Genomic DNA, 98,372 nt, shown 5'->3' on the forward strand with positions numbered 1-98,372 from the left:
CTTCACCGCTTCCGCCTGCGGCCAGCTGCGCGACACGCGGTCGAGCGGCAGGCCCTGGCGCGAGACAGCGCCGTAGGCAAGGCCGGTGGCGCGGTTGAGACCGTTGGCGACGGCGGAGGCATAGAGCTTGCGGGCAAAGCCGGTAAGCTCGGCCTGGCCGCTGCGGGCGGCAAAATCGACGAGCAGCGAGGCCCATTCGAAATGGTGGCCGGGCTCGGTCCAGGCGCCCTTCTCGCCCGCCACGGGCTTCCAGCCGTCGTCGAAATACTCGCCCAGCGTCCAGCTTTCGGCGTCGAAGAAATGGCTGCGAAAGAGGTCGATGACGCGCGCGGCGCGGCGCAGATAGGCGCGCTCGCCGGTGGCCTTGTGCCAGGCAAGGAAAGCCTCGAGCAGATGCATGTGCGGGTTGGAGCGACGCTCGCCCTCGCCGTCGGACGTTTCGAGGAAGCCAGTCATGCGGCTGTCCTCAAGATGAGCGTCGAGAAAGGCGAAGGTCTCTTCGCCGAGCCGCAAGGCTTCGGGATGACCCGACATATGGGCGTGCGCCAGCGCGAGCAGCACGCAGGAATGGTCGTAGGCGTCCTCGACCGGATCGGCGACTGAGCCGTCGATGTTGAGCGTGCGCACCCAGCCGCCTTTGTCGGTGCGACCTCGACCTGCCATGAAGTCGATGCCATGCGCGATCAGCCGATCGGCGGGGCCGTCCCAGCCGCGCTCCTTGGCGACCGCGAAAGCATAGACCTGGCGCGCCTGCGTGCGCATGCGCTTGGGCTCCATCAGCGGCGTGGCGTCGAAGCCCAACGCTTCATGGAAGCCGCCATGGCGATCGTCGACACCGATGGTCGACCACAAAGGCAGCGTCTCCTCGAACAGCCAGTGGCGCACGCGCCGCCGCCAGGCGCCGCTCTCGATGACGCGGTCATGCGCCGGCGTGAACCTCGTTTCCAGCCGGCCGGATTTCTCCAGCTGCTCGACGATCTTCTTGACGTGCTGGCTGTGGCTGACCGGCGCGACGAAAGTGGCGTCGGCGGTCGAGACGATGGCGACGTCTTTCATGCCGATGGCCGAAAGCAGGCGGCCGTCGCTGCGGATGTAGGAGTTCTCGCAATCGATGGCGACGACATCGCCGAGGATGACATTACCGTTGTTGTCGGACGGGCCGACATCGAGCAGCGACTGCCAGGAACCGAGGTCGTTCCAGCGGAAGCCGGCCGGCACCATGGCGATGTCCTTGGCCCGCTCCATGATGGCGTAGTCGATCGAGGTCGACGGGATCGCCGAATAAAGCTCCAGCGGGATGTAGAGGCCGGAAAGATCGCTGGTCGCCGCGTGATAGGCGACTTCTGTCGCCTGCCAGATGTTCGGCTCGAAGGCGGCGAAGGCATCACGCATGGCGCCGGCGCGAAACAGGAAGATGCCGGTGTTCCAGTAGAAATTGCCGGCATCGAGATAGGTCTGCGCGGTGGCAAGATCGGGCTTCTCGACGAAGCGCGAGACGTCGAACACGCCGTCCCGGTCGGCGGCGACTTCGATGTAGCCATAGCCCGTCTCGGGCTGCGTCGGCTTGATGCCGAACACCACCAGGCGGCCGGCACTGGCAGCGGCAGCGCCCGCTTCAATGCTCTGCCAGAACTGGCGCGCGGTGGAGATCTCGTGGTCGGAGGGCACCACCAGAACAAGCTCGTCACCAAATTCGGAGAGCGTGCGCAGGCTCGCCAGCGCCACGGCTGCCGCCGTGTTGCGCCCGGTCGGCTCGAAAAGCGGACCGCCGCCGGCGAGATCGAGGCCGGCAAGGTCGGCATGGACGCGCTCGGCGTGGCGCTCCGAAGCGATCAGGAAGATCGGCGTCTCGCCCTCGGGCCGAGCCGCTAGCCGGCGCAACGTCTTGGCCAGCATCGAGCCATCGCCGGAGAGGTCATGGAACTGCTTGGGATTGTCCTCGCGCGACAGTGGCCATAGCCGCGAACCGACGCCGCCGCTCATGACGAAACTGACGATGCGCTGGCTCATTCGGGTCTCACGCTCAAAGTTGGCCGATCCGGTAGCACAGATGCTTTAAGCGGTGTTTACCGGGTGGAAATTCGCTCAGCTGCCAGATCGATAAAGGCCTTGACCAAGGGCGAAAGATGGCGGCTGCTCGGATAAAGGACATAAAGCCCGCCGGCAGGCGTGGTATGGCTGCCGAGAACCCGGCGCAGCCGCCGCTCGCTTATCAGCCCTTCGGCTATTGCATTGGGGATTTGAGCGATGCCGTAACCGGCAAGGGCGGCGGTGACGACCGCCTGCATCTCGTTGGCAGCGAAGCGTCCGGTCACTGTGACCGTCTCCTGCCCATCCGGCCCGTCCAGCACCCAGTGGGCGCTGACCGCCGAAGGGCCGGCAATCACGCAATCGTGGCGAGCTAGGTCCGCCGGCATGCCCGGCGCTCCATTGCGCGCCAGATAGTCCGGACTGGCGCAGAGCAGTCTGTGCGTGGCGCCGAGCTTGCGGGCGATCAAGGTCGAGTCCTCGAGCACCCCGGTGCGGAAAGCAACATCGATCCCATCCTCGACAAGATTGAGCCTCTCGTCGGTGAGGCGAAGCTCGACCTTGGTTTTTGGGTACATCTCAAGAAAGTCGACGACGGCACGATTGAGAAAATAAGGGCCGAAACCGACGGGCGCAGAAATGCGGATGGTGCCTGTCGGTTCCGCCCTTGCCTCGGCGAGACGCAGATTTGCTTCCTCGATCGTGCGCAGCGCCTGGCTGCTCTGCTCGTAATAGAGGCGGCCGGCATCCGTCATGCTGAGGCTGCGCGTCGTGCGCTGCAGCAGGCGGACGCCGACCTCGCGCTCGAGCGCGGCCACACGGCGGCTGACCGTCGTCTTGGGCATGGCGAGCAGCCGCGCGGCTGCGGTGAAGCTTCCGGCTTCCACAACACGAGCGAAGACGACGACGTCGTTAAGGTCAAACATTGTATTCATCAATGGGACAAAGTTTCTCAATTATAGGCAATTATGCATCAATTTGACAGTCCCTAACTTTGCTCCATGCAAACCGAAGGAGCAGATAGATGACCAGCAAACGAACCGTTCTCGTCACCGGCGCGACGGGCCAACAGGGCGGCGCCGTCGCGCGCGCCCTTCTTTCGAGGGGCCACAGCGTGAAAGCGCTGACGCGCAGGCCGGACAGCGATGCTGCCCGGCTACTGGCATCGGCGGGCGCGAACATTGTTGCCGGCGATCTCGCCGACGCGGCTTCGGTTATCGACGCAGCAAAGGGCGTCGACACCATGTTCCTGATGGGCAATAGCTACGAGGCAGGGATGGAAGAGGAGACCCGCCAGGGCATCATTGCCGCCGACGCGGCGAAAGCTGCCGGCATCGGGCATCTGATCTATTCCTCTGTCGCCGACGCCGACAAGAAGACCGGCATCCCGCATTTCGAGAGCAAATATCTGGTCGAGCGGCACATCACCGGGCTCGGCATTCCCCATACGATCAGTGCGCCGGTCGCCTTCATGGAAAATGCCGTCGCGCCATGGTCGATCGGCGCGCTCAGCCAAGGCATCCAGGCCTTCGCGCTACCCGCCAAACGGCCTCTGCAACTGGTTGCGCTGGCGGATATCGGCGCCTTCGTCACGGCGTTGGCCGAACGGCGTGAAAGCGTGTTCGGCAGGCGCTTCGATTTCGCAGGCGATGAGCTGTCAGGCGAAGAGCAGGCGCGGATCCTGTCACAGGCTATCGGCCGGCCGATCACCTATCAGGAAATCCCGATCGCCGTGGCCCGCCAGCAGAGCGAGGATGCGGCTGCGATGTTCGAATGGTTCGACCGCGTCGGCTACGACGTCGACATCGCTGCTCTGCGCAAGGATTTCCCGGAGGTGCGCTGGCACAGTTTTGCCGATTGGGCGAAAGCGTTCGATTGGAGCGCCCTCGAACGGGCTCCATCCGCCGGCTGACCGTTCGATCGCTGCGCTAAAAAGTCTGGTTGTAGGCGCCGATTTCCGGATTGCGGCGCAGCACGGCGTCGACGGCTTCGAACATCTGCCGACGCCGGTCGGACGACACCGGGCTCTCCACCACCACGACGAGCTCCGGCTTGTTGGAGGAGGCGCGCACCAGACCCCAGGTGCCGTCCTCGGCGACGACACGCACGCCATTGACGGTGATCAGCGCCGCGATCTTCTGGCCGGCGAAATCATCGCCATCGCGCCGCATCGCCTGGAAATCGGCCACGACGCGCTCGACCACGCCGTATTTCACCTCGTCGGCGCAGTGCGCCGACATGGTCGGCGTGCCATAGGTCAGCGGCAGCGCGCGGTAGAGATCGGCCATCGATCGTTGCGGATTGCGGTCGAGCATCTGGCAGACGGCGATCGCCGTGATCAGCCCGTCGTCATAGCCGCGGCCGATCGGCGGGTTGAAGAAGAAATGGCCGGACTTCTCGAAGCCCGCGACGGCGCCGAGTTCGGTGACGCGGCGCTTGATGTAGGAATGGCCGGTCTTCCAGTAGTCGGCGATGGCACCGTTCGCCTTGAGCACATGATCGGTAGCGAACAGTCCGGTCGATTTGACGTCGACGACGAAGGTCGAGCCCGGATGCAAACTGGAGATGTCGCGCGCGAGCATGACGCCGACCTTGTCGGCGAAGATCTCGTTGCCCTTATTGTCGACGACGCCGCAGCGATCACCGTCGCCGTCGAAGCCCAATCCGACATCCGCACCGGTCTCCAGCACCTTTTCGCTGATGGCATGCAGCATCTGCATGTCCTCTGGATTCGGGTTGTAGCGCGGAAAGCCATGGTCGAGCTCGACATCGAGCGGGATCACCTCGCACCCGAGGCGTGCAAGCGCTTCCGGCGCGAAGGCGCCGGCCGTGCCGTTGCCGCAGGCGCAGACCACCTTGAGCTTTCTCGATATCCGCTTTCCCCTGGTCAGATCGTCGAGATAGGTTTCGCGAAAGCCGGAGACGAATTCGTAAGCGCCGCCGCCGGCGAGGTCGAAGTCTGCGTTGAGCACGATCCTCTTCAGCGCGCTCATCTCTTCCGGGCCGAAGGTGAGCGGCCGCGCCGCACCCATCTTGACGCCGGTCCAGCCATTCTCGTTGTGCGAGGCGGTGACCATCGCGACTGAAGGCGTATCGAGCGCGAACTGGGCGAAATAGGCCATGGGCGACAGGGCCAGGCCGATATCCGTCACGCGTGCGCCCGCCGCCATCAGACCGGAAACGAGCGCCAGCTTGATCGATAGCGAATAGGAGCGGAAATCATGGCCGGTGACGATGTCCTGCCCGGCACCCAGGCGGCGGATCAGCGTGCCCAGACCCATGCCGAGCGCCTGGACGCCGATCAAATTGAGCTCCGGCGCCTTCGTCGAGCCGGGATGGCCGAACCACCAGCGCGCGTCATATTCGCGAAAGCCCGACGCCTTGATCAGCGCCGAGGTCTCGAATTCGAAGCTGTTGGGCCGGGCTTCGCCAACAATCGTCAGGGGCAATGGTGGAAACTCCAAGGGGGACCGGAATGCCGATTTATGGGCCTGCGGCTTATCATAAAAGCCTTTAAGCCGGTCTTTACCCGATGGCTAAATCCCATGCCTTCCAGACAACCTTGGTGAAAGCCGGCGAAATGCGACACAAGTAGCCATTGGCGCTTGCAGGATCGGAAAGCGGCGGCTATAAGCCCGCCGTCTGGTCACGGAGTGTAGCGCAGTCTGGTAGCGCACATCGTTCGGGACGATGGGGTCGCAGGTTCAAATCCTGCCACTCCGACCAGAAAAAACAATGGGTTAGCGATTTGACACTTCGGCTACCCCACAGATATCCCCACAGAATGGTTGAAAAGTATACCCGCTGCTCGGTATATAACATCGAGATGCTGGCAATCGATTGTCTTAGAATGCTGAAGGGTTTCGGGTGCTGTCAGGCGTACGAAGGTCTCTGATGCAGGAACCCGCGGGCCGCCCGTGGTGAGTTATGGGGATTTGTGTTTCGGGGCGTGCCAGCGCCTGTCGCGAACTTCCGCATAGGGTGCAGTCGGCATGTCGCGTACGGGATTTCCGGGCCAGGTCGCAGGGACTGCGCGGTGATTCTGACGGGGTCCGCGTGCCGCGCGACTGGCGACACAGCGACGTACACCCGTTGAACGCTCGATCGTGGCGCGGTCGTGTGGGCAAACGGGCCATGCCGGGTCATGATGCCTTGTCCGGTTGGTCGCCCTTGTGTTCGGCGGTCCGCGACTCCCTCCACCGTTCGAACGTCTCGATGATGACCGTGCGTCCGCCGCAGCAAGGGCAACGCGGGCGGACGTTAGCTGGTTCTTCCGGAGTGTCGTCTTCCGGCGGAGCGACGTTCAGCAGTTCGCGCGCGAGTGCGAGGCTGGCCCTGCGGGCGGAGCCGGAGAGCAGCCCATAGCGACGGATGCGGTGGAACCCACGCGGCAGGACATGGCGATCAGGCGGCAGTTCGAGATGGCGACCCGCTGAGTGTAGTGCGAAAGGTAGGCGAGCACCGCTTGGGGCCGGCGAAGGCCGGCTTGGCATAGACTGCTGCGAACAGGCTTCAGATGACGCAGGAAGGCCCAACGGTCGGCCAGGCCCCTCTCACTTTCAGTCGAGCTTCAGCCTCTTCGACCCTATCGCCTTAAGGCACTGCGCGAAGAAGACGGCAGTGAAGCGCCCGCGCGATAGCTTGTTGCGGATGTTGGGCACTTTCTCTTCGACCCCGATGGCTGCCAACTTCTCGGCTAAGTCGGTATAGCTCAGGCCTTGGAGCTTCAGCTCGGCCTTCAACACGCCGCTTATCAACCGCTCCCACTCGGATTCGGTCATCCGAACATTCTCCGCCAAAAACTTTCGCAACCCATTGCAGTCCCCTATTGCTACTTATGTATCGAATATAGTACTATGGTACTTTATATGGACTATCCTAAACGAACCCAAAAGGACCCCCACATGACCATCGACCGTACAAACGGCAAAGGTGCTGGCGGACCGTGATTGGGCGCGACGTCTGTTAGGTAAACACTAACGGCGTCTGCTATCGCGACGGTAGCGGGATCACGACCGCGCTCGCGGACTGGCTGGTACTTTTCGGTGATGTAACTGGCGAGCCGCTTTTCAGCGCGTTCGCGGTTGCCAGTGCCGCCGCAAGCGCTGATGAAGGTGCTGCCATCGCGGATGAACCAGCCGGCCCGGCTGCGCAAGGCTCCGTCCTGCTTCCTGCTTTCGTCCCGCCAGACAAGGCGTGCCCCTTTCGAAGTCCTCGACATCTTTCCCTCATCTCGGCGATCGCGGCCAAGGTGACATACTTTTCTTGGCGATCATTTCGGTGACCAACCGTCCTCATAGTTGCGTAGGTCGGTTGCGCCCATCGTATCGTCTGGGAACGCGATGCTGGCCGCTATCTCCAGCCGAAGCGACGCGGTTTCACGGGCTGATTGTCTTTCTGCAGGCTGAGGTTGGCGATCACAGCGCGGTTGGGCGCCGTGGAACTTTCGTTGTTGGATTGCTATGTTAGGACCACATGGCAGCACGGCGGAATGTTTTGATTGTTGCCCAAGGGCGTGGAGATCCTCGTCGTCGTAGTGCAGGTCCAGCTCCGATGAAAGCTCGCGCGGGAGGCCAAACCGAAAGAAACCGCTGGCCGTATGGTCGCGGTGCTGAACTGGTTCGGCGACATGATGATTGGCGACATCCACGGCAAGATCTGCCGTGACTATGCCAAAGCGCACGGGGGCGGTGCCGCCGTTAGGCGACAGCTGGAGGACCTGCGGTCAGCGCTGAACAACTATCATCGAGAAGGCTATGTAACCTCGACTGATGCAACAGGGCTCTGATCCCTGGGCAGCCGCCGGCTTCCTCGGCATGACCGTCGACATGCTGATCCAGACCTATGGCCACCACCACCCCGACTTCCAAGCAGATGCGGCCGACGCGATCGTCTCCAAGGCGCGCTCGCGAAACCTCCCAGTTCATGATCGCGCGAAATCCCTGCTCACGATCAAATGAAACGAGCGCTCACCATCGCGTGAAATAGCTGCCCACCATCGCGTGAAATGGCTGCTCACATCAGCGAACGCGCAGCCAACCAAGGGCAATAGGCTTGTTGGCGGGTCAGAGGCCCCCGTGTTCGGTTTGCTAGGATCCGGGAACAGGCAACAACGGCTGCGCGACAAGATCTCTCAATCTTTGCGGTGTGATCGCTGGGCTAGGGACGACGATCGAGGCGGTCACGAACGCATGCGGACCGCAGGTGTTCTGGTCTCGGAATCGTATTCGCCATCTTTCTGGCAAGGCCAATCAGCCGCAAAACGGCACGTTTCGGATTCGTTTCAAGCCAAAAGGCTTTGATCGAGCAGAGACTGTTGTGGCCATCAAGAGGCCTCCACGCCGTTGCATCAATGGCGACTGTTTGAGCGAAGCTCTCCCCTGCCAACGTAACGCCTTGGCCTAGCTGTACATTGAAGATGACCGTCGCTTGGCCAGGTTTGCACATCTTGACAGTTGGGCGGCACCCCTCGGCAAGGATGCCTTCCAGCATATGGAAATCCAGCAACGGTCCGATCGTTCCGACCGGGACGAGCAGTTGCATGTCCGCAAGATCCGCCCATGTGACAACCCGCCTTTCGGTGAGCGGATGACCAGCAGGCATTAGAACGAAGACACGCTCCCGACAAAGCATCTCGGCGCAGCACGACGTGACGGTGCCGAGGCTTGGCGCAAAGACGATGTCGAAGCGCCGACGGTATACGGCCGCCAGGCATTGTTCGCGCGGAATATCCTCGATGGCCAAACTGACATCTGGACAGGATTTGCGGAAGCGATCGATAAGGCGCTTCAGGAATTCTCCTCCCGCTATCGCGCACAGCCCAATCCGGACCGTCTTTGCGTCCCTATTGTCGCGGGCGGTGTCCCGGAAAGCTTCCTGCAAACCTTCGAAATGGGTCCGTACGACCTCGGTCCAGGCTCGCCCTGCCTCGGTCAAACGAACGCCGCGAACGTCGCGCTCAAACAGCTGCATCTCCAAAAGCTGTTCAAGTTTAACGACGTTGCGGCTTACGGAGGATTCCCGGACCCTAAGGGCTCTTGCCGCCTGACGCAGGCTGCCGTGATCCACGGCTGCAAAGGCGTAGGCCAGTAATCGAAGGGCGTTGCCGTTGCGCATCATGCATCGGGCGTCTTGCGGATATTGTCATGGATCATGTCTGTTTTGGCGCAACGCGTTCGGGCAGTTCTCCGCGCGGATCGCGGTCAGAAGGGGTGCGTTTGCCCGCACGACGCGGTCTCAAAGAGCATCGCTGAGCCATCATTTTTGCTGCAGGCCGGCAGCGTAGTCGGTGGGGCCCCGATTCAAACTGGCCTCGTAGACATATTCGCTTGGAATGGCCGGGTCCGCCATCTGCGAAAGGAACAGGTTGAGATTTTCTCTGCTGTTGCTCGCTGCAAGGCTGCAGAAGTTTCCACTGTTCCATGTAAGGACGCAGTGATTGAAATGCCTGCCCGCTGCGTGGAACATCTCTTCCAGCGTCACCTCATTGTTGAACATCGTCTTGAGAACGGCGGTCTTCTTTTTCTCGATTTCATCTTGTGGAAAGTACCGCGCCTTGAAACCGAAATCCTTCTGCCACTCCCGGCGCGCGTAGTCGTTTTCGTCAGCCGCTCGAAACTTTTCGACGAAAACGAAGATGCCTCCGTCCTTGAGGTGCTGCGTGACAAACTCGATCTGCTTCAACCTGTTTGGCGAGTACATCTGGAAGGTGGTGTCCTCTAGAATGAAATCGAATCCAGACGCGAACTTTGCCAGCCGGACGTCTGAGCTAAGAACGTCCTTGGTCAGTCGATGAAAGGGCCCAACGAAGAGGTCGGCGCCCGGCGGTTCGCCATATGCCATGAAGCACTTGTAGTTTTCCGCGTTGGGGCTGCACGACAGGCTGCGGATCTTTCCACCGGACAACTCCGACAGTGTCCTCGCCATGGTGCCCTCCGCTGTCCCAAGGCTGTATAGCGACAGCGGAGCCAGACAATACCGCGCGTATTTCAGCATGGCGTAGGCCATTCGGCATTCCTCCTCCAACCGGTAGGGAATGCTGCCGTGGTAGTGCTGGTCGAAAAAGCCTTGCCGGGCCGCATGCAGGCCGACCAGACCGCGAAGCAGATCATCGCTGGGCAGCAGCCGCGCGTCGACTGAGGGTTTCCGGATTGGCATTCCGCTCTGGCCGGCGGCGGTCGCCGCAAAGAAGCCTGTAAGTTCGTTGATCCGCGGGCCTCGGTCGCATTCGGCCAGAAAATCATCGAGTCCCCGCATAGCAATATACCTCCACAACCGTTTGATCGGTGAGACGCCTAAAGCTCGACGAAAAAATGAAAATTAGCGTGACTGAATATTCCGCTTGGTCGAGTATAGGCGGAAGGATCGGATAGACCGGCCTGGTAGTAACGGCTTTCATTCGTTTGCCGTTTTTTCGCTAAAGCCACATCTTCCACCAACTCAGAATTATTTGTGATTTGTCCAGCAACCTGGGGTTCTGCAAAACACGAGCGCGAGCTTCTCGTTAAAAGGAGGTCGTTTCGATTGGCGGAGACCTTTTACCTTGACCCCAACAAGATACGTCCTTCACGGCACCAGACGCTGGCTCATCACTATGAGAGCTGGGGAAATATACGGGTGGACTTAATTAGTAGGACGGGATTGGAGCGACAGGAAACAAGGATTTCGCATCCCCGGCATATGTTCCTGATGAACCTGAAGGGCGCGGTGCGGCGCGGAGAAGACTTCATCGATGGGCGCCGGGTTTCTTTCTCGGCAAGGCGGCCTGGCTCGATAATATACATCCCTGCCGATCGCGAGTGGACTGGCTGGGACGAGGGTGATGCGACAGCGTCCTACCTGCTGGTGTCGATCGACCGGGAATTCGCCGAACAGACTTTTGGGGGATCAGCCTTCTGCCGCCCGGCGGAACTGCCACCGTGGATCGGATTTCGAGACAGCACCATAGAGATGGCGCTGCAGAGGATAGCCGACGAGCTCAGGTATCCCGATCCGATCAGCGCCACGATGGTTGAAAGCCAGGTCGCGCAATTGTTCGTGCAGTTGGTCAGGTTGAATCGAAACAGCCGTCAGCCGGCAAAGGGCGGTCTGTCGGCTTTCGATCTCAAACGGGTGATGGCAATGATCGAGTCGTTGTCAGACGACAGGCCCACTCTGGCCGACCTCGCACGAGAGCTTGGTATCAGCCGGTTTCATTTCAGCAGGGCCTTCAAGCAGTCGACAGGAATGACGCCGCATGCATTCATCGCACGGCGTCGGCTGGAGCAGTCCGCGGATATGCTTCGATCGACCAACTTGTCGGCGACCAGAATCGCGATGGAATGCGGCTTCAGCAGTTCGAGCCATTTCACGACCGCTTTCAGGCGAGCCTTCGGCGCCAATCCGATCGAATTCCGGCGCAAGTGCAAGACATAGACCCCTACGGTCTGGCTGATTTCAGCAAGAATCTAAAAAGTCCGGCATCGCTGTAAAGAAGGCTTCGCTGCAGCGGGTATGACGAGCGGCTGTATGGTTGGATGCGCCGCCCATGTCAGAGGCATGTCGAATTTATTGTGACCAAAGACCGACCGTCCAATCCCGGGTGCTCCTCGGGTTCCTGGCCAGTACGATGTCGGCGGCCGTCGGACGAAACGGCTACTACATTGCATCCGCATGGGTCCTTGTCGACGCGGGGCACGGAAGCACCGGTGTGGCGACGATGCTTGCGATCGTCAGTGTAGTCGAACTCGTCGCTAGCCCTCTGGTCGGCGTGGTGGCGGATCGGTTTGACCGACGGCGGTTGAATATCGCTGGGGACCTCGGTCGCTTCGCTATCATGCTCGCCACAGCTTGCGCGCTTCTCTACGAGGACGTGTTCCTGACGATCTGCCTCTCAGCGGTCCTCTTCGCATTTTGTGACCGAGTGGCTCTTACGAGCTCGCAGTCAGTGATCCCCGTTGTGACGCGGGGCGGCGATCTCGCGACCTCAAATTCCACTGTCTTCTTCGTCATTCAATCCGGCTGTCTCGGGGCGGCTCTGCTTTTCGGGCCCGTGCTGGGTGAGCACTCCGCTGCCCTGGCGTTCACCGTCCTTGCTGCGTTCTTCTTTGTTTCAGCAATCAGCCTGTTTTCGGTGCGGTTGGATTCGAAGTCGGACAGTGTGAACGGGGCCCAAAGCTTTGCACTCAACATTGACTTGCGTTTGGCTCGCCTCTTTACCGTCCACGCGCTCCTCTATGGAGGCGCGGTGCTGGTCAGTGTGATGGGGTCAAGCTTTGTTTTCGAAGAACAGAAAGGTACCGCCGTCGATTTCGGCTACGTCGAGGCGACGTGGTCGGTAGGCTCACTGATCGGAGCTGTTCTTGCCGTCAGGCTGACACGAACAATAAGTGCTCACAGACTGCATTTCGTGCTTTTGGGCCCAACTGCGCTCTCGCTGACGGCGCTGCCACTTATGCCCCTACCTTGGTCGCTGATCATCTTTGCGGCACTTGGGTTTGTGTACAACCTTGGGCGCGTCAGCGTCGAGGTCACATTGCAGTCGCGGGTATGCGATAGTGCATTGGGCAGGGCCAAAGGCGTCATGCATAGTTTCGCTGTGGCGCTGGGAATGCTCATTTTCAGCGCCGCAGCCCTTTTGGGTGACAGTGTATTTCCTTCAACGGTTTTCTTCAGTTTCGGCGTTGTGCTGCTTATCAGCGTTCCTGCATTGAGCATCGGTATCACGCGGCAAAAGGAGAAATCATGAGGTGAACGATCTGGCAGACACCGATGCGAAAGGGGCCGTCCTTGGATCGCTAGCGGCGCTCTACCCGTGGATGCGACCCTACTATTTGAAGCCCCTCCGCGACTACGCTTCTCGCCTGTTTGAAGCGCCAAGCGCTAAAGCCGAGCCAATAATCCGCCGTCGTGCCCTAACCAAGCTGCTTGACGCGATCGGGAAGGCAGGAAAGCGAAACGGACTGCCGCTCAGTACTGTCGAGCAAATCTGCAGGGAATGCGAAGAACGCCGCGTGCTGCAGACAGGCCCTCATCTGTTTCTCCTGATGGAACCGGAAGCATACTATACTCATCTCTTCAGTCTCCTTGGTCTCTCGACTCACGGCTGCTCAAGTTACGTGTCTTATGCCGTTTCAACGGTCAGCCTTGTCGAAAGGCCGCGCAAGGGGCCTGGCTGGCTCACCGTGGATGGCAAGCCGATCAACGTCTTCGGCCTCAGCCGAAGCCGGATGATTGGACATAACCTCCTGACCGGGCCGGGAGCCTATCGGTTCGAGCTGGTGCCTGCGGAGCAAGGCACTGAGTCAGACGCTCTCCGGCTGCTTCGCAGCCTTTTGCCAGACCCGCAATTCGAGCGGCCCGCGCATGCCATCAAGGCAGCCAATCTCGCCCTTTGGCCAAAGCTGTTCGGAGGCGGTTTTGCTTTCCTCCAGATCGATGACGAGGATATTGCCGACCTTGTGGTGGACCATCTGTCGGACGAGAATTCCTGGCTACGGGCGCGCTTTCTGGAAGATCCGAAGCTCGCTACGAACATCCTTGCCGAGATCGATAGGCTTGTGGACGGGCCCTGGAGCGGTTGGCTCGCGCGCGGTACAGATTTCTTCTGGTTCTATGAAAACGGGAGACGCCTGCCACTGCGGCTGATGGCTGGAGAACTCATCAATCCGGCAACCGGATCGAAGGTAGCTCGCTTCGCTGTTCCCGACATCACCGACGGACTGACGAGCCGCAGCCTTGTTCCGAATCTACTCCTGATGTTTCTGGTCTTGTCGATCCTGCCTGGCGTACGCGCGCTCGGAGGGAGCCATCAGCCAATCTACTATCCCCTGATGCGTTACGTTTTCTGTCGAGCGCTCGAAGCCGTCGGCGCGGATGCCGATCTTCGACGTGCGCTCGCAAGCGACGATCTGCCAGGCGCTTGGGGGCATAGGGTAATTGAATGCGACGACGATCCCTTCCAGCTATTCAAAAGCGAAATCGGCGACATCATGTACCACTTCGGCAACATGCCCTTCGTAGAAGCATGTGGAAGCATGGGCGGCTTTGTTTCCGACCCTCGTTGGACCGAGCTTTGCGTAAGGCTACAGGATCAGGCGACCGGAGCATCCGATGCAAAATGGGCGTTCTCGTGATTCCAAATCGCGCCGCCCCCGGGCTAAATTGGTGGGCCGCTAAGAAGGAGACTTGAGGTCGTCTCGGCCGGGGCCATCTCGCAAACGAGATCCTGCCAATGCCGCCCAAGTGCAAGATGCGCGTCCGCATTCTGGGTATTGTCCCGCGAAGAATAAGACGCGAGCTTTGGAGTTGCAGGACGTTCAACCGCTTCGGCCGGGCGATAAACTGCTGCTGGCGGACGGCGGGGAGCAGGCCTAACCGGTGGAGCGCTGGTGGTTGGCATCTAATTCCGGGGGTCTGCCCGCAGTTGGATGCACGCAGGTCGCCGAGAACAGGCAATGTCTGCTGCGCGGTATCAATTCTTCATTTTTTACAATAACATCAACAGTCTCGCATGAATTTGTGCTCCACTGTTGCAGTGGGCCTTCGCTCCGAGTAATCTGCAACAGTTTCAAGGCGCTGACGGAGCATCTGTTGAAGTGACTGATTTTATTGAGTTAAATAACGATCAACGGCGCGAAAAAATCAACTCCGATCAGCGCTTCGCCGCGCTGACCGAGGGCAGGAGAAAGGCGAAGAGCTTTCGAGGGTCCCTCGTTTGGCATACGGTAAACGGCACCGAACACCTTATGCGCAGCTACTACGATTCCACCGGGGCGCGACGCCAGAAGGTGGAAGGCCGGCGCTCGCCTGCAACCGAAACTCGAAAAGCCAATTGGGAGGCGTCTCGCGCTGCCGCCCGGCAGACGCTCTCGGCGCGACAGGAGCAAATGGAGCGTCAATCCGCGGTTAATCGAGCGCTCAGGCTTGGGCGTGTTCCCTTGATCGCCGCACGGATTATCAGAGCAATCGATGATGCCGGTATTCTGGGTGAAGGCATTCGCATCGTGGGAACGAACGCCATCTATGCCTACGAGGCGGCGGCCGGGGTTTTTGTGGATCCGGGGATCACGACGACCGAAGATATCGATCTCCTCATGGATGCCCGCCAATCGCTCAGAATCGTTGCCGGAACCAACATTGAAGATGGGGCACTCATCAACCTTTTACGCAAGGTCGATCGTTCGTTCGAGCGGTCGTCCGCGACGTTCCGCGCGGTCAACCGCGATGGATATCTTGTTGATCTGATCAAGCCGCTTGCGAACCCGGCTTGGAAGCAGACGCGCGCAACTGTTGGCAAGGCCGACGACGAATTGGTGGCGGCCGAGATCGCCGGTTTGGCATGGCTGGAGAATGCCCCGGCGTTCGAAGCAATCGCGATTGATGAAAAAGGCGGACCGTTACGCCTGATCGTTCCCGATCCCAGGATCTTTGCTGCTCACAAATTCTGGGTCTCGAAACAGCCTGATCGCGAGCCAATTAAGCGCCGGCGCGACCTAGCCCAAGCGCATGCAGTTGCTTGTCTTACGGCGCAATATCTCGAGCACCTTCCGTACGAAGCAAAAGAGCTTCGCGTCCTTCCCCAGGCTGTTTTCGAGGACGCCTGTCATCTTTTCAAGCGGTCGGCGCCGACGCCCTGACGCCATAAGTAATGCATCATCAGAACCTACTTTGAAACTTCCCTGGTAGGCGCAACTGTTGACAGGGCGGCTTCGCATCGTCCAACCGGGCAATCCCCGACTTCCAGGCGAAGCGTCACTTCCTCCTCATCGCGTGGACTGGGTCTCCGTTGCACTTCGTCATCGTGTTTCAGATGTCATGCTCCGGGCCGCTATCCTGACCGCTGCTACGTTTCTTCCTTGCAAAATTGGAACTACACTCCATAATTGCCAGGATGATTGCGCGCCGCATCACGACCGAACTCACCGAGCTGCTGGACAGCATGCCCGCCGTGGCGCTGCTCGGGCCGCGTCAGGTCGGCAAGACCACACTTGCGCTCGAAATAGCCGAACGGCGGCCTTCGATTTACCTCGACCTTGAATCCGAGGCCGACCGCGCCCGGCTTGCCGAACCGGAGCTTTATCTGGGCGAGCATGAGGACAAGCTGGTCATCCTGGATGAGGTCCATCGGCTGCCGAACCTGTTTCAGAACCTGCGCGGGCTGATCGACCGAGGCCGGCGCGCCGGTCGGAAAGCCGGCCGCTTCCTGCTGCTGGGATCGGCATGGATCGACCTCCTGAAGCAGTCAGGCGAGACCCTTGCCGGCCGCATCGCCTATCTCGAAATGCGGCCGATCGACGGTATAGAAGTCGGCGCCGCCGACCTTGGTCCGCTATGGGTGCGCGGCGGCTTCCCCGACAGCTTCTTGGCAGCCAGCGACCGGGCCAGTCAGCGGTGGCGGCAGGATTTCATCCGCACCTATCTGGAGCGCGACGTCCCCCTCCTCGGCCCGCGCATCCCGGCCGAGACGCTGCGCCGTTTCTGGACCATGCTGGCGCACCACCAGGCCGGCCTGCTCAACGCCGCCGAGTTCGCCCGCGCGCTCGGCGTCGATGGCAAGACAGTCGCGTCTTATCTCGACCTGCTCGTCGATCTCCTCCTGGTTCGCCGGCTGGAACCCTGGCACGCCAATGTCGGCAAGCGGCTGGTCAAATCCCCACGCGTCTATGTCCGCGACAGCGGCATTGCCCATGCGCTGCTTGGGCTCGCCACGCAGGAAGACGTGCTCGGACATCCGGTGGCCGGCGCCTCCTGGGAAGGGTTCGTGATCGAAACCCTCACCGCGACCGCACCCGCGGGCACGATGAGCAATTTCTACCGAACAGCCGCGGGTGCGGAGATCGACTTGCTGCTCACATTGCCGGGCCAGCGCCTCTGGGCCATCGAAATCAAGCGAAGCCTGACGCCAAAGGTGGAAAAAGGCTTCCACCAGGCCTGCGAGGACCTTGCTCCGGAGCGGCGTATCGTCGTCTTTCCAGGAGCGGAGCGTTTTCCGCTCCAGCATGGCATCGAAGCGATGCCCTTGCAGGATCTGGGCCGGGCGCTGCTTGACGAAGCATGATGCGAAGCTCCTGCATTATTCCCTCAAGGCGGGCTCAAGAGCCCCCTCCCCCTGCTCCGAAGCCGTTACCCGGCTCTTTGCATCGACTTTCCACGCAACACATCACCATTTCGGCTTTTCCAGGCTGCGGCGCAGCGCGTCCGACACCTGAAGACTTTCGCCACTCGGTGGACGGCTCGCTTGCGGCGCGCCCTGCCCCTTCCTGGCCGCTTGTTCCGGCTTGCCGGCATCGAGCTTGGCCCTGAGCAGCGCCATCACCATCGGCCAAGTCGAGAATTTGCCGTCCCTGGCACGCTCAGTCAGGCTGCGCAGGTAACCGCCGGCGTTGTTGATCTGCGCGCTGCGCTGGTAGATCGCGGCGAGCGTAATCGCGACCTGCTGCTCGCCCAACACATCCAGCGCGGCCTTCCAGGCGCCGGGACTGACGCCGAGCATCGGCCGGGCGGCCTCCGCCGCGGCCAGAAAATCGCGCCAATGGCGAATTTGGCCGCCCTGGGCCAGTTCGCGCAGATTCGGGCATGCATCCAGCACGATACCCAAGGGCAAATCCCGTTTTGGCAGGCTGCGTACGTTCTCGGTTTCCGCAAACGTCGCCGCTTCATCATATTTTCTAGAGCTGCTTTCAGAATCAGATGGAGAGTCTGGGTTTGAATTCTGTATGTGGCGACCGGAATGGGACTCATAGGCGTCCGGATTCGGAGTTTTTGCGAATGATTCCAGTGTGTCACGGATTTCCGCCCAGAGGTCCTCAAGCTCGCTGTTGATACTCTCGATCAACTGTCTCGAGGCCGTGCGCGGCAGCCGGCCGATGATCGCCTGATAGGCCTGCAGAATGCGGCCCCAATTGCCGGGCACCTTCTCCTCGATGCCGGCGTCGATCATCTTGACGATGTCGCGGCGTAGCAGCGTGAGGCGATCCCGGGCGACGCGAAACGCCTTCTTCTCGGCCTGAACCGCTTCGGCGCGCTCCCTGAACTCTTCCGCGCGCGCCACGATCGGCGCCAGATCGAAGCCATAGGCCTGCTCGATCTCCCCTCCCCGGCCGTTGCGCGCGAAGCGCTTGCCGTTCGGACTGTCCGGGCGAATGACCAGCCCGCAGTCGACCAGCACCGCCAGATGACGGCGCAGCGTGGTTGCCGGCAACTTCGAAAGGGGCACGCCTTGTCTGGCGCGATGAAAGCATCCGCGCAAGCTGCCCGTGGTGCTCAGCCGCGACGAGGTTGCCCGTCTCCTCAACGCCACCACCTGCCTCAAGCGCCCGCCACGGATTTTGCGGTAGCCTCTCTTGAGACCGCTGTCATTGGGATGCGCAGCGACACCGGCAAGTGCTGCGGCCATCAGGCCGCGCTGTCGGTCGCCTATGGCGCGGTAGCTGCTGGCCATCTTGCCGAACTCGGCTCCATGACACGCCGCAAGGCGTCCTGATGTCAGAACCACGCTGTTTCTGGCGAAATAGGTTGGAGACGTGCCGGACCCACTTTGAACCTACTGACTTTCGATCAGACGGCCGGGTGCTCGATGCAGGCGAGCGCACGCTTCGAGATCGGATCATGTTGGTCACACTAGGAAAATTGTAATCTTCGTGCTACATAATTGCCTAATCTGCAGTGCGAAGGTGTCAAATGCCCACTCCACACAATCCTCCAGCCGCTGTTAGACGCGCCCTGCGCAAGCTGGGAGCGGATATCCACGATGCCCGGCGGCGGCGCAGGCTCCCAATGGCTGTCGTCGCCGAACGCGCCTTCACCTCGCGCTCGACCTTGCAACGGGTCGAAGCCGGCGACACCAACGTCAGCATCGGCATATATGCAGGCGTTCTTCAAGCACTCGGCCTGCTCGATGGTCTGAGCCTGGTGGCCGACATCAGCAATGACAAGGTCGGCCAGGCTCTGGCCAGCGCGGAACTACCCAAGCACGTCCATCTTAAGCGGCCACCCGGGACGTCGCGATGACTGACTTCGAGGTCCATATCGATCTTGGCGGCCACACGCGTCCCGTCGGGCTGGCGAGGAGTAATCGCGGCCGCGGCACGGAGACGATCCTCTTCGAATATGACAGCGGATGGCTCAAGGATTCGGACCGGTTCTCCCTCGAACCCGCTCTCGCGCTGACCCGCGGTGCCTTTGCCCCCCCTGCCGGACTGGCCACATTCGGCTCGATCGGTGACTCCGCTCCCGACACTTGGGGACGACGCCTCATGCAGCGTTCCGAGCGTCGCCTGGCGGAGCGCGATGGACGTGCCGTTCGCACCCTTATGGAGAGCGATTACCTTCTCGGCGTCGCGGATGAGACGAGGCTTGGCGCTCTCCGCTTCCGATGGGTCGGCGAAGAGGTTTACCAAGCGCCGATCCATGACGGCGTCCCTGCACTCATCGAACTCGGGCGGCTTCTACAAATCACCGAGCGAATCCTTCGGGATGAGGAGACGGATGAAGATCTCCGACTGATCTTTGCCCCTGGCTCTTCCCTGGGTGGCGCGCGGCCGAAGGCGTCGGTCATCGACCAACACGGCCATCTCGCAATCGCCAAGTTTCCCAAGGAGACAGATGACTACAGCATAGAGACCTGGGAAGAGATCGCATTGCGCATGGCCGGCCAGGCCGGCATCACCACGCCGCAGCACGATCTTATCAAAGTCGCCGGCAAGCCGGTCATGCTGTCGAGACGCTTCGATCGCGACGGCACGATCCGTATCCCGTTCCTGTCCGCGATGGCGATGATGGGAGCCAAGGACGGTGAGCACGGCAGCTACCCCGAGATGGTCGATGCACTCACGCAACATGGCGCCCACGGAAAACCCGATGCGCATGCGCTTTATCGCCGTGTCGTCTTCAACGTGCTTATTTCCAACGTCGATGATCACCTGCGCAACCACGGCTTCCTTTGGTCGGGGAAGGCCGGATGGTCGCTCTCGCCTGCCTACGACATCAATCCCGTCCCGACTGATCTCAAACCACGGGTTCTGACGACCAATATCGACCTCGACGACGGTACGTGTTCTCTCGATCTGCTGGAGGCGGCATCGGAATTCTTTGGACTCACGCTCGCGCAGGCGCGAACGATCATCAAGGAAGTCGCGACGGTGACCACGACGTGGCGTGATACGGCCAAGGCGGTGGGCGCGCGGTCGGCCGAGATCAACCGAATGGCGAGCGCCTTTGAGCACGATGATCTCAATAGGGCGCTGGCGCTCTAAATTTAGAGATCATGCTGGCGCGCTGTGATTGCCTTGCGCAGCGCCGCGAAGTTGGAGAGACTTCCCTCGTTCAGGACGACAACCTCACCGTCGATGACCGCGCTGTCCACTGGAATTTCGCTCATCGCGCGAACTTCACATCGTTTAGGCTCCTTAGAGCATCGTGATTTCCGGTGCCAGCGGCGGCGCGCCTTAACGTCGATGCCCACTGGTTCGGTCCGTGTCGAGCCTTCAAACCATCGCGTAGGCAATGTCGAGCGGAACGCGGTGATCATCGACCGCCCGAACGCCGGCGGTGTTCTCGGCCAGAACAAGCGATGCCTTCCGTTCCTGTTCCGACATGTAGCCGCCCCAAAGGGCGACCACCCCGTTGGTCACCATCACATCAGCTTCTCCGATCGACGGCCATGCCTCGGAGCGCAGGGCACTCACAATTTCGCGCCTGATACTGGCATCGTCATGGAATGAGACCGGGCGAGGCAGGCTCTTCCTGACGGAAGCCAGCGCACGCACCAGGTCCGCCCGGGCGACGACCCCCACGACGCGTTCGCTATTGACGACGAAGACGCGCCGGGTGCGATTGACGTCAAGCAGTGCGGCGATTTCGTCGATCGGGTGCTCAACGAAACGGTGACCACTTTTCTGGTCATGACGTCCGTCACATGGATGGAGTGCGACCTTAAATAGTCCGCCGCGAGCGCCGTATTGTTGCCGAAGAGCTGAAACCACCAAGAACGCCGCGGTGTGGCTTTCCCGATTTCCGCTCTGTGGATCAGGTCTTCCTCGCTTACGATCCCGAGCAGCACACCCTGGTCGATCACCGCAACGGCGCTCAAATCGCGCGTGACGAGGAGGTCGCACACTTCGTCCAATGTGCTGTCCGGCCCCACCGCGACTACTGGTGACGTCATGATGTCCATTGCGATCAGCGCCCGCGCCCTGCCGCGAGGCCGAACGCCAGGCCACGAAGGCACCTGGTAGCTATCGCGTTTGGACCTATCCATCGTGTGCGGGCCTCGCCGCGCCTTTCGCAAGATTTCGCACTCTCGCCGCTTTGAATCGTCAGCGTCGGCCGCCAAGCCGTGGCGAAAGCTTCGCCCTTTCATTTATGCAGTACAAACGAATATGCAGTACAAACGAAATTTATTGTCGCTTTAGCATAACTTTTTTGCATCGTAATTTCGATACCGGCGAGCGGCATCGGCCCTTCCCTTTTCCGGATTCGATATCCATTTTCGAGGGATCGAGCCATCGTGCCGGGGCGTGCTGGCATTCAGTAGACGGTGATATCGCTCCCGAAAGCGTCGGAACAGGGGATTGAATGATGATCACTGGAGCCCAATGCCGCGCCGCTCGCGCGTTGGTCGAATGGACCCGCGAAAAGCTCGCCAGCAACTCAGGTGTGGATGCGTTGGTCATCGAAGAATTCGAGCGTCGGATCACGCTCCCGGACGGAGACATCTGCGACAGGCTACGGACGGCACTCGAAAGCGCCGGGGCAGTTTTCATTGCGGAGAACGGTGGCGGTATCGGCGTTCGCCTCAAGCTCAACCGCTCGGAAGTCAGGCGAATTGGCGTTCTCGAAAATGAAGGTGGGATCGTCGGGATAGATGCCGTTCCATAGGCTCAGGTTTCCGAGCATCGATGAATTCACGGTCGCAGCCCCCTCGATGGACAATTCAGAATCCCGCATTGGCTGACCAGGTGCAAGCAAGGAGAGCGTCATGAAGGTTATGTGGGGTGATCTCACGGAGGAGGAGCAAACAGCGCTTAAGCGCATGAATCGCGGACCCTACCCGGCTCTCTCGAAAGCATTGGCCGAACGTCTCGTCTTCCTCGGGCTGGCGGAAGAGAGATCGCGCGGAACCGGCATAAACAGGACTGGAAGAGAACTGGTGATAAACACGTTGCTCGGCGTTCGTCCCGAATAGCTCAAGAGTGGCACCGCTGAGGCGGCTGCCTTGACTTCCGGGATTGCTTCCCCAACTATGGTCTTATGAATGCCGCCGCTAAAATTCTTTGTGATTTTCTTTTCCGGGTTTGCCCCATCGCGGGATCGTAACCTCCGGCTCGGCCGCCATGTGCTCCGAGCCGAGGGGCATGACTTCCATCGACATGGGATGATCCGCAGGGGACTGCACGGCCCCGGACATCGCCGCTTCAAGCTAAAAAATCTCCCCGAAATGGCCAGTTCCGCCACCCTTGATGGCGGCTGGCTCATTGAAAATTATGAGAATTCAAATGCAACACAACACGAAGACCCGGCGTAAGCCCAATATCCGCATCTCGCAGTCGGACCATGCACGTTTATCGGTGCTTGCGAGCACTGTGGCCGCTCGAAATCCGGAGGCTTCCGATGAACTGCTTGCCGAACTCGAGCGCGCACGCATCGTCGCCGATGGTTGGGTCTCCGCTGGCACCGTCCGGATGGGTTCGACTGTGACGTTCAAGCCCGACACTGGCGATCGGAAAACGATCACACTGGTTTTTCCTGGCGATGCGGACATCTCTGAAGGCAAGGTTTCAATCCTTACACCGATTGGCACGGCCCTGATCGGCCTCTCGGCTGGACAGTCGATTATGTGGACCGCCCGAGACGGGCGCCGGCACGAATTGTTGGTCCTTGCCGTGAACCAGCCCGCCCCGGAAGGCGATGGAGCCGAGCGGCTCGCACCTGCGTCTCCAACGATTGCGGCGAGTGTCTAGACATGGGCATCTCCGTACGTCTCCTCAATCATGCGGGGAGCCTGATCGCGGGAGGCTAACCCCTGCGCCGGCCTATCTAGGTTCGGCGCAGGGGCGGCTTCCACATCCGATCAATTGCCTAGCGCCGGATTCCCTTTCATGGACCGGCTGGAGACCAGCCATGCCCACTACCGACACCTGTCAACTGACGACCAAGGACTACACCATTCTTGAGGTGATACGGGAGCGCCATCCGATCCGCGACGAAACCTTCTCGACTATTCTTCAACGGAAGATTTCGAGCGCAGTTGTAATGTTTCGGGAAGACATCCCGGCAAACGTCGTGACACTCAGCAGCCGCGTGGCTTATCGGGTGAACGACGGCCCTGCCGAAACCCGCATCGTGGCCCATGACCAGATGCGCGGTCTGGTCGGCATGCTTTTGCCTATCACCAATCCACGCGGCCTGGCGTTGCTCGGTCTGGCCGAGGGTCAGTCCATGTGCATTCCGACAGCGGACGGCAGCCTTGAAACGCTGACCGTGCATGAAGTGGTTTATCAACCAGAAGCCGCAAGGCGCGAGAGACTGAAGCTGGCGGGAGTTGCTGCGCCGGGCTCGTACCGGCTGGGCGGACCGGGTCTGCGTGTCGTCCATCGTTCCGATGAACCGCACGACGAAGCTCAGAGCAAGGTTGCGGCGGCCTTCGATGCCGGGTTCGACGACCCGGGTCCGTCTGCCGCCTGAGAACTCGACTATCCCGAAGGCTGTGAAGGCGGGTAGACAAGCGTTCCGTCGACCCTGGCCCTCACGCCGTCGGTGAGTTTCGCCGGCTCGACCTTGTCATGGCCCATCAGATGAAAAACGGTTTCGCCGTGGCTGATCAGATAGTCAGCCACGATTCTCCTGTGACAGCGCCACCAGAGCGTTTCCGAGCACATGACGGCACACCGGCGCTGCCTGCCGAGGGACACAAGCCGGTTCAAGCCGCCATGAAACTCCGCTGACAGCGCGTAGTCAGCGTAGTTGTGAAAACTCTGATTGATCCAGAATGCGTTGAGCGTCGGTGGAATGTCGTGTGCCTTGCCGCGCAGGCCGCCAAGCTCGGCAATGTACTCATAACCGATGCCGAATGCTGCCAGGCTTTCCGGAAGCACCTCGCTGTTGAATTGCGGATTGGCCCGTGATCGTCTGACGGTCCTTATGTCGACCACCAGGGCGACTTCTCCAACTCGCAGCAGGCCAACAAATTCGACAATCGACCGGGTCGAGTGACCGATGGTGTAGAATGGATAAGGCATGTTCGGTCAATCCGTAGCGATCCGTCCTTCCAGCCACTTGGCTTCGCGCCTGGGAGCAACGATCATTTCACAACTTGCTTCAGGCCGCGCAGCGCCTCCTGCACGTCGGCTCGCGCCTCGCTTGCTTCCGGATAGACGGCATAGGCCGGGATAGGTGAACTCCGGCGCACCTTCCACGACCTCCAGCTGCCCCGTCTCGATATAAGGAGCTGCGGCGCCCCTGCGGAAATATCCCATGCCACCGGCGCGCAGGATGTAGCTCAGCCCGAGTGGACCGAGGCCAACCATCAATCCCGGCTCGCCAAAGGCAGAGGAACTGGCATCATGCTGGGCCGCAAACAGCGGCCCCCAGTCGACATAGACATAGTGCTTGGAGCCGGCAGGTTCTCCGTCTCTGTCGGCCGTCCGGACCAGGACGAGTTGCTCCTCGACGAGAAGCTCTACCCTGAAACCCGGGAGCAGCTTCGGCGCGTAAAGCACCGCGATATCGAGGACCCCGGTCCTGAGCTGCTCGATGAGCTGGTCCGGCACGCCGACCTGTGCGTGGATGGCGATTTCCGGCCTCGCCTTCCGCATCCAGACCAGCCAGTCCAGAAGAAGCGGGTTCCAGAGGCTCAGCTCGCCGCCCAGCGCCACCACACTCGTCCGTCCCGAGGGGATTGCGAGCTGGTGGCGAGCCCGTTCCCAGATCTGCACGAACGACTGGGCGAACCGCTCGAACTCGCGCCCGGCCGGCGTCAGTTGCGCGCCGTTGCGGTTACGGATGAAGAGCGACGTCCGAGCTCGTCCTCCAACGTGCGGATGCGCGCGCTCACAGTGGTCTGCGTCACGTGAAGGCGATCCGCAGCCTTCAGGAAACTGCCCGAATGGACGATTTCAAGGAAAGTGCGCGCTCGATCGATGTCCACCGACTCCTCCTATTAATGCAATAATTTTGCATTCATACAGCATTTAATTCCGTTTGCCTTCTTGTTTCCTGCGGAGCACGTTCCAGCAAACATGTGGGCACGGACACGGAGCTGGCGATGGCCGAGAAGAGATACACCGACCCTGAAATCCACGAATACGCATCCCCGCCCTGCTTCGCGCACGAGCTTTCGCCCGAGTATGGCGGGCATTCGGAGCTTGGAGAATCCTGGAGCGAAAACTTGCGCTGGCGCAAGGCGGAGCGGCAGAGGCTGATCGAGGAGCGCCTCGCCATCGACGCCGATGACAGGAAGATCAAGTCGGACCGCATCGCATCGCGCCTCGATCTTGCCATCGGCAAGGTCAGCGGGCGCATCGTCAGCGGCTATTGGCCGTTCCGCGGCGAGCCCGACCTTCGCAACTGGGCGATCAAGGTCGTCGAGCGGGGCGGCCGGATCGCGCTTCCCGTCGTCATCAGGAAGGGCTGGCCGCTGGAGTTCCGGGTCTGGCGGCCGGGCGATCCGCTCGAGCGCGGCGTTTGGAACATCCTGGTTCCCTCACGCGGGCCCTCGGTCCTGCCGGATATCGTGATCGCCCCGGTGGTCGGCTTCGACGGAGCGAACTACCGCCTGGGATATGGCGGCGGCTTCTTCGACAGAACGCTCGCGGCGATGCACAGGCGGCCGTTGGTCCTCGGAGTGGGTTACGCGGGAAGCCGGCTCCGAACGATCCGTCCGCAGCCCCACGACATTGCGATGGACATCATCGTCACGGACGACTGAAACACGAAGCAGACAGCGCCTGGTTCCCCGATCGCGACGGCAACTGAACGCCGTCCATCGTGGCAACCATCCTGCATGCCTGAATGAAAGGCAGGTAGAGCACCATGTCGAACCCAGCCACAACGTTCGACGACCACAAGCCCCGTTTTCTCGTCAGGTGGTTGTGCTCGACCAACCACAAAGATATTGGGACGCTTTATCTGCTGTTCTCGATCATGGCGGGGATACTCGGCACCGCGCTTTCGGTGCTGATCCGGATGGAGCTTCAGGAGCCCGGACTGCAGATATTCAGCGATCCGATGGCCTACAATGTCGTCGTCAGTTCCCACGGCCTGGTCATGATCTTCTTCGTCCTGATGCCGGCCCTGATCGGCGGCTTCGGCAACTGGATGGTGCCGATCATGATCGGCGCGCCCGACATGGCGTTTCCGCGCATGAACAATATCTCGTTCTGGCTGCTGGTGATGTCGTTCGTCCTCTTCATCACCTCGATGTTTGTGCCGGGAGCGCCAGGCACGCTGGGCCATGGCGGCGGCTGGACGCTCTACCCGCCGCTCTCGACCTCCGGCCAGCCAGGCCCCGCGGTCGACCTCGTCATTCTTTCGATCCACCTTGCGGGAGCGTCATCGATCCTCGGCGCGATCAACTTCATCACGACCATCTTCAACATGCGCGCGCCGGGAATGACGATGCACAAGATGCCGCTCTTTGCCTGGGCGATGCTGGTGACCGCCTTCATGCTGCTGATGTCGCTGCCGGTGCTGGCCGGCGCGATCACGATGCTGCTCACGGATCGCAACTTCGGCACGACATTCTTCGTTCCCGACGGTGGCGGCGACCCGATCCTCTACCAGCACCTATTCTGGTTCTTCGGCCATCCGGAGGTCTACATCATGATCCTGCCTGGCTTCGGCATCATCAGCCACGTCATCTCGACTTTCGCCAAGAAGCCGATCTTCGGTTATCTCGGCATGGCTTATGCGATGGTGGCCATCGGTGTGATCGGCTTCCTCGTGTGGGCGCATCATATGTATACGACCGGCATCTCCGTCGACAGCCAGCGCTACTTCGCCTTCGCCTCGATGGTGATCGCCGTTCCCACAGGCGTAAAGGTGTTTTCGTGGCTGGCCACGATGTGGGGCGGGTCGATCGAGTTCAAGACACCGATGCTGTGGGCGATCGGCTTCGTCCTGCTCTTCACCATCGGCGGCGTCACCGGGATCATGGTCGCCAGCCCCGGCATCGACCGCTCGTTGCACGACACCTATTTCGTGATCGCCCACTTCCACTATGTGCTGTCTTTGGGCGCGGTCTTCGCCATCTTCGCGGGCTTCTACTACTGGTTCCCGAAGATGACAGGTTACATGTACAGCGAAGCCTTGGGAAAACTGCATTTCTGGACGATGTTCATAGGCGTCAATCTCGTCTTCTTCCCGCAGCATTTCCTTGGCATGGCCGGCATGCCGCGCCGCTACGTTGACTATCCCGACGCTTTCGCCGGCTGGAATTTCGTCGCGTCGATCGGATCCTACATCTCGACCGCGGGGCTGATCATTTTCTTCGTCGCGGTCGCGGAAGCTTTCAGCCGCAAGCGCCCGGCCAGCGCCAATCCATGGGGCGAAGGGGCGACCACGCTTGAATGGCAGCTGCCCTCGCCGCCGCCCTTTCATCAATGGGAAAGGCTGCCCCACATCCACTGAACAAATCGGGTTGTATGCTTCGACAAGTCGTCGGGTGAATCTCATGAACGAGACCGCAGATGCGAACAGCCAGATCCTGCTCGTTGCTATCATCGCGTTTTATTGGGCAATGCTGGGCAGTTGGAGCCAGCTTCTCTCGCGCTGGAACGACGAGAGGGCCAAGCGGGACGCTGCGTCGACGCGGTGGGACGGCAGTACCGAACACACGTCCTCCGTGGACACGCCCCAGAATGCACTTCGTGAGATCGACCCGGATTTCGACCTCGCCGCATTTCTGGACGGTGCCAAGAGGGCCTATGAAGCTATCCTGCAGGCCTATGCGGACAGTGACATCCAGGCGTTGAAGCGCCTTGTCGGGCCGGAAGTTCTTGAAGAGTTTGAGCGAGAGATTGCGGGACGCCGGGATCGGCAGGAGATGCTGCAGCTCACCGTCATCGTTACGCGCGAAGCAAAGGTCGTCGACGCTTTCAAGGAGGATGGTGCCGCCGAGATTGTTGTCCGGTACGTTTCCGACGTGGTCAGCGTTACACGCTCGGCAAACGATGCGGTCGTCGCCGGTGATCCCCGGCAGATCGTCGAGGTGATCGATACCTGGACGTTCGCCTGTGAAATCCCGTCGACGCAGCGCAACTGGATATTGATCGCCACCGAAGGCGAATAACAAGTATGTGCAAATCCGACACGTTTGCCTGACAGGCTATTCGCAGTTGGTGGGCGGCCAACCTCGAATGCCCGGCATGGTGCGGCCGCGGTCAGGCGCGCCCGATATTCACATAGCCTAGTTTGATGCGAGGGTGATGTGTGTTGATGAAACTTCGCTCGACGACGCTGGCCAAAGCCCTTCAACACATGAGGGGTGCTGCCGGTTCAGAGCCCCAGATAGGCCTTTCGCACTGCCGGATCGTCAATCAGGTCCTTGGCCGCGCCCTCGTGCACGATGCGGCCGGTCTCCATCACATAGCCGCGGTCGGCCGCTGAAAGCGCGAGATGCACATCCTGCTCGACCAGAAGCACGGTTACTCCCTCGTCGCGGATTCTCGCCAGAACTTCCATCAACTGCTCGACCACCACAGGAGCAAGACCGAGGCTCATCTCGTCGATCGCGAGCAGGATCGGCCGCGCCATAAGGGCTCGCGCCATGGCGCACATCTGCTGCTCTCCGCCCGACATCGAGCCGGCAAGCTGCCGCCGCCGCTCGCCGAGGCGAGGAAACAGCGCATACATGCGCCTTAGATCCTCGAGGGCGACAGCCTTGTCGGAACGGCGGTCGGCGGCCATCAGGAGATTATCCTCGACGGTCATGCGGTCGAAAAGCTGCCGGCCTTCCGGCACCTGGACGAGACCGGCAGCGAACGCCTGGTCCGGCGTCAAAGGCACAAGGTCCCGGCCCTTGAACTCGATCTGACCCGTCGCGGCAATGACGCGCGACAGCGCGCGCAGCAGGGTCGTCTTGCCGGCGCCGTTGGAACCGACCACCGCGACGATCTCGGCCGGGCGCACTTCGAGCGAAACGCTGTGCAGCACCGGCATACCGCCATAGCCGGCACCGAGGCCGGAGACCCTGAGCAGCGCGCCATCGGTGCTTTTCCCTGCCACGCTCATGCCTGCCTCTTGCCGAGATAGGCCTCGACCACGGTCTTGTCCGACAAAACTGCGTCCGGTATGCCGTCGGCGATCTTCTCGCCGTGATGGATCACCAGCAGCCGGTCGGAAAGGCTCTTGATCGCCTTGATGACGTGCTCGATGACGAGGATGGTGATGCCCAAATCCCGCACCTTGCGGATGATGCCGATTACTTCGTCGATCTCGACGTGGTTGAGGCCGGCCATCACCTCGTCGCAAAGCAGGAGCTTCGGCTCCATAGCGAGCGCCTTGGCGAGTTCGAGACGCTTGCGACCGGGTCCGCCCAACTCGTCGGCCAAATGGTCGGCGAACCGGCTCAGACCGACGAATTCGAGGTTGCGGCGCGCCTTTTGGCGCGCTTCCTCAAGATCGGAAGTGCCCCTTCCGTAGCCGAATAGGGCGCCGACAGCGACGTTGTCGAGCACCGACAGGCCGGGGAAAGGGCGCATGATCTGGAAGGTGCGGCCGATGCCAAGTCGCGCGCGCCGGAAGGCCGGCAGCGACGTGACGGAGCGTCCCTTGAAGACGATGTCGCCCGAACTCGGCGGCAGCGTTCCGCTGATGAGGCCGACCAGCGTTGTCTTGCCGGCGCCGTTCGGACCGATGACTCCGAGGATCTCGCCCTCGTTGAGGGCGAAGCTGACATCGTTGACGGCGACCAGCCCCGCGAAGCGCCGCGTCACATGAACGATTTCCAGGATCGCGCTCATATGCGGTGCGCCCTGATGTTTTGCACGAAATAGCGCCAGCCGGATTTGCGGAAGTGGTGGACGATGTCGGCAAGCCCCCGCGGCATCAGCACGACTGCGGCCACCACGACGATGCCGAAGAACAGTCCGGCGGCGTTGGTCACTTCGCTGGAGAGGACTTCGGAGACGGCGGAGAGGACGACGGCTCCCACGATTGGACCGAGCACGGTTCCCGGGCCGCCGAACACGGCCATGATTATCATCTTGACGTTCAGGCTGATGTCGAAGGCGCTGGCTGGATCGAGGAAGGTAATCCAATAGGCCTGAATGCCGCCGGCGAGCGATGAGAACAGGCCCGAAAGCGCAAACGCCATCACCTTGTAGAGCGTCGTGTTGACGCCCATCACGGCCGCACCCTCCTCGTTCTCCCGGATGGCGATAAGGCCGAAGCCGAAACGGCTTCGCGTCAGCCACCAGACAGTGAGGGTCGCCATCAACAGCAGCGCGAGCGACAGTTCATAGAACATTGCGTCATTGTTGAGCGGCGGCAGGACCAGGCCGATATTTTGGCCGAAAAGCGGGATGTTGGAGACGATCGCGGCAACCACCTGCGCCAGCGCCAGCGTGGCGATGGCGAAATAATGCCCCTTCAGGCGGAGCACCGGCAGACCAAGTAGGATGGCAAAGCAAACCGCCATCGCGGCACCGAAGACCATGCCGACCCAGAACGGCATGTTCCATTGCACCATGGCGACCGCCACGCCATAGGCGCCCAGGCCGAAAAAGGTGGAATTGCCGAAGGAAGGATAGCCGGTATAGCCGCCGATAATGTTCCACCCTTGCGCCAGCACCGCGAGGAGCAGCGTCGAAATGCCGAATTGCACGATAACGTCTGAGCCGAACCAGGGCAGAGCCGCGAGAACAACAACGGCCAGCAGCGCGATGGCGATGCGGATCGCACTGTTCATGCCGTCCTCCCGAGAAGGCCGCTCGGCCTGACAATGAGCACCAGCACCAGCACGCCAAAGCTGGCGACATCGCCGAAGGTGGCGCCGATATAAAGAATGGCGAGCGATTCGATGATACCGAGAACGAGTCCGCCGACAATCACGCCGAGCGGGTTTTCGAGCCCGCCGATGATGGCAATAGCAAAGCACTTCGCCGTCAACGTTGCGCCGATATAGGGATTGATCTGCGAAACCGTGCCGTACAGACCGCCGGCGACGCCAGCCAGGCCGATCCCGATGCCGAAGGTCGTGGCGTAGAGATGGCGAGGCTCGACACCGTAGAGCCGAGCTGCGACGAGGTTCTGCGCGGTGGCGCGGATAGCGCGGCCGAGCCGCGTCCTCAACAGGAACAGCCACATTATGACGGCGAGCACGATGGCGACGCCAAAGGCGGCTAATCGCACGATCGGAACGACGACGGGACCGATCGCGATGTTCGAACCGGCGTAGGATGGGTTGATGGTGCGAAAATCGGCAGAGAAGGCCAGTTGCGCCAGATAGGTCAGCACAACCTCCAAGCCGAAGGTGACCAGCAGCGTGTTGAACATCGGCGCGCGCACGATGAGGTTTAGCATGCCCCGCTGCACGGCGTATCCAGCCCCGAACATAACGATCGCGGTTATCGGCAGGCCAAGGAAGGGATCAATCCCGAGATATTTGAAGAGATACCATGACAGATAGGCCCCCAGCATGATGAAGGCGCCATGGGCGAGATTGACGATGTTGAGCACGCCCCATACGAGAGCGAGCCCCAGCGCCATGATCGCGTAGAGCCCGCCCAGGAGAATGCCGTTGACAAAGACTTGTGCGAGTAGATCCAAGCCGTCGGTCCCTCGTACTTTCTCTCCGAGGCGGCGGACGCCTCAAGTTCGCTGCGCCGCCGCCCTTGGGATAGGTGCCAATCCGGCGGAACCGGCCGACACCCGTTAATGTCGTACCCTCAACGCGCGTCCCATGTCGGCATCGGATATTTCGGCTTTTCGATGAAGCCCTTGCCGCCGTAGACTGCCGCCAGATTGCCGTCTTGGATTTGGACGACCGTCTGCGCCAGGTTGATCTGGCCGTTCTCGCCAAAGGCGACGGTGCCGTAAAGACTGTCGAAATTCAACTTGGCGATAGCGTCGCGCACCGCCTTGGGATCGATCGTACCGGCGGCCTCGACCGCTTTCGCCAGGGCCTCGACGTCGGCCGCGCCAGAGGCGGCGTGATAGTCGGGCGCATAGCCGTACTTGGCCTTGTAGGCCTCGGCGAAAGCGGCAGCATCGCCGAACCACCTGTCCTTGAGATCGGTCGACGGCAGCCAGGCGCTCATGCCGTACGCGTAGTCGGCATCCTTGCCAAGAGCCTTGCGGAAATCCTCGCTCGGCACGCCGACGGTAAAGGAATAGAGCTTCGGCGCCACCGAAAGGCTCTTGGCCTGCCGCACGAAGTTCAGGATCTCTGTTTCGTGCCCCGCCATCAACACGGCGTCGACATTGGCGTTCTTGACCTGCGAGAGAAGCGAATTGAAGTCGCTTGCGTTCGAGGTGTAGCGCTCGTCCAGCGCGATGGTGAAGCCGGCATCCGTGAGCAGCGGGCGCGTGCCCTTGGCCACAGACACGTCAAAGGAGTCGTCGGCGTAGAGCAACGCCACCGACTTCGGCGCGGGATCGAGTTCTTTCATCATCGCGATGGTGGAGCCGAAGTAGTTGCTCGCCGGTGCCAGCGTACCGAAGATGTATTTGAAATTGCGCGAGAAAATCTGGTCCGAAGCGCCCCCGCCCTGGACCATGGGAACCTGGTATTTTTCCGAAATAGCCGAATCGGCCAGTGCGAAGTTGCTGGCGAACGGCCCGAGCAGCAGGTTGACCTTGTCCTGAGTGATGAGCTGAGTGTACTGCCGCACCGACAGGTTTACGTCCGACTGGTTGTCGTAGAGCTTGAGCGCCAGCTTGTACTGTTTGTCGCCGACTTTGACGCCACCGGCTTCATTGATCTTGTCGATGGTGAATTCGTAGGCGTCCTTGTAGTAACGGCCGGTATTGGCCACCGGGCCGGTAAGCTGCACCGAGGCGCCCAAGACCAGATCTTCCGCCACGGCCGGCGCGCTGTAAAGGGCGACGGCTCCGAAAAGGGCGCCGGCAAGCCGCAAGGTATTGATCGACATGGCTTTCTCCCTGGTTATGTATGCCGGATGATACCTGCCTGAACGATCCTCGAGCTGTGCCGCCCGGCCGGCGCGATGGGGGCTCCTAGCTTACTCGAAAATGATCCGAGCGGTTCCTCTTTTTGCGATCAACATTCTCCGAGCCTCCTGGACTCGCTCAGCCTGTTGCTTGGTATAGGGACCCATCGGCCGGGTCGTTTCATCGCCCCGACGAACCCGGCAGTACCAGCGGCCACTGTCCGAGAAGATTTCAACCGAGGTCGGTGCCTCGTGGGCAGACTGCTTGGCGACCTCGTCGACGAATTTCACGATTCTTGAATGATGCTGGGCGGGCGCAGCAGTGCGCAAATCGCTGGTGACGCCAAGTTCCTGCTGCACTGTGGACATAGTCGAACTCCTTTCAATCACAACCAAATTCCGCTTCGCTATTTCTGACCGCGCTCTTCTCGGATTGGAGCGCCAGAGAGTGCCTGTTAGGTTGCCATTTGGCGTTCCATTTCCACCTCGACCTCCAGGCTCTCGATGTCGCGGAAGATCGAAGCGGCGGCCAGCGTGCGCCCCTCGCGCTTGTATCGCAGCAGGCAGTCCTTGGCACCGATGTCGCCGTCGACCGCGATCTCGTCCCATTGCCCGGCATGGCCGACATAGTTAATGGGAACATCGTAGTGCTGGCTCCAGAAGAACGGCACCGCGACAAATTTCGCGCGATGTCCGAGCATGTTCAGCGCGGCGGTCTGCCCCTGTCTCTCGGCAACCACCCAATGCTCGACCCGGATGTTCTCGCCACTGTGGGGATCGGGCCACTGCGCGATGTCGCCGGCCGCGAAGATCCCCGCCTCGCTGGTTTCCAGGAAGGCGTTGACGGCGACGCCGCGGTCAACGGCCAGCCCTGCCGCTTCGGCAAGCCCGGTGCGCGGCCTCACACCAATGCCGACGACGACGAAATCGGCCGCCACGGTACTGCCGCCGCTGAGTTGCACCTTCCCGCCGTCGATGCTGGTTGCGGTTTCCTCCAAGTGGAATGCGACGCCATGCCCTTCATGCAGGGCGCGGATGAAGTCGCCCATCTGCGGGCCCAGGACACGCTCCATGGGCCGCTTTTCCGGCGCCACGACATGGATGTCGATATCGCGCGCACGGAGAGCCGCGGCAACCTCGAGCCCAATGAAGCTGGCGCCAAGCACCACCACGCGGCGCGCGGTGGCGGCTCGTGCGATGATCGCCTTGCAGTCTGCGAACGAGCGCAACGTATGGACATGCGGCTGGTCGGCTCCGGGGACCGCCAGGCGGACAGGTTCCGCGCCCGTCGCAAGCAGAAGCCTGTCATAGGGGATCCTTTCTCCATCCGCGAGGACCACCTGCCGCGAACGGGCATCGACCTGAACGGCTTCCGTCTTGAGACGCAAGTCGATGTTGTTCTTGGAATAGAATTTCTCCCCGCGGAGTGGAATCCAGTCCTCCGGGGCTTTTCCGGCAAGGTAGTCCTTGGATAGGTTCGGCCGGTCGACTGGCGGCGTTTGGTCGTCGCTGAGCATGACGATGCTGCCCTGGAACTGTTCCCGCCACAACATTTCGGCCGCTGCGAACCCCGCCGCGCCGCCGCCTATGATGACGATTTTCTCAGGCACTTGGCCGGAGCTTCCGGAGCGCGGTTTCCGAGCTGTCCGTTTCAGTTTCTCGCCGACGAATATGCGGCCGTCCCGCTGTTCGACCGCCCAGCAGGCGAGAGGATTGAATGCGGGAGCGTGCAACGCTTCGCCCGTCCGCAGATCGAAGCAGGCATGGTGCCAGGGACAGCGGACGGTATCATCCGCGACAAGGCCGTCGACGAGCGGCCCGCCGTAATGCGTGCATGTCGCACTGACCGCGAACACCTCGGTGCCGCGGCGCACCAGCAGGACCTGGTCGTCGCCACATCGGCCGACCAGCTTGCCGCCATCAGGAAGGTCCGCGAGCGCGATGCCCTGAATCAGATCCGGTCCAGTCGGCTTACTTTGGTCTTGGGCCATTGCCTTCTCCCTTGGCGTTCCGGAAGCGGATGCGCCTTTTGCGGTCGAGAAGCCGGAATTCCTTAATCATAGCTTTAGAACTCAGCGACAGTTTCTCGCCACTCCAGACATCCTGCAAACGAATTTAATCGGCAGTTGCGAGCAATTTTTATGATAGGAGCCGACGGGCCGCGTGCACTTACAGGATCGCTTGCCCCGTCTTGCTCCAGTCGGCAAGAAAAGATGCCAGACCCTTGTCGGTGAGCGGATGTTTGGCAAGGTTTCTAAGTACTGCTGGCGGTACGGTTGCGATATCGGCGCCTGCGATCGCCGCCTGTTTGACATGGAGGGGTGTTCGAATTGAAGACGCGAGGATATCCGTCGTGATTGATTTGTCGTTGTCATAAATCGCGCGGATTTCTCGGACCACCTCCATGCCGTCCAGACCGAGATCGTCGAGCCTGCCGACGAACGGCGAAATGAAGGTCGCGCCTGCCTTGGCTCCGAGCAGCGCCTGGTTGGCTGAAAAGCACAGGGTGACGTTGACCTTGTGTCCGAGTTGGCTGAGCGCCCGGCAAGCTCTCAATCCATCCCAGGTCGATGGTACCTTGACGGCCACATTGGCGGCGATGTCGGCCAAACGCTCTCCCTCGGCGATCATGCCGTCGAAGTCGGCCGCTGTGACTTCCGCTGAAACCGGCCCCTCGATTGTCTGGCAATTCTCCTTGATCACGTCCCTGATCGGCCGGCCGGTCTTTGCGATAAGGGACGGGTTCGTGGTCACTCCGTCGAGAAACCCGGCGGTAGCAAGGTCGCGAATTTCAGATATGTCTGCGGTATCGACAAAGAATCTCATTGCGTTTCTCCTCAACCGGACGCGCTCAACGATTGGATCAATTTCCTTTGGTATGGTTCCCGGGGAGACGAGTTTGTTGTCGCTTTCGTGATCGCGCGCCCTATGTCGCTGAAGCCAGCGGCACGTGCATGAGCCGACGTGACGACTCTATCGATGTCTCAGCAAAATCTCTCTAAGGACGACGGCATCATTGTGGGCCTCGTCATGAGCTGAGTAGACGAGTGTGACGGCGCCCTCCTGCATGAGGCTGCGCAATTGGCCGAGTTCACCGCGATGCTGATGGATTTCCGCCGCGTATCGCCGGCGGAATTCATCCCATCGGGCCGGATCGTGTCCGAACCATTTCCGAAGCTCGGTACTTGGCGAAAGTTCCTTCATCCAATAATCGATGGCGGCTTCGGACTTCCTGACCCCGCGCGGCCAAAGCCGGTCAACCAACACCCGCTTGCCATCGTCAGTAGAAGGGCTCTCATATGCCCGTTTCAATTTTACTTTCTCGTTGAAGATACCTTCGCTCATCGACGTCGTATCCCGTTCATCTCCGTGTCGTTGACAGCATCGAGAAGGCTGGAGAATTTTGTCCTCAAGATCACCTCGTCTGCCCGATCCGATACGAACACGAAGATGTCGCCGCGATATCGCTCGATCCAGTGACGGCCTGTACCATAGCTGCGCAGATAGTCACCGATCTGATGGACCGTGGAGTATCCCAAACCCTTGTGCAGGAGAAACTTCGTCAAGATTGTGCTTTCGCAAAGGGCTGGTTGACCGTCTCACTCATGGCCCGACCTTCTGGCCTTGGGCATTGAACTGTTTCAGATAGGCGATGACATCGGCGATCTCCTGGTCCTTGCTGAGACCGGCGAATGTCATCTTTGTGCCTAGCACCAGTTTGCGCGGCGCGCGCAGATAGGTCGTCAGCGTCGGTTCATCCCAGGTCAGACCCGAATTCCTGTTCGCCGCGGAATAGCTGTAGCCCGGATACGTACCGGCCGCTCGGTCGACGACCCCGTTCAAGACCGGACCTACCCCGTTCTTTGCGTCAGGGCCGACCTTGTGACAGGCCATGCACCTCTTGAAGATGACGGCACCGGCTTCGGCGTTGCCAGGAGATGGGTCTTGCGCATGGGCCGAACCAACTGCAGTGAGAATGGCGGCCGTCAATCCAAGCATGGTCGATTTCATGTTTGCTTCTTTCAATCAGCTGAGGGCTGATTCCGGCCGAACCGGCCCAGGGCAATATGGGGTTCGAAACACACCCAGCTCTGCCGGATCCGAACCGCGGATCCGGATCCGGCAGACGTCGTCTCAGGAGGGAACCAGTGGGCCGGGGTTCTTCAGATACTGGTTCTTGATCGCGTCCACTGCCCAGTAGGCAAGAGCGCCTACCGGACCGGTCGGATTCTTCCCGGCGTTCTGGGGAAACACGCAAGCGCCGGTGACGAATACGTTTGAGACATCCCAGACCTGAAGATATTTGTTCAGGACGCTGGTGCTTGGGTCGGCTCCGAAAACTGCACCGCCTGTGTTGTGCGTGCTCTGATAGGGCACGATCGAATAGGGCACGGGCGGCACGTTTCGATCGATCTTGGTCGCACCCATCTCCTTCGCGAGGGTCACGCAGATGTCGGCCTGAGCATTCATCTGCTTTATCTCGTTGTCCTGGAAATTGAATGTCATCCTCATAAGCGGACGTCCAAAAACGTCGGTGTAGGTCGGATCAAGGCTCAGATAGTTCTGCCGGTAGGCCATCACCGCGCCTTGATTGCCGACGCTGGCCGCGTGGTCATAATTGTCGACCACTGCCTTCTTCCACTCGGAGCCCCAACGAGGCGTGCCGTGCGGCGTTGGATGTGACTGGATGGGCCGAGCGCCCGAGTTGCTGCAACTGATGCCGCCGCCTCCGATGTAGCCGGCCTTCACGAAATCGTAGTTATCGCCGTTCAAATCATCCATGCAGGTGCCGAGCGCGCCTGCGCCCATGAAACGATTCAGAACGGTCTTCTTGTCGAAGAATGCGGTCGCCCCGCCACCGCACTGATAGGCATAGTTCCGGCCGACCACGCCCTTCCCGGTTGCCGGGTCGTAGGGCACGCCAATCCCTGACTGCAGCAGCAGGTTGACGTTGCCGAGCGCATAGGCTGACAGGATGATCAGGTCGGCAGGCTGTTCGAATTCGCGCCCGCGTGCGTCGAGATAGGTGACGCTGACCGCCTTCTTGCGGGTCGAATCGAGATTGACCTTCAGCACGATCGAATTTGTGCGCAGTTCGAAATTCGGGTTCTTCACCGCCAGCGGAATGACGGTGAAATGCGGGCTGGCCTTGGCATTCGCCTCGCAGCCGAAGCGCTCGCAGAAGCCGCAATAGTGACATTGGCCGAAGGCCACGCCATCAGGATTGACATAGTCGCGCGACGCGTTGGACGAGGGATTGGGAAAAGGATGGTATCCGAGATTGCGGGCCGCCTTCTCGAACATCACCATGCTCTGCGCGGCAGTCATTGGCGGATTGGGGTATTCTTCCTTTCGCGATCCCTCGAAGATATTGCCACCGTCGATTTTCCTGCCGTTAAGATTGCCAGCCTTGCCGGAGGTGCCGCATGTCTTTTCGAACTTGTCGTAGTAGGGTTCGAGATCATCATAGGTGATCGGCCAGTCCTGCAGGTGCATATCCGCGGGGATGATCTTTTCGCCGTACTTGTCGATCGTCCGGCTACGCGCTTGGTGATCCCATTCAAGCCAGCGCCAGGTGACGCCGTTCCAGTGCACGCCGGCGCCTCCGACGCCCTGGCCGGGCAGGAATGAGCCGAGTTGACGCATAGGCAGCGCCGTTTGCGATTCACTATTGCGGAATGTGATGGTTTCCCGCCGCACGTTCTGCATGAGGTCGTAGCGGGCTGCGTAGCGCAGTTCATCATGGATTTCAGGGTCGATAAAGTCCGGATTGGTGTCACGCGGGCCTCCCCGCTCAAGGGCGACGATCTTCAGCTTGGTGGACGCAAGCTCCTTGGCAATGATGCCGCCTGTCCACCCAAGACCGACAATCAGGACATCGACCGCGTTCAGTTTGGTGGCCATGTCAAAGTCTCCTTCTTCTTCCGCCGATTAAATGAGATCCTGGATGCCCTTCGGTTCAGCCTTGTATGGTTTGTTTCGAAACGGTTCGATTTTGTCCGTGTACATGGCATCCGCGCCGGGGAAGCCGATCATCTTCCAGGCAGCCGCCTCCTTGTTTCCGCCATACATGGGGTCCGCGAAATAACCCTCGATCGTGAGCTGCAGCAGGAGTCCGAAGAAGGTCGCGGTCGGCACTGTTGGAAGCTCAGTCTTCTTGCCGTCAAGGTCGGCCATCACCGCGGCGCGATCCTTTGCCGAAAGGGCCGCGAAGCTGCTCTTGTGGCTTTTCTGTACAACGGCATTGACATCGGCGATGCCCGCCCGGATCAGCTCCGAGGGCGTCATCGGCAATTGATAGCCCTGCTCGGGCGTACCCTCGCCAAATGGCCCTTCCAGATACAGCCGATCGCCCTTGCCGTATCCGCCGGCCATTTGCCGATCGATGTACGTCGCTACGCCGAGTTCCATGGCGCCGGGGCCAGTTGAATCGCTGGGAATGAGCGTATCGACCGCCGCTTCGACGAAAGCGGACTCGTCGAGATTGAAGAATTCGTAGCCGGGGCCCCCGGCATGAGGTGCGGCAGCGGCGTGATGATGTTTCGTATCTGTGGCGGTCGCAGCCATGATTTCGTCCGCCGATGCGGATCCACCAAGCGGCAGAGTACTCGCTGCCGCTCCTGCCGCGCCGAACAGTTTCAGAAAGTCACGACGCCCTACACCGCCTTGCCTACTCTTCTCTCTCGTCGACATGATTTCTCCTGTGACGCTGCAGGCAAAGGATGGGTGAGGATGGAGAGAGCTGGCGCCCTCTCCAACCGGCGCTGCGCAGCATCCAGCGCTAAGCTTGGTGGATTTGTCCGAAGCCTAGTGCTTGCGCTTACTATCTAGCAAACGAAATTCATTGACATTTAAGCGCAATTTTTATGCTATCTCGCTCATGGATATCGAGCTCGCGCGCACTTTTATCGAGATCGTTTCAACAGGGAGCTTCATTCGAGCCTCTGAGCGTTTGAATGTCGCCCAGACGACCGTAAGCGCACGAATCCGCAACCTCGAGCAGCAATTGGGCCGCACGCTTTTTGTTCGTCACAAAGGCGGAGCTTCGCTGACCCCGGCCGGTGAGCAATTTCTGCGCCACGCCCCGATGTTCGTCCAACTATGGCAACGCACCCTCCACCAGGTTGCCGTGCCCCCGGGACGCCGGGCTGTTCTGACGGTCGGCAGCGAAGTCAGCCTTGCGCAACCTCTTCTGCTCGATTGGGTCCGCTGGATGCGCCGCTCGCTGCAGGACATCGCACTTCGAGTACACGTCGATGTGCCGCGGGATTTGATCAATCAGGTCGCGTCTGGAATGGTCGACTTAGCTATCATGTACGCCCCTCCGCACAGACCGGGTTTGAAGATCGATCTGCTTCTGGACGAGAAACTCGTCCTCGTGACTACCAATTCCGAAACGCGCCTCCTGGATGAATCCGATTATGTTTATATGGATTGGGGGCCGGATTTTGAACTTCACCACGGGATGAATTTCCCGAGTGCTGCGCCGGATCTTTCTTTCGATCTCGGTCCGCTCGCGCTGAACTATGTTCTTGCGACCGGCGGCTCCGGTTATTTCAGGATGAGTTCCGTGCAGCCTCACATAGAAGCCGGCCGGCTGCACCTTGTGCCTGAAATGCCGCAGTTCTCCTATCCGGTTTACGCGGTGCAATCCGCAAGTGCGGACGAGAGCGTGGTAGGTCCTGCCCTGGCAGGATTGCATTCCGTCGCGAGCGCCGACATCAAATTGTAGTCGTTCTTGTTAGGGGTCTATATGTCCGCTTGGATTGACGGGAAAAGAAGGTCGACCGTTGTTCCTATTCCTTGTTCACTCCTTATCCTGATCCGACCGTCAACCATCTGCGCCAATGCCTGCACTTGCAACATTCCTATCCCGGTGCCCTTCTCACCCTTCGTCGTGAAGAAGGGGTCGAACACCCTTCGCAAGATTTCCGGAGCCATGCCGCAACCACGGTCTTTGACGCGAACGCATGCGTAGGTTCCGGGCCCGGGCGGGTCAGGCGTCGGGGCCGTCTGTACCAATCGCTCAGTGCTGACGCGGATCTCCCCGCCACTTGGCATTGAATCTCGTGCGTTCATGACGAGATTTAGCACTGCAGCGTCGAACAGCGCCGGGTCGATCAAGCAGTCCGGGATATCGGAACCAAGCTCCAGCTTGACGCGGACATCGGGTCCTGCGCCATACCTCAGGAAAGGCTCGAAAGACCTGAGGAACTCATTCAAATTGCCAGCATGGATATCGAGTTCCTGATGTTTTGCGAAAGCCAGTAGCTGTGACGCTAGTTCGACCCCTCGATCGATTCCTTCCCGCGCTGCCGCAATGTAGGCCCGCACGGTTTCGGGCTCGTCGGCTCTTTTTGCGGCGGACCTCAAGCCGGATTCGATTACCGTTAGGAGGTTTCTGAAATCGTGGGCAATACCGCCGGTCATCTCGCCTAAGGCGGCAAGCCGATGTGTGGCTCGCTGACGTTGCTGGGCAGCGGACCGAGCACTGAGACGCCTTTCCGCCACCTGAGAGCGCGCGTCGCGCTTCGCCCGCGGTTTATTATCGTATGGAAACGCGCTGCCTGTCATGATGGTCCGTCCCTATCGATCACTGACGACAAGCAGGAAACTCGCGCCCCCATCACATCGTCGTATTTTGGGTTCTCCTTGTCGCTGGTCCTCATGCCGCCTAGACGCAGATCTAGGCGTGCCGGACGATCCCTTTCGTCATGATGTCTTCGACCGTCGGAAACGCCTTGAGGGCCACCTCTGGGAGGTCTCCATTCGTGCCGACCAGTTCAGTCCAGCCATGCATTTCGGGTTCGCCGACAATGATGCGGCCGACCATTCCAGCATGCTCATGCGGAATGCAAAAATAGTCATAGACCCCCTGTTCGGTGAAGGTGACCGAAAAGCTCTCGTTGGGCAGGAGATAGTCGGAATCCCAGGATTTTGCGGCCTTAGGCATGCGCAGCGGTCGCTCGAAGTTTGCGGGATTGTAAGCCGTCGTCGTGTGGGAATTGCCGGGATTGAGGTTGATCCAGCGGATCGTCTGTCCTGGTTTGATGAGAATGCCTATCGGGTCGAACCAAACGTGTGACCCGTCTTCGTTCCCTTGCATCTTGATTTCAACAATCTCGCCGCCCCACACGGCCAGTGAAGAGAGGGAAAGGGCGGCAGCGAGCCCGCCGCCCGCGCCCAGGATCTCACGACGCGTCAGTGTCATTTGGCGACCCGTGCCTCGTCAGCCGCCGAAACATGCCAGAGCACGACGTGGACATGCGGCTCTGCTACTCCCGGATGGCCGGCATTGTAGTAGACGTCGACATGGTCGACATTGCCGCCGGGTGACGTGAGGTCGTCAAAACGCTTGTCCGGATTGAGGTCCCTGATCGGCAGCATATAAATCGTGCTGACAAGCTTGCCATCGTGGTCATAGGCAAGGAATGGGCCGGCCGGCAATGTCGTGGGATCAACGAAGAGTTGGCCCATGCCCGGTAGGAAGTCGGGCAGCTTCACAAGCTTGCTGACCTGTTCGTAAGGTGCGGCTGGCGGGGCTTTGGTGACCTCATCCGCCGCCATGGCGCAAAGGGAACCGCCCGTTGTCAGGGCAACTGCGAGGACGAGCTTTTTCATCACGACATCTCCACGTTGAACTAAAAATCGCGATGGCCGAAGATCTGGGAGAAAGTCCAAAAACCGATTTCACTTGCTGGCGCGGCCTGTTCGCGTCTGACCAGCAAGCAGGAGACTGTTCTGGTCGTCAAACGAAATTAACTGGCATTTTAGTGCATTATTTCTGCGGTGTGCACCTGTTTGCTTGATTTCGAAGAATCTTTCACTACCTCTGAATTGCTATGAATATTTTCAATCTCGATTTCCGGCGGGGGCCGAAACTCCTCAAAACGGGCCATTAGCCGGACGCGAGAAGCCCTGGCTTCGCGTCCGGGACAGTCAGGATCTCCACCCTCAGTCCACTGTGAACCCTGCACCTGTTTAACCAGTGCGGCTTAACGCTCATTTGCGATCGCGTTTGGATCGACATGGAGGTTGACCCGGATGATCTCCGCCATCTTGCAAGAAGAAGACATTTCGCTTGACCTTGTGACCAAGGGAAAGCAATCAGCCTTGTCAAAAATTGCGATCAGGATTGCGCGGAGAACTGGGCTCGACGAGCAGATGGTTCTGCGCGGTCTTTTCGACCGCGAGCGCCTCGCCTCCACGGGCATCGGTCGTGGTGTCGCGATCCCCCACGCTGTGCTCAGCACAATCTATTCGCCTGTCGCGTCTTTGACACGCTTGGCCCCGCGCATCGATTTCGAGGGCCCGGACGATGACCCCGTCGATCTCATTTACACTGTGCTCTGGCCGCGCTCTGCCACTTCCGCCTTTCTCCCCGCCCTTTCGCAGATGTGCCGGCTGTTTCGGACATCTCAGGTTCGGGAGCAGCTCCGGCAGGCACGGTCATCTGATGAGGTGTTGGCGATTCTCGAAACTGAGCCGCATCAGGAATTTCCACCAATCTGCACACTTCCCGCGTCGGGCCTGGCCTTGTGATGTCTGGGCAGCTCAGTAATGCCTAGAATCCATTGACCCGGCGCATCCCCAGTCAAATAGGGGCTCGCTACCAGCCGATTGAGCGGCCTTCGCGCGACATTACAGCATCTTCGGATCCCTTTCTGCGCGGCAACCCCAACAGAATGTCGCGTCGTCACATTCCTCCGAGGGCCGTGCCGCGCTGCGGCAACGCGCGGTCTGGTTCCCCGCGGGCACTGCGAACCATCAGCCTCGCCGCCGAGCTATGTATCCGTTTTGACTCACGATCGCAGGCCTCAACGAAGACCATCAGGGAATTCGGACCGGGGCATGCTTCGCAAAGGCGAAGGCGACGGCGGCGACTTTAGACTCGCGCATATGCCGCCAACGACGTCATGGCTACGTGGAGCGCGAAATCGCGCGCAGCGTTCCGTACGCCTCCTCTATCGACCTGATCAATCATTTCTGCGACCTTACCGCCTGCCCACGGCGTAACGGGGTCGCACTCAATCCCGTCGCAACACAGCTTTCCAGGCTGCTCCGCTCGAGGCGCCGAGCCGTCAACTGACTTGAATACGGCGGGTCACCTGTCCGTTGCTCTCCCAATAGGTGTGTTTTTTGGCAATCCACGGATCGCTCATTGCCGGCTGAATGTTGCCGCTCTTATCGATCGCGCGCGAGGTGACGGTGTGTTCCCCAGCGGACGGTTTGGGCCAGTCCAGAGACCACATCTTCCAGGCGAACTCCGCCTCTTCGGTGCCGTCCATGGTCGCCGGCATCCACGGCCCATCGTCGATCTTCACCTCGACCCGGTCGATCGGCGCACCCCAGGCCGCTCCGACGATCCGATAATCGCTGCCGATATGAGTCACCCGAGCCGGCGCCGATTTGAGGTGCGCCCGTCCGACGGACGTTTCTACCCACACGGTCTCGCCATTGTGGTCTTCCTCGCGGAGCGTGACGTAGTCGCGTCCCATGAACCGGTTCTCGAAGCGCTGGTCGCGCACGTCGATGCGCTTGAGCCATTTCGCGTTTGCGATCCCGTACCAGCCGGGCGCTATCAGCCGAACCGGGAACCCGTTATCGGCCGGCAAGGGAGTTCCGTTCATCTCGTAGCAAAGGATGTTTTTTGGATCCATGGCGTCTGCGAGCGACATGCTGCGCGCAAAGTTCTGCTTGAACTTAACGTCATCGGCCCGCTTGATCTCGCCTTCGTCGGCGGCCCAGAAAACGACCTCGATGCCGCCGTCGAGAACGCCGGCCTCCTTTAGGATCGGGGCGAGCGGCGTGCCCGCCCAGCGCGCATTACCGATGCCGCCGTTGAAAAACGGGAGGCCGGTATTGCCCGAACATTCGACTGTGAACGTCACTTCCTGGCGCGGCCGGGCCTTGATGTCGGCGAGCGTCAGGGCCATCGGCTTTTTGACTAGGCCGCTGATTTCGAGCTTCCACGTGCCTGCGTCGATGACCGGCCTGTTGAAATGCGCAATTGAAAAGAACCTGTCGTTGGGCGTCACCCATGAATCGAGGTCCTCCCAGACGAGTTGATTCTTGATGACCTCCGGCACCGGGTTCGGCGGCAGTTGATCGGTCCATTTGACGACTTCCTCGCCGGGCCGTGTAGGAAAAGGGTAAGCCCGCGAGGCATGGAGAGCGGCGATTGCGGCAAGAGCCGCGCTTCCTTGAATAAGTTCTCTGCGTTGAAGATGAGGCATGCTGTTTTCCCTCCCAGTTGATCCGGAACGGGCTGCAGCGTCCTTTTGAGCCGTAGCCTGATCACGGACAGGCGCACAATGAATGACCGCCCCACCCGGATGTCCGGACAGGTATCAGGCAATCAGCGAGGCATCTCAAGCATGTGAAGCATTGGACGAAACTCTACTTGGGTTTCGCCCCTGGAGAGTGCGCCTTTGAAGTTGAAGTGTCCACAACTTGGACGGGATAGTGACTTTGCGGTGTTCGACTTGGTTTCCCGGTCCTGCCAAAAGTCGGAGCGCCTCGGATCGCTATCGAGCGGGATGGCAACTTCCAGGCTAATCGAAAGCTCAATTTGCGCGTGACCAATTCAGGCCCATGACCCGACGCTGCCTTTCCAAGCAATCACCATAGAGATCCGGATCGGTTGAAAAGCTGCAGTTCATTCAGTTCGTCGTAACGAGCGCCCTGCGCCGACCGATCCCGATCCGTAGGGCCGGATCTGGCGCAATCGCGACCCCTAGCTTGGCGGTGGCGAAGCGGGCCTCAACGGCCGACAAGAGGCGCGTTGCAGCCGGCCGGGCTTCCCAGAATGAACACGCGAGATTCGCGATCCGGACGACACGCTCTTGCGTGACAGCTCTCTGTTATGATCTGGTCGGATCACGCTTGAAGGCCTGATATCTTTTGGAGATCGAGGCGCGCGGTGAACTCGACCTGCCCGAGCATGTGCAGGCTCTTCTCCACTCAACGATGTGGAAGGGATGAGACCGACAGCTGAGCCGGTCAACTCCCATCAGATCGTCCGCAACTCACCGGCTGACGTCTTTCCGGAACGTTCGTCTTGTACCAGTTCGTAGCTGATCTTCTGGCCATCATTGAGGCCTCGCAAGCCGGAGCGCTCGACGGCAGAAATATGCACGAAACATCCGGACCGCCCTGATCAGGCTGAATGAAACCAAAACCCTTTTGCGAATTGAACCATTTTACCGTTCCGGCAGAGGCGCGAGCGCGGAAGTCTTTGGAGTGATCGACCTCACCAGCAAAATTGATGCCCAGATCGGCGCAATCAACTTGGGACGCGCCATCCAGTTCGTCGCCAATGCGTCGGTCCTTGGCTATGACGTTCGTGGCGCGATGGTTTTCTATGGTGAGCCCGGAACGCCAAGTCTAAGAAAATGGGACTGCGAGCGGTTGTGGGCGCAGGGCGCCCTGCTCCAATCTTAGACGCATTTCAGAGCACCGCTCCCAAGCGGGTCTAGACGGTTATGCCGAAACTGAGCAGCGGCCGGCACGTTTCAGCTTAGCGGGGTAAGGCCAGCATCGCGCCGGCCTTGACCGCCAGAGTCTGGGGGACAGCACCCGGCTGCGAGAACCGTTTTTCGGACATTTCTCCTTTTAGTAACGATTTTCATGCACTAGAATCGTTTTTCATGAATTCGGGTAGTCTGACCAAAATTCGACAAGGTACGGTTTTCATGGCTGCCTCACAGCAGCATCAGTTTTCAGGGCCTGTGAACGTTTTTCAGGAAATACGCCTTCCTGAAACAGCGACCCCGGCTGGTTACAGCGCGCTGATCGGCGCCTACGGGCTCGCCGTGCCTTTGCCGCGGATGCTTTCCGCCACCGGCGAGCATCACCGCATCACCGAGCGGGACGGCTGGCGCATCATGACGCCGCGCCACGCGCCGCATCCCACGCTCGAAGGCCACCTGACCTTTGCGCTCAAGTACGAGGGACTCGATCTCGCCGTCCTCAAGCGATTATTCCAGGCGACTGGCCCCGCGACGATCGAGGCACTTGTTCGCGCAAGTCCGACCGGCAGTTATGCCCGCCGCATCTGGTTTCTATACGAGTGGCTCACCGGAACGCGCCTCGATATGCCGGACGCGGACGCCGGACGCTACGTTCCGGTGATCGATCCCGAACTGCAATGGGCGGCGCCGGGAATCACGGCGTCGCGCTACCGCGTGAAGGACAACCTGCCCGGTACGCCGGATTTCTGCCCGCTGGTCTTCCGCACCAAGGCTCTGAACGAATTCATCGGCATGGCGCTGCCGCAGCGCGCGCAGGCAATCGTCGCCAATGTGCCGCGCGACCTTCTTGCAAGAACCGCCGCCTTCCTCCTGCTCAAGGACTCGCGCTCAAGTTATGCCATCGAAGGCGAGCGTCCGCCACAGGACCGCATCCAGCGCTGGGGACGCGCCATCGGCGAAGCCGGCCGCCAGCCTATCGATCGCGACGAACTGCTGCGCCTGCAAAGAATCGTTCTTGGCGATACCCGGTTCGTGAGACCCGGCTTTCGCCAGGAAGGCGGCTTCGTCGGTGAGCACGACCGCGACAGCCGCGTGCCGCTGCCCAATCACATCAGCGCCCGGCCCGAAGACCTGCCCTCGCTCATTGACGGCATGGTCGCGTTCGACCGCGCCCCGGCGCAAGGTCTGGATGCCGTCATCGCCGCCGCGATCCTCGCTTTCGGCTTCGTCTACATCCATCCCTTCGAGGATGGGAATGGGCGTATTCACCGCTACCTGATCCACCACGTGCTTGGCATACGCGGCTTCAACCCGCCCGGCGTAGTGTTCCCGGTCTCGGCCGCCATCCTCGATGAGATCAATGAGTACCGGCGGGTGCTCGAGAGCTATTCGCGGCGCCTGCTGCCGCTGATCGAATGGGAGCCGACACCGCAATTCAACGTACGGGTCCTGAATGACACCGGCGATTTCTACCGCTTCTTCGACGCAACGCCGCACGCCGAATTCCTCTATGCCTGCGTGCGCAGAACCGTTGAGCGGGATCTTCCCGACGAAACTGCCTTCCTGCAGCGCTATGATCAGTTCCGGCAGCAAGTTGACGCCTTCATCGACATGCCCGAACGGCTGACTGACCTGCTCTTCCGCTTCCTGAAGCAAAACGGCGGCCGGCTTTCGAACCGCGCACGCGAACGGGAATTTGCTGCCCTAACGGATGCGGAAGAAGAACGCATCGAGGCGATTTATCGCGAGGTTTTCGGCAATGACTGACGCGAGGGCGAGCGCCGTCAATTTATCCCGAATGGACCGAATACCGTAAAAGAAGGATCTCGATCCGCGCGGCATGCAGAATAGCAGTGTCAGCCCATATCAGTTGAACTCGTCGAGGCCATGGGCGAGTGGTTCGTGCGCGTGTGTGAGGGCAACGGGTAGTTCGCCGACCAGTGACCTGTCGCGGCTCAAGGCGCTCTATGTTCCGCATTGGGTGATGTGGAAGCAGGAATGGAATGTTGCGATCGAGGCCTTTGTCCGGGGCGGCGGCACGCTGATCCTGTCGGCGCTGACGGGCCAACCACATCGTTCGTGAGCAGGCACCCGGGCGCGGGCTTTCGGCGCTGAGCGGCGTCAAGGTCGCCGAGTTCGGCCGCCTCGTTCCGCGAGGCGGCGCCGGCCTGTTTCCGCTGTTCCGCCAGGCCGCGGCGGGCGCCTATGTGCCTCCGGCGCCACTGCCGGCCTCGTCGGCGGAGCGCAAGTACCACTTCACCTTCGGCAACAGAGAGTTCGAGGCCGCCCACCTCTACGAACTGCTTGAGGTCGGGCCGGACACCGAGGTTCTCGGCACATGGTCGGACCGCTTTTGCGCCGGACAACCTGCGATCACTTCCCGGCAAGTCGGCCAAGGCCGCGTCGTCTATGTCGGCACCTATCTTACGCCCGACCTTGCCGAAGCCATTGCCGATGTCGGGCGGGCGTGGCGCCTCTGCTTCCTGAATTGCCTGATGGAGTGGAGGTGTCGGTCCGCGAGGCTGAGGACCGACAACTGATGTTCATTCAAAACACCACGGGGGTTTCCGTCGTGGTGCCGGGCGTGCCCCGGGGCCTGGACCTGCTGACCGACCGTCCAGCAGTCGGGCCCTTGCAGCTCGAAGCCTATGGCTGTGCGGTGATTTCACTCAGCTCTTGAGAAGGTATGGCCGACAGGGCCATCGCGTTCAGGTATTCACGCCGAGTTCGTTCGTATCTCTGGTCCTATGTTCATTCGTGCCTTGGCCCACAGCCGCCGCGGCACCTGCTCAGGAACCATTCCGTCAAATCTAGCTGTCTCAATATTCTCGACGAATTCTGAAATGGGCTGAATGTCCGGTGGGCGTTCGGCTAGCTGTCGAAGGACCGCCTCGGCCTCTTCAGGCGTCGTCTCCAGAACGGTCACGCCCACTTCGTGCACAGCGCATTCAAGACCTGCCGAAACCATCGTGATGGCGAGAACGGCATTGGCTTCGGTGCCTCTCCAGGTCGGGACGTGCGTATCCTTCCCTGCCGGGAGGAATCTGATCTGCGGCAATCCGAGCTCCCTCCCCTGACGCTGGAAGTCAACGGCGGCCGCATCGAGATAGGCGGGAATGTCGCCGCCTTCCAGGACCGCTCGCATCTCGGCCGAGAGCCTGTCGTGGACAGGTTCGCTCATCACGTTGTCGAACTGACGAATCTTCCCGGACCGATGCCGCTCGACCTCGAGCACCTTGCTGCGGTCGTCCACCGATCGATGCGCCAGCGCTGCCCGGCGAACGCAATCACCACTCCGACGGCGCGCGGTGGCGAACGATCCGATGGCGGCCGAACTGATGGACGCCATGCTTGATCTGACTGCGGTTCATGTCGCGGACTGTGCACACTAGGCGGCGGGTCCATGAAGCCCGCCGGACGCGCGTTCCGGCGCAGGCAGGCTGATCCGCGACCAAGTGAATCAGCCTCGATTCCGCTGTCGCTTGGCACCGGCGAATATGGTCTCATCCAGTCATGGCGATGACGGCGGACCAGCTTCCCGACGATCCGGATGTGCTGAAGGCGATGGTCCTGGCGCGTGACGTCGAGAATGCTCGCCTGACCCAGATCATCAAGGAATTGCAGCGCCACCGCTTTGGCCGTCGCGCTACCGCTTCCTGGAGAAAACGCCTACCGCAAACTCGACAACGTGACGCTAACAGCGCACGCGGCCTATATGACCGGCGACGCCTATCAGGAGCTGTGGCGCAGGACACTTGCCGTGTTCGACGAATTGCGGTTATCAGCCACGGCGTCACCAGTGCCGTCAAGGCGACATCCCGTCGCTTCGCGTCAACGACATGCGGACGGAACAATCTTGCTTCGACAAAGGCGTCGGTTCGTCGAATCCAAAGCGTATTCTTGTGCGCATTCCGCGGCGTGTTGATGAAAAGGGCGAAGAATGGGACCGTTCCTTCCGATCGCCAAGGAGCAATATCAGGCGATGATTTCGAGCCTGAACTGGGGAGGGGAATCCCGGGCAGACTTCTCAGCGTTCGGCATGTCGGCGAATACTATTACACCTCGCCCTTTGGCTTGAAAGGCGCTGCGTTAATCGCGTCGTTCATGGACGGCTGGGAAGAAGACGTCAGTCTTCGACACTTCAGGCTCCGCCCATGTAAATATCCATGATCTGACGGTCGTCGCGCACGTCTTGCGGGCTGCCCTCGAAGCGTTTCGAGCCGGCGGCCAAGATGTAGAGTTTGTCCGCGATCGGCATGGCTTCGCGGATGTTCTGCTCGACCATCAATATGCCAATGCCTTGCTTCGTCAGCGTCGTGATGCGCTCCAGCGTCTCGATCACCATGGCCGGCGACAGGCCGGCGGAAGGCTCGTCGAGCAGGATAAAGCGCGGCTCCGAAACCAGTGCGCGGGCCAGCGACAGCATCGCCTGCTCGCCGCCCGACAACGCGCCGGCCGCCGTCTTGCGCCGCCTAGCCAGCGACGGATACTGGCCGATCAACATCTCAATGCGACTTTCCACCAGCCGCTTGTCGGCGATAGCGTAACCACCCATGCGCAGGTTCTCCATCACCGTCAGGCGCGGGAACACGCCGCCGCCCTGCGGCATCAGCACCAGTCCCTGCCGTACCACCTGGTGCACGGGCAGATTGGAAAGCACAGTGTCGCCAAGGCGGGCGGCGCCGCTCCACACCGGCAGCGCCCCGGCGATGGCCTTTAGCAAGGTGGATTTGCCGCAGCCGTTCGGCCCGAAGATGCAAGTGATTTTCCCGAGCTCAGCCGTCAGTGAGATGCCATGGACGACCTCCTGCTTGCCGTAGCCGGTGATGATGTTCTCGGAGGCCAGCGTGCTCATTGCGGGCGCCCCAGGTAGGTCTGCATGACTTCAGAATTGCGCACGATGTCCTCGAAAGAGCCGCTGGTTACCACCCGTCCCGAATCCATGACGATAATTCGGTCGCAGACGTTGCGAACCATCTCCATGTCATGTTCGATGACGAGGAAGGACACGCCCTGTTCGCGTAGCCGGGCAATCGCTTCCAGGATGATCTTGCGGATGTTGGGGTGGACTCCTGCTGTTACCTCGTCGAGCAGGATCAGCGATGCCTGCCGCATGACGGCGCGGCCAAATTCCAGCAGCTTCTGCTGACCGCCGGACAGGTCCGAGGCGCGGTTGTCGGCAACATGATCGAGCTTGAGGAGGGAAAGCGTCTCGGCCGCGCGCTCGTATGCGCCCTGCCAGTGACCTTCCGCCGCCGCTGCAAGAAGGTTGTCGGTCACCGTCATATTGTCGAACAGGGCCGGGATCTGGAAGGTACGGGCCAGGCCGAGCCGGGCGATCCTGTGCGCGCTCATTCCGGCGACGGCACGGCCGTCGAAGCGGATCTCGCCCTTGTCCGGCATCACCATGCCGGAGACGAGGCTGAACAGCGTCGATTTTCCGCAACCATTTGGGCCGATGAGTCCGGCGATCTCGTGCCGCCCGACCGCTAGTTCGACGCCGTTGGCGGCCTTGATGCCGCCGAAATGCTTAAAGAGCCCGCGCACACTCAGGATCGGATCGGCTGCCGACTGCATCCCGCCGTTCATGGATGCCCTCCCGCACCGGTGCCGACCAGCTTGTCCATGACCTTGTCCAGCGCGTCGTTCTTGCGCCTTGCGAACAGCCCGGCGATGCCGTTGGGCAGAAACAGCACCACCAAGACGATGGCGGTGCCGAGGATGGCGATGTAGAACGCGGTGTCGCCCCAATACATCCAAATCAGCCGGTTCACGACGAACAACCCGACGCCGCCGATGGCCGGTCCCCACAGTGTGCCCAGGCCGCCCAGTAGCACCATTACCACCATCTGGTCGGTGATGTCGCCGCCGAAAACGGACTTTGGATTGATGAAGGTGACCCAGTAAGCGAAGATGGCGCCGAAGACGGACGCGGTGACAGCGCTGAGCACGAAAGTCTGCAGCTTGACCAGGGCTGTGTTGATGCCCATCGCCTCTGCCGCTGGCTCGTGGTCGCGTAGCGCCTTCACCTTCAGCCCGAAGCGGGAACGCTCGAACAGCGCCCAGGTGAGGAAGTACGCCAGCGCGGCGGTACCGAACATGGCGAAATAGAAGAAGCGTTCGTTGAGATACGGGGGCAGTCCGATACCCCCGATGCCGCCGGTGAAGTCCATCGCCGAAGCGAACTGGATCAGGACCTCGGCAAAGGCCCAGGTGGCGATGGCGAAGTAGGCGCCGCGCAGCCTCAGTGTCGGTGCGCCGATGATGACCGCGAACAATGCGGTCACCACCATGCCGGCGGGAATCGTAGCCGAGAAAGGCAAACCGAACGGATCGCCCATCAGGAACGCGGTCACATAGGCGCCGAGGCCGAAAAAGGCCGACTGGCCGAAATTGATGTAGCCGGCATATCCGCCCAGCATATTCCATGAGCAAGCGAGCCCCGCCCACATCAGTGCGCCGGTGGCAATGCGCAGCCAGTAATTGTTCACCGTCCAGGGCAGGACGCCTAGCACGACAATGATGATGGCGAGGAGAACGAGGCCTCGCCATTGCGGGTTTGTCGGTAGTAGCGCCATATCAGAGCCCCCGCCGCAGGATCCCACGCGGGGATACCAAAAGAACTAAGAACAGCGTGGTGAAGATCGCCAGCAGCGAATAGCTGGCACCGACATAGGTCGAGACAAAAGCTTCGATGACGCCTAGCAAAAGCGCCGCCACCAGCGCGCCCTCGACAGAACCCAGACCGGCAAGCACGGCTACGAAGAAGGCAAACAGCGTGTAGCGCAAGCCGACCTCCGGATTGACCGAATAGATCGCCCCCATCAGGACACCGGCCATGGCGGTGATGCCGGCATAAAGGCCATAGACATTGGCGCTCAGCCGTCCGATGTTGACACCCATCAGCGCAGCATTGTGCCGGTTCTCGGCCGTCGCGCGGATCGCCAGTCCGTAGCGGGTGCGATAGAGAAACAGGAAGAGCCCGCCGGCGATCGCCGCGGCGAACGCTGCTGCCACAACCCGGATCAATGGAACCGTGATCGGGCCGATCGCCAGGCTTTCGCCGCTCAGCGTGGTTGTGACGTTGCGGGTATTGAAGCCCCACGCGGTCAGCATGCCGCCGCGCAGTAGCGTGAACAAGCCGAAGCTGAGCGCCAGGGCCATCAACTCCGGCCGAGCCGTGCGGCTGTTACGAACATTATAAAGCACCGGGCCGATCAAATACCCGAGGGTGCCGAACAGGACGAAAGCCAGCGGAATCGCGATGAAGCCGTCGAGCCCGAGCCAGGCGGTGATATAGTAGCCCAGGTAGCCGCCCAGCACGACCCAGCCGCCGACCGCGAAGTCGATGACGTGCAACACGCCGAAGGCGAGCTGGAAGGCGATGGTAAATGTGGCGATGACACCTCCGATCAGAAGGCCATTCAGCAAGGTCTGGAGAAAAAGATCCAAGGCGGCATCCGTTTTTCGTCAGGGAACCGAGAAGGTGGATATTCTGGCAAGCCCGCATGAGCGAAGCGGAACGATCCGTCGTTTTACAGCTATGCGCATTCGTACCGCACCCATCGGCAGATGCGGGCGGCGAAACCGTCCGCATCTGCTCGAAACGCCTATTTCCAGGCCGGCAGTGGGTAAATGTAGTCGGCTGCCGCAGCCTCCTTCGGCCCGACCGCAACGGTCTTGCCGCCCTGGATCTGGACCAGGACCGGCACGGGCTGGATGTTGTCGTGGTAGTGCGGGCCGTCCTTCTCGAACTTGATCGGCCCGTAGAAGGTCTGGATGTCGGTTTCAGCGATGGCATCCTTCAGCGCCACTCGGTTCTCCGGCGTCAGCGCGGGCTTCTTGCCGAGGCGCTTCAGCGCATCGCCCAGCACCAGACCGCTGGCCGCGCAGGCGGCGGCCGTATAGTCTGGCTCCCCTCCCAGTTTCTTCTGCGCCATCTGGGCGAAGTCCTTGGCCGTGCCGAATACGTCGTCCTTGTAGGACACGGTAGGCAGCCATACCACTACGCCCGTCGTGCCGTCGGCGTCGGCGCCGAGCGCCTGCGCGAAGGCGGGATTGGTGATACCGTAGTGCATGATCAGCGCCTTCGGCCGGTAATTCAGCGACTTCGAAGTCTTGACCACGTTGAGCAGTACCTCCTCATGGCCGCCGACCGCGATGACGTCGGGATTGAGCGCGGCGATCTTGGAGATGACCGGCGTGAGATCCCCTTCCGGCGGCACCAGCTCGTAGGTGACCACTTCGAGGCCGGCGGCCTTGGCGCCGTCGCGAAAACCTTCGCCCGTCTCCTTCGAGAACGGCTCGTTGACGCTGATCACAGCCACGGTCTTCGCGGCGGGTTTGGAAAGCTTCGCCAGCACACCGAGCGACAGGCCCGAAGTTGTATCGACCGCCGGGATAATGCCGAAATTGAACTCAGGCTTCGCCTTCCAAACATTGGGCGATTCCGCCGAACCGGAGATCATCGGCACCTGGTACTTTTGACAGATCGGCTGTACGGCAATGGTCGAGCCGCTGGTGTAGGGACCGAACAGCACGTCGACCCCGTTTTGCACGATCAGCCGCTCGGCGGCGTCTGCACCCGTCGCCGGGCTGCTCTGGTCGTCGCCGTAGAACATCTCGACCTTGAAGCGGTCACCAGCTACCTCCACCCCGCCCTTGGCGTTGATCGCATCCGCCCAAAGATCATAGCCCTGTTTGGTCAGGTTGCCGCCAAGAATGTTCTCGCCCGAGAGCGAGGTGATCACGCCCGCCTTGAAGGTCGCTGCTTGGGCGCGCGCCGTTCGCACGAATGGCGTGCCCAATGCACTGGCCGTGATGGCCATGGCGCTGCCGCCAAGGAACCGACGGCGCGAGAAAGAACGGTCGATTGGAGCCATTTTGTAAATCCTCCCTTGCTTGTCATGGCGGTGAAGCCGTTTCCGATAACTTCCCACCGGTACTCCGATTGGAAAACCGGTGGCACTTTCGTTTACTTCGTCATGGGCAGCGCCCGTTCGCTCAGTGTCGACGCCGGTTTCAAATCAAGACGACACTGCTCATCGGACAATCTCGTAACCAGCTGGAATTCCACTCGCTTTTATGCATACGAGATCGATTTGACGTACACGGACTCCAGCCAAACACGCTGAACGCCCAACACCTACCTCGATCGCCCACTCGCCAATCCCATATATAGTTCCCAACCTGGCAGTTCCCACGTCCCAGTCGTCGCCTGGACAATTTTCCCTCCTTGCAACTTTTCTGTCAGGCGGCGGCATTTTTGGGCCGTTTTGCTCGGAAATTTTGCCATATGTGAGCCCAGTGTCGGCCGTTTTCGATCCCGGTTGCTGGGTCTGGTCATTGTCGTTACCAGTTGGTCGCGATGTATTTTGGTTGGAGATATTCAAGCAGACCGTGATGCCCGCCCTCCCGGCCGAGCCCGCTTTGCTTCATCCCTCCGAACGGCGCTGCTGGGTCCGAGACTACGCCACGATTGATACCGACCATCCCACTTTCGATGCGTTCGGCGACGCTCAGGGCGCGCCTGAGATCACCACTGAAGACGTAGGATATGAGGCCATACTCGGTGTCGTTCGCTAGCCGTACAGCCTCGTCTTCTGTATCGAAGGGCGTGACCGCTGCGACCGGCCCAAAGATCTCTTCCTTCGCGATATCGGAATCGAGAGATACGTCAGCTAGGACTGTAGGAGGATAGAAGAAGCCCTCGCCAGACCCCGGTTTACCGCCCGTTTCGATACGCGCCCCACGGGCAACGGCATCCTTCAGCAAGCGATCGACCTTCTCCACCGCGGTCGCTGTAATGAGCGGCCCGAGCTGGGTCGTTGCTTGAAGACCCGGCCCCACTGAAAGCGACGACATTTGCTCGGTAAGCCGGCGGACAAAAGCGTCATAGATGCCGCGCTGCACGTAGAAGCGATTCGCCGCAGTGCAGGCTTCTCCGCCGTTGCGCATCTTGGCGACCATGGCGCCGGCGACGGCATCCTCCAGATCCGCATCATCGAACACAATGAAAGGTGCGTTGCCACCGAGTTCCATCGAACAACTGATGACCCGGTTGGCAGCCTCGCGCAGGAGGATGCGCCCAACGGCCGTCGAACCCGTGAATGACAGTTTACGCACCCGACTGTCATGCAGCATCGCGCTCACCACAGGCCCCGCGGCCGTGGTCGTCACGATGTTGACGACACCTTCGGGCAAACCAGCTTCCATGAGGATCGCGCCGATCGCCAACGCGGTCAGCGGGGTCTCAGCCGCCGGCTTTAGTACGCACGTGCAACCCGCCGCGAGCGCCGGCGCGATCTTGCGGGTCGCCATGGCAGCGGGGAAATTCCAGGGCGTGACGAGAACGGCAATGCCAATCGGCTGGTATTGAACCAGGATTCGATTTGCGCCGCCCGGCGCATAGCCTATGTCGCCGAGAGTGCGCACCCCTTCCTCAGCGTACCAACGGAAAAACTCTGCGGCATAGGTTACCTCCGCGCGAGCGTCCGGGAGCGCCTTCCCGTTCTCCAGAGATATCAGTTGCGCTAGCCATTCGGCACGATCGAGCATGAGCTGATGGCAGCGCATCAGGATGTCCGATCGCCGGCGTGAGGGTGTTTGCCTCCACATCGTCGCAGAGGCCTCCGCAGCATCGATCGCCCGGATTCCGTCGGTGACGGCGCCGTCTGCGACAGACGCAATCGTGCGCCCATTGGATGGATCGGCGACATCAAACCGATTGCTGCCGGTTGCCCTTGTCCATTGGCCGCCCACCAGCAGCTCTACAGGAGCGCCTGCAATGATAGCCGCAGCATCCGCGCGAAAAGGTTCGATATCCCTTGCTGGCTGAGTCACACTCATCCTCTCGCGGCTTTAGAAAACCCGTGCAACCAATCTGTGGATTGCTGGGACCAATATGAAATTGGTATTGAAACCGGTGTCAAGATAGATCAAATTGGTTTCGGAGAAATTTGCCGATTCGTTTCTGGAGTGGGCCGTATGACGGTCGTTCTGAGGGATTTCATTGAGGCGGAAGGATTGCAGCCAGGCGACCGGCTGCCACCTGAGCGCGATCTAGCGGTCAAGCTCGGGTTGCCGCGCACGGCCCTGCGGCGCATGCTGGCCGAGATGGAGCAAGAGGGGCGCCTTCTTCGTCATGTGGGGCGTGGCACTTTCGTCGCCGAGCGCGGCGCAACTGCAAGCACTCCGTACCGCGCACAGAATGCCTCCCGGAAGGAACTGTGGACTTATCCCGCTGAGGTCTTCGAAGCACGATTAATCATCGAGCCGAAGGTGGCCTCGCTCGCGGCGTTGCGGGCGACGCCCTACGAAACCGAAGAGATGCAGAAGGTCATCCAGCATGGCAGTACCGCCGCGACGCTGGCGGAGTTCGAGCGCTGGGACGCCGCGTTCCATCAATTAGTTGTGGCGGCGGCCCGCAACGGATTGCTGGCCTCGCTCTACGAAGGTATTCACTCGCTTCGGGCGGGGCGGCTTTGGGGACGCATGAAAGAGCAGTCTCTGACGAAAGAGCGTATGCAGGAGTATACGGCTCATCATCGCGCGATCTTGCAGGCGATCATTGACCGGGATGGTGGGCAGGCCGAACAAAGAATGCATAACCATATCTTGACCGCGAGAGCCAATATTCTCGGATCAGAGACAATGGCCTAAGAAGATATGGCCAACAATACTATCAGACTGCCGTACACTTTCGAGCGGGATGGCAGTCTTCTATTCAAGGCGGAGCACCTGACACTCTTTAACATACCCGCAGCGCGCGGATTGTCCGCCCGTCAGTCCTGGAGAAATGAGTGTCAGGCAGATGCAATGCAAAAGGTTGCGGCGATGTGCACCCGGGCCTGCCCGCAAGCAAGGTCATGGCCGCTTTCCTTCGGGCTGCCGGCGGCGCATGGCACGCTTATCCCGCCATTCATAAAGGGAATAGACAAGCGGGATGAACCACGGCTTGCCGCGGTAGAATGGTATGGCCTTCGGTGCGGGGTCGAAATCGAAGGCGGACTGCGCCTTTTCGGCTTCACCGAGGATCTTGAAGGCAGCCTTCTTGCCCAGCCAGCGGGCCCAGACCACTCCGGAACCGCAGAACCCGGTGGCGTAGACCGTATCGCCCGAGGTGAAAATCCGCGGCACCATGTCGCGATGCATGGCGACCTGGCCAAACCAACTATGCGTCAGGCCAACGCCCTCCAGCTCGGGGAAAATCCGGCCCAGTTCGCTGCGCAAATGGGTGGTCGGCGCCAGCGCGTCACCCGCCGTGGTGCCGTCCCGGCCGCCGAAGAGGATGCGCGATCCGTCCGCCGAAGGGCGATAGTAATAGCTGAGCTGGCGCATGTCGCCATACATCATGCGCTTCGGCATCAACCGGTCCATCGCGCCTTCGCCCAATGGCTCGGTAGCAATGATGCGGCTGCGCACTGGCACAATACGGCGACGCAGCCAAGGATCGAAGCCGTCCGTATAGGCATCCGTGCAGACCAGCACCTTCCTGGCGAAGACGTCGCCGCGCGACGTTCTCAAACGGACCCCGCCGGCCTCGGCGATCGTTCCCGTAACGGCTGTGTTCTCATGGATCACCGCCCCGGTTGCCGTTGCCACCCGTAGAATACCAGCAAGCAGCTTGGCCGGATGCAGGCCACCGGTATCCATCCGCACGAATCCACCCGTGTAGAAATCCGTCCCGATGTAGGTCGGCACGTCCAACCGGGCGACGGGATGAGCCTCGATGCCTAGCAAACGCCGCATCAGATCGGCGGAGCGGCTGAGTTCTTCGCATTCATCCGCGTTGATCGCGCCGACGAAGAGGCCGGAGAGATGGAAGTCACAGTCCACCTTCTCCTCCTTCAGAAAGGCCCAAAGGTCTTCCCGCGCGGCCTTTCCCTCCATCAGGATCTCGGTGGCGCGGGCCTCGCCGAATCTTCTGATCAACTCCTTGCGTCCGGGTCGAATGCTCCCGCTCGCCATGCCGCCGTTACGACTGGAAGCCGCCTGCCCCAGCGTCTGGCGATCAAAAAGCTGGACACTGCGACCGGCACGAGCAAGCTCAATGGCCGCTGAAAGTCCTGCATAGCCTCCCCCAACGATCGCCACGTCGCATTTGGGGACGACCGGGTGGACTATGGGAGGAGAGAAGGTGCAATCGTCCCACCAATAGGGCGTGGATTTGAAGGGGCCAGCGGAATCAGCGGTCATGGGAATATACCAGCTTTTGGTCGGATAAGCGCGGGCAAGCACAACCGGTTAATCACGTGAGACCCAGAGTTTGCGTGTGGTTTCGATGGCGCGCCATACGCCGGTGAAACCCGGATGCATGACGAAGGCGTCGCCAGCCGCGATGCGGCGCGGCTGGCAGCCATCCTCAATGAGTTCGGAGACACCCGAAAGGATGTAGCAGAACTCGAAAGTCTCGCCCTTAATCGAACGATAGGCGCCGGGCGTGACCTCCCAGACCCCTGCCTTCACGGCGCCGTCTGCGGTCTGGGCGATATCCCAGCTCAGAAAACGTGGATCGCCCTCCACAAGGCGGTCGGGCAGAGGCTGCCCTTCGCGTGGGCGCGGAAGAACATTCTGGTCGATGAACGTCAACTTGGACATGGGGATGTGGCCTTTCTGCGGGTTAAACGCCGTTCGCACCAAAGTTGCCGTTCCAGAAGCTTCAAGGCGGTCAGCCCAACGACATTGAGGGTGAGGTAGAAGACGGAAGTGATGATGAAGATGTCCATAATGGCGAAGGTTTCGCTCATCAGGCGTTTGGCCCAACCGGTGATTTCCAGCACAGCGATGGTTGAGGCGAGGCTGGATTCCTTGACGATGATGGCAACCTCACTGCTGTAGGATGGCAGCGCTTGTCGCAAAGCCAACGGGAACTTGATCCGGCGCAAGATAATCCAAGGTGACATGCCGCAGGCTTCCGCCGCCTCGATCAGCCCGCGCGGCAGCGACAGGAAGGCGGTGCGAAAGATTTCGGCTGTGTAGGCACCGGTGTTCAACAAGACCGCGAGAATGGCTGCGTGCAAGCCGTCGCCGATAAGCCACCAAATCACCGGATTGGCGCGAAGGAACCCGACCTGCCCTAATCCGTAGTAGATCACGAATATCTGCACCAGCATGGGCGTGCCGCGAAAGACAGCGCAATAGGCGTCGGCCGCCTTGCAAACCAAACGATTGCGCGAAGTGCGGGCGAGCGCCACCAGGATGCCGAATGGCAGTCCTAAGCCCACGCCGAATATCGAGATCAGAAGCGTGGTCTTTGCGCCGGTGAGAAGGAACGGAATCGCATAGGCAACAATGGTGAAATCCATTCTAACCTCCGCTGAAGCCGCGATTGATATGGCGCTCAGCCAGGCCGAACAGGGTCTGGCTGACCGCTGTCATGGCGAAGAACAGCGAAGCTGCGATGCAGTAGAAGAGAAGTGGCGAGCGCGTGATGCCGGCCGCGATAGCCGCCATACGCATGAGTTCCTGCATGCCGACGATTGAAACGAGCGAGGTGTCCTTGATCGTCATCTGCCAGACATTGTTGATCCCGCCGAGAGCAAGTCTCAACGCGAGTGGCAACGTGATTCTGAAAAAGGCGACCCCTGGAGGCAACGCCAGAGATTTCGCGGCTTCAAGAAGGCCTTTGGGAACGGCTTCCAAAGCGCCGCGCATCACCTCGATCGAATAGGCGCAGGAAATGGTCGCGATGGCGAGGATGCCGATGATGGAAGGGTAGGCACTTTCAGCCACGTCTCGGTAGCCGAAGGCGACGGCTATCTTCTGCACCCAGTCGACGGAGCCGAAGAACAGGAGATAGATCACAAGAAGGCCCGGCACGCCGCGGACGACGATACTGTAGACATCGACCATCTGGGACAGCACCGGGACCCGCTGCCAGCGCGCGATGGCAAACGGGACGGCTGCGATCAACCCGATCACCATGCCGACCAGCCCGATGCAGATCGTCACGAAGGCGCCGCGCAGCAAAGCGAGCCCCCAGCCCTGCTCCACAATCAGCGACCAGAAAGTTTCAAACATGGACGACACCCGTCGGGCCGTCGCGGGCTGCGACGGCCGGTTGTTGCGAGACGATCACTTCTTGCAGGGAATGGTGTAGTCGTCCTTGAACCACTTGAGTGAAGACTCCTTGATCTTACCTCCGTTGATCAAGTTGCAGAGCGCGGCATCTACCTTGGCCTTGAGTTCGGCATTGCCCTTGCGCAAACCGACGCCCATGCCGTGGCCGAGGGTTTCAGGATCGTTCATCGCCGTAATCTTCACGTCGATCTTAGTGAAGTTGGCACCGTCCGGCGTAGCGAGGAAATCCATCCAAGTCGGGGAGTCGCCGAAAGCAGCCTCTAGACGGCCAGCGGCAAGGTCGGCGGTCTGCTGAGTGGTGGCATCATAAGTCTTGAGATCGGCGCTGGTCGCGCGCTTGCCGATGAATTTGGCGTAGGTCGTGCCTGTCACGACGCCGACGCTCTTTCCAGCGAGCGCCTTTTCGATCTCCTCGAGACTCTTGAGCCCGGCAAGGGGGGAGTCTTTGGGGACCACGAAATAGAGCGGCGTAGTGGCGTACGGGATGGAGTAGTCGATCTTCTTCTGGCGCTCGGCAGTGATGCCAAGGCCGGAAATGATCACGTCGAAGCGGTCGCTATCCATGGAGGGAACCAGCGAGTTGAAAGCCTGCACCACGAATTTGCACTTCATCTTGAGTTCGGCGCAGATACCGTTGGCGACATCGGCGTCGAAGCCGGTGACGTTTCCGTTTGCGTCGGCCATGCTGAACAACGGCGCGTCGCCTTCCGTACCGACGCGTAGGACGCCTTCCTCGGCGCGCGCGGCTCCGGCTGCGGCGGCGAGCATGAAACCCGACAGGAAAATCGAGCGAAACGCTTGAACTGAAAGCATGAGTGTTACCCCTTTTTTCTTTGTTCTACTGAAGAAAACCGCGTTCACGCGGCGGCTGGCATGACGCTGGAGAGAAACCGTTTCACCGCCTCCGAGGCGGGGTTGCGAAACAACTCTTCCGGCGCATCGTCCTGCTCAAGCATACCTTTGCGCAGGAATATCATTCGGTTCGACACGTCGCGCGCAAACCGCATTTCATGGGTGACGAGAAGGATGGTCGCACCCTCCTCGGCAAGCGTGCGGATCACCTTCAGCACCTCGCCTACCAGTTCCGGATCGAGCGCGGAGGTGGGCTCGTCAAAAAGCATGATCTTTGGTCGCATCGCCAGCACCCGCGCGATCGCAACGCGCTGCTGTTGACCGCCCGAAAGCTGACTGGGATAGCGATCGCGGAACTCGGCCATGCCCACCTTGGAAAGCGCCGAAAGCGCCATGTCCTCGGCCTCCCGCCTTCCTTTCCCGAGCACGTAGACGAGCGCCTCCGTCACGTTGCCGATCACGGTTCGGTGCGGCCAGAGATTGAAGCTCTGGAACACCATGCCAGTCCGCTGGCGAAAGAGCCGGATCTTCGCGCGGTTGGTGATTTCGCTCTTGCCCGGTCGATTGGAGGTGATGGAGATCGCGTCGCCCATCACCTCGATCCTCCCGGAGGTCGGAGTCTCCAGAAAATTTATGCAGCGCAACAGCGTGCTCTTTCCCGAGCCGGACGCGCCGATAAGGGATATGACCTCCCCCTCTGCCATCTGGAAAGTGACGTCGTTAAGGATCCTGACTGCGCCGAAAGCCTTGCTGAGCTCATGGACCTTTAGAACCGGGGCCATGTCATGGCGTGTTCGGTTCCATTCAGCTTGCATCTTCTCAACACCGGACTGGGCCCGGTTGTCCGACGTCTGCGCGAGTTCGCTGATTGCTACTTGGCAATCGCTCCCGCTGCGGTAGGTGACGCCGCCGTCTTCAACGCATCGCCTCGAAACGGTTCGATATCCCTTGCTGTCAGTCACATTCATCGGCTCGCTGCCTCTAGCAATTACGCGCAACCAATCTCTTGGATTTATGAAACCAATATGAAATTGGTATCGCAACCGGTGTCAAGACAGATCAAATTGGTTGCGGAAAAAATCTGCTTACGTCTGCGGAAGTGGCTGTATGACGGTTATTTTGAACCAGGCGACCGGCTGCCTCCCGATCGCGATCTCGCGGGCGTGGCGTAGCCAACCGAAATGGTCGTGTCGCGCTAGTTGAAGTCGGTTGGCCCCTACGCCACACTTGTCGCGGATGACGTCGAGGCGGTGATACGCGATCTGAAAGATAAGCTCTCAGGCGAAATTCAAGTTGGTGGACCAGAACTGGCGCGAAGCTTAACCGATCTTGAGCTTATTGATGAGTATCGACTCTACTTCCGCCCCATCGTGCTTGGTCGGGCAAGCCATTCTTCGCCGGACCCCGGCCGCCGCTGCGCCCTGTGGCCAGCGATCGAATGGGCGAGGACGCGATCAAACTAACCTACGTTCCTGCTTAAACGCGCAAAGCGCCGGCGGATCGCGCTGGCACGGCAGGGCTATACCCGCCCATCTACGTTCGTCCCGCCCGGCGGCGACGTCACGCGCACGACAATCGGATACATAGCCATATAGCTACCTGTCTTGACGGCGCCGCCAGTTCACGTTACATAGCCTAATGGCTACCTTTCATCCTCAACTGCCCGCAATTTTCGCCGCGCTGTCGGATACGACGCGGCTCAAGGTCATCGAGCGCCTGGCAATGGGGCCAGCCTCGATCTCGGAGCTTTCCGCGCCGTTCGAAATGGCAGGCCCATCCTTTCTCAAGCACATGAAGGTGTTGGAGAGCGCCGGGTTGGTCCGGTCGGAAAAAAGGGGCCGGGTGCGTTCGGTCATGCTGATGCCGAATGCGCTGCAATGGGTGGATGAATGGGTCGGCCAGCATCGACGGCAATGGGAGCATCGGCTCGATAACTTGGGATCTTTTCTCGCTCAGGGAGATAATTGATGGACGAGCAGTCACAACACCACCGCGAATTCACGCTCGAACGCCTCTATCCGAATTGCAAGGAGCACGTTTGGGCCGCTTGGAGCATTCGAGAAAAGAAAGCGGCCTGGCTCGGAAGCGAGGGGCTGGAGATGGATTTCTCTCCCGGTGGGGCTGAGCGGAGTAGTTTTCGCAATTTCATGGGCGAGCATACAAACGAAGGTCGCTATTTCGAGATCAAGGAAGGGCAACGCATCGTGCTGGCCTATTCGATGGCGGTGAACGGGCGCGTCCATACAGTTTCGCTGGCGACAATCCTCTTTGAGGATGCAAGCGGCGGAACGCGACTTACCTATACCGAACAGATGTGCGTGATGCCGCCGAGCGACGGAATGGAAGGCCGTCAGCACGGATGGAGCGCATTGCTAGATAGTCTGACTGGTTATCTTGCTTCCGATACCGACAGACCGCGTAGGCATGAATGACGTTGCGGAGAAAACTCGGCCCTGAACGAATAGGCTTCAGAACCTCGCAGCCGCCCCCGGCCCGGCTCTGCGAAAAGAGACCCGGCTAGCAGGCTTTGGCGATAATAGCTCTGTCCGACGTCTTAAATTGCTGTCCTAACTTTCGCGTACATGAAAACCGCGAAAGTTAGGAATGCCTTGAACTCTGGCGCTTTCCGATCTAACTTTCCCGTATGTGAAATACGTGAAAGTTAGGCTCCATGGGCCTTTACCTCGTCGGAGAGACGATCGACAAGACCCGCAGTCACTATCTGGCCGAAACCGGCCGGCTGGTGCAGCTGATGCGCGGCATCTATGTCGACCGGGGCGACGATGTCGAGACGACCGTCCTGCGCCATGCGGTCCGGATCGCCCGCTACCTCTATCCGCACGCGTACCTGTCGGCAGCAACCGCGGTCCTGCTGGGTCCGACCCGCGACGGGCGCCTCTTCATCAGCGGACGCCGCAACCAGCGCACGCGCCTGCGCGGTCTTGAGATCATTCAAAACATTGCCCCCGATCATCCCGCGGTGGCCTCGGCCGTCGTTGGTGATGGCATGGGCGAGTTTCGCGTCGACGTCTCGGCCATCCGTCAGCGCTTTCTCGAAGCCTTCCGCCTGCGCAGTGAACACGCCGCGTCCATCGACGACGCCATGCGCGCGCAGATCGCCGACCGGCTCGTCGAGGAGTACGGCACGCCGCAAGGCGCCGCCGATGCGCTCTGGTCTCTCGCCCGCGAAAACCAGTGGTACCGCGAGGGCGAGCAGGCAGAACGCTACCTGCTCCACTGCCCCGCTGCCGCCCCAGTGCGCAATGAGGCCGCACTCGATCTTACCGTCGCTTGGCACGGTGCGCCGGTCGGCCACCTGACCCATGACGGATTTGAGTGGCGTTGGCGCGCGCAGGACTGGCGCGGCCCACCGCTGATCCGTCAGACCACCCCCGGCCGACTGCCGCCCTTCATCACCGCGTTGCTGCCAGAAGGCTGGCTGGCGTCGGTGCTGAAGAACCGCGATGAACGCGCGCAGCTGAAATCCGGCAAGCGCTACATGTCGAACATTACGATCGTCGACGATCCGCGCGAGCTCGCCGGGTTCCCGGCCGACGTGCTGACAACGCCGCTCGCCCGCTTCAAGACGGACGGTATCTTCACCGGGCGCTATGAAGGACCGGGACGCGGGTCGCTTCAGGACAGCTTTGAGCGCAATCTCGCCGCGATCTTCGCACGCAGCGATACGCCACGGCTCTCCGGCATCCAGATCAAGGCGCCGATGTTCCTTGCGGAGGATGGCGTGCTGCGGCCAAGCACCGGCCTGCCCTTCACACACATCCTGAAGCCCGCGGGCACCAGCGGGTTCGAGATCCTGCCCACAGTCGAGTACCTGTCGCTTACGCTTGGCGCGGCCGCGGGCTTCAACGCCCCCGCCATGGCCCTCGTGCCGATGCCCGACGGCATGCCGCCGGCGCTGATTGTCGAGCGCTTCGACATTCGCCGGGGCGGCAACGACACGCGGATGCTGGCGCTCGAGGATTTCACGTCGGTCCTTGGGGTACCAACGGAGGCTAAGTATGACGGCACGATCGAGCGCGTCGCCCGTTCGCTGCGTTCGCTGTCGACCGCGCCTGAGGAAGACTTGCTGCTCGTACTGCGGCGGGCGGTCTTTGCTTGGCTGATCGCCGACGGCGACATGCACCTCAAGAACCTCGCGCTGCTCAAGATCGCCGAGCCCGGTAGCGAACGCTTTGCCAGCGTGCGCCTGGCGCCGCTCTATGACGCGGTGACGACGCGGGTTTTCCCGCGCCTTGAGCGCGACCGCATAGCTCTCAAGCTAAACGGCAAGGACGACCGGCTACGCCGCGCTGATTTCAAAGCCCTCGCCGCCACGGTGGGAATCAAGGCCAGCGACGCCGACCGCGCCATCGATGCCATAGCCCAGTCCGTCGGCGCCGCGGCCGCGGAGCTGACAGTGCCGCCGCTGATCGCTCGCGGCAGTCCCGCCGCTGAAGCCGCCGCCACGATCCGCCGCCTTGTCGCCGAGCGCTTGGAGAGCCTCGGCTAGACCCTGGCCGCCGGCTCCCGCCTGAAGGCGGAGAAAGACGGCGTACTGATACGCGAGCTGATATTTGACCAGGAGCAGCCTGGCGATATCGAGCTGATCGGCATGGGGTTCGTCGTCTTCTTGGCCTCGAGGGCGGCCGTGACTACCCCGCGCCGTGCGCGCGATCCAGATCCTCAGCAATCTCCTGCCGGAGCTTCGGTCCCTTTGCGAGACGACGACCGCCTGCTCGGCAGGCAAATGGCGCGTCAGACAGGAGAGAATCCCCGCTCCGTCCGGCGGGGATTGGTGTTTCAGCACGATCAACGGTAACCCGAAGCGCGGGAACGGCATCCTCAACAACGAGATCTATGTCGGTAAGATCGTCTGGAACCGGCAGCGCTTCGTGAAGGAACCTGACACAGGCATGCGGCAGGCACGCCCCAACCCCGAGGCCCAATGGGTCATTCAGGAGGCGCCCGAGCTTCGCATCATTGATGACGACCTTTGGCAGGCGGTGAAAGCGCGTCAACAGGAAAACAAGATCGAACGGGACGATCACGGCCGCGCCAATGTGAGTGCGATTAAAAGCCGCCGACGCCCGAAATATCTCTTTTCCGGCCTCACTAAGTGCGCTTGCTGTGGTGGCGGCTATTCAGCGATTTCAGCCACGCTGATCGGCTTCTCGACAGCGCGCAACAAGGGCACTTGCGATAATCGCGTCAATATCCGCCGCGACGAGTTGGAGTCGCGCGCTGTCGGCGCTCCGAAATCGGATGCTCGATCCGAAAATCTTCGCCGAGTTTTGCGACGCCTATACGCAGGAAACAAATCGCCTGCGCATGCAGAGCCGCGCCAGCATCGAGGCCGCCCAGGCCGAGATCAAACGGATCGACCGCGAGGTTCAGAAACTGATGGACCTCTATCTCAAGGATGCCTTGTCCGTTGAGGAGGTAAAGGAGCGCGGGGACGTGTTGCGGGCGCGTAAGGCGGAACTGACGGATTTCCTGAGGGCCGCCGACGAGCCTCCCCCTGTCCTGCATCCGGCCATGGCCAGCCAATACCGGCTTCGCGTGCACCAGCTCCATGAAAGGCTACAAGATGATTCCGAAGAACAGCGGATCGAGGCTGCGAACGTCCTCCGCACCTTGATCGAGGACATCATCCTGACTCCAGAGGATGGCAAGATCGAGATCGACGTTCGGGGCGATGATTTGATAACGTCAGGCCACATTGCATGGATTAATGCGACAGGCCCCGAGGGCTGTAGCGGCTCCAGAGGATCAAGGCTGACGCGTCGTCGTTGCCGGGTGCCTATTCAAGTCCTTGCCATCGATCCGATCGCCACAGTTCCGGCTGCCAGCCTGGCAGCAATGCCAGGGGGCGTATCACGGAACCGCATCTCCCTCCACTCTCCTCGAACGCGGGAGAAATCTAGCCGGCGCGATGCCAGCCTGCTTCTGGAAGGTCGACGCTTCAGAGAATAAGACTAGCGAAGTTGTGTTCCAGACGCGTGGTCTCGTGCCGACGAGCCGCAGCAAGCGATCGGGTGAAGATGCCGCGAGCAACCGGAATTGGCCGAAGCCGCCATTGGTCCTGCAGGAAACGAAGTCCGTCTTTACGTCAAATTCCAACTCCTGGTCCGCCGCAACATAGCTCCGACTTCCTCGCGCACCGAGCGCCCGAAATGCCACCGATCCTGCCGACATCATAGCCACGCCTCGAGTAGAGCCTTCGTCTCGGGCACCTCGGCCCGGTTCTGTTCGCGCGGTAGAAGCAGAGGTTGGCGATGAAGCAGCATGGAATCGCCGAATTCATGCGTGCGGTATCGGTACGCGGCGAAGGCTGCGGAGGCCTTGGCGAGCTGAGCATCGTCGGCAAAGGCGCGCAGGAGCTCGAAATGGCTTTCGCCGGGCTGGTGGACGCCTGTGAGAATCGCGTCAACCACCCGAAGCCGCGTGCCCCGCGCGATGCGCCCTGTCGCGATGCCATTTCCTGCACGCGCACTGCCGTCGGGATTGGCGGCTGCCTCAAGCGCACGCACGACGCTCGTGCCGATCGCGATGATGCGGCTGCCGCGGAGCTTCGCCCGCGCGACCTGCATCGCCGTGCGCTCAGGGATGCGGTACGGCTCGTCGAAAGGGAGGCGCGAGTCGAGCGCGGGATCGCCGGTGGAAGAAACGCCCACGGCATGCGTGAGCGTTGCGAAGCCGACGTCGCGCCGACGCCAGGCTTGGAGCGTGAGCCAGTCGAGCGCAAAGCCTGCCGATGGCGCCTCGAACGCGACCGGCCCGGCGGCAATCGTCGTCCAAACATCCCACAGTGCCAACGGCTCGGGAACATGCGCGTATTGGATCGGCCGGCCGTGCTGCGCCAATCCCGCAAGCACGGCTGCGCGGTTGCCTGGAAAGCGCAGCTCGAGAAGGCGAAGATGGTCGAGCAGGCGCTCGACGACGGCTTCAAGCGGGCCGAGCCTCAGGCGATCGCCTGGTGACAGCGGAGGCGGAGGCAGCCGGTCTTCCGTGCGCGTGCGGTGATCGCCCGCGCCGAAGGCAAGCGCCGCGAAGCGGGTTGGATCGGGAAGTGACAGCCAGCCTGCCAGGCGGATCTCGATCGCCTCGCCGCTGGGGACATGCGTGCCGTGCAAGCTGGCAGGCAAGGTCGCGGCGTCATTGGCGACGACCAGGTCGCCGGGATCGAATAGCGTCGCAAGTCCAGCGCGCGGCAGGTCACTCGTCGTGCCGTTCGCCTCGACGACCAACAGCCTGGCGGAGCGCCGATCGGGACGGGCGGCGGCAATCATGCATCTGCCCCGGCGAGAAGCGCTGAGCGGACGGGCAACGCGTCGAGCATCTTTTCGATGATCTCGGCAGCAGCCAGTTCGGGGCGCTTCAAAGTCGCCGGATCGGCATCAGGGAGCGCCAGCGCATGCAGTGGGGTGTCCATATCGCCAGGGTCGAGCGCGAGGAGCTGTATGCCGTCGCCTCTCGCCTCCTCGTCCCAAATCGCCGTCAGATGGGCAAGAGCGGCCTTGCTCGCACCATACGCGCCCCAGCCGGGATAGGCGTTCACCGCCGCGTCGCTGGAGATGTTGATCACCAGCGCGCCATGGCCCCCGCGTGCGGACGCGGCAAGCGCACCGAACAGGGCTTTCGTCAGCCGGAACGCGCCGACGAGATTGACGGCAAGCGCCACTTCCAGCTCCTCGCATTCGGTATCGGCAAGGAGCGCCAGAGGGACAGGGCCGAGGCTCGACGCATTGTTGATCAGGACGTCGAGCCCACCGAGGCTGGCAGTGACCTGCAACGCGATCGGGTAGATGTCATCCTTCTTGCCAACGTCGCCGACAATACCGTGCGCGCCCGTCTCGTCGGCGACGCGTTCGACATTCGCAGCGGTGCGGGCAATGAAGGCGACGCACGCATTCATCGCGGTAAGTTGCTGCACAAGCGCCAGTCCTAGGCCGGACGTGCCGCCTGTGACCGCCACGCGAAGTCCCTGAAGATCGATATTCGTCTGCATTGCTGGTGCTCCTTCAATCTGGCGACCGTGCTACAAGTTCAAGTGAACTTGAAGTCAAGCGGGAATCGTGCTTTCGTTCATGCATGGATTCCATGCTGACCATCACCGACGTGTCGCGGCGCAGCGGCGTCGCCTCATCGGCCCTGCGTTTCTACGAGGAGCGCGGGCTGATCGCGTCCGAGCGGGCCGGCTCGGGACACAGACGCTATCCGCGATCCGTGCTGCGCCGGATCGCCTTCATCGTCTTCGCGCAGCGAATTGGGCTGACACTCGAGGAGATTGGCGCCGAGTTCACCAAGTTGCCAGCCGATCGCGTGCCGTCGCGTCGGGATTGGTCGCGGTTGTCTGGCCAGTGGACCAAGCGCATCGACCAGCGCATCGCCGAGTTGCAGCGCCTGAGGTCCGGGCTTACCGAGTGCATCGGTTGCGGCTGCCTCTCGATCGACCGGTGTAGCCTTGCGAATCCTGCCGATATGGCAGGACGCAAAGGGCCAGGGCCGAGGTATTGGCTGGGGTGAGTTGGCAGCGTGTGTGTCACTATTGCAGAGCATCGTGTCCCCCACCGCTTGCTTCCTAATCTGTAGGTCACAGGTTCGATTCCTGTCGGGTGAACCAGCAAAATCAATAGGTTATCAGTACTTTCGGCAGAACACCGACGCTCTCCCACATTTGCCCCCCAGATAGCAGCCGACAGGAGGTCGTCCTAGCGGTCTAACTCTCGGTTTGTGCAGGCTCTCGTTCGCCTCACCGCGCGACGCTCTTGTGATTTGGAAAAAATACATATATTGCTTTTCATATCGAGAAGAAATTCCCATCTTTTTTTCTATTTTATGAAAGCCAGGCCTTTGCGAGAACATCTCGATCAAACGGATCGGCGGCTGGTCAAGCTGTTGTCCCAGGACGCACAGCCCGGCATCAACCGCCTCGCCGAGACGATGGCTGTCTCGGTGCCGACGGTCCGCACGCGACTGCGCAACCTGCTTGACCGCAACCTGCTGAAGATCGTCGGGCTTCTGAATCTGACCGAGCGCCCGGAGTTGATCTCGGCCATTGTCGGAATCAATGCACAGGGACGCGGCCGTGCACGCGAACTGGCGCAGCGCATCTCCGAACTGCCCTTCGTCAATTCGGCCTCAGTGGTCACCGGGCGCTTTGACATCATCGTCGACGTGACCGTGGCCGGTGACGTCGCCGATCTCTACCGCATCACCAGCGAGCTGATCCCCGGCGCCGGCATACCCGGCGAAGTGGTGCGCAGCGAGACCTTCGTCGTCATGGCCTCCTGCAACAAATGGGTCAGCCTGCCGGAAGGCTGCTGGTCGGAAGAGGCGCCGGTACGCAAGGAGCCGGCATGAAGATCGCTGTTCTCGGCGGCCTTGGCCTGCAAGGCCGCGCGGCGATCGCCGATCTCGTCGCCAGCGCCGATGTCGAGGAAATCGTGTGTATCGACACCGCCTCTGACGGCCCTGCCCGCCTTGGCGGCCTAACCGACCTCGCTCGCGTGCGTTTCGTTGTGCCCGAGAACACGATTGGCTCGGCATTCCACAACGTGCTGGCCGATGTCGATGCCGTCATCGACCTGCTGCCGCAACCGCTGATGCGCGAGGCAGTGCTAGCCGCGATCGAGACGCGCACGCCGCTGGTCACCACCAACTACGGAAAAACGATCGCCGATCTGGCCCCCGCAGCCGAACGGGCCAGCGTTTCGATCATGACCGAATGCGGGCTCGATCCCGGCATCGACCTCGTGCTTTACGCGCGCGCCGCCCGACAGTTCGACTCTATTGCGTCGATCGATTCCTATTGCGGTGGCATCCCCGAGCCGAAGGCGATGGCCAAGCCGCTCTGCTACAAGGTGAGCTGGAACTTCGACATGGTTCTGGTCAGCCAGAACCGCGACAGCGTCATGATCGAAGACGGCGAGCACGTTGCGGTGCCTGCCAGCCAGCAGCACGACAACCGTTTCATCCACCAGATCGAGGTCGCGGGGCTTGGCCGGCTGGAAGCGTTCCCCAATGGCGACGCGCTGCACTATGTCGAGATGCTGGCCGCCGCCAAGGGGCTGCAGCGTTCGGGCCGCTATACGCTGCGCTGGCCGGGCTGGTCGGCGTTCTGGGCGCCGCTGAAGGAACTCGGATTCCTCTCCGAAGACAAGGTGCCCGGCACGAGCGCCAGCCCGCGCGAATTTCTCGGCCGGCTGCTCGGCCCGCAATTGCAGTATGGCGCCGACGAGAAGGACCTTTGCGTGATGCGCAATGTCTTTTCTGGTCTCGAAGACGGTCGCCGCAAGACGGTGACATCGGACCTGATCATCGAACGCGACCTCGCCTCCGGTCTGTTCGGCATGAGCCTCGGCGTCGGCTATCCCGCCAGCATCGTGGCGCAGATGCTGGCGCGGCGCGAGATCACCACACCAGGCCTTTTGAATCCACTGCAGCATGTGCCCGACACCAGCTTCTTCGACGAGCTGGGCAGGCGCGGCATCAGGGTTGCCGAGACGGTGGCCTGGGACTGAGGAGGAGATTTTCGAACGGTGGCTGCCGCTGGCAACGGTGCCGCTGCTCAAGAAAGAGCCCAAGGGAATCCGCGGGCAGAACAACAACCACAACGGGAGGAATGCCACATGAAGATTGCCAGACTTTTCATCGCCGGACTTGCGCTTGCCGGCCTTGCCACGGCGGCCAGTGCCGGAACGCTCGACGACATCACCAAGCGCGGCGAATTGCGCGTCGCGGTGCAGACGCAAGGACCGCCCTTCTCGCTGGTCGGCGCCAATGGCGAACGCACCGGCAGCTCGGTTGAACTGGCCGAACTGATGGCCAAGGAAATGGGCGTCAAGATCACCTTCCTGGACTATGACTGGGACGGGCTGATCCCGGCGCTGCTTTCAGGCAAGGCCGACCTGCTCGTCGCCGACATGACGCCGACGCTGGCGCGCGGCATGAAGGTCGCCTTCACCACGCCCTACATGTACACGGGCAGCACCGTCTTCACCAAGGCCGACAGCAAGTTCAAAACCACCGAGGACTGCAAGGCCAAAGGTACCAAGATCGCCGTGCTGTTGGGCGCCACAGGCGAGAAGGAAGCCAAGAACGCCTTCCCCGATGCCGACATCAAGAGCTACAAGGGCGGCGGCCCGCTGCTGCTCGACGCCGTCAACAACGGCCAGGCCGATTGCGGCGTCAACGACGTCTCGGCGGTCAAGGGCCAGTCGACCGCCTATCCGGCCGGCACCTTCACCATCATGCCGGAGCTTTTGTCGAAGGAGCCGCTCGCCTTCGCCACCCGCTATGACGAGCCGGACCTGCTTGTCTGGATGAACCTGTTTCTCAACCAGGTCAGCATCGACGGCCGCCTGCAGAAGAACCTCGACTACTGGGTCAATTCCGACGCCTGGAAGAAGGACCACTAGGCAGCGATAGATCCGAGCGGTTTCGCGCCGCGAAGCCGCTCGGAATTCGCTTTGTCCGTCTCGGGAACTCCGTCCAGCGATGCTCGAAAATTTCAGCTTCCGCACCATCGTCGAATATCTGCCGCTGTTCGGGCAGGGCCTCATCACGACCGTCTGGCTGTCGGCGCTGTCCTTTGCCGGCGCGCTGACCGTCGGCATCGTGCTCGCCGCCATGAACCTGCAGCGCGGCTGGCTGTTTCGCGTGCCGGCCAAGGCTTATATCGACGCGGTGCGCGCCACGCCCTTGCTGGCGCAGCTCTATTTCCTCTATTTCGGCCTGCCGCGGCTCGGCCTGGTCCTTCCCGAACTCGTTGTCGGCATCATCGCCTTGTCGCTGAACAGCGGCGCCTATGTCGCGGAAATCATCCGCGCTGGCATCCTGTCGATCCCGCGCGGCCAGGTGGAAGCCGGCGTCGCTTCCGGCATGACTTACGTCCAGCGCATACGCCTGGTCATCCTGCCGCAAGCCTTCAAGGTGACGATCCCACCACTGCTCGGCCAAGCGATCGTGCTGGTCAAGGATTCGGCGCTGCTGTCGCTGATCTCGGTTTCCGAACTGACGCGTGCCGGCCAACTGCTCGCCTCCGACCGCTTCATGCCAGCGGAAGGTTTTCTAACCATCGCCGCTTTTTATCTCCTGCTCTACTATTGCCTCAAAGGGCTGGCGGCGCTGTCCGGTCGCTGGCTCGGCTTGCAGCCGGCAAGGAGCAGCACATGATCTGGCAGCAGCTGCAAAGCCTGGCCGGCAGCTATCCCCTCGCCTTGCGCGGCCTCGGCATGACCGTCGTTCTATCGCTGATCAGCCTGGTGCTCGGCACGCTGCTCGGCTTTGGCCTCGGCATATTGCGGACTGGGGGCAACCGGCTGATCGGCAGCGCCATCGGCGCGTGGATAGACCTGATCCGCGGAACGCCGTTTCTGGTTCAGATCTTCCTGATCTTCTTCATCCTGCCGGAATTCGGCGTCGAGCTCGATGCTTTCACCGCCGGGGTCATCGCGCTGACCAATCTGGCTGCCTGCTTCATCTGCGAGATCGTCGCCGCCGGCATCCGCTCGGTGCCTACCGGCCAGGTCGAAGCTGCGCTAGCATCCGGCCTGTCACGCTGGCAGCGGCTGCGCCAAGTAGTGCTGCCGCAAGCAATGCGCATCGTGCTGCCGCCGCTGGTCGGGCAATATGTACTGTTGATCAAGGATTCTTCGGTCGTCTCGGCGATTGGGTTGACCGACCTCACCCGCGTCGGCTGGCTAGTGGTGCAGCGGGTGCCCAACGGCCTGCTGGTCTTCTTCCTGGTCGGTGTCGGCTATTTCATGGTCTGCTATCCACTGATCATGCTCGCGCGCCGGCTCGAACGCCGCATGGGCGCGGTGCATGGCGAGGTGCAACTGTGACATCATCTGCTCAATCCAAAGGTCGCACCGGTATGATCGAGTTTCGCGGCGTCAACAAATGGTTCGGCGCGCTCAACGTGCTGAAGGACATTACGCTCAGCGTCGAACCGCGCGAAGTGGTCGTCGTCTGCGGCCCGAGCGGCTCCGGCAAGAGCACGCTCATCCGCTGCATCAATGGCCTGGAAGCGATCAAGGACGGCGATCTCCTCGTCGACAGCCAGCGCCTTGGCGACCCCGCCACCAACATGACGCAGTTGCGCACCGAGATCGGCTTCGTCTTCCAGTCGTTCAACCTCTATCCGCACAAGACGGCACTTGAGAACGTGACACTGGCGCCGATCCATGTCCGCAAGATCCCGCGTGCCGAGGCCGAGAAGGCCGGGCGCGAATTGCTGGCCAAGGTCGGGCTGGCCGACAAGGTCAACGCCTACCCGGCGCAACTCTCCGGCGGCCAGCAGCAGCGCGTGGCTATCGCGCGCAGCCTTGGCATGCGGCCCAAGATCATGCTGTTCGACGAGCCTACCTCGGCACTCGACCCCGAGATGATTTCTGAAGTGCTCGACGTCATGGTCGCGGTCGCCGAGGAAGGCATGACCATGATGGTGGTGACCCACGAGATGGGCTTCGCCCGCAAGGTCGCCCAGCGCGTGGTGTTCATGGATGCCGGCGCCATCGTCGAAAGCGGCAACCCGAACGAATTCTTCTCGCACCCTAAGACCGACCGCAGCCGCGCCTTCCTGAGCAAGATCCTCAGACACTAACCGGCGCGCTACCGGCTGTCCTCGCCTACCTTCAGCAACCGAATTGGGTGACTGCACTGTATTGGCGGTATCCCTCCACAGACTCGAACCCACGAGTGGCGAGCAAACGCGGCCTTAGGTGGATCTGAAAAGCTCGCCTGCTGAAACCCTGAGGAAAGTAACGGCTCGTTCACTATAAGCCGGCCCTTCTCATCGCGTGGTCCTCGACCGCTTCGTCTCAACGGATGCCAGAATCATGTCGGGCGACGACAAGGCCAGCGGACCGGCGGCAGCAATGCAGCGACTGAATGCAGCATATCCATCGGGACGACGAGCGCGTCACCGAATGTGGATCAAGCTCGTAGGCGCTTACCTGCTCCTACCGGGCACACAACCAGTGTGGGGCTCACGAAGGGAACGAGCCTTATCTCGCTGTAACGGAACCTCCGAGAAATGCAGCTTCGAATTCGGCCCGCAGCTCGTCTTCGCGTCCGAGATACCGCGGCGAAAGGTGTATCTGGTGGGCGGAGATCGCGCCGGCTTGCCTGGCGATCGCGCCTGCCTGCGCGGCGGTCAGATGCTTCTTCGCCGCCGCGAGGTCTCGATCTTCCTCCAGCAATCCGCCTTCGATGAAAAGCTGATCGGCGCCGCGCACCAAGTTACAGAGACGAGTGACGTTCTCCGGACCGAAGGCTAAATCGGTTGCATAGGCGATGCGTTGGCCCGGCGCACAGACCAGCACCTGGTCCCGCAGCAGTTCCCCAAGCGTTACCTTCTTGCCTGCACTCGGCTTGAACTCGGTAGCCGCACCGGCGCCGCGTCGCGCCGCCCGCTTGGCGTTTGCAAGCCAAGGTCCGACGGGAAGATCGAGTTCATCCAGGCGCGACCTGTGCACATTGACCCGCAGCTTTTCCTGGAAGGCGAAGGCCAAGCAAGGAATGCCGTGATCGAGCGTCACGGCTTCGATAGCGAAATCTGGATCGTCCAAGGGGAGCCGAGTGCTCGAGTTCTGCCAATCTTGCCGCGCGAAAGCCGTGCGAGCCCGGAAGACAGCTGCGGTGGCAAAGCCTTCCTCCGTCCAGTCGGAAGCGACGATCGTAAAGTCCTGCGACCGCTCGTTGAGGAGGTTCCACGTGTAAGCCCCCAGCTTAGCCTCGACAGCGTCCGTCAGTCCGGGCGGGCCGATGATATGGACCTGCTTGTCACGGTAGAGCGACACCCCGAGCAAGCGATCGAACCCGCTGAAGTGGTCCATGTGCATGTGCGACACGAACACGTGCGAAACGCGCAGGATCTCACGTGGCGAAAGGGCCGACAGATCGCCGAGGTCAAAGAGGACTGCCCTACTGCCGAAGCGGAAATCGAGAAGCAGTCCCGGGTCGGAAAACGGCTCATTCACTAAGCGCGGCTGGACGAGAAGAGTCATGATAGGGAAGGCAAGAGTTGCATCCTCCAAAACTCAGGACGCGTGCCGTTCGTTCCGGAGATGAAAGTCGGCGTTCCTCTCAAACGCAAAGAACCGCCCCGATTGATCAGATCGGGGCGGTTATGGATTTATGATGAAAGTGGTTGCGGGGACACGCAGCCACCGATACCGACATCCGGTGATCGCCGAGATTTGACAATTCCCTGCCGCATCACCTGAATCAATATGGTAGCCCCGGAGGATGTGGCGGATTCATTGGCTTTTTCGTGGGCCAGAATCGTCAGTATTCCCTCATCACTCCGTTCGGCCCCGGAATCGAGCACATGCTGCGCTGCCCGAACCGTGCAGGCGTGTGGCGCCAAAGAATTACGCTTGGTCTTGGCAACGAGCCCGCTGAGTTCGGGTCCTGGAGGTTACATTTCCACTGGTTGCGCGTGCGCCTGGTGGCTGCTGAAGCGCGGCAGCAGGCCGGTGGACAGAACCAGCGCCACGATGATCAAAAGCTGGCTTGCGATCACGGTGGCGAAGGCTTGCGCGATGCCCGCCGGCTCCTGCACCAGATAGAGCGTGCCGAGCGTTGCGACGCCGAGCGCCAGCCCTGACTGCTGCAGCGTGATCAACACGCCGCTGCCGACGCCGGCAAGATGGCTGGGAACATCGGCCAGAACGGCGCGGAACAAGCCGGAGAACAGCATCGACTGGCCGGCGCCTATCAGCACCAGGGGCGGTGCCAGTTCCATCAAGCCGACCTTCGGCCAGCCGGTCAGGATGATGCCAATCAGCAGCGCCAGGCCGAGCGCCTGCACCATGCCGCCCGCCGCCAGCGCGCCTCGGCCAAAGCGCCCGATCACGCGCGGGCTGACCACCGAGCCGATGAAGAACATGATCGCCATCGGCAGGATAGCAAGTCCGCTTTGCAGCGCATTGGCGCCGAGCCCGTTCTGGACGGTGAGCGCGAAGACGAACATGAAGGCGCCGAAGCCGAGGCTGAACAGGGTGATCATGGCAAGCCCGCGCGCCATCGAGGGCAGGCTGAGCAGCGAGGGCGGCAGGAGTGGCACCGCGCCGCGCGCCTCGGTCGCCTTCTCAACGATTGCCGTGATAATGGCGAGCAGCACAGCGGCAGCCAGCATCGCCTTGGTCCAGGCCGGCCAGCCCTGCGAATGGCCTTCGGTCAGCGGCACCAGCAGCGCCGTCAGCGTCGCCGCGAACAGCACCGTGCCGGGCAGGTCGATGCCGGCCGGATGCGGCGAGCGGTTGGCCGGCACGACCAGCCGGCAAGCGAAGAAGACGACGCGATGCCGAGCGGGATGTTGATCAGGAAGATCGGTCGCCAGGAGGTGCCGAACAGGTCGGCGCTGACCAGCAGCCCGCCGGCGAGCTGGCCGACGATCGCTGCAATGCCCGAGGTCGCGCCGTAGAGCGCGATCGCCCGCGTCTTGCGCTCGACCGGCAAGGTCGCCTGGAAGGTCGCCAGCACCTGCGGCACCAGCATTGCCGCCGTCGCGCCCTGCAGCAGCCGGGCTGCGATCAGCACATCGATGGTTGGCGCCAGGCCGCAGGCGAGCGACGCCAGGATGAAGCCGGCCAGCCCGGTCAGGAACATCGTGTGGCGGCCGAAACGGTCGCCGAGCCGGCCGCCCAGCACCAGGATCGCGGCGTAGGTCACGCCGTACACCGACACCACCAGCTCGAGCGCCGCCGGCGTCGCCTTGAGCGAGGCCTGGATCGTCGGTAGCGCCACGTTGACGATGAAGAAATCGGCGATCGGCAGGAAGGCGCCGGCCAGGAGCACATGCACGCCGAGGCCATGCAGCCCGCCGGCGCGGGCCATCGACCGGGCGGAATGCCGGGCAGGCCCGGCGGATGTCGGATGGGTCACGGAAGTCTCCATACGTTTATGTGAATATAGTTATATAATTATAATCATTATGCCAATATACATATTCGCCGAATGGCTGTAAACTGCGCTCATGACCGACAATGACGATTCCTCCGGCCGCAAGGCTCGCCCCGCGGCGGTCCGCTGGGCCAATCTGGCCGACCTCATCCTGATCATTGCCCGCGAGATCCAGTTCCGGGGCTATGCCGACGAGCGGGCGGTGCAGCTGTCGCAGTCGGAGGGCATGGTGATGCGCCACCTCGTCCAACACGCCTCTGCCACGCCCAGCCAGATCGCGGCCGCGACCGGCCTGCAGCGCACCAATGTCTCCCCTGTGCTGCGTGATCTGGAGGAGAAGGGGCTGATCGAGCGGCATGTCGATCCGCAAGACCGCCGCGGTGTGAGTGTCCATCGCACGCGGCGCGGAGCCGAAAACTACGCGTTGGTGCGCAAGGAATGGGGGGCCGCCGTCGCCGCCGCTGCCGGTCGAGACACCAGCAAGCTCGACGATGCGCTCGCGCTTCTCAGGTCCATTGAAATCGGCCTCATTTCGACGCGGCCAAAGGGCAGCGATGGTCCGGTGCGAGGTCCCACACGCCAGCAAGGCATTTAGCTCCAGGGCTTTGTGCTGAGATCAAGGAACGTCCTCGACAACCGCAATGAATTCGCAATGCACCAGCGATGGGCTGTCTGGCGGCAGCGGACGAACGTGCCGAGCCGGGCGAGACTCCGGATCGGGAAACATCCGCAGCCATTCTTCATTCACGGCATTCCTGTCGCTGCTGTCGTGGAGATAGATCTCCACCTTGATAGTGTCCTCCACGCTGCCGCCTGCGGCCCCGATGATGGCGAGCATGTTGGCAAAGACATTTGCATCCGCTTCGAAGGCCGAGCATCCGCGCAAGCTGGGTCGGGGGTTGCCGACGCTATCCGCGCGCTTTTGTAGGTGCCGAAGGACTTCAGCGAAGAACATCTCGCAGATTGTGAAGGTCGCCACCCCTTGACGAACGCGTCCGCCAACATGTCAATTGACATACCTCATAGAATTCAAATACATTTGGTATTTCAAGGGAGACTCGGCTGCTGCATTCCGGCTGGAGGAAAACAAAGTGGCGCGTAATACGACCGTTAGCACTTCCACGCCGATCGGCCTTCGCCTTGCTGGCGGGGCACAGGGATTTAACTGGCTTCCGGTCTTCGTCGCAGAGGAGCTAGGGCTATTCGCCAAGCACGGCATTGCGATCGAATACAAGCGATTCGGCAGCGTCGACAAGGCAACGGGCGCGGTCCTCGAGGGCGAGGCCGACCTTGCGATCACGCCGCCGGAAGGGGCAGTCGCGGACTTCGTGAAGGGTGGAGAACTGCGCATCGCGGCGGCCAATGCGGTGCGGCTGCCGATGTCCATCGTGGCGCGGCCCGAGATCGGCTCCCTGGCTGACCTCAAAGGAAAGAAGATAGGCACCTCCTCGCTGACCGAGGGTACGGCGATCTATACGCAAATTGTGCTGGCCTCCCAAGGATTACGCTACCCAGGCGACTATGAATTCGTGCTTGCGGGCATCCACACCAAACGCTGGGAGGCGCTGCAGGCCGGAGAAATCGACTGTGCTCCCCAGCCCGCGCCCTGGAACTTCCTGGCCGAGGACCAGGGTTACAAACTGATCGGCGAGGTCAACGCGTTCATACCCGAGATCGTCTTCACCGCTATCATCGGCCGATCGTCGTGGCTGCAGGCGAATAGGGACGTGGTCGTCCGCTTCATCAAGGCCTTAATCGAGGCCCATGCGATCACCAATGACCCTACAAGACAGGATGTAGCTCTGCCGATCTTCCAACGCATCACAACGCCAGAAAACCAGACACTGGCCAGGCGCGGCCTGGAATACATGCGCGGCATGGGCATGTGGCCGGACAGGCTGGCAGTGCCTGAAAAAGCGTTGCGCACGACGATCGACCTAATGATCCGTGCGAAATTGCTCGATGAGGTTCGCCGCGGCGAGGCATTGAAAGTCTTTGACGCATCTTATCTCGGTGCTGCCACGTGACTTCTGGATGAATCGAATTGACGCTTGTGCCAAGTAGATCCGCGACGATGCTTCGGTATGGTCGCCTGATTGCCCACCTTCCACTTGCCCACAGAGATCGAGCCCTCTAACTTGAATACTCAGATACGCTGGGTATCCTGATACGTTGATTGGATGGATTTCGAAATGGCGCGACTGACCCGCGAACAAAGCCAAGCCCTGACGCGCGAAAAGCTGCTGGCGTCGGCTAGCGAGATGGTGGCCCGGGACGGCTATTCCGGCGCGTCTATTGAGCGGATTGCAGAAGAGGCCGGCTTCTCGAAAGGCGCCTTCTACTCCAATTTCGCGAACAAGGAAGACATCTTCCTCCAACTCCTCGAGCGCAACGCGGGCGGAGATGTGGTCGAACTGACCGAAAGGCTTCGAAGCATCGACGAGCCGAAGGACGTCATCGAGTCCCTTTGCGAGTGGGCCAACCAACGCGCCAAGGACAAGCGCTGGGGAACCTTGGCTATCGACTTGCTGCGCATCGCGCGCCGCGACAACACCCTGGAGGATCGGCATCTGCGCCTGTTCAGTGACCAGTGGGAGGGGCTAGGCCGGCTGCTGTCGGACAAGTTGTTTCCGCATGATGTCGCCGAGCCCCGCCCCCTCTATGTGGGCGGCATCGTTCTGGAACTTGTCTATGGCGGCATGTCGAGTTTCATGGACGACAAGGCACCCGGCGAAATGGTTCGGGTTGCACTGACGTCAATGCACGAGGCCCATCTCTACAGATACAAGGTCGAGAAAGCCGCACGGCGGCGGACCGCAGCCTCCTGATCGTCATTTATTCGTAGACAAGCCCCTTCAACCGAAGGCGATCGCGCATGGCGTTGACGTCAAGGCTGAGCTTACCGGCGGCATAGAGGCGGCGCTTGTCTTCCTCGGCCGCCTCCCGCTCTCGCCCGGTTTTGGCAACCGACTCCGCGTTTGCATGAGGTACCACGCAGACGCCGTCGTCATCGGCCACGATCACGTCGCCGGGGCAGATGCGGACGCCGGCGCAGATGATGGGAACCTGGCAATCGCCAAGCGTTTCTTTCACCGTTCCCTGAGCGAAGATCGCCTTTGACCAAACCGGAAACGTCATTGCTCGCAAGGTAGCCACGTCGCGAACGCCGGCATCGATCACTAGGCCACGGATGCCGAGGGCCATCGCCGATTCTGCCAGAAGGTCGCCGAAAAATCCGTCCTCGCACGGCGAGGTGGGGGTCACGACCAGTATGTCGCCCGGCCGCGCCTGCTCCAACACCACGTGGATGGTCCAGTTGTCGCCCGGCGCGACCTCGCAGGTAAGCGCATTGCCGCCGATCTTGGCGCCGTCATAGATGGGGCGTAGCCGTGGGGCCAGCAGCCCTTTACGCCCCTGGGCCTCGTGAACGGTGGCAACGCCCAGCGCGCCCAGTGCGTCGCACAGTTCGAGCGGCGTACGCTCGGTGTTTGTCACGACTCTTGCCATTGATCTCTCCAGGGATTGGGGGCTTTGGTCGACATATCCAGCCTAGCGGCCCTGTCGCTCGAGCCTCGCGTCGAGCCTCGGGTAGACTTTGCGCGCATTGCCTTCGAACACCGCCGCGCGATCAGGTTCATCGAGGCCCAAGGCATCGATATAGCGGCGCGTGTCGTCGAAGTTGAAGCCGGTCAGCGGGTCCACGGCCTTGACCGCGCCCAGAAGTTCCGAGCCGAAGAGGATGTTGTCCGCACCGAGGACGCGAAACAGCGTGTCGATCCCGGCCTGGTGGTAGACGCAAGTGTCGAAATAGACGTTGCGCATCAGGTGAGTGGCGAGGTCCGGCTTTTCCATCATGATGGCCAGCCCGCGATAGCGGCCCCAGTGATAAGGAGCCGCGCCGCCTCCATGGGGAATGATCAGCTTGAGATCGGGGAAGTCGCGAAACAGGTCTCCCTGAACCAACTGCATGAACACCGTCGTGTCGGCATTGATGTAGTGCGCTCCGGTGGTGTGCAGGCAGGCCGAGCACGCGCCCGAAACATGGATCATGGCCGGCACCTGGAGGTCGACCATCCTCTCGAAGAGGGGATACCAGTAGCGGTCATAGATTGGCGGCGCGGACCAGAAGCCGCCGGACGGATCCGGGTTGAGGTTGCAGCCGACGAAGCCCAGCTCGACAACGCAGCGCTCGAGTTCGGCGAGCACAGGAGCAAGGTCACCGCTCATCGACTGCGGCAGCTGGCAGACACCGGCAAAGTTGAGCGGGAACATGTCGACGATGCGCGCAATGAGATCATTGGAGACACGCGACCATTCGGCATTCAAAGCCGCACTACCGACATGATGACCCATGCCGGATGCCCGCGGCGACAGGATCGTCAGGTCGGAGCCGCGCTCCCGCTGAAGGCGAAGCTGGTTGTCTTCAATCGTCTCCCGAAGCATCTCATCGCTGATGTCGGGATAGGGCGGACCTGCGTCGCGTTTGCCCTCGGCAAACTCCATCTGTGCCTTGCGATAGGCATGATGCGCCGGGGGCTCGGTCGTGTAGTGGCCGTGGCAGTCGATTATCATGGCATTCTCCAATCCGGCGCCGACGGCATGACCTCCTGCCGGCGCAACGGTGGCGCGGCCTCAGCTCAGGGTTCCAGCACGTAGTTGGTGAAGCCGCCGTCGCCTGAGGCTACGCCGTTGATCGCCTGGTTGATCTGGTCCAGCGGATAGGTGCGGGCTTCCAGCACGGAAAGGTCGACCGCGCCGGACCGGACCAGCTCCGATATCTCCATGCCCTCCGCGGTGCTGAGCCAGGCTGAGCCGGTGAGCACCATTGAGTTGTCCATCCACCATTTGGTGTTGAACAGCATGTCGGCGCCCGTGCCGCCGATGTTGACGATGCTGCCCCCGCGTTTGACCCCCATCATCGCGTCCTTCATCGCGTTGACGTCGGCCACGGCCCCGAGGCTGTCGAGCATGAAATCCGCGCCGGCGTGGTTCTTGGAGCGGACCCAGTCGGCGACCTTGCCGTCCAGGTTGGAAAAGGTCTCGATCCGGTTCGGCGCGAGCCGCTTCAGCTTCTCCAGCAAGGGCTTGCCGCGCGCGACGGCGTAAATCGTGGAGATACCCATGGCCAGCGCAAAAAGGGTCGCTCCGACACCCAGCGTTCCGGTCGCGCCGTTGATGATGAGCGACTTACCTGCAAGGTTGCCCAGCTTCTTGAGCGCCGAATAGGACGTGCCGAGATAGCCCATGCGGGCGGCCTGCGGAAACGTCATATTGTCCGGTATCTTGACGATGGAGCTTTGGGGCGCGCTCATGAATTGCGCGAAGCCGCCGCCGGGATAGCGCTTGTAGATTTCCAGGCTGTTGCGATTGAAGCCGAAATATCCGGCGAAGGTGAAGTAGTCGCACTTCATCTGGTTGCCGCTGGCGCAGGCGTGGCAGGCGCCGCAGGAACGCAGCGGATTGACGTAGACGCGGTCGCCAGGTTTCAGGGCAACAACCTGCTCGCCGACCTCATGCACGATGCCGGCAGGATCAAGCCCGAAAGTCGCGGGCTTTGGCGGCAGCGGCTGGTGGGGATACCAGTTCTCCCAGTTGTTCAGCACGTTGGCGAGGTTCGGGACCATGCCACAGGCTTTGACTTCGACCACAACGTCGGTCCCGGACGCTCGCGGCTTGGCGACCTCCTCGATCCGCATGGGTTCATTTACCGCGTGCAGCCGCGCGGCCCGCATCATCACTGTCACGATCTTCCTCCTCAAATCCCGCCAACCGGATCGAGTTGACATTCCGACTGGACTGTGGATACCGTACAGTATCTGAAATGGATGGCGCAAGACCCGATTTGCGGCGCCGACCAGCAATCGCTGTTTTGCCGACGGAAGCGCGCCGAACGGGCGCAACTGCTCGTTTGGACGCGACATGCCTGACAACGAACGCAGCCGCGATGCTGCTTGGGGAGAGGAATACGATGGCGTTCGAGCTGCAACCGCAGGACTATCTGAGGATCCTGTGCGGAATCTGGTTCCTCCCGCATCTGATGGGGAAGGTCAGGAATTTTGACAAAGCTCCGGGCACGTTTGAGAAAGCCGGTCTGAGGCCTGGCAAGGCCTTCCTTGTCCTGACGATCGTCCTGGAGGTTCTGGCCGCTGTCGGCCTGGTCTTCAATATCTACCCAAGGGTGGCCACCGGCTGCGCGATCGTCGTGCTGCTCGGAGCAGCCTACGCGGTGGTGAAGATCAACGGCGTCAAATGGCGCTGGCAGCAGATGGGGCCGGAATTCCCGCTTTTCTGGGCGCTCGCTTGCCTCATCTCGGCCCTGTGACTTTCAAAGCTGAAGCCAAGTCTCCTGGGAGGTTCCAAAATGAAGGTTCGGCGCGTCGTCACCGGCAGGAATGCAACCGGCAAATCCGTGGTCGTCAGTGACGGCCCCTCGCCCCAGGAGATGGTCCTTCGGCACACGCCGGGTTTCGTATCGTCGCCGCAGTGGAAAATCGAGGGGACGCCGGATCTGGGCAATATCGAAAACCGAGATCCCATGGACACCACAGGCACCATGATCATGCCGGCAGGCGGGTCGTCGTTCTGGATCATCACCTTCCCTCCAGACGGCGTCTTCATGTCGTCGGAATGGAACCCAGCGCTGGCCGGGCCCGAACTCACCGAGGCATCACCTGGCATTGCCGAGCGGATGGAGCCGGATAGTCCGGGTATGCACCAGACGCCGACCATCGACTACGTGACGGTGATCAAGGGCAGACTGGCCCTCGAACTCGATGACGGCAAGACGGTCGAGCTCAATGCCGGCGACACGGTGGTTCAACGGGGCACTCGTCACGCATGGCGCAATCCCGGCGACCAGCCGGCGACGATTTCCGTGGTCTTGCTCGGCGCAACGACCTGAGGCAGCGCCGGCAACCGGCGAGACGACATCCCCTTGACTGGACCTTCCTGGCCGCTCAGATCGTTGCTGCGACCTCGGCAAGGATTTGGCGGGTCCAGGCATGCAGGCCCGAGTAGTGCGAACGCTCGGTCCAATACATGTCGATCTGGATCAGCACTTCGAGCGGAAAGGGCTTCAACGTCAGCTTGTCTGAAAGCCGCCGGGCTAGGCGGTGGGGAATGGTCGCCACCAGTTCCGTGCCCCGGATCAGCGCCTCAAGGTTGTCGTGACTGGGCACAATCACGCTCGGCGAGATCCTGATGTCGGCTGCCCGAAGCGCCGCGAAGTACAAGGCTTCCCACTGGCCATTGTGCGTCACGGCGATGTGCCGCGTTTGCCTGTAGCGATCCATCGTCAGTTCGCCGGCCGCCAGCGGATGGCTGGAATCCATGATGCACGCGTAGTGATCGGTGAAGAGTTTGCGGCGGTAGTAGATATCGCCGAAAATCGCCACCGGACCGAGCACGATATCGCAGATATTCTCCTTCAGCTGCTGCTTGCCGTGCACCGCGGATTCAAAGATGTTGATGGTGATCTGGGGTGCCTGCTGCTGAACCTGCCGCACGAACGCCGGCATCAGGAACATGCGCTCGTGGTGGTTACATGAGATCGTTACGCTGCCCGTGGACGTGCGGGGATCGAAGCCTTGCAGGGATGACAACGCCTGCATTCGCTCCAGGACATGGCGGGCCTCCTGCGCGAGTTGACGGCACTTGTCGGTCGACAGGATCGAGTTGCCTTGCCTAACGAAGATCGGATCGTTGAAGGCTTTCCGCAGGCGCTTGATTGAATAGCTGATCGTCGACTGGTTGACGCCGAGGCGTTCCGACGCCTCTGAGAACGACTGGCAGTCGTTGACCATCACCAACGCCTGCAAGGCATTCAGATCAACTTGCGCAAGCTCTCCTGACAGCATGACGGTCCCCTCTTTATGCAATATTTCGATGACCTGTATCGAACCTATTGGGTTGTTAGATGCCGTGCAAGGGACTAGCCCGATGGGGAGCTGCACAGGAGGAAATAAATGGCCGCTAATCTCGAACAGAAGATCGCTGACGCCGGAAGCGCGCAAACCATGCTCTGGGAATCACAGAGCCCGCCCATCGTCAGTACGCCGGTGACGCCGGAATTCACCAACTGGCGCGACGAACAACTCGCCTGGCGCAGCAACGCCGTGCTGTACGACCAGTCGCATCACCTCGCCGACCTGAACATCAGGGGCAAGGACGCGCTGAAGCTTATCCGCGACACGGCGATCAACAGCGTTGAGTACTTCCCCGTCGACGCAGCCAAGCAGTACGTTGCGGTCAACGACGAAGGCCAGCTCATCGGCGACAACATCCTGTTCCGTTACGAGGAAGAGGAATTCCAGGCGGTGGGCATTCCGCCGACGATCAACTGGCTCCAGTATCATGCCGAGACCGGCGGTTACGACGTCGAGCTGGTGCGGGACAACCCGTCCTACGCTCGCAAGGGAAATCCCCTTTGCTACCGCTACGAAATCCAGGGACCTGGAGCGTTCAACGTCATCCGGGACCTGATCGGCGGCGAGCCGCCGGATGTGAAGTTCTTCCATGGCACGCGATTCACGATCGCCGGCAAGATGGTGCGCGCACTGCGCCACGGCATGGCCGGCGAGCCCGGCTTTGAGTTCGTCGGTCCGTGGGCCGATCATGAGGTCGTGCGCGCCGCGCTGATTGCGGCCGGCAAAAAGCACGACATGATTCAGGTCGGCGGCCGCGCTTACCTGACCAACTCGCTCGAATCCGGATGGCTGCCGCGTCCACTCCCCGCGTTTTATTCGGGCAACAGCACCGAGGGCTTCCGCAAGTGGCTTCCTGCCGACGAGATCGATGCCAATGTGTCCCTCGGCGGAAGCTACTTCTCCGAGAACATCGCGGACTACTATTTCTCGCCCTACGACGTGGGCTACGGGAAAATCATTAAGTTCGACCATGACTTCGTCGGCCGCAAGGCATTGGAAGCCCACGTGGCCGGCGGCCAGACCACGGCGAAGCGCAAAGTGACGCTGCAGTGGAATGGCGACGATGTCGCCAAGGCCTGGGCCTCGATGTACCAGCCAGGTGTCGGGGCGAAGTTCATCAATCTCCCGATCGCCCACTACGCGACCTATCATTACGACCGCGTCGAGGCGCCGGACGGAAGGTTTCGCGGGCGTTCGCTTCATACCGGATATTCGGCCAATTACCGCTCGATGCTCTCGATCGCGGTCGTGGATGCGGCGGTGGCAGAGCCTGGCACCGAGCTGGTCGTGGTGTGGGGCGAGCCCAAGCCATCCTCCAAGGTGCAGGTCGAGAACCACGTGCAAGTCAAGATCCGCGCCACCGTTCACCCGGCGCCGATCGATGCACACGCGCGGACCAGCTACCGCAAAAACGCCTGAGCCGCACATCCGAACAGAGGGCGGCTGCATGGCCGCCCTCCCCCTTCATAAGCCGTCCGCAGCCAAGACTGTCGGGGCTAACCCCGCCGGTGTCGCGCTGCGACGCAAGAGACCGCCTTGCCGTTCAGCTCGGCCGTCAAACCCGGAGACCGGGTATGAAAAAGTCCTATCTGCTTACCCTGCAATGCAAGAACCGGCCGGGCATCGTCGCCGGCGTTGCCAGCCGTTTGGCCGCGCATGGCGGCAACATCACCGCGGCCCAGCAATTCGACGACCCCGAGACGGACCGGTTCTTCATGAGGGTGGCGTTCGATTTGCCTTCACCCCTGGACGATCTCGCCGGCCGCTTCTCCGAAGAAGTCAAGCGCTTCGGCCTGCAATGGACCTTGCGGCCCCAGAACCTGCCACGCAAGGTTCTGCTGCTTGTCTCGAAGTTCGACCATTGCCTGGTTGACCTGCTCTACCGCCAACGGCTGGGCGAGTTGCCCATGCAGGTTGTCGCCATCGTCTCCAACCATCCGCGAGACGCCCTGAACCTCTCCCCCGACGATACCATTCCCTTCCATCAGTTCCCGATCACCCATGAGACGAAGGCCGCCCAGGAAGCGCAAATCAAGCGCGTGATCGAGGATAGCGGGGCCGAGCTCATCGTTCTCGCCCGCTACATGCAGATCCTGTCTGACGACTTCTCAGCGTACCTCTCTGGTCGCTGCATCAACATCCACCATTCCTTCCTGCCGGGATTCAAGGGCGCCAAGCCCTATCATCAGGCGCACGAGCGTGGCGTGAAGATGATCGGAGCAACGGCGCATTACGTCACCGAAGACTTGGACGAGGGCCCGATCATCGCCCAGGACGTCGAGCATGTGACCCATGCCGACACTCCCGATGACCTTGTTCGCAAGGGCCGGGACATCGAACGCCGCGTATTGGCCCGCGCGGTCGCCTTCCACCTTCAAGACCGGGTCTTGCTGAACGGACGCAAGACCGTCGTCTTCGCCTAACACTGGAGCCACACGCGTGGAAAAGATCATACGTCTCGAGAACATCCGCCCCTCCTCCATCGACGCCTCGATCGAGATGGCGCCAAGCCAGGTGATCGACTCCCCTGACTTGCCGGGCCTGTTGCCGCCGGGGGTCCGGATCTACATCACCGACATTGGCCTGGCGGACACGCCGACGCTGGCCAAAGCTGCCCGACGCGTCAGGGACCTTGGCTACACAGCCGTTCCCCATATAGCCGCCCGTCGGCTGACAACGCGCGAGACGCTGGAGGCGCGGCTGAAGGCCCTCGCGGAGGAAGCCGGCGTTCGCGATGTGCTTATCATCGGCGGGGACGTAGCAGCGCCAGCGGGCTCGTTTTCCTCTTCCATTGACGTGCTTGCTACCGGTTTCGTCGACAAGTACGGCATCACCGAGGTCGGCATGGCCGGCCATCCGGAAGTCAGTCGCGACTTTGGCGAGGAGGCGGCGATTGCAGCACTTCGCATGAAGAGCGCCTGGGCCGAGCGCAGCGGAGCAAGGATGCGCATCGTCACCCAATTTGGCTTCGATGCGGACAAATTCATCGCCTGGGCAGACGGGCTCGCAGCTTTCGGATTGGACCTGCCCGTCCACCTTGGGGTTGCCGGTCCGGCCAAGATCACGACCTTGCTGAAATATGCGGCGTTGTGCGGCGTCGGCAACTCGCTGAATTTTCTGAAAAAGCGCAGCGGTTCACTTGCCGCGCTTGCCACCAGCCACTCGCCGGAGAGCTTCGTCGGCCCGATCGAAGACCATTTGCGGGCAAAGCCGGGTTCGGCGATTGCGCAGCTCCATGTCTTTCCGTTCGGCGGCATCAAGAATACGGCCAGATGGCTCTACGAGCGCGGCTCGTGGCAAAGCGCCGATGCCGACGACCGCTCATCGATAGCTTGAGCTCGTAGCCCGCCTCTGAAGAGCCGTGCCCGCTTCATGGCGCGCCGACCAGCGGCGCGCCATGGTCGCCTCGTGCCGCTGCGCGGGCGAGCGTCGCGGCGCGAGAGCCTGATAGAAGGTGCCGCCTACCGGCGCTGCCCGGCTGTAGCCAGCGGGCATCCGTGCGGACGTCCGTGGGCGGCTTGCAGGCCAAACCGGGAGCATAGCCATCAGCTGCGGCCGCGCCCCTCCGTTTCAATGCGCAGCGTGACTTCATCCCCGATCAGGGGAATGTTGGCTGTCATGCCGAAGTCGCTGCGATTCAACTTCGTGGTCGCGCTGAAGCCGGCTTCAAGGCTGCCGTCCCAAGGGTTCTTGCCCTGGCCGTTGAAGGTCACATCGAGCGTCACCGGCTTGGTCACACCAGCGATGGTGAGATCGCCCGTGATGGAGCCCTGCTTGTCGCCTGACTTGGTAAATTTGGTGCCGACGAAGGTGATCTCCGGAAACTCGGTGGCATTGAACCAGTCGGCGCCCTGGATGTCGCCATCGCGCTGGGAATTGTTGGTGGAAATACTGGACACCTTGACCTTTGCCTGCAGTTTGCTGGCTTCCGGCGCATCCTTGTCGAAGGTGAACTCTCCGGAGAATTCTCTGGCAACGCCGATGACGTTTGAGAATCCCAGGTGATTGATAAAGAACACGATGCCTGAATGCACCGGATCTATATCAAAGGTGATCGGTTGCGCTCTGGCCGCTCCCAGGCCGATCGGTGCCGATGCGAGCGCCGCAGCGAGCAACGCTGTTTTAAGTTTGTAGTTCATGTTCCGTCCTCCATTGTTGATACGCGGGTTGAAGAGCTCATTCACATCGGAAGGCTGAAACCGTTGCGCGACAGCGTGACTGCGACCGCGGCGACGGCCGGTACCAGGCAGAGTCCCGCGAACACCAACGTGGCGACAGCCCGGTTGGACTTTCCGAGATGGTCGAGGATTCCGCGACAGATCGAAGGGACCAGGAAAACCAGGGAGAGCATCGCGAGAGCGAGAAGGTCGATCTTGCGGGTGATCAGCGCGACGGTTTGCGCCACCGCGATCATGCCCCCGGCCCCGCCAATCAAGGACCCCCATCCGAAGCGGTAGTTGGGCCTGAGCAGGTGCCAAAACACGACACCGGCAATCGCAAAGGCAACGCCGAGGGACAATTGCAGGCTGGAAGACGAAGCCCCCAAGAAGGCAATTGGAGCAAAACCGGCACTGGCCACCGCGAGCATTACGGCTGGGCGCAGATTTGATCCCTCATCGGGAAACTGCGCCTCGCGATACAACGCGTAGAGAACTGCCGCTCCCGCCAGAGCGGCGACCACCAGGTCGAATGGCTGTGCCAGGACTATCTTGTCGCCGATGTAGGCGGCTGATGCGAGCGGCATTGCCGCCAGCAGCAACAGCCCAAGCGCGCGGCTGCCTGCCCATTCCGCTGCCAAGCCCAGAACGGATCCTACTGCCGCGATGTAGAACACCTTGTTGACGGCGCCGACCGGCGGGAAGGATGGAAGCCGATTGTAGGTCAGCCAGTAAGACAGGAAGAAGCCGAGCGGGATCAGCGGATCGTACCAGCGTCGGTCGACGCGCGCCCAGCGCATCAAGGCGGTCAGGCCGAAGAGCACAACGCCGCAAATCGCAGTCGCCAGCATGACCGCTTCCTGCGGCGATCGGGCAACGCCGATCACGTCGAGACACCACTGACTTCGACAAAATACCGGGCGCCGGCAGTCATTGCGGCCCCTTCTGGCAGGATGAAGTCACACCGTCCTCCCCGGTCTGAGTTCTCCGTAATCGGTTCCTTCTGGATACCGATTAGATTTCAAATACCAAAACGTATCTGGTGTGCTTTGTCAATCCGCAAACCGGCCGCTCGCCGCCGCCTCGAATTGTGACGGCAGGGACGGCGAAGTTAGTTGACATACGTATCAGACTTCAAATACTGTTTGGTATCTTAAAGTGGAGAGGCCGCTAAACCGGCCGCGTCCACGACGCGCTGGGAGGAGTGCGGGCTGTGCAAGAACACATCGGCGCCTATCTGCCCGTGCTCGCGGCGAACGGCGTATCGGTCCGCTTCGGAGGCGTGCAGGCGCTCGACAACGTCTCGCTCGACGTTGGCGACGGAGAGATTTGCGGCTTGATCGGCCCCAACGGCGCAGGCAAGACCACCTTCCTGAATGCAATCACCTGTTTGACCCGTCCTCAGCGCGGCTCCATCCAGCTGTCGGGCCGAACCATCTCCGACGCGGCCGTACGCGACATTATTGGCCTCGGGATCGCGCGGACGTTTCAAAACGTCGGCGTCTACGGCTCGCTGAGCGTCCTCGAAAACGTAATGCTCGGCGCGCACCACAAGATGGGCGGAAAGTTCGTGCGTGCTCTTCTCAACCCCGTCGGCGCATGGGCCGAAGAGAAGGCCGTCCGCCGGCAAGCCGAAGCAATTCTCGAAGAGCTGGGAATGTCAGCCTTGTCGGCTGCGCGCGCGGACTCCCTGCCCTATCCCTTGCAAAAGCGGATGGAGATAGCGCGCGCCCTCGCGGCCGAACCCAGGCTCCTGCTGCTCGACGAGCCGGCGGGCGGACTGACCCATGGCGAGGTCAGCGAATTCGGCAAGCTCATCACTACGATCCGGCATAGCCGCAAACTTTCGATCCTCCTGATAGAGCATCACATGGGCCTGGTTATGAGCCTTTGCGACCGGATTCATGTGTTCCACCTCGGTCGAAATCTCGCATCCGGGCGCCCCAAGGAAATCAGAACCAACGAAGCTGTTATTGCCGCCTACCTCGGGAGGAGCGAGTGACGCTTCTCGATATCCGAAATCTCTCGGCCGGATACGGCAAGGTGCGCGCGCTTTTTGACTGCACGCTCGGCATCGGGGAAAACGAGTTCGTCGTCCTGCTCGGCGCCAATGGAGCGGGAAAAACCACCCTGCTGCGCGCCCTTTCGGGCACGATCCGCTCGTCCGGCGAGATTGCCTATGGGGGAAGCGATCTGCAAAAGATGGCGCCGGAACGGCGCCTGCAATGCGGAATAGCGCAGATCCCTCAGGGCAGAGGCACTTTCACCGAATTCACAGTCGACGAAAACCTGACGCTGGGCGCCACGATTGTCTCCGACAGTCGCCGGGTCCGACGGGACAAGGAGCGGTGGTACGACCGCTTCCCACGGCTGCGCGAACGACGCTCCCAACTGGCCGGCAACCTCAGCGGTGGCGAGCAACAGATGCTCGCGGTGGCACGGGCTCTGATGTCCCGGCCGAAGCTGCTGCTGTGTGACGAGCCGTCCCTGGGCCTCGCGCCTGTCATCACGCGCGAAATATTCGCGATCTTCAAGGAACTGCGCGACACCGATGGAATGACGCTCCTGGTGGTGGAGCAAAATGCCGACTTGTCCCTCAAGTTTGCCGACCGCGCCTATGTCATCGAGGCCGGGCATATCGTGTCTGAAGGCTCAGCCAGCGCGATACTTGCTGATGAGCACATCCAAAAATCTTACCTCGGGGACTAGTGTGACGGCGCTACACCAACTTATTGTGTGCGGCATTGCTCCAAGCGGCACCTATGCCGTGCTGATCGTTGCCCTCGTGCTGATCTCACGCTCCGCAAAACACGCGCCGACAGACCAGCTCGCTCAAGCATCTTTCATCGACATTCACGACACGGCCGGACTGCCGTTCCTGATCGTCGTCCCCTCCACCAAACCGTCATTATCCGCCAAGACCGGTTCGGCCAAAGCCCTCGGTGCCAGGGCGCAGAGGTCAGAGGCCCCGGCCTTGCAGTTGGGGGGCTGGGCTTGACGCTTTTTGTGCAAATCATCGTCAGCGGCCTCGCCACCGGCGCCATCTATTCGGCCCTTGCGCTTGCGCTGGTTTTGATCTTTCGCGCCACCAACGTCGTCAATTTCGGTCAAGGCGAAATGGCGACCTTCTCCGCATACTTCACGTGGCAGCTTTGCCTGTGGGGTCTGCCCTTATGGCTTTCCATCGCGATCGGCCTGGCCTGTTCCTTTTTGCTGGGAGTCTTGACGTTTCGGCTTTTTATCCGCCCGCTCCTGGCGGCGCCTGTCGAGGCGACCGTGGTCGTCACGCTCGGCATGTTCGTGCTCTTCCAGGCGATGGTGACCTGGCTGTGGGGCGCCGAACAGAAGCCGTTCCCCAGCCTGTTTCCCGAAGGCAGCTTCAGCCTTGGTGACGTGCGGATCCTGGCGTCGTCGGCTGGAACCCTGCTGATGCTCATTGTCCTGGCTGCGGTCATCGGATGCCTCTTCGCCTTCACGAGGCTGGGGCTCTCCATGCGGGCCGCGGCTTTCGATCGCGTCCGCAGCGTTCTGGTCGGCGTCAATGTCGAGCGCATGCTCATGCTCGGCTGGGGTTTCGCCGCGGTGATCGGGACGGTCGCGGCCGTGCTTGTCGCGCCCCGGCTGTTTCTGAGCCCGACCATGATGACCCCGATACTCTTTTACGGCCTCGCCGCGGCAACCGTGGGGGGCTGGGACAGTCCGCTCGGCGCGGTGGCCGGAGGCCTGCTTGTGGGCGTCAGCGAGAGCCTTGGCGCCAACTATGTCGGCTTTCTCGGGGCAGACATGCGCATCGCGGTTCCGATCGTCCTTACCCTCTTCGTCCTGCTGGTTAAGCCCGTCGGTCTGTTCGGCTCGCAGAAGGTCACGAAGCTATGAGGAACAGCGTTGTGCGCACGGCCGCGACAATCGTCGGTTTTCTACTGGTTGCCGCGCTTCTGCCGGTCTGCCTGTCGGGCTTTCAGTTGCAACAGGTGAGCATCGCGATCTCCTACGCCATCGCCATCCTGGGGCTTAACCTGCTTATGGGTTTTGCCGGACAGATCTGCCTCGCTCAAGGAACGCTGTTCGGCATCGGCGCCTACGTCACCGCCATTTTGAATGCGACCTACGGCGTCCACCCACTGGCGACCCTGCCGGCAGCAGCCGCCGTCACCGCGCTGGCCGGCCTCGTTGTCGGCCTTCCGGCCTTGCGCTTGCAGGGACTGCAGCTCGCCATCATCACGTTTGGTGTCGCTGCTGCGTTTCCGCAACTTCTGTTGAAGCTCGGCACCTGGACGGGCGGCGTCTCCGGCTTGCCGATCGACTCCCTGGAGCCGCCCGCGTTCCTGGCCGATTACTCCGAGCTTTGGCTCTACCTGGTGTCGCTGGGATGCGCCTGCGTCGCGGCGATGATCGTGCGCCTCGTTCTCTTCGGCGATGTCGGCCGCGCGCTGCGCGCCCAACGCGACAGTTCCCAAATCGCCGAGGCCCTCGGCGTCAACCTGACGAAGACCAAGCTCTGGGCGTTCGCCATCAGCTCGGCGCTCGCCGGACTTGCCGGCGGCGTTTTCGCCATCCTCAACGGCTTCATCAGTCCGCAGTCCTTTCTCGCTCCACTTTCGATCACGATCGTGATCGGGAGCATCGTCGGCGGCTCGACGAGCATTGTCGGCGCATTCGTCGGCGGGCTGTTCATAACTTTTGTCCCGACATGGACGTCCAACATCAATCTCGCACTCGGCAACGTCATCTACGCGCTGGCACTGATCGGCATCATGCTTTTGGCGCGCGGTGGAGTGGCAGGCCTGGTGGATAGACTCACCGCTGCGTTGACGACGCGGTCGAACCCCAACGGCAAAGCCGGACAATCGGCAAACTAGGGAGGAAGTTATGAGACCAAGTCTTCGCATGCCCAAAATGCTTCTAACGGCAGCTGTGTTTGCACTGGCCGTCGGCGCCGCCTCGGCGAGAGCGGACCAGACACCAGGCATCACCGACAGCACCGTCAAGATCGGCATCACCGGTCCACTCACCGGGCCGGTTGCCGTCGTCGGCGCGGTCGCAGAAGGCATCCGCGCCCGCGTCGAGGCGGCCAATGCCATGGGTGGCGTCAAGATGTCCGATGGCAAGACACGCAAGATCGAGCTGGTGATCAAGGACGACATGCTCGATCCGCAGCGCACGCTCGCCAACGTGCGCGAGATGGTCGAGCAGGATAAAGTCTTCGCCCTTGTCGGCACGGCTGCCACGCCGAACAATGTCGCCATCGGGCGCTATATCGAGCAGCGGAAAGTTCCGAATGTCTTCATGTATTCGGGCGTCCATAAGCTGAACGCGCCGCATGAGGAGATCGGGTTCGTCCCGGCGTTCTCGACCGAGGCGACGTCCTTTGCCACCTATCTCAAGGACAACAAGCCCGGGGCTAAGGTCGCGATCCTCTACCTCAACACCGAGACTGGCGAGACCTTCATGAAGGCCTTCGACAAGGCCATCGAAGGCTCCGGCGTTAAGGTCGTCGATCGGCAGCCCGTGACCTCGCAGGATCCGACCGTGGAAACGCAGCTCACCGCACTCAAGGCCTCGGGTGCCGATACGCTGGTTATCATCGCCGCGCCACAGCAGGGTGGCGAAGCGATCCGCTTCCAGGCCGAAAGCGGCTGGAAGCCGTTGACGCTCGTCACCAATCTTTCCTCGGCCTATCCGATCCTGCAGGCGGTGGGACTGGACAACGCCAAGGGCATCATTACCTCAAACTTCCTGAAACCAATCGTCAGCCCGGAAAAGACCGGTGATGCCGGCATCGACGAGTATCTGACCGACATCGCCGCGGCCAAGGTCAACTTCGTCTTCGCCAACACGATCGGACAGGTCGGCTATGCGACCGGTGATGCCCTCGTGAAGGCGCTTGAAGAGATGAAGAAGCCGACCCGTGCTGCGCTCCTGGAGGCCGTCTTCAACATCCAGAAGTGGGACAATCCGCTGCTGCTGGATGGGATCAAGCTGAACACCAAAGCCGGCTCCGACGTCTTCCCGATCGAAGCCCTGCAGCTCTACCAGTTCGACGGCCAGAAATATGTTCCGGTTGGGAAGCTTCTGGATTTCGAGGGCAAGACCGAAGAGTAAACAACCGACCGGAATAGGATAGGTATGAACGCAGCTTCACATATTGGCGGGAAGGCTCGGCAGCAGAGCGTCTTGCGGACGATCCCGAGGCGCTCCGCAACAGGCCTGAGTGAGCGGAACCTGATCTATTTTTCCGGAATTAGCCTTGCAATACTCGCGCCGGCCGACCGCGAATCAGTACTGAATGAGATCGGCCGGGCTCGAGAGGGTGAAACGTCTTTGGCTGAGCACTGAGGAGGCTCGACAGAACATCCTAAGCGCGCTCTGCATTGCGGACATTGCTTTGCCAACTTCAGCGACGAGTGCGAGCTATTGGGTGATTCTGATCCTTCGGCGACTATCGAACGATGCCTGAATGCAGGCGTTTCCGAAATTGTCGTCAAATGTGGCTCCGATCCGGCCCATCTCCACACAGGGAGAATGAGAGTAAAGATACCCGCAGAAATTGTCGATATTCCCCTTGATACGACCGGGGCGGATGATGCGTTTAATGGTGGCTACCCGCCGCCCGACTGCTTGCTGGCACCGAAGAAAGCGCCGTCAAAAAGGCGCACGCTGCTGCAGCGGCCGCAATTCAAGTTCGGGGTGCCCTTATCGCTTCGGGGATTCCCAAACCTGACTTTCTGAGCTGTTGAGGCGCGGGCTCCTGAGCAGTCCTACATGCTCTGCACCGCGATCGTAAGCGTCACGAGCATCGCACATATGCCATTGACGACCGAGCATTTGTAACCGCCCGATTGTCACCGCCTGCCT

105 protein-coding genes, 1 tRNA gene and 5 pseudogenes are annotated in these 98,372 nt (G+C 61.1%); 54 read left to right on the forward strand and 57 right to left on the reverse strand.

Annotation, left to right across the window (positions count from 1 at the left end; genetic code table 11):
• A partial coding sequence (locus tag DH10_RS23605; protein ID WP_192385403.1) for a mannose-1-phosphate guanylyltransferase/mannose-6-phosphate isomerase occupies positions 1 to 2,010 on the reverse strand: 2,010 nt, incomplete at its 3' end.
• A 56-nt stretch (positions 2,011 to 2,066) separates the two neighbouring features.
• On the reverse strand, positions 2,067 to 2,954 hold the full coding sequence (locus DH10_RS23610) for a LysR family transcriptional regulator (RefSeq protein ID WP_192248859.1): 888 nt from the start codon (positions 2,952 to 2,954) through the stop codon (positions 2,067 to 2,069).
• 98 nt (positions 2,955 to 3,052) lie between these two features.
• On the opposite strand from DH10_RS23610, the gene DH10_RS23615 reads away from it, so the two are divergent.
• A complete protein-coding gene (locus DH10_RS23615) occupies positions 3,053 to 3,940 on the forward strand; it encodes an NmrA/HSCARG family protein (protein WP_192248855.1) in 888 nt (295 codons plus the stop codon).
• A 16-nt stretch (positions 3,941 to 3,956) separates the two neighbouring features.
• Here DH10_RS23615 and DH10_RS23620 read toward each other — a convergent pair whose 3' ends face one another.
• Positions 3,957 to 5,477, reverse strand: coding sequence for a phosphomannomutase/phosphoglucomutase (locus tag DH10_RS23620; protein ID WP_192248851.1), 1,521 nt, complete (start codon positions 5,475 to 5,477; stop codon positions 3,957 to 3,959).
• A 200-nt stretch (positions 5,478 to 5,677) separates the two neighbouring features.
• Here DH10_RS23620 and DH10_RS23625 point away from each other — a divergent pair.
• Positions 5,678 to 5,754 (forward strand) — tRNA-Pro (locus DH10_RS23625).
• A 430-nt stretch (positions 5,755 to 6,184) separates the two neighbouring features.
• On the opposite strand, the pseudogene DH10_RS23630 reads toward DH10_RS23625, so the two are convergent.
• Positions 6,185 to 6,574: pseudogene (locus tag DH10_RS23630) on the reverse strand (transposase); the annotation flags it as partial.
• Between the two features lie 13 nt (positions 6,575 to 6,587).
• Complete coding sequence (locus tag DH10_RS23635; protein WP_192248848.1) at positions 6,588 to 6,809, reverse strand: DUF6471 domain-containing protein; 222 nt, start codon at positions 6,807 to 6,809, stop codon at positions 6,588 to 6,590.
• Positions 6,810 to 7,627: 818 nt separating this feature from the next.
• On the opposite strand from DH10_RS23635, the gene DH10_RS23640 reads away from it, so the two are divergent.
• Both DH10_RS23640 and DH10_RS23645 read left to right on the forward strand, forming a co-directional pair.
• Positions 7,628 to 7,816: a hypothetical protein gene (locus DH10_RS23640; protein WP_192248845.1), complete on the forward strand. Its 189-nt coding sequence runs from the start codon at positions 7,628 to 7,630 to the stop codon at positions 7,814 to 7,816.
• A 28-nt stretch (positions 7,817 to 7,844) separates the two neighbouring features.
• Entirely contained in the window at positions 7,845 to 7,988 is a 144-nt protein-coding gene (locus tag DH10_RS23645; RefSeq protein WP_192248842.1) for a hypothetical protein, read from the forward strand.
• Between the two features lie 199 nt (positions 7,989 to 8,187).
• On the opposite strand, the gene DH10_RS23650 is transcribed toward DH10_RS23645, so the two are convergent.
• Positions 8,188 to 9,147 carry a LysR family transcriptional regulator gene (locus DH10_RS23650; protein WP_192248839.1) on the reverse strand — a complete coding sequence of 320 codons (960 nt, stop codon included), beginning with the start codon at positions 9,145 to 9,147 and terminating at the stop codon, positions 8,188 to 8,190.
• Positions 9,148 to 9,285: 138 nt separating this feature from the next.
• A complete protein-coding gene (locus tag DH10_RS23655; protein WP_192385404.1) occupies positions 9,286 to 10,284 on the reverse strand; it encodes a class I SAM-dependent methyltransferase in 999 nt (332 codons plus the stop codon).
• A gap of 432 nt (positions 10,285 to 10,716) precedes the next feature.
• On the opposite strand from DH10_RS23655, the gene DH10_RS23660 reads away from it, so the two are divergent.
• From DH10_RS23660 to DH10_RS23680, 5 genes are all read left to right on the forward strand, one after another.
• Positions 10,717 to 11,442, forward strand: a complete 726-nt coding sequence (locus DH10_RS23660; protein ID WP_246811627.1) for a helix-turn-helix transcriptional regulator — start codon at positions 10,717 to 10,719, stop codon at positions 11,440 to 11,442.
• 193 nt (positions 11,443 to 11,635) lie between these two features.
• On the forward strand, positions 11,636 to 12,754 hold the full coding sequence (locus tag DH10_RS23665) for an MFS transporter (protein WP_192248830.1): 1,119 nt from the start codon (positions 11,636 to 11,638) through the stop codon (positions 12,752 to 12,754).
• Position 12,755: 1 nt separating this feature from the next.
• Complete coding sequence (locus DH10_RS23670) at positions 12,756 to 14,141, forward strand: hypothetical protein (RefSeq protein WP_192385406.1); 1,386 nt, start codon at positions 12,756 to 12,758, stop codon at positions 14,139 to 14,141.
• Between the two features lie 462 nt (positions 14,142 to 14,603).
• Entirely contained in the window at positions 14,604 to 15,644 is a 1,041-nt protein-coding gene (locus tag DH10_RS23675) for a GSU2403 family nucleotidyltransferase fold protein (protein WP_192248823.1), read from the forward strand.
• A 254-nt stretch (positions 15,645 to 15,898) separates the two neighbouring features.
• Complete coding sequence (locus tag DH10_RS23680; protein WP_192248820.1) at positions 15,899 to 17,065, forward strand: ATP-binding protein; 1,167 nt, start codon at positions 15,899 to 15,901, stop codon at positions 17,063 to 17,065.
• A 102-nt stretch (positions 17,066 to 17,167) separates the two neighbouring features.
• Here the strand turns inward: DH10_RS23680 and repC are convergent, their stop codons facing one another.
• Entirely contained in the window at positions 17,168 to 18,448 is a 1,281-nt protein-coding gene (gene repC / locus DH10_RS23685; protein WP_246506112.1) for a plasmid replication protein RepC, read from the reverse strand.
• Positions 18,449 to 18,687: 239 nt separating this feature from the next.
• On the opposite strand from repC, the gene DH10_RS23690 reads away from it, so the two are divergent.
• Positions 18,688 to 19,017 carry a helix-turn-helix domain-containing protein gene (locus DH10_RS23690; protein ID WP_192248817.1) on the forward strand — a complete coding sequence of 110 codons (330 nt, stop codon included), beginning with the start codon at positions 18,688 to 18,690 and terminating at the stop codon, positions 19,015 to 19,017.
• On the forward strand, positions 19,014 to 20,261 hold the full coding sequence (locus tag DH10_RS23695; protein ID WP_192248814.1) for a type II toxin-antitoxin system HipA family toxin: 1,248 nt from the start codon (positions 19,014 to 19,016) through the stop codon (positions 20,259 to 20,261). Before DH10_RS23690 ends, DH10_RS23695 begins: the two co-directional genes overlap by 4 nt.
• Before the next feature lie 2 nt (positions 20,262 to 20,263).
• Here the strand turns inward: DH10_RS23695 and DH10_RS37690 are convergent, their stop codons facing one another.
• The 3 genes and pseudogenes from DH10_RS37690 to DH10_RS38275 all read right to left on the reverse strand — a co-directional run.
• Positions 20,264 to 20,386 (reverse strand): hypothetical protein, encoded by a 123-nt coding sequence (locus DH10_RS37690; protein WP_281396762.1) that lies wholly within the window; start codon positions 20,384 to 20,386, stop codon positions 20,264 to 20,266.
• Positions 20,387 to 20,492: 106 nt separating this feature from the next.
• Positions 20,493 to 20,990 carry a BON domain-containing protein gene (locus tag DH10_RS23700; protein ID WP_192248810.1) on the reverse strand — a complete coding sequence of 166 codons (498 nt, stop codon included), beginning with the start codon at positions 20,988 to 20,990 and terminating at the stop codon, positions 20,493 to 20,495.
• 47 nt (positions 20,991 to 21,037) lie between these two features.
• Positions 21,038 to 21,367 (reverse strand): annotated as a pseudogene (locus tag DH10_RS38275) (CBS domain-containing protein); the annotation flags it as partial.
• A 254-nt stretch (positions 21,368 to 21,621) separates the two neighbouring features.
• Here DH10_RS38275 and DH10_RS23705 point away from each other — a divergent pair.
• From DH10_RS23705 to DH10_RS23715, 3 genes are all read left to right on the forward strand, one after another.
• Positions 21,622 to 21,885 carry an XRE family transcriptional regulator gene (locus DH10_RS23705; RefSeq protein WP_343221611.1) on the forward strand — a complete coding sequence of 88 codons (264 nt, stop codon included), beginning with the start codon at positions 21,622 to 21,624 and terminating at the stop codon, positions 21,883 to 21,885.
• Positions 21,886 to 22,502: 617 nt separating this feature from the next.
• Entirely contained in the window at positions 22,503 to 22,967 is a 465-nt protein-coding gene (gene rnk, locus DH10_RS23710) for a nucleoside diphosphate kinase regulator (RefSeq protein WP_192248802.1), read from the forward strand.
• A gap of 160 nt (positions 22,968 to 23,127) precedes the next feature.
• Complete coding sequence (locus DH10_RS23715) at positions 23,128 to 23,691, forward strand: GreA/GreB family elongation factor (RefSeq protein WP_192248799.1); 564 nt, start codon at positions 23,128 to 23,130, stop codon at positions 23,689 to 23,691.
• An 8-nt stretch (positions 23,692 to 23,699) separates the two neighbouring features.
• On the opposite strand, the gene DH10_RS23720 is transcribed toward DH10_RS23715, so the two are convergent.
• The 3 genes from DH10_RS23720 to DH10_RS36350 all read right to left on the reverse strand — a co-directional run bounded on the left by DH10_RS23720 (position 23,700) and on the right by DH10_RS36350 (position 25,153).
• Positions 23,700 to 24,245 carry a DUF488 domain-containing protein gene (locus tag DH10_RS23720; RefSeq protein WP_192248796.1) on the reverse strand — a complete coding sequence of 182 codons (546 nt, stop codon included), beginning with the start codon at positions 24,243 to 24,245 and terminating at the stop codon, positions 23,700 to 23,702.
• 6 nt (positions 24,246 to 24,251) lie between these two features.
• Positions 24,252 to 24,881, reverse strand: coding sequence for a LysR family transcriptional regulator substrate-binding protein (locus tag DH10_RS23725; RefSeq protein WP_210325108.1), 630 nt, complete (start codon positions 24,879 to 24,881; stop codon positions 24,252 to 24,254).
• 101 nt (positions 24,882 to 24,982) lie between these two features.
• Positions 24,983 to 25,153, reverse strand: a complete 171-nt coding sequence (locus DH10_RS36350; RefSeq protein WP_210325107.1) for a helix-turn-helix domain-containing protein — start codon at positions 25,151 to 25,153, stop codon at positions 24,983 to 24,985.
• 117 nt (positions 25,154 to 25,270) lie between these two features.
• Between DH10_RS36350 and DH10_RS23730 the strand changes: the two genes are divergently transcribed.
• The 3 genes from DH10_RS23730 to DH10_RS23740 all read left to right on the forward strand — a co-directional run bounded on the left by DH10_RS23730 (position 25,271) and on the right by DH10_RS23740 (position 28,294).
• Positions 25,271 to 25,933: a 5-formyltetrahydrofolate cyclo-ligase gene (locus DH10_RS23730; protein WP_192248793.1), complete on the forward strand. Its 663-nt coding sequence runs from the start codon at positions 25,271 to 25,273 to the stop codon at positions 25,931 to 25,933.
• 104 nt (positions 25,934 to 26,037) lie between these two features.
• Positions 26,038 to 27,633 (forward strand): cytochrome c oxidase subunit I, encoded by a 1,596-nt coding sequence (gene ctaD, locus DH10_RS23735; protein WP_192248790.1) that lies wholly within the window; start codon positions 26,038 to 26,040, stop codon positions 27,631 to 27,633.
• Between the two features lie 43 nt (positions 27,634 to 27,676).
• On the forward strand, positions 27,677 to 28,294 hold the full coding sequence (locus tag DH10_RS23740; RefSeq protein WP_192248787.1) for a Tim44/TimA family putative adaptor protein: 618 nt from the start codon (positions 27,677 to 27,679) through the stop codon (positions 28,292 to 28,294).
• A 206-nt stretch (positions 28,295 to 28,500) separates the two neighbouring features.
• Here DH10_RS23740 and DH10_RS23745 read toward each other — a convergent pair whose 3' ends face one another.
• The 13 genes from DH10_RS23745 to DH10_RS23805 form a co-directional block, all read right to left on the reverse strand.
• A complete protein-coding gene (locus tag DH10_RS23745; protein WP_192248784.1) occupies positions 28,501 to 29,235 on the reverse strand; it encodes an ABC transporter ATP-binding protein in 735 nt (244 codons plus the stop codon).
• A complete protein-coding gene (locus tag DH10_RS23750) occupies positions 29,232 to 29,966 on the reverse strand; it encodes an ABC transporter ATP-binding protein (protein WP_192248781.1) in 735 nt (244 codons plus the stop codon). The genes DH10_RS23745 and DH10_RS23750 overlap by 4 nt, the downstream gene beginning before the upstream one ends.
• Positions 29,963 to 30,913, reverse strand: coding sequence for a branched-chain amino acid ABC transporter permease (locus tag DH10_RS23755; RefSeq protein WP_192248778.1), 951 nt, complete (start codon positions 30,911 to 30,913; stop codon positions 29,963 to 29,965). Before DH10_RS23755 ends, DH10_RS23750 begins: the two co-directional genes overlap by 4 nt.
• A complete protein-coding gene (locus DH10_RS23760; protein ID WP_192248775.1) occupies positions 30,910 to 31,773 on the reverse strand; it encodes a branched-chain amino acid ABC transporter permease in 864 nt (287 codons plus the stop codon). Before DH10_RS23760 ends, DH10_RS23755 begins: the two co-directional genes overlap by 4 nt.
• Before the next feature lie 119 nt (positions 31,774 to 31,892).
• Complete coding sequence (locus tag DH10_RS23765) at positions 31,893 to 33,098, reverse strand: amino acid ABC transporter substrate-binding protein (protein WP_192248772.1); 1,206 nt, start codon at positions 33,096 to 33,098, stop codon at positions 31,893 to 31,895.
• A 90-nt stretch (positions 33,099 to 33,188) separates the two neighbouring features.
• The gene (locus tag DH10_RS23770; RefSeq protein ID WP_192248769.1) at positions 33,189 to 33,485 is read right to left on the reverse strand and encodes a hypothetical protein; all 297 of its coding nucleotides are present in this window, start codon (positions 33,483 to 33,485) and stop codon (positions 33,189 to 33,191) included.
• Positions 33,486 to 33,571: 86 nt separating this feature from the next.
• Entirely contained in the window at positions 33,572 to 35,107 is a 1,536-nt protein-coding gene (locus tag DH10_RS23775) for an FAD-dependent oxidoreductase (RefSeq protein WP_192248766.1), read from the reverse strand.
• 178 nt (positions 35,108 to 35,285) lie between these two features.
• Entirely contained in the window at positions 35,286 to 35,942 is a 657-nt protein-coding gene (gene fsa, locus DH10_RS23780) for a fructose-6-phosphate aldolase (RefSeq protein WP_192248763.1), read from the reverse strand.
• Between the two features lie 147 nt (positions 35,943 to 36,089).
• Positions 36,090 to 36,461 carry a DUF488 domain-containing protein gene (locus DH10_RS23785; protein WP_192248760.1) on the reverse strand — a complete coding sequence of 124 codons (372 nt, stop codon included), beginning with the start codon at positions 36,459 to 36,461 and terminating at the stop codon, positions 36,090 to 36,092.
• Entirely contained in the window at positions 36,458 to 36,682 is a 225-nt protein-coding gene (locus tag DH10_RS23790) for a hypothetical protein (protein WP_192248757.1), read from the reverse strand. Before DH10_RS23790 ends, DH10_RS23785 begins: the two co-directional genes overlap by 4 nt.
• A 37-nt stretch (positions 36,683 to 36,719) precedes the next feature.
• Entirely contained in the window at positions 36,720 to 37,127 is a 408-nt protein-coding gene (locus DH10_RS23795; RefSeq protein WP_192248754.1) for a c-type cytochrome, read from the reverse strand.
• A gap of 123 nt (positions 37,128 to 37,250) precedes the next feature.
• On the reverse strand, positions 37,251 to 39,020 hold the full coding sequence (locus tag DH10_RS23800; RefSeq protein WP_192248751.1) for a GMC family oxidoreductase: 1,770 nt from the start codon (positions 39,018 to 39,020) through the stop codon (positions 37,251 to 37,253).
• A gap of 27 nt (positions 39,021 to 39,047) precedes the next feature.
• On the reverse strand, positions 39,048 to 39,809 hold the full coding sequence (locus tag DH10_RS23805) for a gluconate 2-dehydrogenase subunit 3 family protein (protein WP_192248748.1): 762 nt from the start codon (positions 39,807 to 39,809) through the stop codon (positions 39,048 to 39,050).
• A 187-nt stretch (positions 39,810 to 39,996) separates the two neighbouring features.
• On the opposite strand from DH10_RS23805, the gene DH10_RS23810 reads away from it, so the two are divergent.
• Complete coding sequence (locus tag DH10_RS23810) at positions 39,997 to 40,848, forward strand: LysR family transcriptional regulator (protein ID WP_192248744.1); 852 nt, start codon at positions 39,997 to 39,999, stop codon at positions 40,846 to 40,848.
• A gap of 17 nt (positions 40,849 to 40,865) precedes the next feature.
• Here DH10_RS23810 and DH10_RS23815 read toward each other — a convergent pair whose 3' ends face one another.
• The 3 genes from DH10_RS23815 to DH10_RS23825 form a co-directional block, all read right to left on the reverse strand.
• Positions 40,866 to 41,546: an ATP-binding protein gene (locus DH10_RS23815; protein WP_246506108.1), complete on the reverse strand. Its 681-nt coding sequence runs from the start codon at positions 41,544 to 41,546 to the stop codon at positions 40,866 to 40,868.
• A gap of 256 nt (positions 41,547 to 41,802) precedes the next feature.
• On the reverse strand, positions 41,803 to 42,327 hold the full coding sequence (locus tag DH10_RS23820) for a plastocyanin/azurin family copper-binding protein (protein ID WP_192248738.1): 525 nt from the start codon (positions 42,325 to 42,327) through the stop codon (positions 41,803 to 41,805).
• Positions 42,324 to 42,737 (reverse strand): DUF5602 domain-containing protein, encoded by a 414-nt coding sequence (locus tag DH10_RS23825; protein WP_192248735.1) that lies wholly within the window; start codon positions 42,735 to 42,737, stop codon positions 42,324 to 42,326. The genes DH10_RS23820 and DH10_RS23825 overlap by 4 nt, the downstream gene beginning before the upstream one ends.
• A 423-nt stretch (positions 42,738 to 43,160) precedes the next feature.
• Here DH10_RS23825 and DH10_RS23830 point away from each other — a divergent pair, with 423 nt between their 5' ends.
• Positions 43,161 to 43,658: a PTS sugar transporter subunit IIA gene (locus tag DH10_RS23830; protein WP_192248731.1), complete on the forward strand. Its 498-nt coding sequence runs from the start codon at positions 43,161 to 43,163 to the stop codon at positions 43,656 to 43,658.
• Between the two features lie 539 nt (positions 43,659 to 44,197).
• Here the strand turns inward: DH10_RS23830 and DH10_RS23835 are convergent.
• Positions 44,198 to 45,352 (reverse strand): sulfite oxidase, encoded by a 1,155-nt coding sequence (locus DH10_RS23835; RefSeq protein WP_192248728.1) that lies wholly within the window; start codon positions 45,350 to 45,352, stop codon positions 44,198 to 44,200.
• A gap of 776 nt (positions 45,353 to 46,128) precedes the next feature.
• Positions 46,129 to 46,385: pseudogene (locus DH10_RS23840) on the reverse strand (cold-shock protein).
• On the opposite strand from DH10_RS23840, the gene DH10_RS23845 reads away from it, so the two are divergent.
• The 5 genes from DH10_RS23845 (at position 46,359) to DH10_RS23865 (ending at position 49,268) form a co-directional block, all read left to right on the forward strand.
• A complete protein-coding gene (locus tag DH10_RS23845) occupies positions 46,359 to 46,559 on the forward strand; it encodes a hypothetical protein (RefSeq protein ID WP_246506142.1) in 201 nt (66 codons plus the stop codon). The pseudogene DH10_RS23840 and the gene DH10_RS23845 overlap by 27 nt on opposite strands.
• A 251-nt stretch (positions 46,560 to 46,810) precedes the next feature.
• Positions 46,811 to 48,355 carry a Fic family protein gene (locus DH10_RS23850; protein ID WP_192249207.1) on the forward strand — a complete coding sequence of 515 codons (1,545 nt, stop codon included), beginning with the start codon at positions 46,811 to 46,813 and terminating at the stop codon, positions 48,353 to 48,355.
• 145 nt (positions 48,356 to 48,500) lie between these two features.
• A complete protein-coding gene (locus tag DH10_RS37695) occupies positions 48,501 to 48,671 on the forward strand; it encodes a beta-galactosidase trimerization domain-containing protein (protein ID WP_192248721.1) in 171 nt (56 codons plus the stop codon).
• A gap of 124 nt (positions 48,672 to 48,795) precedes the next feature.
• Positions 48,796 to 49,128, forward strand: a complete 333-nt coding sequence (locus tag DH10_RS23860; RefSeq protein ID WP_192248718.1) for a beta-galactosidase trimerization domain-containing protein — start codon at positions 48,796 to 48,798, stop codon at positions 49,126 to 49,128.
• Positions 49,128 to 49,268, forward strand: coding sequence for a hypothetical protein (locus tag DH10_RS23865; protein ID WP_192248712.1), 141 nt, complete (start codon positions 49,128 to 49,130; stop codon positions 49,266 to 49,268). Before DH10_RS23860 ends, DH10_RS23865 begins: the two co-directional genes overlap by 1 nt.
• 36 nt (positions 49,269 to 49,304) lie before the next feature.
• Here DH10_RS23865 and DH10_RS23870 read toward each other — a convergent pair whose 3' ends face one another.
• Entirely contained in the window at positions 49,305 to 49,937 is a 633-nt protein-coding gene (locus DH10_RS23870; RefSeq protein WP_192248709.1) for a hypothetical protein, read from the reverse strand.
• Between the two features lie 164 nt (positions 49,938 to 50,101).
• Between DH10_RS23870 and DH10_RS23875 the strand changes: the two genes are divergently transcribed.
• Positions 50,102 to 50,758, forward strand: a complete 657-nt coding sequence (locus DH10_RS23875; RefSeq protein ID WP_192385440.1) for a hypothetical protein — start codon at positions 50,102 to 50,104, stop codon at positions 50,756 to 50,758.
• Here the strand turns inward: DH10_RS23875 and DH10_RS23880 are convergent.
• From DH10_RS23880 to DH10_RS23905, 6 genes are all read right to left on the reverse strand, one after another.
• Positions 50,730 to 51,443, reverse strand: a complete 714-nt coding sequence (locus DH10_RS23880) for an ABC transporter ATP-binding protein (RefSeq protein ID WP_192248703.1) — start codon at positions 51,441 to 51,443, stop codon at positions 50,730 to 50,732. The genes DH10_RS23875 and DH10_RS23880 overlap by 29 nt on opposite strands.
• Positions 51,440 to 52,177 carry an ABC transporter ATP-binding protein gene (locus DH10_RS23885; protein ID WP_210327845.1) on the reverse strand — a complete coding sequence of 246 codons (738 nt, stop codon included), beginning with the start codon at positions 52,175 to 52,177 and terminating at the stop codon, positions 51,440 to 51,442. Before DH10_RS23885 ends, DH10_RS23880 begins: the two co-directional genes overlap by 4 nt.
• Complete coding sequence (locus DH10_RS23890) at positions 52,174 to 53,166, reverse strand: branched-chain amino acid ABC transporter permease (protein ID WP_192248700.1); 993 nt, start codon at positions 53,164 to 53,166, stop codon at positions 52,174 to 52,176. The genes DH10_RS23885 and DH10_RS23890 overlap by 4 nt, the downstream gene beginning before the upstream one ends.
• A 1-nt stretch (position 53,167) precedes the next feature.
• The gene (locus DH10_RS23895; protein ID WP_192248697.1) at positions 53,168 to 54,040 is read right to left on the reverse strand and encodes a branched-chain amino acid ABC transporter permease; all 873 of its coding nucleotides are present in this window, start codon (positions 54,038 to 54,040) and stop codon (positions 53,168 to 53,170) included.
• Positions 54,041 to 54,198: 158 nt separating this feature from the next.
• A complete protein-coding gene (locus tag DH10_RS23900) occupies positions 54,199 to 55,470 on the reverse strand; it encodes an ABC transporter substrate-binding protein (protein ID WP_192248691.1) in 1,272 nt (423 codons plus the stop codon).
• A 469-nt stretch (positions 55,471 to 55,939) separates the two neighbouring features.
• Positions 55,940 to 57,436, reverse strand: coding sequence for an NAD-dependent succinate-semialdehyde dehydrogenase (locus DH10_RS23905; protein WP_192248688.1), 1,497 nt, complete (start codon positions 57,434 to 57,436; stop codon positions 55,940 to 55,942).
• A 138-nt stretch (positions 57,437 to 57,574) separates the two neighbouring features.
• On the opposite strand from DH10_RS23905, the gene DH10_RS23910 reads away from it, so the two are divergent.
• Positions 57,575 to 58,249 (forward strand): FadR/GntR family transcriptional regulator, encoded by a 675-nt coding sequence (locus DH10_RS23910; protein WP_192248685.1) that lies wholly within the window; start codon positions 57,575 to 57,577, stop codon positions 58,247 to 58,249.
• A 204-nt stretch (positions 58,250 to 58,453) separates the two neighbouring features.
• Here the strand turns inward: DH10_RS23910 and DH10_RS23915 are convergent, their stop codons facing one another.
• The 6 genes from DH10_RS23915 to DH10_RS23940 all read right to left on the reverse strand — a co-directional run bounded on the left by DH10_RS23915 (position 58,454) and on the right by DH10_RS23940 (position 63,303).
• Positions 58,454 to 59,785: an NAD(P)/FAD-dependent oxidoreductase gene (locus tag DH10_RS23915; protein WP_192248682.1), complete on the reverse strand. Its 1,332-nt coding sequence runs from the start codon at positions 59,783 to 59,785 to the stop codon at positions 58,454 to 58,456.
• A gap of 48 nt (positions 59,786 to 59,833) precedes the next feature.
• Positions 59,834 to 60,187, reverse strand: coding sequence for a cupin domain-containing protein (locus tag DH10_RS23920; RefSeq protein ID WP_192248680.1), 354 nt, complete (start codon positions 60,185 to 60,187; stop codon positions 59,834 to 59,836).
• Positions 60,175 to 60,894, reverse strand: a complete 720-nt coding sequence (locus DH10_RS23925; protein WP_192248677.1) for an ABC transporter permease — start codon at positions 60,892 to 60,894, stop codon at positions 60,175 to 60,177. Before DH10_RS23925 ends, DH10_RS23920 begins: the two co-directional genes overlap by 13 nt.
• 1 nt (position 60,895) lies before the next feature.
• A complete protein-coding gene (locus tag DH10_RS23930) occupies positions 60,896 to 61,609 on the reverse strand; it encodes an ABC transporter permease (protein ID WP_192248674.1) in 714 nt (237 codons plus the stop codon).
• A gap of 54 nt (positions 61,610 to 61,663) precedes the next feature.
• Positions 61,664 to 62,437 carry a transporter substrate-binding domain-containing protein gene (locus DH10_RS23935; protein WP_376774858.1) on the reverse strand — a complete coding sequence of 258 codons (774 nt, stop codon included), beginning with the start codon at positions 62,435 to 62,437 and terminating at the stop codon, positions 61,664 to 61,666.
• A gap of 89 nt (positions 62,438 to 62,526) precedes the next feature.
• On the reverse strand, positions 62,527 to 63,303 hold the full coding sequence (locus DH10_RS23940) for an amino acid ABC transporter ATP-binding protein (protein WP_192249199.1): 777 nt from the start codon (positions 63,301 to 63,303) through the stop codon (positions 62,527 to 62,529).
• Positions 63,304 to 63,670: 367 nt separating this feature from the next.
• Here DH10_RS23940 and DH10_RS23945 point away from each other — a divergent pair.
• The 6 genes and pseudogenes from DH10_RS23945 to DH10_RS37185 form a co-directional block, all read left to right on the forward strand.
• Positions 63,671 to 64,001: pseudogene (locus DH10_RS23945) on the forward strand (dihydrofolate reductase family protein); the annotation flags it as partial.
• A 158-nt stretch (positions 64,002 to 64,159) separates the two neighbouring features.
• Entirely contained in the window at positions 64,160 to 64,489 is a 330-nt protein-coding gene (locus DH10_RS23950) for an ArsR/SmtB family transcription factor (RefSeq protein WP_192248670.1), read from the forward strand.
• Complete coding sequence (locus DH10_RS23955; RefSeq protein WP_192248667.1) at positions 64,489 to 64,953, forward strand: SRPBCC domain-containing protein; 465 nt, start codon at positions 64,489 to 64,491, stop codon at positions 64,951 to 64,953. The genes DH10_RS23950 and DH10_RS23955 overlap by 1 nt, the downstream gene beginning before the upstream one ends.
• Before the next feature lie 239 nt (positions 64,954 to 65,192).
• On the forward strand, positions 65,193 to 67,031 hold the full coding sequence (locus tag DH10_RS23960; RefSeq protein ID WP_192248665.1) for a type II toxin-antitoxin system HipA family toxin: 1,839 nt from the start codon (positions 65,193 to 65,195) through the stop codon (positions 67,029 to 67,031).
• A gap of 154 nt (positions 67,032 to 67,185) precedes the next feature.
• Positions 67,186 to 67,698, forward strand: a pseudogene (locus tag DH10_RS37980) (recombinase family protein); the annotation flags it as partial.
• Positions 67,699 to 67,783: 85 nt separating this feature from the next.
• Complete coding sequence (locus DH10_RS37185) at positions 67,784 to 68,494, forward strand: hypothetical protein (RefSeq protein ID WP_246811634.1); 711 nt, start codon at positions 67,784 to 67,786, stop codon at positions 68,492 to 68,494.
• A gap of 221 nt (positions 68,495 to 68,715) precedes the next feature.
• On the opposite strand, the gene DH10_RS23970 is transcribed toward DH10_RS37185, so the two are convergent.
• Together DH10_RS23970 and DH10_RS23975 are read right to left on the reverse strand one after the other, a co-directional pair.
• Positions 68,716 to 69,810 carry an S-adenosylmethionine:tRNA ribosyltransferase-isomerase gene (locus DH10_RS23970; protein WP_192385408.1) on the reverse strand — a complete coding sequence of 365 codons (1,095 nt, stop codon included), beginning with the start codon at positions 69,808 to 69,810 and terminating at the stop codon, positions 68,716 to 68,718.
• Complete coding sequence (locus tag DH10_RS23975; protein ID WP_192385409.1) at positions 69,807 to 70,529, reverse strand: SDR family NAD(P)-dependent oxidoreductase; 723 nt, start codon at positions 70,527 to 70,529, stop codon at positions 69,807 to 69,809. The genes DH10_RS23970 and DH10_RS23975 overlap by 4 nt, the downstream gene beginning before the upstream one ends.
• Positions 70,530 to 70,612: 83 nt before the next feature.
• On the opposite strand from DH10_RS23975, the gene soxR reads away from it, so the two are divergent.
• The 7 genes from soxR to DH10_RS24010 all read left to right on the forward strand — a co-directional run bounded on the left by soxR (position 70,613) and on the right by DH10_RS24010 (position 76,130).
• Positions 70,613 to 71,047 carry a redox-sensitive transcriptional activator SoxR gene (soxR, locus tag DH10_RS23980; protein ID WP_192385410.1) on the forward strand — a complete coding sequence of 145 codons (435 nt, stop codon included), beginning with the start codon at positions 70,613 to 70,615 and terminating at the stop codon, positions 71,045 to 71,047.
• Between the two features lie 327 nt (positions 71,048 to 71,374).
• Positions 71,375 to 71,884 (forward strand): AsnC family transcriptional regulator, encoded by a 510-nt coding sequence (locus DH10_RS23985; RefSeq protein ID WP_192385411.1) that lies wholly within the window; start codon positions 71,375 to 71,377, stop codon positions 71,882 to 71,884.
• Positions 71,881 to 73,044 (forward strand): saccharopine dehydrogenase family protein, encoded by a 1,164-nt coding sequence (locus DH10_RS23990; RefSeq protein WP_192385412.1) that lies wholly within the window; start codon positions 71,881 to 71,883, stop codon positions 73,042 to 73,044. Before DH10_RS23985 ends, DH10_RS23990 begins: the two co-directional genes overlap by 4 nt.
• Positions 73,045 to 73,152: 108 nt before the next feature.
• Positions 73,153 to 73,941, forward strand: a complete 789-nt coding sequence (locus DH10_RS23995; protein ID WP_192385413.1) for an ABC transporter substrate-binding protein — start codon at positions 73,153 to 73,155, stop codon at positions 73,939 to 73,941.
• Between the two features lie 79 nt (positions 73,942 to 74,020).
• Complete coding sequence (locus tag DH10_RS24000) at positions 74,021 to 74,698, forward strand: amino acid ABC transporter permease (RefSeq protein ID WP_192385414.1); 678 nt, start codon at positions 74,021 to 74,023, stop codon at positions 74,696 to 74,698.
• Positions 74,695 to 75,369: an amino acid ABC transporter permease gene (locus DH10_RS24005; protein WP_192385415.1), complete on the forward strand. Its 675-nt coding sequence runs from the start codon at positions 74,695 to 74,697 to the stop codon at positions 75,367 to 75,369. The genes DH10_RS24000 and DH10_RS24005 overlap by 4 nt, the downstream gene beginning before the upstream one ends.
• Positions 75,370 to 75,401: 32 nt before the next feature.
• Positions 75,402 to 76,130, forward strand: coding sequence for an amino acid ABC transporter ATP-binding protein (locus DH10_RS24010; RefSeq protein ID WP_192385416.1), 729 nt, complete (start codon positions 75,402 to 75,404; stop codon positions 76,128 to 76,130).
• 403 nt (positions 76,131 to 76,533) lie between these two features.
• On the opposite strand, the gene DH10_RS24015 is transcribed toward DH10_RS24010, so the two are convergent.
• From DH10_RS24015 to DH10_RS36360, 3 genes are all read right to left on the reverse strand, one after another.
• A complete protein-coding gene (locus DH10_RS24015) occupies positions 76,534 to 77,535 on the reverse strand; it encodes an MBL fold metallo-hydrolase (RefSeq protein WP_192385417.1) in 1,002 nt (333 codons plus the stop codon).
• Positions 77,536 to 77,948: 413 nt separating this feature from the next.
• A complete protein-coding gene (locus DH10_RS36355) occupies positions 77,949 to 78,803 on the reverse strand; it encodes an MFS transporter (RefSeq protein ID WP_210327846.1) in 855 nt (284 codons plus the stop codon).
• Positions 78,731 to 79,417 (reverse strand): MFS transporter, encoded by a 687-nt coding sequence (locus DH10_RS36360; RefSeq protein WP_210327847.1) that lies wholly within the window; start codon positions 79,415 to 79,417, stop codon positions 78,731 to 78,733. The genes DH10_RS36355 and DH10_RS36360 overlap by 73 nt, the downstream gene beginning before the upstream one ends.
• Before the next feature lie 91 nt (positions 79,418 to 79,508).
• Here DH10_RS36360 and DH10_RS24025 point away from each other — a divergent pair, with 91 nt between their 5' ends.
• The gene (locus tag DH10_RS24025) at positions 79,509 to 80,030 is read left to right on the forward strand and encodes a MarR family winged helix-turn-helix transcriptional regulator (protein ID WP_192385418.1); all 522 of its coding nucleotides are present in this window, start codon (positions 79,509 to 79,511) and stop codon (positions 80,028 to 80,030) included.
• A 21-nt stretch (positions 80,031 to 80,051) separates the two neighbouring features.
• On the opposite strand, the gene DH10_RS24030 is transcribed toward DH10_RS24025, so the two are convergent.
• Entirely contained in the window at positions 80,052 to 80,414 is a 363-nt protein-coding gene (locus DH10_RS24030) for a RidA family protein (RefSeq protein ID WP_343221612.1), read from the reverse strand.
• 112 nt (positions 80,415 to 80,526) lie between these two features.
• Between DH10_RS24030 and DH10_RS24035 the strand changes: the two genes are divergently transcribed.
• Positions 80,527 to 81,462 carry an ABC transporter substrate-binding protein gene (locus tag DH10_RS24035; RefSeq protein ID WP_343221613.1) on the forward strand — a complete coding sequence of 312 codons (936 nt, stop codon included), beginning with the start codon at positions 80,527 to 80,529 and terminating at the stop codon, positions 81,460 to 81,462.
• A gap of 165 nt (positions 81,463 to 81,627) precedes the next feature.
• Positions 81,628 to 82,263 carry a TetR/AcrR family transcriptional regulator gene (locus DH10_RS24040; protein WP_192385419.1) on the forward strand — a complete coding sequence of 212 codons (636 nt, stop codon included), beginning with the start codon at positions 81,628 to 81,630 and terminating at the stop codon, positions 82,261 to 82,263.
• A 7-nt stretch (positions 82,264 to 82,270) separates the two neighbouring features.
• Here DH10_RS24040 and DH10_RS24045 read toward each other — a convergent pair whose 3' ends face one another.
• From DH10_RS24045 to DH10_RS24055, 3 genes are all read right to left on the reverse strand, one after another.
• A complete protein-coding gene (locus tag DH10_RS24045; RefSeq protein WP_192385420.1) occupies positions 82,271 to 82,942 on the reverse strand; it encodes a 4-carboxy-4-hydroxy-2-oxoadipate aldolase/oxaloacetate decarboxylase in 672 nt (223 codons plus the stop codon).
• A 42-nt stretch (positions 82,943 to 82,984) separates the two neighbouring features.
• Positions 82,985 to 84,007: an amidohydrolase family protein gene (locus DH10_RS24050; RefSeq protein WP_192385421.1), complete on the reverse strand. Its 1,023-nt coding sequence runs from the start codon at positions 84,005 to 84,007 to the stop codon at positions 82,985 to 82,987.
• 65 nt (positions 84,008 to 84,072) lie between these two features.
• Positions 84,073 to 85,167 (reverse strand): alcohol dehydrogenase catalytic domain-containing protein, encoded by a 1,095-nt coding sequence (locus DH10_RS24055; RefSeq protein WP_210327850.1) that lies wholly within the window; start codon positions 85,165 to 85,167, stop codon positions 84,073 to 84,075.
• 236 nt (positions 85,168 to 85,403) lie between these two features.
• Here DH10_RS24055 and DH10_RS24060 point away from each other — a divergent pair, with 236 nt between their 5' ends.
• Positions 85,404 to 85,757 (forward strand): DoxX family protein, encoded by a 354-nt coding sequence (locus DH10_RS24060; RefSeq protein WP_192385422.1) that lies wholly within the window; start codon positions 85,404 to 85,406, stop codon positions 85,755 to 85,757.
• Between the two features lie 39 nt (positions 85,758 to 85,796).
• Entirely contained in the window at positions 85,797 to 86,336 is a 540-nt protein-coding gene (locus tag DH10_RS24065; protein ID WP_192385423.1) for a cupin domain-containing protein, read from the forward strand.
• A gap of 55 nt (positions 86,337 to 86,391) precedes the next feature.
• On the opposite strand, the gene DH10_RS24070 is transcribed toward DH10_RS24065, so the two are convergent.
• Positions 86,392 to 87,447, reverse strand: coding sequence for a LysR family transcriptional regulator (locus tag DH10_RS24070; RefSeq protein ID WP_246811630.1), 1,056 nt, complete (start codon positions 87,445 to 87,447; stop codon positions 86,392 to 86,394).
• Between DH10_RS24070 and DH10_RS24075 the strand changes: the two genes are divergently transcribed.
• From DH10_RS24075 to DH10_RS24085, 3 genes are all read left to right on the forward strand, one after another.
• Entirely contained in the window at positions 87,400 to 88,779 is a 1,380-nt protein-coding gene (locus DH10_RS24075; RefSeq protein ID WP_192385424.1) for an aminomethyl transferase family protein, read from the forward strand. The two genes, DH10_RS24070 and DH10_RS24075, sit on opposite strands and share 48 nt — an antisense overlap.
• Before the next feature lie 155 nt (positions 88,780 to 88,934).
• Entirely contained in the window at positions 88,935 to 89,783 is an 849-nt protein-coding gene (purU, locus tag DH10_RS24080; protein WP_192385425.1) for a formyltetrahydrofolate deformylase, read from the forward strand.
• A gap of 76 nt (positions 89,784 to 89,859) precedes the next feature.
• Positions 89,860 to 90,696 carry a methylenetetrahydrofolate reductase gene (locus DH10_RS24085; protein WP_192385438.1) on the forward strand — a complete coding sequence of 279 codons (837 nt, stop codon included), beginning with the start codon at positions 89,860 to 89,862 and terminating at the stop codon, positions 90,694 to 90,696.
• A gap of 209 nt (positions 90,697 to 90,905) precedes the next feature.
• Here DH10_RS24085 and DH10_RS24090 read toward each other — a convergent pair whose 3' ends face one another.
• Positions 90,906 to 91,499 carry a YceI family protein gene (locus DH10_RS24090; protein ID WP_192385426.1) on the reverse strand — a complete coding sequence of 198 codons (594 nt, stop codon included), beginning with the start codon at positions 91,497 to 91,499 and terminating at the stop codon, positions 90,906 to 90,908.
• A gap of 41 nt (positions 91,500 to 91,540) precedes the next feature.
• Positions 91,541 to 92,368 (reverse strand): hypothetical protein, encoded by an 828-nt coding sequence (locus DH10_RS24095; protein ID WP_192385427.1) that lies wholly within the window; start codon positions 92,366 to 92,368, stop codon positions 91,541 to 91,543.
• A gap of 362 nt (positions 92,369 to 92,730) precedes the next feature.
• Here DH10_RS24095 and DH10_RS24100 point away from each other — a divergent pair, with 362 nt between their 5' ends.
• The 7 genes from DH10_RS24100 (at position 92,731) to DH10_RS38280 (ending at position 98,246) form a co-directional block, all read left to right on the forward strand.
• Complete coding sequence (locus DH10_RS24100; RefSeq protein ID WP_192385428.1) at positions 92,731 to 93,519, forward strand: ATP-binding cassette domain-containing protein; 789 nt, start codon at positions 92,731 to 92,733, stop codon at positions 93,517 to 93,519.
• Complete coding sequence (locus DH10_RS24105) at positions 93,516 to 94,226, forward strand: ATP-binding cassette domain-containing protein (RefSeq protein ID WP_192385429.1); 711 nt, start codon at positions 93,516 to 93,518, stop codon at positions 94,224 to 94,226. The genes DH10_RS24100 and DH10_RS24105 overlap by 4 nt, the downstream gene beginning before the upstream one ends.
• Complete coding sequence (locus DH10_RS24110; RefSeq protein ID WP_192385430.1) at positions 94,192 to 94,515, forward strand: hypothetical protein; 324 nt, start codon at positions 94,192 to 94,194, stop codon at positions 94,513 to 94,515. Before DH10_RS24105 ends, DH10_RS24110 begins: the two co-directional genes overlap by 35 nt.
• Positions 94,516 to 94,523: 8 nt before the next feature.
• Positions 94,524 to 95,393 carry a branched-chain amino acid ABC transporter permease gene (locus DH10_RS24115; RefSeq protein WP_343221615.1) on the forward strand — a complete coding sequence of 290 codons (870 nt, stop codon included), beginning with the start codon at positions 94,524 to 94,526 and terminating at the stop codon, positions 95,391 to 95,393.
• Positions 95,390 to 96,376, forward strand: coding sequence for a branched-chain amino acid ABC transporter permease (locus tag DH10_RS24120; protein ID WP_192385432.1), 987 nt, complete (start codon positions 95,390 to 95,392; stop codon positions 96,374 to 96,376). Before DH10_RS24115 ends, DH10_RS24120 begins: the two co-directional genes overlap by 4 nt.
• A gap of 10 nt (positions 96,377 to 96,386) precedes the next feature.
• Positions 96,387 to 97,619 (forward strand): ABC transporter substrate-binding protein, encoded by a 1,233-nt coding sequence (locus DH10_RS24125; protein ID WP_192385433.1) that lies wholly within the window; start codon positions 96,387 to 96,389, stop codon positions 97,617 to 97,619.
• 264 nt (positions 97,620 to 97,883) lie between these two features.
• The gene (locus DH10_RS38280; RefSeq protein WP_192385439.1) at positions 97,884 to 98,246 is read left to right on the forward strand and encodes a PfkB family carbohydrate kinase; all 363 of its coding nucleotides are present in this window, start codon (positions 97,884 to 97,886) and stop codon (positions 98,244 to 98,246) included.
• The last annotated feature ends 126 nt before the right edge of the window (positions 98,247 to 98,372 follow it).

The sequence above is a fragment of the Mesorhizobium silamurunense genome, assembly GCF_014843825.1.
Taxonomy (GTDB): Bacteria; Pseudomonadota; Alphaproteobacteria; order Rhizobiales; family Rhizobiaceae; genus Mesorhizobium; species Mesorhizobium silamurunense.

Excerpts from the sequence above, each read along its gene's own strand:
- DH10_RS23610 (WP_192248859.1), bottom strand. The coding sequence starts at position 2,954 with ATGTTTGACCTTAACGACGTCGTCGTCTTCGCTCGTGTTGTGGAAGCC.
- DH10_RS23615 (WP_192248855.1), top strand. The coding sequence starts at position 3,053 with ATGACCAGCAAACGAACCGTTCTCGTCACCGGCGCGACGGGCCAACAG.
- DH10_RS23635 (WP_192248848.1), bottom strand. The coding sequence starts at position 6,809 with ATGACCGAATCCGAGTGGGAGCGGTTGATAAGCGGCGTGTTGAAGGCC.
- DH10_RS23640 (WP_192248845.1), top strand. The coding sequence starts at position 7,628 with ATGGTCGCGGTGCTGAACTGGTTCGGCGACATGATGATTGGCGACATC.
- DH10_RS23645 (WP_192248842.1), top strand. The coding sequence starts at position 7,845 with ATGACCGTCGACATGCTGATCCAGACCTATGGCCACCACCACCCCGAC.
- DH10_RS23650 (WP_192248839.1), bottom strand. The coding sequence starts at position 9,147 with ATGATGCGCAACGGCAACGCCCTTCGATTACTGGCCTACGCCTTTGCA.
- DH10_RS23655 (WP_192385404.1), bottom strand. The coding sequence starts at position 10,284 with ATGCGGGGACTCGATGATTTTCTGGCCGAATGCGACCGAGGCCCGCGG.
- DH10_RS23660 (WP_246811627.1), top strand. The coding sequence starts at position 10,717 with ATGAACCTGAAGGGCGCGGTGCGGCGCGGAGAAGACTTCATCGATGGG.
- DH10_RS23665 (WP_192248830.1), top strand. The coding sequence starts at position 11,636 with ATGTCGGCGGCCGTCGGACGAAACGGCTACTACATTGCATCCGCATGG.
- DH10_RS23680 (WP_192248820.1), top strand. The coding sequence starts at position 15,899 with ATGATTGCGCGCCGCATCACGACCGAACTCACCGAGCTGCTGGACAGC.
- repC (WP_246506112.1), bottom strand. The coding sequence starts at position 18,448 with ATGGCCAGCAGCTACCGCGCCATAGGCGACCGACAGCGCGGCCTGATG.
- DH10_RS23690 (WP_192248817.1), top strand. The coding sequence starts at position 18,688 with ATGCCCACTCCACACAATCCTCCAGCCGCTGTTAGACGCGCCCTGCGC.
- DH10_RS23695 (WP_192248814.1), top strand. The coding sequence starts at position 19,014 with ATGACTGACTTCGAGGTCCATATCGATCTTGGCGGCCACACGCGTCCC.
- DH10_RS37690 (WP_281396762.1), bottom strand. The coding sequence starts at position 20,386 with ATGAGCGAAATTCCAGTGGACAGCGCGGTCATCGACGGTGAGGTTGTC.
- rnk (WP_192248802.1), top strand. The coding sequence starts at position 22,503 with ATGCAACACAACACGAAGACCCGGCGTAAGCCCAATATCCGCATCTCG.
- DH10_RS23715 (WP_192248799.1), top strand. The coding sequence starts at position 23,128 with ATGCCCACTACCGACACCTGTCAACTGACGACCAAGGACTACACCATT.
- DH10_RS23720 (WP_192248796.1), bottom strand. The coding sequence starts at position 24,245 with ATGCCTTATCCATTCTACACCATCGGTCACTCGACCCGGTCGATTGTC.
- DH10_RS23730 (WP_192248793.1), top strand. The coding sequence starts at position 25,271 with ATGGCCGAGAAGAGATACACCGACCCTGAAATCCACGAATACGCATCC.
- ctaD (WP_192248790.1), top strand. The coding sequence starts at position 26,038 with ATGTCGAACCCAGCCACAACGTTCGACGACCACAAGCCCCGTTTTCTC.
- DH10_RS23740 (WP_192248787.1), top strand. The coding sequence starts at position 27,677 with ATGAACGAGACCGCAGATGCGAACAGCCAGATCCTGCTCGTTGCTATC.
- DH10_RS23745 (WP_192248784.1), bottom strand. The coding sequence starts at position 29,235 with ATGAGCGTGGCAGGGAAAAGCACCGATGGCGCGCTGCTCAGGGTCTCC.
- DH10_RS23750 (WP_192248781.1), bottom strand. The coding sequence starts at position 29,966 with ATGAGCGCGATCCTGGAAATCGTTCATGTGACGCGGCGCTTCGCGGGG.
- DH10_RS23755 (WP_192248778.1), bottom strand. The coding sequence starts at position 30,913 with ATGAACAGTGCGATCCGCATCGCCATCGCGCTGCTGGCCGTTGTTGTT.
- DH10_RS23765 (WP_192248772.1), bottom strand. The coding sequence starts at position 33,098 with ATGTCGATCAATACCTTGCGGCTTGCCGGCGCCCTTTTCGGAGCCGTC.
- DH10_RS23770 (WP_192248769.1), bottom strand. The coding sequence starts at position 33,485 with ATGTCCACAGTGCAGCAGGAACTTGGCGTCACCAGCGATTTGCGCACT.
- DH10_RS23775 (WP_192248766.1), bottom strand. The coding sequence starts at position 35,107 with ATGGCCCAAGACCAAAGTAAGCCGACTGGACCGGATCTGATTCAGGGC.
- fsa (WP_192248763.1), bottom strand. The coding sequence starts at position 35,942 with ATGAGATTCTTTGTCGATACCGCAGACATATCTGAAATTCGCGACCTT.
- DH10_RS23785 (WP_192248760.1), bottom strand. The coding sequence starts at position 36,461 with ATGAGCGAAGGTATCTTCAACGAGAAAGTAAAATTGAAACGGGCATAT.
- DH10_RS23795 (WP_192248754.1), bottom strand. The coding sequence starts at position 37,127 with ATGAAATCGACCATGCTTGGATTGACGGCCGCCATTCTCACTGCAGTT.
- DH10_RS23800 (WP_192248751.1), bottom strand. The coding sequence starts at position 39,020 with ATGGCCACCAAACTGAACGCGGTCGATGTCCTGATTGTCGGTCTTGGG.
- DH10_RS23805 (WP_192248748.1), bottom strand. The coding sequence starts at position 39,809 with ATGTCGACGAGAGAGAAGAGTAGGCAAGGCGGTGTAGGGCGTCGTGAC.
- DH10_RS23810 (WP_192248744.1), top strand. The coding sequence starts at position 39,997 with ATGGATATCGAGCTCGCGCGCACTTTTATCGAGATCGTTTCAACAGGG.
- DH10_RS23815 (WP_246506108.1), bottom strand. The coding sequence starts at position 41,546 with ATGACCGGCGGTATTGCCCACGATTTCAGAAACCTCCTAACGGTAATC.
- DH10_RS23820 (WP_192248738.1), bottom strand. The coding sequence starts at position 42,327 with ATGACACTGACGCGTCGTGAGATCCTGGGCGCGGGCGGCGGGCTCGCT.
- DH10_RS23825 (WP_192248735.1), bottom strand. The coding sequence starts at position 42,737 with ATGAAAAAGCTCGTCCTCGCAGTTGCCCTGACAACGGGCGGTTCCCTT.
- DH10_RS23830 (WP_192248731.1), top strand. The coding sequence starts at position 43,161 with ATGATCTCCGCCATCTTGCAAGAAGAAGACATTTCGCTTGACCTTGTG.
- DH10_RS23835 (WP_192248728.1), bottom strand. The coding sequence starts at position 45,352 with ATGCCTCATCTTCAACGCAGAGAACTTATTCAAGGAAGCGCGGCTCTT.
- DH10_RS23850 (WP_192249207.1), top strand. The coding sequence starts at position 46,811 with ATGGCTGCCTCACAGCAGCATCAGTTTTCAGGGCCTGTGAACGTTTTT.
- DH10_RS23865 (WP_192248712.1), top strand. The coding sequence starts at position 49,128 with ATGTTCATTCAAAACACCACGGGGGTTTCCGTCGTGGTGCCGGGCGTG.
- DH10_RS23870 (WP_192248709.1), bottom strand. The coding sequence starts at position 49,937 with ATGGCGTCCATCAGTTCGGCCGCCATCGGATCGTTCGCCACCGCGCGC.
- DH10_RS23875 (WP_192385440.1), top strand. The coding sequence starts at position 50,102 with ATGGCGATGACGGCGGACCAGCTTCCCGACGATCCGGATGTGCTGAAG.
- DH10_RS23880 (WP_192248703.1), bottom strand. The coding sequence starts at position 51,443 with ATGAGCACGCTGGCCTCCGAGAACATCATCACCGGCTACGGCAAGCAG.
- DH10_RS23885 (WP_210327845.1), bottom strand. The coding sequence starts at position 52,177 with ATGAACGGCGGGATGCAGTCGGCAGCCGATCCGATCCTGAGTGTGCGC.
- DH10_RS23890 (WP_192248700.1), bottom strand. The coding sequence starts at position 53,166 with ATGGCGCTACTACCGACAAACCCGCAATGGCGAGGCCTCGTTCTCCTC.
- DH10_RS23900 (WP_192248691.1), bottom strand. The coding sequence starts at position 55,470 with ATGGCTCCAATCGACCGTTCTTTCTCGCGCCGTCGGTTCCTTGGCGGC.
- DH10_RS23905 (WP_192248688.1), bottom strand. The coding sequence starts at position 57,436 with ATGAGTGTGACTCAGCCAGCAAGGGATATCGAACCTTTTCGCGCGGAT.
- DH10_RS23910 (WP_192248685.1), top strand. The coding sequence starts at position 57,575 with ATGACGGTCGTTCTGAGGGATTTCATTGAGGCGGAAGGATTGCAGCCA.
- DH10_RS23915 (WP_192248682.1), bottom strand. The coding sequence starts at position 59,785 with ATGACCGCTGATTCCGCTGGCCCCTTCAAATCCACGCCCTATTGGTGG.
- DH10_RS23920 (WP_192248680.1), bottom strand. The coding sequence starts at position 60,187 with ATGTCCAAGTTGACGTTCATCGACCAGAATGTTCTTCCGCGCCCACGC.
- DH10_RS23925 (WP_192248677.1), bottom strand. The coding sequence starts at position 60,894 with ATGGATTTCACCATTGTTGCCTATGCGATTCCGTTCCTTCTCACCGGC.
- DH10_RS23930 (WP_192248674.1), bottom strand. The coding sequence starts at position 61,609 with ATGTTTGAAACTTTCTGGTCGCTGATTGTGGAGCAGGGCTGGGGGCTC.
- DH10_RS23935 (WP_376774858.1), bottom strand. The coding sequence starts at position 62,437 with ATGCTCGCCGCCGCAGCCGGAGCCGCGCGCGCCGAGGAAGGCGTCCTA.
- DH10_RS23940 (WP_192249199.1), bottom strand. The coding sequence starts at position 63,303 with ATGGCCCCGGTTCTAAAGGTCCATGAGCTCAGCAAGGCTTTCGGCGCA.
- DH10_RS23950 (WP_192248670.1), top strand. The coding sequence starts at position 64,160 with ATGGCTACCTTTCATCCTCAACTGCCCGCAATTTTCGCCGCGCTGTCG.
- DH10_RS23955 (WP_192248667.1), top strand. The coding sequence starts at position 64,489 with ATGGACGAGCAGTCACAACACCACCGCGAATTCACGCTCGAACGCCTC.
- DH10_RS23960 (WP_192248665.1), top strand. The coding sequence starts at position 65,193 with ATGGGCCTTTACCTCGTCGGAGAGACGATCGACAAGACCCGCAGTCAC.
- DH10_RS37185 (WP_246811634.1), top strand. The coding sequence starts at position 67,784 with ATGCTCGATCCGAAAATCTTCGCCGAGTTTTGCGACGCCTATACGCAG.
- DH10_RS23970 (WP_192385408.1), bottom strand. The coding sequence starts at position 69,810 with ATGATTGCCGCCGCCCGTCCCGATCGGCGCTCCGCCAGGCTGTTGGTC.
- DH10_RS23975 (WP_192385409.1), bottom strand. The coding sequence starts at position 70,529 with ATGCAGACGAATATCGATCTTCAGGGACTTCGCGTGGCGGTCACAGGC.
- soxR (WP_192385410.1), top strand. The coding sequence starts at position 70,613 with ATGGATTCCATGCTGACCATCACCGACGTGTCGCGGCGCAGCGGCGTC.
- DH10_RS23990 (WP_192385412.1), top strand. The coding sequence starts at position 71,881 with ATGAAGATCGCTGTTCTCGGCGGCCTTGGCCTGCAAGGCCGCGCGGCG.
- DH10_RS23995 (WP_192385413.1), top strand. The coding sequence starts at position 73,153 with ATGAAGATTGCCAGACTTTTCATCGCCGGACTTGCGCTTGCCGGCCTT.
- DH10_RS24000 (WP_192385414.1), top strand. The coding sequence starts at position 74,021 with ATGCTCGAAAATTTCAGCTTCCGCACCATCGTCGAATATCTGCCGCTG.
- DH10_RS24005 (WP_192385415.1), top strand. The coding sequence starts at position 74,695 with ATGATCTGGCAGCAGCTGCAAAGCCTGGCCGGCAGCTATCCCCTCGCC.
- DH10_RS24010 (WP_192385416.1), top strand. The coding sequence starts at position 75,402 with ATGATCGAGTTTCGCGGCGTCAACAAATGGTTCGGCGCGCTCAACGTG.
- DH10_RS24015 (WP_192385417.1), bottom strand. The coding sequence starts at position 77,535 with ATGACTCTTCTCGTCCAGCCGCGCTTAGTGAATGAGCCGTTTTCCGAC.
- DH10_RS24025 (WP_192385418.1), top strand. The coding sequence starts at position 79,509 with ATGACCGACAATGACGATTCCTCCGGCCGCAAGGCTCGCCCCGCGGCG.
- DH10_RS24040 (WP_192385419.1), top strand. The coding sequence starts at position 81,628 with ATGGCGCGACTGACCCGCGAACAAAGCCAAGCCCTGACGCGCGAAAAG.
- DH10_RS24045 (WP_192385420.1), bottom strand. The coding sequence starts at position 82,942 with ATGGCAAGAGTCGTGACAAACACCGAGCGTACGCCGCTCGAACTGTGC.
- DH10_RS24050 (WP_192385421.1), bottom strand. The coding sequence starts at position 84,007 with ATGATAATCGACTGCCACGGCCACTACACGACCGAGCCCCCGGCGCAT.
- DH10_RS24055 (WP_210327850.1), bottom strand. The coding sequence starts at position 85,167 with ATGCGGGCCGCGCGGCTGCACGCGGTAAATGAACCCATGCGGATCGAG.
- DH10_RS24060 (WP_192385422.1), top strand. The coding sequence starts at position 85,404 with ATGGCGTTCGAGCTGCAACCGCAGGACTATCTGAGGATCCTGTGCGGA.
- DH10_RS24065 (WP_192385423.1), top strand. The coding sequence starts at position 85,797 with ATGAAGGTTCGGCGCGTCGTCACCGGCAGGAATGCAACCGGCAAATCC.
- DH10_RS24075 (WP_192385424.1), top strand. The coding sequence starts at position 87,400 with ATGGCCGCTAATCTCGAACAGAAGATCGCTGACGCCGGAAGCGCGCAA.
- purU (WP_192385425.1), top strand. The coding sequence starts at position 88,935 with ATGAAAAAGTCCTATCTGCTTACCCTGCAATGCAAGAACCGGCCGGGC.
- DH10_RS24085 (WP_192385438.1), top strand. The coding sequence starts at position 89,860 with ATGGCGCCAAGCCAGGTGATCGACTCCCCTGACTTGCCGGGCCTGTTG.
- DH10_RS24090 (WP_192385426.1), bottom strand. The coding sequence starts at position 91,499 with ATGAACTACAAACTTAAAACAGCGTTGCTCGCTGCGGCGCTCGCATCG.
- DH10_RS24095 (WP_192385427.1), bottom strand. The coding sequence starts at position 92,368 with ATGCTGGCGACTGCGATTTGCGGCGTTGTGCTCTTCGGCCTGACCGCC.
- DH10_RS24110 (WP_192385430.1), top strand. The coding sequence starts at position 94,192 with ATGAGCACATCCAAAAATCTTACCTCGGGGACTAGTGTGACGGCGCTA.
- DH10_RS24120 (WP_192385432.1), top strand. The coding sequence starts at position 95,390 with ATGAGGAACAGCGTTGTGCGCACGGCCGCGACAATCGTCGGTTTTCTA.
- DH10_RS24125 (WP_192385433.1), top strand. The coding sequence starts at position 96,387 with ATGAGACCAAGTCTTCGCATGCCCAAAATGCTTCTAACGGCAGCTGTG.